Origin of the sequence: Thermostichus lividus PCC 6715 (genome assembly GCF_002754935.1) — a bacterium.
Taxonomy (GTDB): Bacteria; Cyanobacteriota; Cyanobacteriia; order Thermosynechococcales; family Thermosynechococcaceae; genus Thermosynechococcus; species Thermosynechococcus lividus.
Map to the genome: position 1 here is coordinate 2,005,511 of NZ_CP018092.1, position 115,343 is coordinate 2,120,853.

General features: G+C 52.6%; 101 protein-coding genes, 2 tRNA genes and 9 pseudogenes (2 of these 112 running past the window's edge). 61 read left to right on the top strand and 51 right to left on the bottom strand.

The window, feature by feature from the left end:
* On the top strand, positions 1–160 hold the final stretch of the coding sequence (gene psbU / locus BRW62_RS09805) for a photosystem II complex extrinsic protein PsbU (protein ID WP_099799278.1). 245 nt of this gene lie to the left of the window's left edge; only the last 160 of its 405 coding nucleotides appear in the window; its start codon lies off the left edge, out of view; the stop codon is at positions 158–160.
* A gap of 56 nt (positions 161–216) precedes the next feature.
* Positions 217–1,887, top strand: a complete 1,671-nt coding sequence (gene nadB, locus BRW62_RS09810; protein ID WP_099799279.1) for an L-aspartate oxidase — start codon at positions 217–219, stop codon at positions 1,885–1,887.
* Here the strand turns inward: nadB and deoC are convergent.
* Positions 1,867–2,520, bottom strand: coding sequence for a deoxyribose-phosphate aldolase (deoC, locus tag BRW62_RS09815; protein WP_099799280.1), 654 nt, complete (start codon positions 2,518–2,520; stop codon positions 1,867–1,869). The genes nadB and deoC overlap by 21 nt on opposite strands.
* 254 nt (positions 2,521–2,774) lie before the next feature.
* Between deoC and BRW62_RS09820 the strand changes: the two genes are divergently transcribed.
* The 13 genes and pseudogenes from BRW62_RS09820 (at position 2,775) to BRW62_RS09875 (ending at position 14,230) form a co-directional block, all read left to right on the top strand.
* Entirely contained in the window at positions 2,775–3,092 is a 318-nt protein-coding gene (locus tag BRW62_RS09820; protein WP_099799281.1) for a DUF760 domain-containing protein, read from the top strand.
* 6 nt (positions 3,093–3,098) lie between these two features.
* Positions 3,099–4,208, top strand: a complete 1,110-nt coding sequence (mutY, locus tag BRW62_RS09825) for an A/G-specific adenine glycosylase (RefSeq protein ID WP_099799282.1) — start codon at positions 3,099–3,101, stop codon at positions 4,206–4,208.
* A gap of 88 nt (positions 4,209–4,296) precedes the next feature.
* Positions 4,297–4,369: transfer RNA gene (locus BRW62_RS09830), tRNA-Met, on the top strand.
* An 87-nt stretch (positions 4,370–4,456) separates the two neighbouring features.
* Positions 4,457–7,816: a helicase-related protein gene (locus tag BRW62_RS09835; RefSeq protein WP_099799283.1), complete on the top strand. Its 3,360-nt coding sequence runs from the start codon at positions 4,457–4,459 to the stop codon at positions 7,814–7,816.
* 47 nt (positions 7,817–7,863) lie between these two features.
* The gene (locus tag BRW62_RS09840; RefSeq protein ID WP_099799284.1) at positions 7,864–11,862 is read left to right on the top strand and encodes an Eco57I restriction-modification methylase domain-containing protein; all 3,999 of its coding nucleotides are present in this window, start codon (positions 7,864–7,866) and stop codon (positions 11,860–11,862) included.
* A complete protein-coding gene (locus tag BRW62_RS09845; protein ID WP_099799285.1) occupies positions 11,859–12,164 on the top strand; it encodes a hypothetical protein in 306 nt (101 codons plus the stop codon). The genes BRW62_RS09840 and BRW62_RS09845 overlap by 4 nt, the downstream gene beginning before the upstream one ends.
* A complete protein-coding gene (locus BRW62_RS09850; protein ID WP_099799286.1) occupies positions 12,152–12,379 on the top strand; it encodes a hypothetical protein in 228 nt (75 codons plus the stop codon). Before BRW62_RS09845 ends, BRW62_RS09850 begins: the two co-directional genes overlap by 13 nt.
* A 27-nt stretch (positions 12,380–12,406) precedes the next feature.
* Complete coding sequence (locus BRW62_RS09855) at positions 12,407–12,622, top strand: hypothetical protein (RefSeq protein ID WP_157768353.1); 216 nt, start codon at positions 12,407–12,409, stop codon at positions 12,620–12,622.
* Entirely contained in the window at positions 12,606–12,854 is a 249-nt protein-coding gene (locus BRW62_RS09860) for a DUF4258 domain-containing protein (RefSeq protein ID WP_198405995.1), read from the top strand. The genes BRW62_RS09855 and BRW62_RS09860 overlap by 17 nt, the downstream gene beginning before the upstream one ends.
* The gene (locus BRW62_RS09865; protein ID WP_099799288.1) at positions 12,851–13,051 is read left to right on the top strand and encodes a DUF2283 domain-containing protein; all 201 of its coding nucleotides are present in this window, start codon (positions 12,851–12,853) and stop codon (positions 13,049–13,051) included. Before BRW62_RS09860 ends, BRW62_RS09865 begins: the two co-directional genes overlap by 4 nt.
* 491 nt (positions 13,052–13,542) lie before the next feature.
* Positions 13,543–13,887: a hypothetical protein gene (locus BRW62_RS09870; protein ID WP_099799289.1), complete on the top strand. Its 345-nt coding sequence runs from the start codon at positions 13,543–13,545 to the stop codon at positions 13,885–13,887.
* Positions 13,888–13,986 (top strand): annotated as a pseudogene (locus tag BRW62_RS15325) (BrnT family toxin); the annotation flags it as partial. It abuts the gene before it with no gap.
* Entirely contained in the window at positions 13,973–14,230 is a 258-nt protein-coding gene (locus BRW62_RS09875; protein ID WP_099799290.1) for a hypothetical protein, read from the top strand. The pseudogene BRW62_RS15325 and the gene BRW62_RS09875, both read left to right, overlap by 14 nt.
* Positions 14,231–14,421: 191 nt before the next feature.
* Here BRW62_RS09875 and BRW62_RS13120 read toward each other — a convergent pair whose 3' ends face one another.
* Positions 14,422–14,664, bottom strand: coding sequence for a hypothetical protein (locus BRW62_RS13120; protein ID WP_157768354.1), 243 nt, complete (start codon positions 14,662–14,664; stop codon positions 14,422–14,424).
* Positions 14,665–14,873: 209 nt separating this feature from the next.
* Between BRW62_RS13120 and BRW62_RS09880 the strand changes: the two genes are divergently transcribed.
* From BRW62_RS09880 to BRW62_RS13130, 7 genes and pseudogenes are all read left to right on the top strand, one after another.
* Positions 14,874–17,087: an argonaute PAZ domain-containing protein gene (locus BRW62_RS09880; protein WP_099799291.1), complete on the top strand. Its 2,214-nt coding sequence runs from the start codon at positions 14,874–14,876 to the stop codon at positions 17,085–17,087.
* A gap of 364 nt (positions 17,088–17,451) precedes the next feature.
* On the top strand, positions 17,452–18,252 hold the full coding sequence (locus BRW62_RS09885; RefSeq protein WP_099799292.1) for an NYN domain-containing protein: 801 nt from the start codon (positions 17,452–17,454) through the stop codon (positions 18,250–18,252).
* Positions 18,188–18,355 (top strand): annotated as a pseudogene (locus BRW62_RS15330) (magnesium transporter); the annotation flags it as partial. The gene BRW62_RS09885 and the pseudogene BRW62_RS15330, both read left to right, overlap by 65 nt.
* 19 nt (positions 18,356–18,374) lie before the next feature.
* Positions 18,375–19,076, top strand: coding sequence for an MgtC/SapB family protein (locus BRW62_RS09890; RefSeq protein ID WP_099799293.1), 702 nt, complete (start codon positions 18,375–18,377; stop codon positions 19,074–19,076).
* Between the two features lie 1,017 nt (positions 19,077–20,093).
* Positions 20,094–22,829: a magnesium-translocating P-type ATPase gene (gene mgtA / locus BRW62_RS09895; protein WP_099799294.1), complete on the top strand. Its 2,736-nt coding sequence runs from the start codon at positions 20,094–20,096 to the stop codon at positions 22,827–22,829.
* Between the two features lie 153 nt (positions 22,830–22,982).
* Complete coding sequence (locus BRW62_RS13475; RefSeq protein WP_198405996.1) at positions 22,983–23,120, top strand: hypothetical protein; 138 nt, start codon at positions 22,983–22,985, stop codon at positions 23,118–23,120.
* A 177-nt stretch (positions 23,121–23,297) separates the two neighbouring features.
* Positions 23,298–23,576 carry a DUF7219 family protein gene (locus BRW62_RS13130; protein ID WP_455650736.1) on the top strand — a complete coding sequence of 93 codons (279 nt, stop codon included), beginning with the start codon at positions 23,298–23,300 and terminating at the stop codon, positions 23,574–23,576.
* A gap of 55 nt (positions 23,577–23,631) precedes the next feature.
* Here the strand turns inward: BRW62_RS13130 and gshB are convergent, their stop codons facing one another.
* The 5 genes and pseudogenes from gshB to BRW62_RS09925 form a co-directional block, all read right to left on the bottom strand.
* Complete coding sequence (gshB, locus tag BRW62_RS09905; protein WP_099799919.1) at positions 23,632–24,588, bottom strand: glutathione synthase; 957 nt, start codon at positions 24,586–24,588, stop codon at positions 23,632–23,634.
* A gap of 5 nt (positions 24,589–24,593) precedes the next feature.
* On the bottom strand, positions 24,594–24,857 hold the full coding sequence (gene grxC, locus BRW62_RS09910; protein WP_099799295.1) for a glutaredoxin 3: 264 nt from the start codon (positions 24,855–24,857) through the stop codon (positions 24,594–24,596).
* Between the two features lie 97 nt (positions 24,858–24,954).
* Positions 24,955–26,267 (bottom strand): annotated as a pseudogene (locus BRW62_RS09915) (CO2 hydration protein).
* 16 nt (positions 26,268–26,283) lie between these two features.
* Complete coding sequence (locus tag BRW62_RS09920) at positions 26,284–27,783, bottom strand: NADH-quinone oxidoreductase subunit M (protein ID WP_099799296.1); 1,500 nt, start codon at positions 27,781–27,783, stop codon at positions 26,284–26,286.
* A gap of 30 nt (positions 27,784–27,813) precedes the next feature.
* Positions 27,814–29,648 (bottom strand): annotated as a pseudogene (locus BRW62_RS09925) (NAD(P)H-quinone oxidoreductase subunit F).
* A 343-nt stretch (positions 29,649–29,991) separates the two neighbouring features.
* Between BRW62_RS09925 and BRW62_RS09930 the strand changes: the two are divergent.
* Entirely contained in the window at positions 29,992–30,420 is a 429-nt protein-coding gene (locus tag BRW62_RS09930) for an ATP-binding protein (RefSeq protein WP_198405997.1), read from the top strand.
* Positions 30,421–30,427: 7 nt separating this feature from the next.
* Here the strand turns inward: BRW62_RS09930 and BRW62_RS09935 are convergent.
* The 4 genes and pseudogenes from BRW62_RS09935 to BRW62_RS09945 all read right to left on the bottom strand — a co-directional run bounded on the left by BRW62_RS09935 (position 30,428) and on the right by BRW62_RS09945 (position 33,219).
* A pseudogene (locus BRW62_RS09935) lies at positions 30,428–31,341 on the bottom strand (branched-chain amino acid transaminase).
* Between the two features lie 43 nt (positions 31,342–31,384).
* A complete protein-coding gene (locus tag BRW62_RS09940; RefSeq protein ID WP_198405998.1) occupies positions 31,385–32,590 on the bottom strand; it encodes an Era-like GTP-binding protein in 1,206 nt (401 codons plus the stop codon).
* 5 nt (positions 32,591–32,595) lie between these two features.
* Positions 32,596–32,748, bottom strand: a complete 153-nt coding sequence (locus tag BRW62_RS13135) for a hypothetical protein (RefSeq protein WP_157768357.1) — start codon at positions 32,746–32,748, stop codon at positions 32,596–32,598.
* 9 nt (positions 32,749–32,757) lie between these two features.
* On the bottom strand, positions 32,758–33,219 hold the full coding sequence (locus BRW62_RS09945; RefSeq protein WP_099799297.1) for a pentapeptide repeat-containing protein: 462 nt from the start codon (positions 33,217–33,219) through the stop codon (positions 32,758–32,760).
* A gap of 501 nt (positions 33,220–33,720) precedes the next feature.
* On the opposite strand from BRW62_RS09945, the gene BRW62_RS14750 reads away from it, so the two are divergent.
* From BRW62_RS14750 to menD, 9 genes and pseudogenes are all read left to right on the top strand, one after another.
* Positions 33,721–33,843, top strand: a complete 123-nt coding sequence (locus BRW62_RS14750; protein WP_257790478.1) for a hypothetical protein — start codon at positions 33,721–33,723, stop codon at positions 33,841–33,843.
* 35 nt (positions 33,844–33,878) lie between these two features.
* Positions 33,879–35,239, top strand: a pseudogene (accC, locus tag BRW62_RS09950) (acetyl-CoA carboxylase biotin carboxylase subunit).
* The gene (murG, locus tag BRW62_RS09955) at positions 35,239–36,315 is read left to right on the top strand and encodes an undecaprenyldiphospho-muramoylpentapeptide beta-N-acetylglucosaminyltransferase (RefSeq protein WP_099799298.1); all 1,077 of its coding nucleotides are present in this window, start codon (positions 35,239–35,241) and stop codon (positions 36,313–36,315) included. Before accC ends, murG begins: the two are co-directional and overlap by 1 nt.
* Before the next feature lie 14 nt (positions 36,316–36,329).
* A complete protein-coding gene (locus BRW62_RS09960) occupies positions 36,330–36,824 on the top strand; it encodes a low molecular weight protein-tyrosine-phosphatase (RefSeq protein WP_099799299.1) in 495 nt (164 codons plus the stop codon).
* Positions 36,824–37,843, top strand: coding sequence for a phosphoribosylformylglycinamidine cyclo-ligase (gene purM / locus BRW62_RS09965; RefSeq protein WP_099799300.1), 1,020 nt, complete (start codon positions 36,824–36,826; stop codon positions 37,841–37,843). Before BRW62_RS09960 ends, purM begins: the two co-directional genes overlap by 1 nt.
* Positions 37,844–37,960: 117 nt before the next feature.
* The gene (locus BRW62_RS09970) at positions 37,961–38,917 is read left to right on the top strand and encodes a UDP-glucuronic acid decarboxylase family protein (RefSeq protein ID WP_099799301.1); all 957 of its coding nucleotides are present in this window, start codon (positions 37,961–37,963) and stop codon (positions 38,915–38,917) included.
* Between the two features lie 13 nt (positions 38,918–38,930).
* Positions 38,931–40,316, top strand: a complete 1,386-nt coding sequence (locus tag BRW62_RS09975; protein ID WP_099799302.1) for a UDP-glucose dehydrogenase family protein — start codon at positions 38,931–38,933, stop codon at positions 40,314–40,316.
* Positions 40,317–40,323: 7 nt separating this feature from the next.
* Complete coding sequence (locus tag BRW62_RS09980) at positions 40,324–40,956, top strand: ribonuclease HII (RefSeq protein WP_099799303.1); 633 nt, start codon at positions 40,324–40,326, stop codon at positions 40,954–40,956.
* A gap of 3 nt (positions 40,957–40,959) precedes the next feature.
* On the top strand, positions 40,960–42,702 hold the full coding sequence (menD, locus tag BRW62_RS09985) for a 2-succinyl-5-enolpyruvyl-6-hydroxy-3-cyclohexene-1-carboxylic-acid synthase (RefSeq protein ID WP_099799304.1): 1,743 nt from the start codon (positions 40,960–40,962) through the stop codon (positions 42,700–42,702).
* Here the strand turns inward: menD and miaB are convergent.
* A complete protein-coding gene (miaB, locus tag BRW62_RS09990; protein ID WP_099799305.1) occupies positions 42,632–44,008 on the bottom strand; it encodes a tRNA (N6-isopentenyl adenosine(37)-C2)-methylthiotransferase MiaB in 1,377 nt (458 codons plus the stop codon). The two genes, menD and miaB, sit on opposite strands and share 71 nt — an antisense overlap.
* Before the next feature lie 5 nt (positions 44,009–44,013).
* Positions 44,014–44,724, bottom strand: coding sequence for a nucleotide exchange factor GrpE (gene grpE, locus BRW62_RS09995; RefSeq protein WP_099799306.1), 711 nt, complete (start codon positions 44,722–44,724; stop codon positions 44,014–44,016).
* A gap of 298 nt (positions 44,725–45,022) precedes the next feature.
* Between grpE and BRW62_RS10000 the strand changes: the two genes are divergently transcribed.
* Complete coding sequence (locus BRW62_RS10000; RefSeq protein WP_198405999.1) at positions 45,023–45,490, top strand: hypothetical protein; 468 nt, start codon at positions 45,023–45,025, stop codon at positions 45,488–45,490.
* Between the two features lie 671 nt (positions 45,491–46,161).
* On the opposite strand, the gene BRW62_RS10010 is transcribed toward BRW62_RS10000, so the two are convergent.
* From BRW62_RS10010 to BRW62_RS10030, 6 genes are all read right to left on the bottom strand, one after another.
* The gene (locus tag BRW62_RS10010) at positions 46,162–46,326 is read right to left on the bottom strand and encodes a hypothetical protein (RefSeq protein ID WP_198406000.1); all 165 of its coding nucleotides are present in this window, start codon (positions 46,324–46,326) and stop codon (positions 46,162–46,164) included.
* A gap of 116 nt (positions 46,327–46,442) precedes the next feature.
* The gene (gene lptC, locus BRW62_RS10015) at positions 46,443–47,648 is read right to left on the bottom strand and encodes an LPS export ABC transporter periplasmic protein LptC (RefSeq protein ID WP_099799307.1); all 1,206 of its coding nucleotides are present in this window, start codon (positions 47,646–47,648) and stop codon (positions 46,443–46,445) included.
* On the bottom strand, positions 47,635–48,324 hold the full coding sequence (locus BRW62_RS10020; RefSeq protein ID WP_376787921.1) for a LabA-like NYN domain-containing protein: 690 nt from the start codon (positions 48,322–48,324) through the stop codon (positions 47,635–47,637). Before BRW62_RS10020 ends, lptC begins: the two co-directional genes overlap by 14 nt.
* Before the next feature lie 52 nt (positions 48,325–48,376).
* A complete protein-coding gene (gene metG / locus BRW62_RS10025) occupies positions 48,377–49,972 on the bottom strand; it encodes a methionine--tRNA ligase (protein WP_099799308.1) in 1,596 nt (531 codons plus the stop codon).
* Positions 49,973–50,046: 74 nt separating this feature from the next.
* Complete coding sequence (locus BRW62_RS13480) at positions 50,047–50,484, bottom strand: hypothetical protein (protein WP_198406001.1); 438 nt, start codon at positions 50,482–50,484, stop codon at positions 50,047–50,049.
* Positions 50,463–52,157: a hypothetical protein gene (locus BRW62_RS10030; protein WP_198406002.1), complete on the bottom strand. Its 1,695-nt coding sequence runs from the start codon at positions 52,155–52,157 to the stop codon at positions 50,463–50,465. Before BRW62_RS10030 ends, BRW62_RS13480 begins: the two co-directional genes overlap by 22 nt.
* An 89-nt stretch (positions 52,158–52,246) precedes the next feature.
* On the opposite strand from BRW62_RS10030, the gene pxcA reads away from it, so the two are divergent.
* Positions 52,247–53,632 carry a proton extrusion protein PcxA gene (gene pxcA / locus BRW62_RS10035; RefSeq protein ID WP_099799309.1) on the top strand — a complete coding sequence of 462 codons (1,386 nt, stop codon included), beginning with the start codon at positions 52,247–52,249 and terminating at the stop codon, positions 53,630–53,632.
* Here pxcA and BRW62_RS10040 read toward each other — a convergent pair.
* Entirely contained in the window at positions 53,556–55,850 is a 2,295-nt protein-coding gene (locus tag BRW62_RS10040) for a heavy metal translocating P-type ATPase (RefSeq protein WP_198406003.1), read from the bottom strand. The genes pxcA and BRW62_RS10040 overlap by 77 nt on opposite strands.
* A 153-nt stretch (positions 55,851–56,003) precedes the next feature.
* Between BRW62_RS10040 and BRW62_RS10045 the strand changes: the two genes are divergently transcribed.
* Genes BRW62_RS10045 through dusB form a run of 3 tightly spaced genes read left to right on the top strand, consistent with a single transcriptional unit; the run spans position 56,004 to position 58,803 of the window.
* A complete protein-coding gene (locus tag BRW62_RS10045; RefSeq protein WP_099799921.1) occupies positions 56,004–56,756 on the top strand; it encodes a TIGR00297 family protein in 753 nt (250 codons plus the stop codon).
* A gap of 35 nt (positions 56,757–56,791) precedes the next feature.
* Entirely contained in the window at positions 56,792–57,739 is a 948-nt protein-coding gene (locus BRW62_RS10050; protein WP_099799311.1) for a glycosyltransferase family 2 protein, read from the top strand.
* Between the two features lie 38 nt (positions 57,740–57,777).
* Complete coding sequence (dusB, locus tag BRW62_RS10055) at positions 57,778–58,803, top strand: tRNA dihydrouridine synthase DusB (RefSeq protein WP_099799312.1); 1,026 nt, start codon at positions 57,778–57,780, stop codon at positions 58,801–58,803.
* Here dusB and BRW62_RS10060 read toward each other — a convergent pair.
* From BRW62_RS10060 to nuoH, 6 genes and pseudogenes are all read right to left on the bottom strand, one after another.
* Positions 58,778–59,859: pseudogene (locus tag BRW62_RS10060) on the bottom strand (DUF3326 domain-containing protein). The gene dusB and the pseudogene BRW62_RS10060 sit on opposite strands and share 26 nt — an antisense overlap.
* Entirely contained in the window at positions 59,828–61,003 is a 1,176-nt protein-coding gene (locus BRW62_RS10065; RefSeq protein WP_099799313.1) for an HhoA/HhoB/HtrA family serine endopeptidase, read from the bottom strand. The pseudogene BRW62_RS10060 and the gene BRW62_RS10065 overlap by 32 nt, the downstream one beginning before the upstream one ends.
* A 69-nt stretch (positions 61,004–61,072) precedes the next feature.
* Positions 61,073–61,378, bottom strand: a complete 306-nt coding sequence (gene nuoK / locus BRW62_RS10070) for an NADH-quinone oxidoreductase subunit NuoK (RefSeq protein ID WP_099799314.1) — start codon at positions 61,376–61,378, stop codon at positions 61,073–61,075.
* Positions 61,379–61,388: 10 nt separating this feature from the next.
* Positions 61,389–61,991, bottom strand: a complete 603-nt coding sequence (locus tag BRW62_RS10075) for an NADH-quinone oxidoreductase subunit J (RefSeq protein ID WP_099799315.1) — start codon at positions 61,989–61,991, stop codon at positions 61,389–61,391.
* Between the two features lie 11 nt (positions 61,992–62,002).
* Complete coding sequence (gene ndhI / locus BRW62_RS10080) at positions 62,003–62,587, bottom strand: NAD(P)H-quinone oxidoreductase subunit I (protein WP_099799316.1); 585 nt, start codon at positions 62,585–62,587, stop codon at positions 62,003–62,005.
* A gap of 29 nt (positions 62,588–62,616) precedes the next feature.
* Positions 62,617–63,735 carry an NADH-quinone oxidoreductase subunit NuoH gene (gene nuoH, locus BRW62_RS10085; RefSeq protein WP_099799317.1) on the bottom strand — a complete coding sequence of 373 codons (1,119 nt, stop codon included), beginning with the start codon at positions 63,733–63,735 and terminating at the stop codon, positions 62,617–62,619.
* Positions 63,736–63,924: 189 nt separating this feature from the next.
* On the opposite strand from nuoH, the gene BRW62_RS10090 reads away from it, so the two are divergent.
* From BRW62_RS10090 to BRW62_RS10105, 4 genes and pseudogenes are all read left to right on the top strand, one after another.
* A complete protein-coding gene (locus tag BRW62_RS10090) occupies positions 63,925–65,235 on the top strand; it encodes a dihydroorotase (RefSeq protein WP_099799318.1) in 1,311 nt (436 codons plus the stop codon).
* A gap of 37 nt (positions 65,236–65,272) precedes the next feature.
* Entirely contained in the window at positions 65,273–65,806 is a 534-nt protein-coding gene (locus BRW62_RS10095) for a gamma carbonic anhydrase family protein (protein WP_099799319.1), read from the top strand.
* An 89-nt stretch (positions 65,807–65,895) separates the two neighbouring features.
* A pseudogene (gene plsX, locus BRW62_RS10100) lies at positions 65,896–66,920 on the top strand (phosphate acyltransferase PlsX).
* On the top strand, positions 66,920–67,900 hold the full coding sequence (locus BRW62_RS10105) for a beta-ketoacyl-ACP synthase III (RefSeq protein ID WP_099799320.1): 981 nt from the start codon (positions 66,920–66,922) through the stop codon (positions 67,898–67,900). The pseudogene plsX and the gene BRW62_RS10105 overlap by 1 nt, the downstream one beginning before the upstream one ends.
* 308 nt (positions 67,901–68,208) lie before the next feature.
* Here BRW62_RS10105 and BRW62_RS10110 read toward each other — a convergent pair whose 3' ends face one another.
* Together BRW62_RS10110 and BRW62_RS10115 are read right to left on the bottom strand one after the other, a co-directional pair.
* Entirely contained in the window at positions 68,209–70,107 is a 1,899-nt protein-coding gene (locus BRW62_RS10110) for a putative bifunctional diguanylate cyclase/phosphodiesterase (protein WP_227517364.1), read from the bottom strand.
* Between the two features lie 915 nt (positions 70,108–71,022).
* Complete coding sequence (locus BRW62_RS10115) at positions 71,023–72,114, bottom strand: chlorophyll a/b binding light-harvesting protein (RefSeq protein WP_099799322.1); 1,092 nt, start codon at positions 72,112–72,114, stop codon at positions 71,023–71,025.
* A 790-nt stretch (positions 72,115–72,904) separates the two neighbouring features.
* Here BRW62_RS10115 and BRW62_RS10120 point away from each other — a divergent pair.
* Both BRW62_RS10120 and BRW62_RS14815 read left to right on the top strand, forming a co-directional pair.
* Positions 72,905–74,479 carry a mechanosensitive ion channel gene (locus BRW62_RS10120; RefSeq protein ID WP_198406004.1) on the top strand — a complete coding sequence of 525 codons (1,575 nt, stop codon included), beginning with the start codon at positions 72,905–72,907 and terminating at the stop codon, positions 74,477–74,479.
* A gap of 348 nt (positions 74,480–74,827) precedes the next feature.
* Positions 74,828–76,447, top strand: a complete 1,620-nt coding sequence (locus BRW62_RS14815; protein ID WP_099799324.1) for an HD domain-containing phosphohydrolase — start codon at positions 74,828–74,830, stop codon at positions 76,445–76,447.
* 254 nt (positions 76,448–76,701) lie between these two features.
* On the opposite strand, the gene BRW62_RS10130 is transcribed toward BRW62_RS14815, so the two are convergent.
* From BRW62_RS10130 to BRW62_RS13485, 7 genes are all read right to left on the bottom strand, one after another.
* Positions 76,702–77,337 carry a peroxiredoxin gene (locus tag BRW62_RS10130; protein WP_099799325.1) on the bottom strand — a complete coding sequence of 212 codons (636 nt, stop codon included), beginning with the start codon at positions 77,335–77,337 and terminating at the stop codon, positions 76,702–76,704.
* Between the two features lie 577 nt (positions 77,338–77,914).
* The gene (locus tag BRW62_RS10135; RefSeq protein ID WP_099799326.1) at positions 77,915–78,598 is read right to left on the bottom strand and encodes a lysophospholipid acyltransferase family protein; all 684 of its coding nucleotides are present in this window, start codon (positions 78,596–78,598) and stop codon (positions 77,915–77,917) included.
* On the bottom strand, positions 78,591–78,728 hold the full coding sequence (locus BRW62_RS13140; RefSeq protein ID WP_157768358.1) for a hypothetical protein: 138 nt from the start codon (positions 78,726–78,728) through the stop codon (positions 78,591–78,593). The genes BRW62_RS10135 and BRW62_RS13140 overlap by 8 nt, the downstream gene beginning before the upstream one ends.
* A 32-nt stretch (positions 78,729–78,760) precedes the next feature.
* The gene (locus BRW62_RS10140; protein WP_099799922.1) at positions 78,761–79,324 is read right to left on the bottom strand and encodes a DUF2808 domain-containing protein; all 564 of its coding nucleotides are present in this window, start codon (positions 79,322–79,324) and stop codon (positions 78,761–78,763) included.
* 205 nt (positions 79,325–79,529) lie between these two features.
* Positions 79,530–79,811 carry a hypothetical protein gene (locus tag BRW62_RS10145; RefSeq protein WP_099799327.1) on the bottom strand — a complete coding sequence of 94 codons (282 nt, stop codon included), beginning with the start codon at positions 79,809–79,811 and terminating at the stop codon, positions 79,530–79,532.
* 52 nt (positions 79,812–79,863) lie between these two features.
* Positions 79,864–80,655, bottom strand: a complete 792-nt coding sequence (locus BRW62_RS10150) for an HAD family hydrolase (protein ID WP_099799328.1) — start codon at positions 80,653–80,655, stop codon at positions 79,864–79,866.
* Between the two features lie 9 nt (positions 80,656–80,664).
* Positions 80,665–81,420: an FxLYD domain-containing protein gene (locus BRW62_RS13485; RefSeq protein WP_198406005.1), complete on the bottom strand. Its 756-nt coding sequence runs from the start codon at positions 81,418–81,420 to the stop codon at positions 80,665–80,667.
* Positions 81,421–81,551: 131 nt separating this feature from the next.
* Here BRW62_RS13485 and BRW62_RS10165 point away from each other — a divergent pair.
* Positions 81,552–82,860: pseudogene (locus tag BRW62_RS10165) on the top strand (RNA-guided endonuclease InsQ/TnpB family protein).
* A gap of 34 nt (positions 82,861–82,894) precedes the next feature.
* Here the strand turns inward: BRW62_RS10165 and BRW62_RS10170 are convergent.
* Entirely contained in the window at positions 82,895–84,334 is a 1,440-nt protein-coding gene (locus BRW62_RS10170; protein ID WP_099799329.1) for a RecQ family ATP-dependent DNA helicase, read from the bottom strand.
* 141 nt (positions 84,335–84,475) lie between these two features.
* On the opposite strand from BRW62_RS10170, the gene coaD reads away from it, so the two are divergent.
* The gene (gene coaD / locus BRW62_RS10175) at positions 84,476–84,982 is read left to right on the top strand and encodes a pantetheine-phosphate adenylyltransferase (protein WP_099799330.1); all 507 of its coding nucleotides are present in this window, start codon (positions 84,476–84,478) and stop codon (positions 84,980–84,982) included.
* The gene (locus tag BRW62_RS10180; protein WP_099799331.1) at positions 84,937–85,581 is read left to right on the top strand and encodes an ATP synthase F0 subunit B; all 645 of its coding nucleotides are present in this window, start codon (positions 84,937–84,939) and stop codon (positions 85,579–85,581) included. The genes coaD and BRW62_RS10180 overlap by 46 nt, the downstream gene beginning before the upstream one ends.
* Here BRW62_RS10180 and BRW62_RS10185 read toward each other — a convergent pair.
* Together BRW62_RS10185 and BRW62_RS10190 are read right to left on the bottom strand one after the other, a co-directional pair.
* The gene (locus BRW62_RS10185) at positions 85,578–86,030 is read right to left on the bottom strand and encodes a TolB family protein (protein WP_099799924.1); all 453 of its coding nucleotides are present in this window, start codon (positions 86,028–86,030) and stop codon (positions 85,578–85,580) included. The two genes, BRW62_RS10180 and BRW62_RS10185, sit on opposite strands and share 4 nt — an antisense overlap.
* 34 nt (positions 86,031–86,064) lie before the next feature.
* On the bottom strand, positions 86,065–87,024 hold the full coding sequence (locus tag BRW62_RS10190) for an alpha-E domain-containing protein (RefSeq protein ID WP_198406006.1): 960 nt from the start codon (positions 87,022–87,024) through the stop codon (positions 86,065–86,067).
* A 59-nt stretch (positions 87,025–87,083) separates the two neighbouring features.
* Between BRW62_RS10190 and BRW62_RS10195 the strand changes: the two genes are divergently transcribed.
* Genes BRW62_RS10195 through BRW62_RS10205 form a run of 3 tightly spaced genes read left to right on the top strand, consistent with a single transcriptional unit; the run spans position 87,084 to position 89,863 of the window.
* Positions 87,084–87,416: a DUF565 domain-containing protein gene (locus BRW62_RS10195; protein ID WP_099799333.1), complete on the top strand. Its 333-nt coding sequence runs from the start codon at positions 87,084–87,086 to the stop codon at positions 87,414–87,416.
* A gap of 44 nt (positions 87,417–87,460) precedes the next feature.
* Positions 87,461–89,230: an RDD family protein gene (locus BRW62_RS10200; RefSeq protein ID WP_099799334.1), complete on the top strand. Its 1,770-nt coding sequence runs from the start codon at positions 87,461–87,463 to the stop codon at positions 89,228–89,230.
* A 21-nt stretch (positions 89,231–89,251) separates the two neighbouring features.
* The gene (locus tag BRW62_RS10205) at positions 89,252–89,863 is read left to right on the top strand and encodes a hypothetical protein (protein WP_099799335.1); all 612 of its coding nucleotides are present in this window, start codon (positions 89,252–89,254) and stop codon (positions 89,861–89,863) included.
* A gap of 57 nt (positions 89,864–89,920) precedes the next feature.
* On the opposite strand, the gene rsmG is transcribed toward BRW62_RS10205, so the two are convergent.
* From rsmG to BRW62_RS10220, 3 genes are all read right to left on the bottom strand, one after another.
* Positions 89,921–90,601 carry a 16S rRNA (guanine(527)-N(7))-methyltransferase RsmG gene (gene rsmG, locus BRW62_RS10210; protein ID WP_099799336.1) on the bottom strand — a complete coding sequence of 227 codons (681 nt, stop codon included), beginning with the start codon at positions 90,599–90,601 and terminating at the stop codon, positions 89,921–89,923.
* On the bottom strand, positions 90,588–90,905 hold the full coding sequence (locus BRW62_RS10215) for a hypothetical protein (RefSeq protein WP_099799337.1): 318 nt from the start codon (positions 90,903–90,905) through the stop codon (positions 90,588–90,590). Before BRW62_RS10215 ends, rsmG begins: the two co-directional genes overlap by 14 nt.
* Before the next feature lie 69 nt (positions 90,906–90,974).
* Complete coding sequence (locus tag BRW62_RS10220; RefSeq protein WP_099799338.1) at positions 90,975–91,817, bottom strand: M23 family metallopeptidase; 843 nt, start codon at positions 91,815–91,817, stop codon at positions 90,975–90,977.
* Between the two features lie 137 nt (positions 91,818–91,954).
* On the opposite strand from BRW62_RS10220, the gene BRW62_RS10225 reads away from it, so the two are divergent.
* From BRW62_RS10225 to BRW62_RS15340, 4 genes are all read left to right on the top strand, one after another.
* On the top strand, positions 91,955–93,124 hold the full coding sequence (locus BRW62_RS10225) for an RNA-guided endonuclease InsQ/TnpB family protein (protein WP_099799339.1): 1,170 nt from the start codon (positions 91,955–91,957) through the stop codon (positions 93,122–93,124).
* A 58-nt stretch (positions 93,125–93,182) separates the two neighbouring features.
* A tRNA-Thr gene (locus BRW62_RS10230) sits at positions 93,183–93,255 on the top strand.
* 206 nt (positions 93,256–93,461) lie between these two features.
* Positions 93,462–93,599 (top strand): helix-turn-helix domain-containing protein, encoded by a 138-nt coding sequence (locus BRW62_RS15335; RefSeq protein ID WP_198406008.1) that lies wholly within the window; start codon positions 93,462–93,464, stop codon positions 93,597–93,599.
* A gap of 82 nt (positions 93,600–93,681) precedes the next feature.
* Positions 93,682–93,948 carry a zinc ribbon domain-containing protein gene (locus tag BRW62_RS15340; protein WP_455650737.1) on the top strand — a complete coding sequence of 89 codons (267 nt, stop codon included), beginning with the start codon at positions 93,682–93,684 and terminating at the stop codon, positions 93,946–93,948.
* 23 nt (positions 93,949–93,971) lie between these two features.
* Here BRW62_RS15340 and BRW62_RS10245 read toward each other — a convergent pair whose 3' ends face one another.
* Positions 93,972–95,231 (bottom strand): FtsW/RodA/SpoVE family cell cycle protein, encoded by a 1,260-nt coding sequence (locus tag BRW62_RS10245; RefSeq protein WP_099799340.1) that lies wholly within the window; start codon positions 95,229–95,231, stop codon positions 93,972–93,974.
* A 108-nt stretch (positions 95,232–95,339) separates the two neighbouring features.
* Here BRW62_RS10245 and trpA point away from each other — a divergent pair, with 108 nt between their 5' ends.
* Positions 95,340–96,128 (top strand): tryptophan synthase subunit alpha, encoded by a 789-nt coding sequence (gene trpA / locus BRW62_RS10250; protein ID WP_376787944.1) that lies wholly within the window; start codon positions 95,340–95,342, stop codon positions 96,126–96,128.
* Here the strand turns inward: trpA and BRW62_RS10255 are convergent.
* The 4 genes from BRW62_RS10255 to BRW62_RS10270 form a co-directional block, all read right to left on the bottom strand.
* Positions 96,125–97,870 carry a ShlB/FhaC/HecB family hemolysin secretion/activation protein gene (locus BRW62_RS10255; RefSeq protein ID WP_099799342.1) on the bottom strand — a complete coding sequence of 582 codons (1,746 nt, stop codon included), beginning with the start codon at positions 97,868–97,870 and terminating at the stop codon, positions 96,125–96,127. The genes trpA and BRW62_RS10255 overlap by 4 nt on opposite strands.
* Positions 97,871–98,058: 188 nt before the next feature.
* Positions 98,059–98,733, bottom strand: coding sequence for a TVP38/TMEM64 family protein (locus BRW62_RS10260; protein ID WP_099799343.1), 675 nt, complete (start codon positions 98,731–98,733; stop codon positions 98,059–98,061).
* Positions 98,705–100,660, bottom strand: a complete 1,956-nt coding sequence (gene nblS, locus BRW62_RS10265) for a two-component system sensor histidine kinase NblS (RefSeq protein ID WP_099799344.1) — start codon at positions 100,658–100,660, stop codon at positions 98,705–98,707. Before nblS ends, BRW62_RS10260 begins: the two co-directional genes overlap by 29 nt.
* A gap of 45 nt (positions 100,661–100,705) precedes the next feature.
* The gene (locus tag BRW62_RS10270) at positions 100,706–103,231 is read right to left on the bottom strand and encodes a mannose-1-phosphate guanyltransferase (RefSeq protein ID WP_099799925.1); all 2,526 of its coding nucleotides are present in this window, start codon (positions 103,229–103,231) and stop codon (positions 100,706–100,708) included.
* A gap of 202 nt (positions 103,232–103,433) precedes the next feature.
* On the opposite strand from BRW62_RS10270, the gene hrcA reads away from it, so the two are divergent.
* Genes hrcA through BRW62_RS10285 form a run of 3 tightly spaced genes read left to right on the top strand, consistent with a single transcriptional unit; the run spans position 103,434 to position 106,104 of the window.
* Complete coding sequence (hrcA, locus tag BRW62_RS10275; RefSeq protein WP_099799345.1) at positions 103,434–104,504, top strand: heat-inducible transcriptional repressor HrcA; 1,071 nt, start codon at positions 103,434–103,436, stop codon at positions 104,502–104,504.
* A gap of 37 nt (positions 104,505–104,541) precedes the next feature.
* A complete protein-coding gene (locus BRW62_RS10280; RefSeq protein WP_099799346.1) occupies positions 104,542–105,282 on the top strand; it encodes a DUF561 domain-containing protein in 741 nt (246 codons plus the stop codon).
* Positions 105,283–105,297: 15 nt separating this feature from the next.
* Positions 105,298–106,104, top strand: coding sequence for an RsmB/NOP family class I SAM-dependent RNA methyltransferase (locus BRW62_RS10285; RefSeq protein WP_198406010.1), 807 nt, complete (start codon positions 105,298–105,300; stop codon positions 106,102–106,104).
* A 132-nt stretch (positions 106,105–106,236) separates the two neighbouring features.
* Here the strand turns inward: BRW62_RS10285 and BRW62_RS10290 are convergent, their stop codons facing one another.
* Positions 106,237–106,725, bottom strand: coding sequence for an NUDIX domain-containing protein (locus tag BRW62_RS10290; protein ID WP_227517368.1), 489 nt, complete (start codon positions 106,723–106,725; stop codon positions 106,237–106,239).
* Between BRW62_RS10290 and BRW62_RS10295 the strand changes: the two genes are divergently transcribed.
* A complete protein-coding gene (locus BRW62_RS10295) occupies positions 106,724–108,067 on the top strand; it encodes a glycosyltransferase family protein (protein WP_099799348.1) in 1,344 nt (447 codons plus the stop codon). The genes BRW62_RS10290 and BRW62_RS10295 overlap by 2 nt on opposite strands.
* A gap of 40 nt (positions 108,068–108,107) precedes the next feature.
* On the opposite strand, the gene BRW62_RS10300 is transcribed toward BRW62_RS10295, so the two are convergent.
* Both BRW62_RS10300 and BRW62_RS13145 read right to left on the bottom strand, forming a co-directional pair.
* On the bottom strand, positions 108,108–108,536 hold the full coding sequence (locus BRW62_RS10300; RefSeq protein ID WP_099799349.1) for an NfeD family protein: 429 nt from the start codon (positions 108,534–108,536) through the stop codon (positions 108,108–108,110).
* Positions 108,537–108,571: 35 nt separating this feature from the next.
* Positions 108,572–108,814, bottom strand: a complete 243-nt coding sequence (locus BRW62_RS13145) for a hypothetical protein (protein WP_157768359.1) — start codon at positions 108,812–108,814, stop codon at positions 108,572–108,574.
* A gap of 110 nt (positions 108,815–108,924) precedes the next feature.
* On the opposite strand from BRW62_RS13145, the gene BRW62_RS10310 reads away from it, so the two are divergent.
* From BRW62_RS10310 to dnaG, 3 genes are all read left to right on the top strand, one after another.
* Positions 108,925–109,683, top strand: coding sequence for an EI24 domain-containing protein (locus BRW62_RS10310; RefSeq protein ID WP_099799350.1), 759 nt, complete (start codon positions 108,925–108,927; stop codon positions 109,681–109,683).
* Between the two features lie 137 nt (positions 109,684–109,820).
* Positions 109,821–110,528, top strand: a complete 708-nt coding sequence (gene rpiA / locus BRW62_RS10315) for a ribose-5-phosphate isomerase RpiA (protein WP_099799926.1) — start codon at positions 109,821–109,823, stop codon at positions 110,526–110,528.
* 42 nt (positions 110,529–110,570) lie between these two features.
* Complete coding sequence (gene dnaG, locus BRW62_RS10320) at positions 110,571–112,643, top strand: DNA primase (protein WP_099799351.1); 2,073 nt, start codon at positions 110,571–110,573, stop codon at positions 112,641–112,643.
* Between the two features lie 160 nt (positions 112,644–112,803).
* Here dnaG and BRW62_RS10325 read toward each other — a convergent pair whose 3' ends face one another.
* Together BRW62_RS10325 and BRW62_RS10330 are read right to left on the bottom strand one after the other, a co-directional pair.
* Positions 112,804–113,673: an Rpn family recombination-promoting nuclease/putative transposase gene (locus BRW62_RS10325; protein WP_099799352.1), complete on the bottom strand. Its 870-nt coding sequence runs from the start codon at positions 113,671–113,673 to the stop codon at positions 112,804–112,806.
* Positions 113,674–113,834: 161 nt separating this feature from the next.
* A protein-coding gene (locus BRW62_RS10330; RefSeq protein ID WP_099799353.1) for a phosphoketolase family protein crosses the window boundary here: on the bottom strand, positions 113,835–115,343 show its 3' portion. 921 nt of this gene lie beyond the right edge of the window; the window shows 1,509 of its 2,430 coding nt (coding positions 922–2,430); its start codon lies off the right edge, out of view; its stop codon occupies positions 113,835–113,837.

The window sequence follows — 115,343 nt, forward strand, 5'->3', positions numbered from 1 at the left end:
TGCTCCCTACCAGTCGGTGGAGGATGTCCTTAATATCCCCGGTCTGACAGAGCGGCAAAAAGAAACGTTACGGGCAAATTTAGATAAATTTACGGTTACTGAGGTGGAAACTGCCCTTGTTGAAGGGGGCGATCGCTATAATAATGGGCTATACAAGTAAGCTCTTGTGCATTTCCATCCTCATAAAACAACTCTAAAGGATGCGTTGGGTTAACGTTGACTGCCGCGACGTCTGGGTTTGATGTTCTAATCATTGGCAGTGGAGCCGCGGGGTTAAGTGCAGCGTTAGCCCTTCCTACCTCCTATCGCATTGGGCTGATTACCAAGAATGACCTGCAGCAGTCTGCCAGTGGCTGGGCGCAGGGGGGGATGGCGGCGGCGATCGACCCCAGTGATTCCCCGTTATTACATGCACAGGATACCCTCTTGGCTGGAGCGGGGCTGTGTGATCCCGAGAGTGTTCGTTTTTTGGTTCAGCAGGCACCAGCGCAAGTGGAGCGCCTGCTGGCGATGGGGGTCGCCTTCGATCGCCAAGGCGATCGCCCAGCATTAACACTTGAAGCGGCTCATTCGCGACCGCGAGTCCTCCATGCTGCCGACACCACGGGGCAGGCATTAGTGACCACCCTATTGCAACAGGTGGCTGCCACAGCGAATATTACCCTGCTGCCCAACAGCTTTGTCTTAGACCTTTGGATGGAGTCTGGGGTGTGCCGCGGGGTATGTCTGTTGCGCGATCGCCAGATTCAATGGCTCAGTGCTGGGGCTGTCATTCTGGCAACAGGCGGCGGCGGCCAGGTCTTTTCCCAAACGACAAACCCACCCTTAAGCACCGGCGATGGGGTTGCCATGGCATGGCGAGCCGGGGCACAGATCCGCGATGTCGAATTTTTTCAGTTTCATCCAACCGCCTTGAACGTTCCCAATGCCCCCCGCTTTTTAATCAGCGAAGCGGTGCGAGGAGAAGGTGCTCATCTCGTTGATAACCGTGGGTATCGCTTTGTTGCCGACTATCACCCCGCCGCAGAATTAGCCCCTCGGGATGTGGTCAGCCGTGCCATCTACCGCCACTTACAACAGTCTCGCGCCGCCCATGTCTGGTTAGATTTACGGCCAATTCCCCGCGATCGCCTGCACTACCGTTTTCCCAAAATTATTGCCGTGTGTCGGCAGTGGGGCATTGACGTGGAGCAGCAGCCCATCCCGGTGGCCCCCGCTGCCCACTACTGGATGGGTGGCGTCCTCACCAATTTACAAGCCCAGACCACGATTCCCGGATTGTATGCCGTTGGCGAAGTCGCCAGTACAGGCGTGCATGGTGCCAATCGCTTGGCCAGTAACTCCCTGCTGGAGTGCTTTGTTTTTTCTGCCCAGCTAGCTCATCTTCAGCTTACCCCAAGGCCAGTGCTTATCCCCCAGAGCACCACCTCCATCGACATTGACAGAATTGATATTTCCTTAGCCCACCTTGTTGCTTGGCGTACGCAATTGCGCGAGCTGATCTGGCAGAGTGCTGGCATTTGCCGCGATGCCCCGACCCTCATGGCAGCCCTGACCCAAGTCAAAACGTGGCGAGACCAAATGCCCACCCCCCTCCAACACCGTCTCCCGCAACACAGCGTTGAACTGGGGAGTGCTGCCATACAAACCTACCTATGGCAGTGGGGAGAACTGCGTAATCTTCTAGATATCGCCTACCTGATTCTCAAAAGTGCTCTCTTTCGGGAGGAAAGCCGTGGTGGACATTATCGCCAAGACTACCCCCAACCCGACCCAGCATGGCAAATGCATACCCTTATCTGTGGCGATCGCTGGCAAAAAGCTCCGATTCAAAGCGGGGATTGGCAGCCCCAAGCGCATCAGCATCTAGACCTGCATCAATTCTAAACTTCGGGACGTGCCAAGTCGTGTTGCCCCTGCGGCAAGAAGGTCTAGAGCTTGCTCACGGCTGCGAATGCCGCCTGAAGCCTTAATGCCGACGCGATCGCGACTTAAGCGTTTCAGGAGTTTAACATCAGCTACTGTTGCACCCCCCCGCCAGCCCGTACTCGTTTTCAAAAACGCCACCCCCGCATCCAGACAAATCTCCACCGCTACGGCTATCTCATCCTCCGTGAGCACCGCTGTTTCTAAAATCGCCTTGACAGTCACCCCCGTCTCCGAACAGATTTGGGCAATGTCACGATACACAGCTTCCGTATGGCCGTCCTTCAACCAGCCTAAATTTAAGACCACATCCAGTTCTGTTGCCCCCGCCTCCACCGCCTGCTGCGCCTCATAGAGCTTGGTCTCACTGGTATGGGCACCACTGGGAAAACCAACCACCGTGCAAACCTTGACAGAGGTGCGATGGAGGTAGTCCACGGCTCTTTTCACCCATACCGGCATTACGCAAACCGTGGCAAACTTAAACTGTTCCGCCTCGGCACAACACTGGTCAATGGCAGCTATGGTGGCCAGCGGGTCAAGCTGTGTATGATCAATATAGGGCGCTAGGTCAAAAAGAGTATTTTCAGTCATAGGCGCTCTCTATTCCTGAAAGCCAGACACATATTCAAAACCATTATCCTATTATTAAAATTAAAAATATTAACTTTAGGGTCGCGCAATTCCCCATCTGCCTATGGGGTGGGGTAGTTCATCAGGCGGAAACTCGTATCTTTGCAGATCGGTTCTCCCCCCTTACCCTGACCAAAAGAGTTGCTACATTAAAGCTAAGTAAACACAGTAACATTGGCTGTGTGGCCTAAAGCACCTGTTGGAGAGGACGCACTATGGAGCCAACCATTAACCCACGCACAGTTCAGGAAAATGCTGAATCCCTTTGGAACTATCTGCAGAATATGGACGCAGAAGTGGTGGCTCGCCTGTCACGTCCTTCATCGCCAGCAATGGCAGTGGTGATGGAGCGCCATATTGGCAATTTATTAGGGTATTTGCCGGCAGAGGGATTTGAAGTATCCATTACCACTAACCGTGAACACCTCGGTCGCTTGCTAGCCTCTGCGATGATGAGTGGCTACTTCCTGCGGGGTGCGGAGCAGCGACTAGAGTTCGAGCAATCGCTCCAAGGGACAATTCAAGGGGAATAGGCAGGCGTGCCGCATCTAAAAGACGCTGAGGGTGGGTATGCCCTAGGGGTACCCTCCCTTCGCAGTGCATTGCTGGACTGGTATCAACACCACAGCCGAGATTTACCATGGCGACACACTCGCGACCCCTACGCCATTTGGGTGTCGGAAATCATGCTCCAGCAAACCCAAGTAGCCACGGTTCTCCCCTACTATCACCGCTGGCTGGATCATCTACCAACCATTCAGGCCTTGGCAGGGGCAGAGTTAGACACGGTTCTCAAACTTTGGCAAGGGTTGGGGTACTATGCCCGTGCCCGTTATCTTCACTGCGCCGCTCAGCAGATTATGAGTGAGCATCAGGGGCAATTTCCCCAGAACTATGCCGCTGTTGCTGCCCTGCCCGGAATTGGCCGCAGTACGGCGGGGGCCATTCTCAGTGCTGCCTTTGACCAAGCCCACCCTATTCTGGATGGCAATGTTAAGCGAGTCCTTTCCCGTCTCTTTGCCCTTTCTATACCCCCCAAGCAGGCAGAGACGCAATTGTGGGTATGGTCAGCACAACTCCTGTGCCCGCAGCAGCCCCGTAATTTTAATCAAGCCATCATGGATTTGGGGGCGACCATCTGTACACCACGTCAACCCCTATGTCATGCTTGTCCATGGCAAAATCATTGCCGCGCCCATCGGTATGGATTAACTCAGGACATTCCCCGCAAAATGACCAGTGCGCCATTACCTCACAAGCAGATTGGTGTTGCCGTCATTTGGAACAATGCTGGCCAAATTCTCATTGATCGACGGCCACCGACCGGATTATTGGGGGGGCTGTGGGAGTTTCCGGGGGGCAAAATTGAACCTAGAGAAACGGTACAGGAGTGCATTCGCCGCGAAATCCGTGAAGAACTTGGTATTGAGGTTAGGGTTGGTGAGCACCTAATCGACATTGACCATGCCTACAGCCACTTTAAGGTCACACTACAGGTCTATTACTGTCATTATGAGTCGGGAACACCACAACCCCTTGGCTGCGATGCTATCCGTTGGGTGGCACCAGCGGATCTTGATCAATTTCCTTTCCCTAAAGCAAACACCCTGATTATTGCGGCCATCCGTGAACGTGGTGCACCAAATTAACTAGGTGATCATTCGACTATCCATAGCACTGTTACAAGGGTGTTGAGTTTTTTGCTGTTTGCGCTAGAATTAAGATTGTGCAATTTTTGGCTCAGTAGCTCAGTGGTTAGAGCAGGGGACTCATAAGCCCAAGGTCGCAGGTTCAAATCCCGCCTGAGCCATCCACCCACTGTCTGAGACAGTTTTACTTGAATGCGAGTTTTAAAATGAGGAGCTAGTCAAGCACGAACAGCACTCGAACAACGCTAATGACAACGGATCTGACGTTTTTTACCAATGAACCGGGAGCAACGCTGCTTGATCGCTTCAAGCGGACGCTGTCGGATGTGCAGTATTTTGATGTTTTGGTGGGTTATTTCCGAACAAGTGGGTTCCATCAACTGTATGACGCATTGGAAACCGTTGATCACATTCGGATTCTAGTTGGTCTCACAGTGGATCAAAAGGCGTTTGAGTCAATTGAAGTTGCTCAGGCTCAAATGAATCTGGATTTTGAGTCTCATAAACGAACGAAAGAGCAAATTAAGGATCAAGTTGCAAAGGAGATCGCGCAAGCTCAAGACTCCTATGATACGGAATTGGGCGTACAAAAATTCATTGAGTTTATTCAATCTGGGAAGTTAGAAATTAAGGCATATCCCAGCGCAAATCTCCATGCCAAGGTTTATATCAGTCGGTTTGGTGAGGGCGATCGCGACTTCGGGCGAGTGATTACGGGATCAAGCAATTTTTCCTGGTCAGGGTTAGTTGCCAACCGAGAATTTAATGTAGAGCTAAAGGATCGGGCAGATGTGGAGTTTGCCCTAGCGCAGTTTGAAGCGTTATGGGCGGATGCGGTTGATATTTCTGCTGAGTATGTTGACACCGTTCAACAACGAACCTGGCTTAACGATACAATCACCCCCTATGAGCTTTACCTCAAGTTTCTCTATGAATACTTTAAGGAAGATATCAATCTAGATGAAGACGATCTGGATGTGTATTTGCCGGACAGCTTCATGGAATTGGCGTATCAAAAACAGGCAGTCACATCAGCTCGTAAAATTTTGGATGCCTATGGGGGCGTATTTTTAGCCGATGTGGTGGGGTTGGGCAAAACCTATATCTCGGCATTATTGGCGCAACAGTTGCAGGGAGGGATTTTAGTCATTTGTCCTCCAGTGTTGCGTGACTATTGGCGAGATACTTTTTTTGAATTTGGGATTCGCGGCTATGAAGTCGAGTCACTGGGAAAGTTGGATGCCCTCTTGCAACGCGATTTAAAGAAATTTCGTTATGTGTTGATTGATGAGGCTCATCGGTTTCGGAATGAAGGAACCCAAGCGTATGACAATCTCTTCCGAATTTGTGCCGGGAAGAAGGTGATTTTGGTATCTGCAACGCCCTTGAATAACCGCATTAGCGATATCTTCAACCAGCTTAAGTTATTTCAACCTGCTCGAAAAAGTACCATTCCGGGGATTCCTAATCTTGAGCAATTCTTTAAAGCGTTACAAAAGCGATTAGATCAGTATTCCAAAGACGATCCTGATTATTGGATCACGTTGAAGGACGTATCGCAAGAGATCCGGACTAAGGTATTGCGATATGTGATGGTGCGTCGCACTCGAACTGAGATTCTCAATTACTATGCCGATGATTTGAAACAACAAGGATTGATGTTTCCTAGGGTGGCGGAACCGCAGAAGATCATTTATCAGTTTGACGATAAGACGGAATGGGTGTTTAACCAAACGATGCAGCGATTGCGGCGGTTTTCCTATGCCCGTTATACCCCACTGTTGTATTTGAGGCAGCAAGTATCTAGCTTCACACGCCAGAGCCAACGCAACATTGGCGGATTTATGCGTGCGGTTTTAGTGAAACGCTTGGAGAGTAGTTTTTATGCGTTTAAGCGAACCTTAGGGCGATTTATTGTGTCCTATGAAAAATTTATTGCCATGTTCGAGCAAGGCACCGTTTTGATCAGTAAAGAGCTAGATGTCTATGATTTACTGGAGCGAGACGACCCAGAGGAACTTTTAGCCTTGATTGAGCAAGATGCTGTACAGCAATATGATGCTACAGATTTCAACGATGATTTTATTCGCGATTTACGGTCAGATTTAGTTCTTTTACAGGATATTCAAGCCTTTTGGCATCAGCTTGAGGATGATCCAAAACTGAATCAGTTTGTGGCGGATCTGCAAAATCATCCTCACCTGAAAGATCAAAAAGTCATTATCTTCACAGAATCGAAGGAAACGGGCGATTATCTTTACACAAATCTAGATCGGGTTTTCCCAGGGCAGGTGATGTTCTATGCCAGTGGAGGGGGCGTTTATAACCAGACGGGCAAACCTGTGAGTCATAATCCAGCTATTGCCAAAGCCCTGATTCAGCAAAACTTTGATCCACAACATTCAGAGCCAACCGATACCATTCGGATTCTGATTACTACCGATGTTCTGGCAGAGGGGATTAACTTACACCGCGCCAATGTGGTCGTTAACTACGACCTGCCTTGGAACCCGACACGGGTGTTGCAGCGGGTGGGACGGGTGAATCGAGTGGGTACGGTGCATGAACAGGTCTATATTTTTAACTGCTTCCCCACGGCGCAGTCGGAAGCGCAACTGGGGTTAGAAGAGAATATTATTGCTAAGATTCAAGCGTTTCACGACACCTTGGGAGAAGATGCCAAGTATCTGAGTGATGAGGAAGAGGTGACGACCCATGAGTTATTTGGCGATCGCCTCTATCGCACCTTGAATCAGCGAGAGAGCTACGATCGCGAGGAAGGCGACGAACGATCCGAACTAGAGTATTTGCAACTGTTACGCCAAATCCGCGATCGCCAACCGGATCTGTTTGACAAAATCAAAAATCTACCCCGCAAAGCTCGTACTGCCCAACGTGTAACCCTCACCCCCAACCCCTCTCCCCAGGGAGAAGGGGGTCGGGGGGATGAGGGTCAACTTCTCACCTTCTTTCGACAAGGAGCTTTGAAGAAATTTTTCCTGTCGGATGGAACAGCCGCTCAAGAGTTAGACTTCTTTCAAGCCGTTGATTGGTTGAAGTGCGAACCCGACACGCCGAAGCACCCTATTCCCAAGAGCTACTACGATCTGCTGCAACAGAATAAAGATGCCTTTGCGTCTCTGGATGACACCGCAGACATTGCACCTGCAAGCAGTCGGGGTGGCAGTAGCGCTGACAAATTTGTGATTCAGTGTTTGAAAGCCAAAGAAATTCGCACTTTTAAGGGATTTACCGACGCAGATGAGGAGTTTCTAAAAGCGGTGCGTCTTGCCTTTGAGGAAGGTAGAATTCCGAAGCAAACGGCTAAAAAAGTGCAAGAGGCTCTAAAACCGATCGCAGGAAATCCTCTAAAGCTCCTAAGTGCGCTGAAGAAGACGGTGCCGATGAATTTATTGGTAGAACCAGAACCGCAAATGGTGCATCAGTGGGGCAGCAGTCGAGAGGTAGTGCTGTCGGGATATTTTTATTGCCCACCCTGCGGGAAGAGCATCGCTCTACATCCCCCAGCCCCTTCTCCCCAGGGAGAAGGGGAGCTTGAAAAACCTTTTCCCCAGGGAGAAGGGGAGCTTGAAAAGCCCTCTCCCTAGGGAGAGGGTTGGGTGAGGGCAGCCATAGGTTTAGGAGGGATTCAACAATGGAAAAGTCAAGCGCCATTCGATTACTAACCGACACGCTACAGCGTCCCTTTGACGAGGCACAGTTTCGGCAATTTGCCCGCAACTTGGTCAAAGACCTGGATGAATCCAAGGCATTCCAAGCTCAGGGCAACTATATTAAGGATGCCTACAAGCGCCAGGTACGGCAGTATAAGCGCATTGGGCAGTACGTCGATCCTGATGGCAATACGATCGATGTGTTGGTGGTGCGGTTGCAGCAGCCGACATCTCTGGATCGGGCACGCACCATGCAGCGCAACTTTGTTGCTCAATACCTGCAAGATCGCAATCAAAAAGAAGCGGCGTTGGTAGCGTACACCGCTGATGGCTCGCTGGATTGGCGCTTTTCCCTGGTTCGTTTGGATTATCGGCTAGAACAGCAGGCAGACGGCAGCTATAAACCCAAGAAGGAGGTCACAGCGGCAAGGCGATCGTCCTTTCTGGTGGGGCAAACAGAGCCGAATCACACAGCGCAGCAGCAGTTATTGCCGCTGTTATTGAACGATCGCCAGAATCCGACTCTGGATGAATTAGAAGCGGCGTTCAATATTGAATCAGTTACGCAGGAATTTTTTGAGCAATACAAAAACCTGTTTCTCCAGGTGCGGGATGAGGTCGAAACCCTACTTCAGACCGATCCGGTCATCGCTACTGAATTTACTCAGAAACAGATTGACCCCGCCAATTTTGCCAAAAAGCTCTTGGGGCAAATTGTCTTTCTGTATTTTCTGCAAAAGAAAGGCTGGTTGGGAGTGGAGCCGGGGCAGCCCTGGGGCAGTGGCGCGAAGGATTTTCTGCGGCGCTTGTTTCGGCGGGAGAATGTGCAATATGACAATTTCTTTAACGATGTATTGGAGCCGTTGTTTTACCAAGCTTTAGCGATCAATCGCGGTCGTGAAGCGCTGTATGAACTGCCCGGATGTCGTCAGCCCTGCAAGATCCCATTTTTGAATGGGGGCTTGTTTGAACCGATCGCTGGCTATGACTGGCAAACCACGAATATTTTAATCGCCAACGCCACGATTCAAAACATTCTGGATACCTTTGACCTGTATAACTTCACGGTGCGGGAAGATGAGCCACTGGATAAGGAAGTGGCGGTTGATCCGGAGATGTTGGGGAAAGTGTTTGAGAATTTGCTGGAGGTGAAAGACCGCAAGTCTAGGGGTGCCTTCTACACGCCCCGTGAGATTGTGCATTATATGTGTCAGGAGAGTTTGATTAACTATCTGGACACGACGATTCATCAGGTGCCCCGTGGCGATCTGGAGCGGTTGATTCGGCAAGGGGAACGGGCGATCGAGAATGATGCTGTGGTGGTGCAAAAGGGCAGCGAAACCGCAACCTATCAGTTTCAGGTGCCGGAGTTGGTGCGAACCCATGCGGCAGAAATTGACCAAGCGTTGGCAAATATCAAAATCTGCGACCCGGCGATCGGCTCTGGGGCATTTCCGGTGGGGATGATGCAGGAGATTGTGAAGGTGCGGAGCGTGTTGACGACCTATTTACCCCTCACCCCCAACCCCTCTCTCTCCCTCACCCCCAACCCCTCTCTCTCCCTCACCCCCAGCCCCTCTCCCCAGGGAGAGGGGAGTTTGCCCTCACCCCCAGCCCCTCTCCCTAGGGAGAGGGGAGCCGGATCTCCCCCTTCTTCTTGGGGAGAAGGGGGTCGGGGGGATGAGGGCGATACTGTTGCAGGTAAGTTACGGCAAATTCCGCGTGCCCTGTTGGAGCGTGCTCGTGAACTACGGTTGGAGCAAACCCCTGCTGAACAACTTCTATGGGAATGCTTGCGCGATCGCAAACTCAACAATTTCAAGTTCAGACGGCAGCACAATATTGGTCGGTATATTGCGGACTTTTATTGCCACGAAGCCAAACTAGTGATTGAACTGGATGGTGGCATTCATCAAGCCCAAATTGAACGAGATCGCGATCGGGATGCCTGGATGCAGTCTCAAAATCTCAGAGTTCTGCGACTGACTAACGAGCAAGTTTTAGAGAATTTAGAAACGGTTCTGCAAGCAATCCTAAATGCCCTCACCCCCAACCTCTCTCCTTGGGGAGAGGGGAGTTTGCCCTCACCCCCAGCCCCTCTCCCTAGGGAGAGGGGAGCCGGATCTCCCCCTTCTTCTTGGGGAGAAGGGGGTCGGGGGGATGAGGGTCGCTCTGCCTACGCCTTCAAGCGCCATGCCATCCAGTCCTCAATCTACGGTGTGGATATTGACCCCGGTGCGGTGGATATTGCTAAGTTGCGGCTGTGGCTGTCGTTAGTAGTGGATGAAGAAGACTATGAAAGCATTAAGCCATTGCCCAACCTGGACTACAAAATTGTCTGCGGTAACTCGTTACTGAGTGTGGAGAAAAACCTGCTGAATTATCAGGTGTTTGCCGAGTTAGAGCAGCGGAAACAGGAATACTTTGAAGAAACCAACCCAGACCGTAAGGCGGCATTACGCACCACCATTCAAGGGCTACTTCAAACCATCACTAACCAAGCTGAAATCTTTGATTTTGAGGTGTATTTCAGCGAGGTGTTTCAAAAACAGGGTGGTTTTGATGTGGTGATTGGCAATCCGCCCTATGTGCGCCAAGAACAAATTAAACACCTTAAAGATTTACTAAAACCACACTACGAATCCTTCACTGGTACTGCCGATCTCTATGTATTTTTCTATGAAAAAGGCTTAAATTTGTTGCGGGAAAATGGCGTTTTAACCTACATTTCTTCTAACAAATGGTTCCGAGCCGCCTATGGCAAAAAGCTGCGCCAACTGATCACCCGTGAAACCCAACTTCAGCAAATTATTGACTTTGGCGATGCGCCTGTGTTTGCGGCCATTGCTTATCCCACGATCGTGATCACCCAGAAAGGCAAGCCCTCATCCCCCAACCCCTTCTCCCAGCCCTCATCCCCCAACCCATTCTCCCTAGGGGAGAAGGGGAGTAAGACAGATCCGGTTCCCCTCTCCCTGGGGAGAGGGGCTAGGGGTGAGGGACACTTCCGCGCCTTGAACTGGCAACCTGGACAACCCATCAGCCAGTTTGAAACCGTGGTACAATCCCAATCCTTTACCATGCCCCAACAGGCACTCACCGCTGATGGCTGGCAGTTTGCCGATGCCACTGCCCTAAACCTGTTAGAAAAACTGCGCAAAGCTGGAACCCCGTTAGGCGAATATGTCAACAATCGGTTTTACTACGGGATTAAAACAGGTTGCAATGAAGCGTTTGTGGTGGATCGCGCCACCCGTGACAGACTCATTGCCGAACACCCCTCCTCTGCTGAAGTCCTCAAACCTTTTTTGCGGGGACGCGATGTTAAACGCTGGACAGTGGATTATCAAGATTTATGGTTACTGTTTATTCCTTGGCATTTTCCATTACATCTTGATCCCACCATTGAAGGAGCATCTAAAAAAGCAGAACAAGCATTCAAAGAACAATATCCAGCGATCTATAAGCATTTGCTGGGTTTCAAAACAGAACTTTCTAATCGAAATAAAGCTGAAACAGGTATTCGATACGAATGGTATGCACTGCAACGATGTGCTGCTACCTACTGGCAGGAGTTTGAGCGATCGAAGATTTTTATCCCAGCAATTGCTCAATCCGTTGAGTATGCGGCAGACTCTTCAGGGTATTACGGCAATGATAAAACCAATATTTGTGTTACTGATGAAGTTGAGTTTTTACTAGGAATCCTAAATTCCAAGCTAATGTGGTGGTTTATTCAACAAATTGCAGCATCTAAGCAAGGTGGCTTTTATGAATTCAAGCCGATGTATGTCACCCAAATCCCCATTCCGCCCGCTTCACCCGCCGACAAAACCCGCATCGAAGCCCTCGTCCAGCAGTGCATTGATGCTCAGGGAAAAAATGTCACCGCCTACGAAGCTGAAATTGACGACATTGTTGCCCGTCTTTATGGTTTGACCGAGGCAGAACGCGCCATCATCGCAGGGAGAGAAGGATGAGTAAATTTGAAATCCTCACCCCGTTAGGCTTTCGTGTTCGCACCTCAGAAGAGTACTGGCAAAAATTGATCATCAAACATCCAGACATCGCCGATTTGGAGATGGAAGTCATCCAAACCCTGGCTCATCCAGACGAAATCCGTCGGAGCAGCCGCGATCCCAACATCATTTTGTTTTATCTCACCCTCAAAGCAAAACGTTGGGTTGTTGCGGTGGTGAGGCGGCTCAACGGAGACGGATTTCTGATCACAGCCTACCAAACAGACGCAATTAAAGAAGGAGATTTAATATGGCACAAATAAAAATCTACTACGAGCCAGAAATGGAATTACTCACCATATTTTGGCAGCCACCCCGCAAAAATCAAATTGTGACCGAACTGGGTGATGGGGTAATTTTAATTAAAGACGAAACCACAGGCGAACCCATTGGCATGGAAATTCTCGCCTATCATCCTAATGACAATCGGTTTGACACCGTGAGCGTAGAAATGGGACGACTCGCTGAAATTACTTAGCCACGGAGCAGATCAATGGCAAAACCTATGAGGTGCCCAGGTGATCCGCAAATCCCCACTTCCCCCGCCTCACCCGCCGACAGAGCCAGCATCGCAACCCTCGTCCAGCAGTGCCTCACCGCCCAGGGGCAAGCCGTCGCCCCCTACGAAGCTGAAATTGACGACATTGTTGCCCGTCTTTATGGTTTGACCGAGGCAGAACGCGCCATCATCGCAGGGAGGGACAATGATCGACGGGTTTGAACTCTCTGACCATGCCCGCTTCCAGATGCAAGAACGAAACATTCAGCCATCCTGGCTCACGGAAACCCTTTCTGCGCCCGATCGGCTTTTGCCCCTTGCCGATTCTCATGGCAACACCCATTATCTAAAACAGATTTCAGATTTTGGAGGTAGATGGCTGCGAGTGATTGTCAACCCAACGGTTAATCCCCAACGAGTTGTTACGGTCTTTTTTGATAGGAGAGTTAAATGAAAGTAACCGTGCATAAAGATGATGATGCCCTTTATTTACGGCTCGACGATACCCCCATCATTGAGTCCGAAGAAGTGAGCGACGGCATTATCCTGGATTACAACGCTGAGGGTAAAGTGATTGGCATTGAAGTCCTTTATATTAGCCAGCGCAGTCCCAACTCCTGGCAACAGATTCTTTTGGAAACAACAGCTTAGTGATAAAGAGAGAATATGTTGATTTCCATTGCCTCCACCTCACCCTAGCCAATTGTAAACAACAACTCCAGCAACACGCCAGAGTTTTGAGAGCTATCAGCTTAACTCGGCTTGACAGGACGTTGTAGCGATCGTGGTTCTAGGTTGTTCGGGAGAACTGTCTAACAACCGCATGCACCGGAACGGCAAGGCGATCGGTAAGGTAGCAAAGGTTATCTGCGTCCGGTGATGCTAGCCGTTATGTCGCCAGTGCCAGAGCTGTGCCTAGTCAAGATTGTTGGTGGAGGGGCGCTGGGGGTTGTGGGTAGCAGAGGCGATCGGTGCAAAAATTTACACAACATAACAAATCACTGCACCCGACTTGGAGCTATACTTTCAGCATTACCCAAAACTACTGGTGGCGGGTGAGTTCAGCCGTTAGCCTGTAAATTTGGGAACCCTTTGGGTGCAAGAGTGTTGCTTTTGACTCATTACTGAAGGAAATAAAGAGTATGGATCAACTCGTGAATATAATTGCTGCACTTGGTGTACCTGGTTTAGTGCTCGTAGTTGCTATGGCGGTTACAGGTTGGGCGGGTGCTGCTGCATTAACTGCGGCTTTAGCCGTTCTTGGAGGTCCATTTGGGATGCTTGGAGGAATTGCAGTTCTTGGAATTCTTGGACTAATCTCAAAAGGTTTGTCAGACTATGGGTTTGAAGCTATTTTCAAAGCAACTGTAGACGAGTTAAGGAGAAAAGGTAAGTCCAAAGTCGATATAGAGCAGGAGGTTGAATCATATCCAATTTCACGAGATTTGAAGCTGAAGATCAAGGATTACCTCCGGACAATGGCATAGTTATTGATTGTGTCGTATACCGAAAGGGGGGATTCAATACGCCTCATCAGCGCAAGAGAAGTGACACGAACCGAGCGAGAAGCCTATGAAGAGGGATAAGTCAGAAATGGAAGATGATTTACGGGCAGAGTATGACTTCAAGAGCCTCCGAGTCAGAAAATTAGGTTCTGGAAGAAAAAGCTTTGGTGGAACCACTGTACGGTTAGAACCTGATGTTGCAGAGATGTTTCCTAGTGCTGATGCGGTTAATGAGGCGCTACGGTTCTTGATTAGAGTGATGCGGGATAATCAGGCGATCGCTCCAACGGCACAGGCTAACAATTCAAATGCAGCGGACGATTGATAGTTATTGGTGCTGAGTTCGAGGTTGCTTGTCGCCGCTGATTTGAGCCGTTAGCCCTCAGTGCTCCGGTTCTGTCAGCTTTCGGGTAGGTAGGCGATTCGCCCCCAATTGCAGAGGCTCGGTTCTTCTAGCTTTCGGTCAACCCGAAAACTCCCAGGTGCTTCTGAGTGAGCCGCAAAGGTTAAGCAGTGCTAGGTTTGGGTCAACCGTTCGAGGTTCCGAGAGGTGTCGGGGGGCGATCGCCGAAAGGTGTCGGTACGGGGAGATGAGGGTGATGCCGAGAGGTTGCGGCGCTGGGAGATGAGGGGCGATCGCCAAGAGCTAACACCTCGCTGCAACGGACGGAACAGAGATTCTGGCTGAAACCGAGAGCGATATCGCCCGCCGTTGAGCTTCACCGTTATGTCGCCAGCGCCAGAGCTGTGCCTAGTCAAGATTGTTGGTGAAGAGGCGCTGGAGTCTGTGGGTAATGAAGGCGATCAGTTCAAAAATTTACACAACATAACAAATCACTGCACCCGACCTTATGGTAAGCCACTACTATCCAGACTCAATGACGGCGGGTGAGTTCAGCGGTTATCTCTACAAGAATGGGCAACAGTCTTCATCAATGCTATAGTTGTTAAAAAATTTGTATCCCCCCATGGCTCCCTTGGAAAACCTTCAGCAAACTTCAGTGGTACTTAATCGCTATCTAGTAAGACCTCTAGAGGAAAAAGATTTAACAATTCATGAGTATCAATGTCATTTCGCTCAACTCCCGCAACAAGGCGATGAACAAAGAGCAGTTTCCAGTATTTGTTACAAGCTAGGAGTCACTGCTGTTAGATTAGGCAGTCGAATCATCACTAGAGAAGAAGTCAGTCCCGCAAAAATGAGAAGTGATGATTGGGAGTTATTTAAGACAGCTACTAGAAAACTAGATTGTAGTAATACCTGCGAAAGAAAAGCCCTAGAAACCTTTGAGCGTAGAGTTTTAGAGCAAGGACTAAAAAAGTACTTTAACAAAACTGAGATTGAAAGAGCCTCGGAAGGTGGACTGATTTGGTGGATAACAGGTCATGAGGGGGCGGAGAAATGTGGAGATGCTTGGGAAGTACACAGAGGGAGAAGAATAGATGTCGTTATCGATTCAGATGGCAACCTCTACCTAGAAATCGATATACATCATCGCTTCTATACCCCTTGGACACTGCATCAATGGCTAGAAGAGTATTCCGATGTACCTATCAGTTATGTTAGGAACACATATAAAGATAAAAATAATAATTACATTATGTGGGAGTACCAAGGAGTCTCTGATCAATCGCCAAAACAAGTCATGTTAGAAGGATTGGGTATTAGTCTAGCGGATTACCATCGTAATAATGGAGCTACTGACGCAGAAATAAATAATTCTCGTGTTGTGTTTGTTAAAAGAGCCAATGATCGGAAAGCAAAGCCTGTAGCACATCTATCTCAAAGGCTATCGCCAAGCTTAACAATGGAGATGCTGGCAAACATTGCTGATGCTGAAAGCGGAGAAGAAAGTCAACAAATCAAAGAAGTTTTTGAGTTCATCAGAAAAAGTTTAGATGTTCGCATAAAGAACTCCACAAAGACAGCACATACAATCCTTGAGAAGATTTATAGAATTTCTGGCGAAGCTGAAGCTATAAGGGTAGATGGATATATTTTGCCAACAGCTAAATTACTGGCATCTAATGATCAGCAAGTAGATAAGGTTGCTCAAGTCCGATATAAGGGATGTGCCAGAGTAGGTGAAACAAAGTTTGGCTGTCTTAATCTTTACAATGAAAAGTACCAATATCCTGAAGAAGTGCGTAAATGTTTGTTGGAAATCGCAAACAATAGCAACACGACGATAGAAATAGACTCCTATCGTGCACAACAAGATTTTCCTGAGAGTGAACTAGACAAACAAATGTTCTGGCAAAACTGGTCTGATGAAGGCATTAAAACAGTTTTAGTGGTAATGCCATGGTCACCCAATGAGCGCAAACAAAAAATTCGGGTGCAAGCACTTCAAGCAGGAATAGCTACTCAGTTTATTGTGCCAATGCCAAAGGCAGACTCTTATAAATATAAAGCTCTGAATGTTGTTTTAGGAATTTTGTGTAAAGCTGGTTGGCAACCCATACGCCTAGAGCCTTTGGATCATCCTGAATGTGCTGATCTAATTATTGGTTTTGATACAGGAACCAATCGAGAGCTTTACTATGGCACTTCTGCATTTGCGGTTCTTGCGGACGGGCAAAGCTTAGGATGGGAGTTGCCTGATGTTCAACGAGGAGAAACCTTTTCTGGAAAAGCGATTTGGCAAACGGTATCAAAGTTAGTTCTTAAATTTCATGACAGTTGCAAGCGTTACCCCAAAAAACTACTTTTGATGAGAGATGGATTAGTTCAGGAAGGAGAATTTCAGCAAACGATAGAAGAGCTTGCAAAGAAAAATATAGCTGTTGATGTTGTTGGAGTACGCAAAAGCGGTGCTGGAAGAATGGGAAAAGAGGATATTCATGCAAATGGGGAAGTGGTATACCGTGATGCCAAAATTGGTACTGTCATTTTTACTCCAAAAGAAAAGTCATTCACTTTAGTAACGAGTCAACCAATCAACCAGAATATTGGCAGTGTAAGACCCCTTCGGGTAGTTCATGAGTACGGCAATACATCTCTGGAAATGATTGCTTTGCAAACTTATCATCTATCTCAGTTGCACCCTGCTAGCGGGTTTCGCTCTTGTCGATTACCTTGGGTATTGCATCTTGCAGACAGAAGTAGTAAAGAGTTTCAACGCATAGGGCAAATTAGTATTTTGCAAAATATCAGTCGTGAAAAATTGATTGCTGTCTGACAATTGCAAGCAGTAGAGATAACAAATCACTGCACCCGTCCATATGTTAGACTATTCATATCATCCAAAACCTCTGGTGGCGGGTGAGTTCAGCCGTTATGTTGCCAGCGCAATAGCGAGATGGTCGGCGGGGCGAGCTTCTAGATTTTCGGCTTCGTTGGTAGTTGGTGGGGCGACCCGTGCGCTGGAATCGGTGAAAGTCCGGGGCGATAGGCGTAGAAGTTACACAACATAACAAGTCGCTGCACCTGACCCAGTGTTATACTCTGAACAGTTCCCAAAGCTGTTAGTAGCAGGTGAGCTTAGCCGTTAGACAGCAACCAGTTCTGGGTATTTTTCTTCTGTAGCTAAAATTTCTGCTCTTATAAACAGTGAGGGGCAAGTCAAATTAGATAGATTGGCAGTCTTGATTGACGCTGAAAATGCAAGTGCAAAGCTAGTTGAACCATTACTTAAGGAGATTGCTAGATACGGTAGTGCTCATGTGAAGAGGATTTATGGAGATTGGACAAACCAATCGCTTAGTAGTTGGAAGTTAAAATTACATAAATTCGCTATTCAACCTATTCAACAATTTCGATATACGACAGGTAAAAATTCGACAGATAGCGCACTTATTATTGATGCAATGGATTTGCTGTATACAAAGAATTTTGATGGTTTCTGTATCGTATCTAGTGATAGTGACTTTACTAGACTAGCGAGTCGCATTAGAGAATCAGGTTTAGTTGTTTATGGCTTTGGAGAGAGCAAAACACCCGAAGCTTTTGTTAGTGCTTGTGACAAGTTTACATACACTGAAATCTTTGAGAACGTGGAAAGCCTTGAACACAGAACTGAGCAAGCCCATGACCTTAAAGTTGAACTTCCCCAGCAGTTAGAGCAAGAAACAATTAATCAGCAATCGATCTTTCCTAAAGAAATGCTTAATTTACTGAGAGATGTATATGAAAATATTTCGGGAGACGATGGTTGGGCTTATTTAGGTCCCCTAGGTTCACAGATTCAGAAACTCTCTCCATCATTTGATTCAAGAAATTATGGGTATAAAAAGCTTGGAGAATTAGTACATAAGATGATTCAGCATGGACGTGGAGTACGTAATCACCTTGACAGCTGTTTTGGGTGCATTGCTTCCCTGGATTTTGCTCAAACTTGGCTTTGATCATGGGCATGCTGCCGATCCTTTTATTAGAACCATCAAGGACTTTACTGGGCTACTACTCTATTTCCACCTGGTCAGTCTCTTTTTGGGGATTTCAATTTGAATAGTGAGGAGCTGAGGGCATGACAACAATCGAATTTGTCCTTCGTCTAGTGGTCGCTTTTCTCTTGGGAGCGGTCCTGGGGTTAGAACGCCAGTGGCGGCAGCGCATGGCGGGGTTGCGAACCAATACCCTGGTGGCGACGGGGGCAGCTTTATTTGTCATGCTCTCTGTTCTAACTCCAGGGGATTCTAGCCCAAATCGGATTGCTGCACAGGTGGTGTCTGGCATTGGCTTCTTAGCTGGCGGCGTGATTTTGCGGGAAGGGCTGACAGTGCGCGGGTTAAACACGGCGGCAACCTTGTGGTGTGCCGCTGCAATTGGGTCATTATCTGGCATGGGGTTACTGATTCATGCCGGGATTGGTACGGTGGCGGTTCTGGTTGCCAACCTAATCCTGCGTCCCTTGGGATACCGCATCAATCAACAGCCCCTCAAAGGGACAGAGTTGGAGCTCTGTTATCGCTGTGATGTGGTTTGTCGCACCCAGGATGAAGCCCATGTTCGAGCATTGCTCCTGCAAGCGGTGTCTGGTGGAAAACTACAGTTGCGATCGCTCTACAGCGAAGATTTGGAAGATAAGCCCGATCAAGTCAGCGTAGAAGCCGAACTCGTGACTCAAGAGCGCAATGACGCTTTTTTAGAACAAATCGTTAGCCGCCTGAGTTTGGAACCTGGGGTTATCGCTATCCGCTGGCGGGTTATTGAGCAAGAGTTTGGTTGAAATTAACTCCGCGACCTGCAAGCTGCCCGTCCCACAAACTGCGGATTCGGGGTTTTACAGCAAAATAGGATAAAGGTAAGCGATCAATCTTGTTAGGTTTTGTTAAGCTGTTGACAAAAGCCGATGTATCAGGCTATATCTGCAATTATGACAAATTCAATCCACTGGGTTTGTCATGTTCATATTGTACAGATTTCAAGGAGATAAATTCTACTATGGATGCTTCTGGCAGTAGTAGATGCAAAGCTACTTCTGAGGAAACAGTCCCCTCTAGTGAGGATCCCTGCCATAAAATCTGCCGTGGTCAGTGGGTGATTACACAGATGAATTTGCCTAGTTCGGTTCTATTATAGAGCCTGCTGGTTCATCTCTGGTCGCCACTGGGCATGGCGACTGTACTGATAAGGAGATGAACCATGAACAAGTTTCAATCAACTTCATAGTTTTCATAATTTTGACGATCTGCTCCTGACTGGCAGCTTATTGCTGGCTTTTGCGAGGCGATCTGTGTTTGACTCGTTACTTGCATCCAAAATTGGATCGCTTGTAATTCTGTGGCTATTTTTCTAGAAATTGGCGATCGCCATTTGCGCTTGCTTTCGATCTTAACCATCCAGTCAATCACATTTAGTTCGGCTCAACTTTGACTGGTAGTTGAAGTGATTGCTGAGCGCGAATAAATGAATCTGTCAGTCAACCAGTTGTTTTGGAATCTTTGAAAATCTGACTATTTAACAACTGGCAGCTTATTGCTGGCTTTTGCGAGGCGATCTGTGTTTGACTCGTTACTTGCATCCAAAATTGGATCGCTTGTAATTCTGTGGCTATTTTTCTAGAAATTGGCGATCGCCATTTGCGCTTGCTTTCGATCTTAACCATCCAGTCAATCACATTTAGTTCGGCTCAACTTTGACTGGTAGTTGAAGTGATTGCTGAGCGCGAATAAATGAATCTGTCAGTCAACCAGTTGTTTTGGAATCTTTGAAAATCTGACTATTTAACAAGAGGAGGCGAATTATGCGGAATACTCCCAGAACGACCCGCGGACGGGGCGATGTCAATACACGTGCCCTAGAAAGCGCTAAGCTGTCACTGCGTGCCCTCGAGGAAGCGGGGAACGATATCAATCAGGTATTGCGATCGCTGAACAGCCATCGTCAGGGGCTGACTGAAGCCGATGCGGCTGTTCGCCTACGCAAGTATGGCAAAAACGAAGTTAGCCACGAAAAGCCCCCCGCTTGGTACGTGCAACTGTTCAAGGCGTTCAACAATCCCTTTATTTGGGTATTGGTGGGGCTAGCGGCTGTTTCCTACGTTTTGGACTACGCCATTGCTGAGCCAGAAGATAAGGATCTGACAGCAGTGATTATCTTATCCATCATGGTGCTGGTGAGTGGCTTCCTGCGGTTTTTCCAGGAATACCGCTCTACCCAAGCAGCAGAAAAGCTGAAAGCTATGGTCAGCACTAAGGCTACCGTGATTCGCCGCGATCGCCTCGATGCCCCCGGAACGCGACGGGAGGTTCCCCTCAGCGCCTTGGTTCCGGGCGATATTGTGGCATTGTCGGCGGGAGATATGATCCCAGCGGATGTGCGACTGCTGACCTCCAAGGATCTATTCGTGAGCCAAGCGGTGCTGACGGGGGAATCCCTGCCCGTAGAAAAGTACGACACCTTGGGCAGTGTGGTGGAAAAGCGCGCTGATGTGCAAGTGGAATCTGATCAGGTGAGTGCGCTGGATATTCCCACTGTCTGCTTTATGGGTACTAATGTGGTCAGTGGCACAGGGACGGCGGTGGTGGTTTCCACGGGCGATCGCACCTACTTCGGCTCTCTGGCCAAAAACATCGTAGGCAAGCGCGTTCTCACCAGCTTTGAAAAAGGCGTCAACCGGGTCAGCTATCTGCTGATCACCTTCATGGCAGTGATGGTGCCGATCGTCTTCCTCATCCAATGGTTTACCAAAGGCAGTTTTCTGGATGCCCTGCTGTTTTCGTTATCCGTGGCCGTGGGGCTAACGCCGGAAATGCTACCCATGATCGTGACCGCAAACCTGGCGCGGGGTGCAGTCGTGATGGCGAATCAAAAAGTAGTGGTCAAACGCATCAATGCAATTCAGAACTTTGGGGCGATGGACATCCTCTGCACTGATAAAACTGGCACTCTGACGCTGGATAAGATTATCCTAGAACGCCATGTGGACATTCACGGCTACGAGGATGACGAACCCCTGGAATATGGCTACCTGAACAGCTACTACCAGACCGGCTTAAAAAACCTGCTGGATGTGGCAGTGCTGGAGCATGTGGAGTTAAATACAGAACTCAAACCCGCAGAAAACTACGCCAAGGTGGATGAAATTCCCTTCGACTTTGTGCGTCGCCGCATGTCAGTGGTGGTGGAGCCGCGTGGGGGGCGCTCAGAAGGCCAGCATGTGCTGATCTGCAAAGGAGCAGTTGAGGAACTGTTCAACGTTTGCTCCCATGCCAAATATCACGGCGAAATCATGCCCATGAACGAGTCTGTGCGGCTGGAAGGGCTGCGGGTGACCCAAAGCCTGAATGAAGACGGCTTCCGGGTGATTGCCGTCGCCTATAAGGAAATCCCCATTCCGCTAGACACCGCTCCTACCTACAGCGCCAAGGATGAATGCGACCTGATTTTGGTCGGCTATCTGGCGTTCCTTGATCCGCCTAAAGATAGCGCGATTGAGGCGATCGCTGCCCTGAATGACAACGGCGTTGCTGTCAAAGTGATCACCGGTGACAACGATATTGTCACCCGCAAAGTCTGTAAGGAGGTGAACCTAGAAGTTGAAGGAGTGCTGGTGGGTAGCCAGATTGAACGCCTGAGCGACGAGGAACTCACATCCCAACTAGACACCACCACCATCTTCGCCAAGGTCTCCCCCCTGCAAAAAGCTCGCATTGTTCGCCTGCTGCGTGAGCAAGGGCACACCGTCGGTTACCTAGGCGATGGCATTAACGATGCTGCGGCCCTGCGGGATGCGGATGTCGGCATCTCGGTCGATACTGCCGTAGATATTGCCAAAGAATCGGCAGACATCATCCTGCTAGAAAAGAACCTCATGGTACTGGAGCGGGGTGTGATTGAGGGACGGCGCACCTTTGCCAACATTCTTAAATACCTGAACATGACCGCCAGTTCCAACTATGGCAACGTGTTCAGTGTCATGGGGTCGAGTGCTGTGCTGCCCTTCCTGCCGATGCAGCCCATCCAACTGCTGACCCAAAATCTGATCTACGACCTGTCCCAAACCACCATCCCCTTCGACAACGTGGATAAGGAGTTTCTCCGCAAACCCCAGAAGTGGAATGTGCCCAACATCGGGCGGTTCATGCTGTTCATTGGTCCGATTAGCTCCATCTTTGACTATGCCACCTACATCGTCATGTGGTTCGTGTTTGCAGCCAATACACCAGAGGACGTGAAGCTGTTTAATTCGGGCTGGTTTGTGGAAGGGCTACTCTCCCAAACCTTGGTGGTTCATATGTTGCGGACGGCGCGGGTGCCCTTCTTCCAAAGCTGGCCCTCCCTGCCCGTGTTGCTCTCCACTGGCACTGCCATTATCGCTGGGATGATCATTCCCTTCACACCGCTAGGAGCAGGGTTGGGGATGGTTCCCCTGCCTGCTAATTACTTCATCTGGCTGTGGTTGATTCTCGGCTCCTACTGCCTGCTGACCCAATACCTCAAGGGCTTCTACATCCGCACCTTTGGCAAGTGGCTGTAAAGGGTAACACCCATTCTCTGAAAGTCAGCTACACAGTTCGTAGTGCAGACTTCAGTCCGTACTACAAGCCACACAGGTCGTTGGCACCCTTTCCATAGTCGCTCTCGACTCCTCGTCCAAATCCACTTCTATTCATCATTGGAGGTTTGTTCCATGCTGGTTTTAGAAAATGTCTGGGCAGCGCTCTTTGCCGTTGCTGCCATCTTTATCGGCTACTACGCTCTGATCTATTTCATTGTTGTTGTTGTGATGCAGCAAGGGGTGCCCCAACAGCGCCGCCCCCGCTATTGATCCTGTTCGGTAGCGAATCACTCATCTTTAGCTTGAACCACAAAGACACAAAGCGCACGAAGGAACGTTGTGTCCTCTGTGCCTTTGTGGTGAAAAGTGTCTAGCAAACCCAGCTACGCATCCGTGCGAAGGAGGCAATCATGAAAAAAAACGCAATTCCAAACATTTGCCTGCCCGATCGCCCGCTACCGGGGTGTCAATCACCCAGGCAGTCAGGAATTCAACGCGCATCTCCAGTCTTTTGCCCATCGAGTGTCGCTTCTTGCCGCGTTACACACGGGCGGCAATCTGCCAACTTATGAGACCTATCAGCAATTGCTGACTCTTTGGGAAGCATTGCAGCCCTATTGTTCGTTAATTGCCGATGGCGATCGCCCGGCTTACCCGCTGGCTTGCAATGCCCCTTTGGATGACTCGCCCAACGGCACATTCCCCTATACTCTGGATGCTGACTGATTAGGCGAGATGACGACCGCTAACAGCTGGGTAAGGTGTTGTCTCAACACGAAACCTATCCAACCACGCCAGCCATGACCTGCTCAGCAAGGCGTGTGTCGCTGAGGCGATCAATTTCACGAATACCGGTGGGACTGGTCACATTCACCTCCGTTAGGTAACCGCCAATAATGTCAATGCCGACAAAATAAAGGCCATCTTGGCGGAGGCTTGGTGCCAAAATCTGACAAATGTGGCGATCGCGCTCAGTTATATCAATCGCTGCAACTCGTCCACCAGTGGCCATATTGCCCCGAAATTCATCCCCGGTGGGAATCCGGTTCACTGCCCCAATCGGCTCGCCATTCAGCAGAATGATGCGCTTATCCCCCTCTTTGGCTGCAGGTAGGTATTCCTGCACCATCACTGGCAGTTGTCCTTGCTGGGTACTGATTTCAATCATGGAGTTGAGGTTGCGATCGCCCGCCTGCAAGAATAAAATGCCTTCTCCGGCTTTACCGCCTAAGGGTTTCAGGACAGCAGTCCCTTGGCGTTGGACAAACTCACGAATCACTTGTTTATCGCTACTCACCAAGGTGTGGGGCATCACACTGCTAAAGCGCAACCCATACATTTTTTCATTGGCATGGCGCAGTGCCGCTGGACTATTTAGCACCCGCGTTTTCTGTGGATTCACTAAGTCCAAGCAGTAGGTTGCATAGAGGTAAGCACTATTGACGGGTGGGTCTTTGCGCATCCAAACGGCGGTAAAGTCCTCTAGCGATCGCCACTCCGGTGTGCCTAACTGAAACCACGGCCGTGAGACTTGCCACTGACCCGCAACAAGTTGGGCGGGCACCAACTGCACCGGCGTGAGGCGTGCCCACGCTTGGCCGTCGCGGATCACAAGCTGCGAAATCTCTGTAATCCAAACCTCCAACCCCATCTGTTGCGCTGCTTCCATGAGGGCAACACTGGTGTCATGGCCAGGATCCAAACTGGCGATAGGGTCAATAATAAAGGCAACCAACACAGTCACTAGGCCGCAGACTGCAAGAGGGAGTCTAACTTCCCTTGCGCCTCAAGGGCATAGAGATCATCACAGCCGCCAATATGTTGGTTATTAATGAAAATCTGTGGCAGCGATCGCCGCCCATTGGCCCGCTGCGCCATCGCTTGCCGTGCGGCTTCATCGCCATCAATCACATACTCTGTAAAGGATACCCCCTTGCGGTTCAGCAGTTGCTTAGCCCGAAGACAGAAGGGACAGGCAGACCAAGTATAGATTTCCACAGTGGCCACAGCGGTTGCACCTCGTTACAAAAGTTCACTCTTGCTTCCAGCCTAGCAAAAAGTGAGGGGGCGATCGCCATCGAGCAGCACGATTACCCCAGCAGTGCTAACGGTAATTGGGGTCTTGGACATTGCGGATTTTGCAGGCATCGACAATACCGTACTGCGGACGGATAAAGCGATCCATCTGGGCAATAAAAAAGCGACGGTTTGCCATTAAGTGCTCCGGATTCGGATCATCTAGGGGATAGTAAAATGCTGCCCGGGTCGCCTGTAGTACCGCCGACGTGACGGTGTACATCGAGCGTTGGAAGGCGATCCCCAACTGCACCAGAATATCATCTTCACCGCGACAGTGCTGATGGAAATGATCCCTTAGGTACTGCGGCAAAAAGTGGTACATATCCTGATGGAGCAATGTCGGCGGAATGCCAGCGGTACCCACCGGGAACTTATCCGCAAATAGAATGCCATAGTGGAAATCCACCTGCTCACTGGGCACCTGATTCGCTTGGGCATTGTAGGACTTAGTGCCCCGGAAGGGAGCCGTCCGATAAAATACGGCCTCAACGTAGGGAAAGGCAGCCTCGTACAGCCACATAAAGCCTTTCTCTTTAGGAACTAGCACATGCACCTCGTCATCAATATAGACGTGGTGGTAAATGGGCCGACCCGCAATCGCAAAAATGCCATTGACCAAGAAATTCATGGCATCCTTAACGCTGCGAATACTGCCCTCGTCGTAGCGATCGCTAATTTCAAAGAAGACGGGTGCCATTACCTCCCAGAATAGCCCCAGCACATTCATGTAGGTGGCTTGGCGTGCCTGCTCCAAAAAGAGATCCGGAAACACCTTGTGCAACGCCAACATCAGGGGGTTGCGCTTGAAATAGGCACGAATGGCCTTGTGGGCTGCGGCCTTATACTCGTCCGAGTCGAGGTAAACATCCAGTTGCCCCCCCATGCCGTGCCACATCATCGCACGTGCTAAATCTTCGGAAAACTCCATGTTGATGCGGTCGTGCCAGAGGTGGTGCAGCAATCGCGGTAGTTTGCCAGTTTCCCTTTTTCAATAAACTCCATTAACTCGGGATGGGCATGGGCTGGCCCGCGCCAAATCCGCAGATCCGCTGTATCCCCCGCATAGTGATTCAGCAGATCAAAGTAGTCCTTGGTGGGGAAATACTTGAAAAACGGGAACGGATCAATAAAAACGCGCTCACCCAAGTAGAGTAGATCCCGCCAGTAAAAGTCCATCGGGATGGAATAGGCCTTGTACATGCCGATGATCTTCATGAGGTTTTCCGGCGTATCGGGGATCATTGCCCCTCCCGCTTCGAGGCGGTGAATAATGTCGGCCAAGGGGTGGTCAACGGGGGGGAGCTTGGCACTGCTAGGACGCTCAAGAGCTTGAACCATAGGGCTTCTCCGTTAGTTAATTGTGGGTAGAGGACAAGGATGGCGCTATGCTGGCAACTATTTCCGTTGTGGTGGGGATCGCTGCCACTAGCTTCTGACTGATGGTTTCACTCCAGCGCACTAGCCACGTGGGTTGAACCCCTAACACCAGAATTAATAGGGTCAAGACCAGCGCTGGCAGTTTTTCAGGCCACAACACCCGCGGATAGTAGGCCGTGGCGTTATCTAGGCGGCCAAAGCAGGTACGGTTTAGTAAGATGACAAAGTAAACCGCCGTCAAGCCAGTTCCCACAACCGCAACGAGGGTAGGGATCGGAAAGATGGCATAACTGCCTTGAAAGACTAAAAACTCGGCAACAAAGCCCACCAAGCCGGGAATACCGGCACTGGCCATCCCCCCTAATATCAGCAAGGCACTGGTGGTAGGTAACCCCCGCAGAGGATTGAGCAAGCCGTTAAGCACATCGAGTTCGCGGGTGCCGACTTTGGTTTCAATAATTCCCACTAAATAAAACAGCAGCGCCAAGATCAGACCATGACTAATCATTTGGGCGATCGCCCCCACCATACTCAGGTGGGTATGTGCCGCCAGCGCCAGTAAGACGTAACCCATGTGACCAATAGAGCTGTAGGCCACCATCCGTTTGATGTCCTTTTGAGCAATGGCCGCCAACGCACCGTAGAGAATGCTGGCTGCCGCCACGATCGCCAGCACACTGGCAAACGATCCCCATGTTTCGGGAAACAGCCCGACAGCAAAACGTACTAAACCGTAGGTGCCCAACTTTGCCAGAATCCCCCCTAAGAGAATTGCTGTGGGGGTTGAGGCTTCGACGTAGGCATCCGGTAGCCAGCTATGGAGCGGCACAAGGGGAATTTTAATGCCAAAGCCAATCACCAGTAGAGCCAAAAGAATGGCTTGCGTGGTAGGTGCAAGTGCCGCCAGTTGCAGATCCCCATAGTCAAAGCTGGGGGCGTGGGTCAGCCAACCCATGGCCAAGAAGGCGGCTAGGATGAGAATACCGGAGATGGCTGTATAAATGAGAAATTTCACCGCCGCTCGCTCCCGGCGCTGCCCCCCCCACATTAAAATCAGCAGATAAAAGGGAACCAGTTCAACTTCGTAAAACAGAACAAAGAGCAGAAGATTTTGAGCCGCTAGGGCACCAATAATCCCGGCATTGGCGACCAACACAAGGCCATAAAACAACCGTGGCGAACTTTTCTCACCGTTAAAGATGACGAGTAGCGTTAAGAATGTACCCAGGACAATCAGCGGCAGAGAGAGACCATCCACCCCTAGGGAATAGTTCAGCCCAAGGGGCGGCAACCACGGGGTAAATTCTGGAAACTGTAAGCCTGCTTGCTGTAGATCCAATTGACTCAGAAGCCAAGCAGATAGGCCAAAGGTAACCGCTGCCCCAGCCAGTGCCACAGGCCGCAGTAGGCGTTCCGGCAAGACCGACATCAGCAGCGCTGCCAGTGCGGGAATCAGGATCAGCAGTGTTAAGAGCATAGCAAGAACCTCGCTGGATGTTGATTTGAGCTAGCGCAGCAGTGGCCAGCAAATGGCAATACCAAGAATGGCAATGCCCACAATAATGGTGAGAATATAGGCCTGGGATTGACCGGTGGTGCTGTACTTGAGGCGATCGCCCCCCAACAGCGTCACCAAACCAAAGGCATTGCCCGTCCCATCCACCAAGGTGCGGTCAAACCAATCAGTGAGGCGCGAGATGACATCCACTGCCCCAACAACCGTTGCCTTATAAAGTTTGGGGGTGTAAAAGTCATAGGCAAGCAGGTCTTGTAGCGACGGTAACGGCAACTGCACCGGCTTGGAATGGTTCGCCCCAAGTAGATCCATGCCGCTAAGCCCCAACCCGCAACGGCAGTCAGGGTTAAGGCGGCAGCGGTTTGCACCGAAGGCTGTGTCCAGATCACCCAATCAAAGACCCGCATCATAATCGGCAAGTGCAGAACCACCCCCACATTCACTGTCATGGGCAGGATCATGGGCCAAAACACCTCCGGCGATCGCGCCGTCATGGGTTTGACCTCCCCTCCCCAAATGAGACAGAACGTGCGTCCCAAACTAAAGGCGGCAAAGGTATTCACCAGTAGCAAGACAACCCCCACCCACGGCAACTGGGCAAAGGCGGTATCCAATAGCTCTGCTTGGGGCAAAAAACTCCCAAGGGGCGGCACTGCCAATAAACCTGCCGATCCCACCAAAAATGAAATCCCGGAAATGGGTCGCCGTGACCACAGCCCCCCCAGCAACCGCAGATCTTGGGTAATGCTGTTCCAGATAATGCTGCCAATACTCATCATCAGCAGCGACATCGCCACCGCATAGGTGAGCACAAACACAAAGGCCAATCCAGGCTCTTTCAGACCCACCGCAATAAATACCCAGCCCATGTAAGCACTGGCTAAATAGGACAGCGCCCGCTTAATATCCACCTGAGCTGTGGCAATCAAGGTGCCGCCTAAGGCCGTGACACTACCAATCACCAGTAATGCGGTCAGGGCTACAGGAGAGAGTGCCAACACTGGGGTCAGCTTGACCAGCACCCATGCCCCCGTTGCCACCACAATGGCATTCCGCAACACCGAGGCGGGCACCGGCCCTTCCATGGCTTCATCAAGCCACAGGTGCAGGGGAAACTGGGCACATTTCCCCATCGGACCAGCAATCAGGGCTAAGCAGATCAGAGTAATCAATGTCGGATTGGCTGTAGCAGTAGCCGCCCAAGCCGCCAGATCATCGTAATTCCAAGACCCTGCAAGGGGATAGATGGCCAGAACTCCCATTAAGAGAATCAAGTCCCCCACTCGTTTCGTCAGGAAGGCATCGCGGGCACCCGTCACCACCAGCGGTTGGTTAAACCACAGCCCAATGAGCAGGTAGGTGGCAAGGGTGAGAATTTCCAACACCACGTAATTGAAAAAGAGGGAGTCAAGCAGCACAAGGGCAGCCATCCCCCCTTCAAAGAGCGCCAGCAGGGCAAAGAACCGCGCCCAACCCCAGTCCATTTCCATATACCCAACGGCAAAGACTTGGGCCATCAAATTCAGCCCCGTAATGAGCATGAGAGCAGTGGTCGTCAGGACTGAAATTTCCACCGGCACATCAAAATGAAGCCCCGCCACCTCTAACCAAGTCCAGTGAAGGTACTGCGGCGGTTTGTCGGCGATCGCCAACGTGGCCAGCAGCGCATGGCAAAAGGAGAAGAATGTGAGCACGATATTGATATACCCCGCTGGACGCGGGCCGGTCTTGCGGGTGATCCCCGGCGACCAAATCAGCGACAGCCCCATCCCCAGTAGCGAGTAAAAAGGAATGAGCCAAACTGTGTCCGCAAATGATTGCAACATAAATCCCGCTTACGCCTATGGACAAGACTAATTAGATTTAATCTTATCTATGAAAAGGACACTCTTAGCAGGGATAACGATAAACTTCTATCAATATCTTTTATTGCGCTGATAACAGAGGCAAGGGGTAGCTCACTTTAAGAATATGCAAGCCACCCAGAAGATATTTGCTCAACTAATTCGCCTCTGTGAGCCAAACAAGCTGCCCATAGCCCTCACGCAGGAGGCGGTTGTATTTCTGCTGCCCAAGTTGCTAAGCTGAAGTCAGAAGGGTTCGGTTATCCGGCAATGATGTTTGCTGCGGGCACCCGCACCCCCGCTGTGCACTCTTGATTCTTGGGTGATGCCGTCTATGACGCTAACGTACGTTGCACCCCAATGGCAAACCCTGACCTTTTCTTCAACATTATTTTTGCAACCTATCCTTGAAGTATTACTCGCCAATGTTCCTCACCCTTTGCGTGATGAGTTGCGCCTTGGGCTGCAGGAGGCATTGGTCAATGCGGCTCGCCATGGCAACGCCCTTAACCCTGAAAAAGTTGTTTTCGTGCGCTACACCTATTCCCCCGAACAATGCTGGTGGGTCATTACCGATCAAGGCGACGGGTTTTTGCCACCTCGCTGCGTTTTCTCCCCTGAAGATGAACTGCTGCCCCCTGACGACTGTGAGTGTGGTCGGGGGTTATTTTTGATCTATGCCATTTTTGACGAAGTGTATTGGAATGCCAAAGGCACAGAACTGAGCTTGTGTAAATATCTGACCGGCTATTAGAGCTGCCCTAAGCGATCGGCACTATATCTAGCCAGTGGCGATAGTTGGGATCGCGGCCTGTGACAATGGTTTGTAACTGCTGCTGCAGTTGCCGTGTGAGGGGGCGCTGCGCTGGGAGGGTGTAGGTTTCGATGCGGCGGACAGGCACAATCCTTGCTGCCGTACCCGTTAAAAAGACTTCATCGGCAATTAATAATTCCGTGCGATCCACTGCCCGCTCAAGGACGGTCACCCCTGCTGCTTGAGCGAGTTCAATCACGCTGCGGCGGGTAATGCCCTCTAAAATATCTTGATCCACGCTTGGGTAATGAGTTGGCCATCCCGTACTAGGAACAGATTCATTCCCGAGGCTTCGCACACTTTGCCTTGAGTGTTGAGGAGAATGGCTTCGTCAAACCCTGAGGCCACAGCTTCGGTTTTTGCGAGCGCTGAAACAATGTAGGAGGTGGTAAGCTTACCGCGCAACGGAAAGGAGCGATCGCACTGCCGCTGCCAAGAACTAATCCGACAGGTCACGCCTTCAGCGGAGAGGTAATCTCCTAGGGGCATCCCATAGATGAGAAAGTCTTTTTCAACATCGTGCAGGCGGGGCGCAATCCCCAGCCCGGAGGTATAAACTAAGGGGCGGATATAGAACGGCACCGTGGGGCGGTTTTTTTGTACCCACTCAATAATGGTGGTTTTGATCTGTGCCATCGGCAGCTCATAGCCTAGGTAGTGGGCACTGCGACTCAAGCGCTGACAGTGATCTTCAAGACGGAACAGCAGAATTTCGTTAGCATTTGCAGGATTGGGTAACCCGCGCAGACCACCGAGAGCGGCGGTGCCGTAGTGTAGGGCATGGGTGGCAACGGAAATTTTGGCTTCGCTAAAGGGGACAAACTGACCGTTAAGGTACGCGTAGGGTAAAAAGTCGCTCATGCAGGCAAGGCGTGAAAAATAGTGGGCTCAAAGGCGTGTAAGCTCATCTTACCTGATGGTGGCGTTTGCAAAAAACGCAGCACCGTGACCCTAGGTAACCAATGCTTGGGAGTTCACGGCTGCTGTTGCTGAGCAATGTGCGCCAAAAGCCGCTGGGGTCCAAAACGTCCCATTGATAGCCCTGTTGCAGGTAGGATTCCAGTTTGCGGCGCAGTTGCTGATACCCCCAAAGAATCACCCCTGCTTGGAGCACCACAGTGGTATTCAGGCTCCAGAGTTCACTGCTGATACTGCCCCCCAGCCACGGGGTAACATAGATGGCGGCACACCACAGCAGCAGGAACTGACTGATTTCACTAAAGGCCGGCAGCGGAAACGGTAAGGCATAGGCTTGACACCAGTGGCGCACATACCCAAGGCAGGCCACCATCGCTAAAACGGCATCCCCACCCCCGCCGGGCAGCAGGGCGCTACCGAGCAGTTGGCCGCCCAGCCATGGCCAAGGTACGTTCCCTTGCTGTGCTTGACGGTAGCTACTGAGGGCATTGCCAACGGCACGTTCAATCGTACTGGCTTGATGCAAAAGGTGAGTCGATCGCTCAAGCAGGGCGTTGTGGCTGAGCCATTGCTGCACGTGGGCACGGAGTTCACTAATGCCTTGGCCGGTCGTGCTACTGACAACAATGGCGTCGGTGAGGTTTTCCGGAACGGCGGCATACAGATCCGCTTTGGTGATCACCCACTGATAGGGCACTCTGCGTGCCTCAAGCTGCTGGCGAGCTTGCACTTCAATAGGGGTCAGAGTGTCATGGCTAACCAATAGGACTAAATCGGCGGTGGCGATCGCCCCCCACGTCATTGCTTCTCGCTGCGAGCCAGCCACTTCATCTAACCCCGGAGTATCGGTTAAATCCACCGCATGGTCACCAAATTGCCAACGAACTGTGCGTGGCCATTGGGTTGTGCCATGAACTGCTCCCACGGGAAAAATGGTCTCGCCATAGAGCGCATTGAGGAGAGCAGATTTACCCCGGCTGACTTGCCCTAAAACCACAATGTGCCATGCCGGTTGATTGAGGCGATCGCGCAGATCGTAGAGTGGTAACCAGTGCTCACTGACGTGGGAATGATGGCTCTGATGCCATGCCAGCAATTCATTCAGGCAGTTAAGGGTAAGCTGCCCCAGACTGAGTTGACCCTGCACACTGGCATGATGAACCTTGGGGGAGATGTTGCTAGCGCTAGGCATGTTGCTCAATCACGCCGGAACAACGACCAGTTAGAGGCAACCGCTAATGCCGCTGCCGCCACCAATAGGACAGGGAGCGGCAATACCCACTGCCGTGCCATCAGAATCGCTTCTGTCAGCAGCAATAAAATAACAAAACTCGTAACGGCAATACCCATACCCTAAAACTAACGACGGCGGGGAACATCAAGGGGGAAAAATGCTTTTTCGCCGTTGGGGAGGGTGGCATCGCGGAAGGTGCGCACCCGCGCGAGGCGATCGCGCCCTCCCAAGGCGGCATTCACCATTTGGGCACCTGTCAGTACAGCACGGTTAAGGCGAGTCATCAGGAGGTTGGCCTCAGAGAGGTTTACATTTGTCAAGTTCGCCCCCGTTAAATCTGCATTATTCAGGGTTGCCCCTGTTAAGTTGGCACGGCTGAGGTTGGCTCCCCGTAAGTTAGCCGCACTGAGGTTAGCTCCCCGTAAATCTGCCCCTTGGAGGTTACGCCCCCGTAGCTGGGCATAGCTGAGATCGCAGTTGGGGCAATGCCCCGTACGGCGCAGTTGCTCTAAATCAGCGGGATTAGCGGCCAAGGCAGGCACCCCCATCGAAAGCAGTAAAAGCGTGGCGGCAACGTTTACAATCATGGTACTGAGGATTGACTTCTCCCCTCCTTGAAAGAGAGGGGATTCCCAAAGGATGCTACGCAACGGGCTGAAGCCGCGTTGCTTCGCTTTTCCCTTGAGCTGTCACCCACAATTTAATGCGGGTGGGAGCAGTCAAAGACCCCCTACTCACCTCAAGCATCTCTGCTATTGGGACTACGTTTATGTTTCGGTTCGTGGTTTCGCGCTTTTCAACACTAGCCAGTTCGATACGCTCAACATCCTGCCATTGCTTGCAGTGGTTTAGGCTTGCCGCCAAAGCGGTAGTGACTTACGTGCCGGGATTTCTCCGTACTAGGATGTTTCTTCGCGTAGTTGATACGCCTACTTTCCACGTCTCTAGTTTAACACATAGAGAGGGCTAAAGCCCCCTAGTTGGCTGTATCTCCTCGCTAAAGCGGAGGGGTTTTAGCCCGCCCACATCACTCCTATAACAGTTCTTGCCTGATCATAGGCATACTGCGCCAACATTGACACTCTGCTATGCCAAATCTCAGGCGCTGGGCACAGGCTCGTCGTTGCTGGAGTTTTCGCGTTAGGGAGCGGTATCCTAGCGATCTGAGCAGTGCCGAGGATGAAGGGGCGTGGGTTCACGCTCCATGGTAGCATTAAGGATCGCTTCCCCCCTATCGTTCTCGGTCATGGCATTTACAAAAATTCTCATCGCGAATCGCGGCGAAATTGCCCTACGCATCCTGCGTACTTGTGAGGAGATGGGGATTGCCACGGTGGCGGTGTACTCGACGGTGGATCGCCATGCCCTACATGTGCAACTGGCGGATGAAGCCGTTTGTATTGGTGAAGCTCCCAGTGGTCGCAGTTACCTTAATATCCCCAACATTATTGCGGCGGCGCTGACCCGTCATGTGTCGGCCATTCATCCGGGCTACGGATTTTTAGCGGAAAACGCCCGCTTTGCTGAAATTTGTACTGACCACAAAATTGCGTTTATTGGACCCAGTCCAGCGGCAATACTGGCAATGGGAGATAAATCCACCGCTAAAGCCACGATGCAACAAGTCGGGGTTCCTACGATTCCGGGGAGTGAGGGGTTGGTTCACGATGAAGAGACGGCTCGGGCGATCGCCAATAAAATTGGCTATCCCCTCATGATTAAAGCCACCGCAGGGGGGGTGGGCGCGGCATGCGCTTGGTGCGATCGCCCGAAGAATTGGGTCGCTCCCTCAGTGCTGCCCAAGGCGAAGCGGAAGCAGCGTTTGGCAATGCGGGGGTGTATCTAGAGCGCTTTATTGAGAATCCTCGCCACATTGAAGTGCAGATTCTCGCCGATAGTTATGGCAACGTCATTCATTTGGGAGAGCGGGATTGCTCGGTGCAGCGGCGCCACCAAAAACTCCTTGAAGAGGCACCCAGTCCAGCCCTAACACCAGAGCTACGCGCCAAGATGGGTGCTGCTGCGGTGGCGGCTGCCAAGGCCATTGACTATGTAGGAGCCGGAACCATTGAGTTTTTGCTAGACAGCCACAACAATTTTTACTTTATGGAGATGAATACCCGCATTCAGGTAGAGCATACCGTTACTGAAATGATTACGGGGCTGGATCTCATTGCCGAGCAAATTCGCATTGCCCAAGGGGAAGCCTTACGGCTCACACAAGCCGAGGTCAAGTTACAAGGGCACGCCATTGAATGCCGGATTAATGCTGAAGATCCCGAGCGCAACTTTCGCCCTCACCCCGGTCGCATTAGTGGCTATCTGCCACCGGGTGGGCCTGGGGTGCGCATGGACTCCCATGTTTACACCGACTACGAAATTCCACCCTACTATGACTCCCTCATTGGTAAGTTAGTGGTGTGGGCCAGCGATCGCCCCGCTGCCATTGCCCGCATGAAACGCGCCCTGCGCGAATGTGCCATCACCGGCGTTCCCACAACGATTCCCTTCCACCAACAGGTGATGGAAACGCCAGAATTTCGCAGTGGCGTGGTTTACACAAATTTTGTGGATAAGCTCATGACCACCTTAGGCTGGAACACCTAATGGCGACGCCGCCGAAGCTGCTGATTGCCGCCAGCGGTACCGGGGGACATCTCTTTCCTGCCCTCGCTGTGGCCGCCACTCTCACGGACTATGAGATCCATTGGCTGGGGGTGAGCCACCGCCTAGAAGCAGACCTTGTGCCCCAGCAGTATCCCCTGCACACGATTAACTTTAGTGGCATGCAGGGGAAAACACCCTGGGCAAAACTACGACCCCTGTGGCAGTTCCTTGGAGCATTTTGGCAAACCCGGCAGTTGCTCAAACGCGGCCAGTTTCAGGGGGTCTTTACGACGGGTGGCTATATTGCTGCCCCAGCGATTCTTGCGGCGCGGAGCTTAGGGTTGGTGGCTATTCTCCACGAGTCTAATGCTCTACCTGGCAAAGTGACCCGCGCTTTAGCGCCGTGGTGTACCGTGGTGGCCTTAGGAACCCCTGCCAGCCTGCCCTACCTTGCAAAACGCAAGGCTAACCTGCGGGTCACGGGTACGCCAGTCCGACCCAATATTCTTCATCCTGGACCATTGGATCTGCCGATTCCACCAACGGTTCCCCTCATTCTGGTGATGGGGGGCAGCCAAGGTGCCGTGGCTATCAACCGTCTGGTTCGGGAGGCCGTGTCTCAGTGGCTAGCGGCAGGAGCATGGGTGGTACACTTGACGGGCCAAAACGACCCGGAGGCAACAGCCGTGCAGCATCCCCACTATGTGGTGTTGCCTTTTTTTGAGCCTATGGGGCCGCTGTTACACCGCGCTGATCTTGCCATTAGCCGTGCTGGTGCGAGTGCCCTCACAGAACTGACCCTCACGGGCACCCCCGCCCTATTGATTCCCTATCCCTACGCCGCAGAGGATCATCAAACCGTCAATGCTCAGGTGTTGGTGAGCGCAGGTGCTGCGGAAATGATTCCCCAAGCTCAACTTACGGGCGATCGCCTCGGACAAATCATTTTAGAATGGCTACGGCAGCCGCAAAAACTGCAACGGATGGCGGCCAATGCCCGGCGCTTGGCCGTGCCCGATAGCACCCAGCAGGTCGCTGGGCTGATCCGCTCCCTGATTCCACCTGTTGAACCCTAAAACCAGCCAAATTTATGCCAATTCGACTGTTGTTTGTTTGCCTTGGGAATATCTGCCGCTCTCCTGCTGCTGAAGGCATTATGCAAGATCTCGTGGCCAAAGCAGGGCTTGCGGATAAGATCCAGTGTGATTCTGCGGGTACCAGTAACTTCCACATTGGCGATCCTCCCGATGCCCGAATGGTGATGACCGCCCGGCAGCGCGGCTTACACCTGAACAGTCGAGCACGCCAGTTTCACCACGGCGATTTTGAAGAATTTGACCTCATCTTAGCCATGGATCGGGACAACTATCAGGATATTCTCCGCCTTGATCCGGAGGGAAAATACCGCGATAAAGTGCGTTTGATCTGTGACTTTTGTCAGCAGCACACCACCAAAGATGTCCCCGACCCTTACTACGGGGGTCGCCAAGGCTTCGAGAAGGTCTTAGATTTGCTAAACGATGCCTGTGCCGGACTGTTAACCTACCTTCAGCAGACCTATCCCCAACTACAGGAGCAGCCTTGATGGACTATCGCACCGCAGGAGTTGATGTGGCAGCAGGGCGGGCATTTGTGGAGCAGATTCGCCCCCTTGTGCAACGTACTCAGCGACCAGAGGTGGTGGGTCGCTTAGGGGGGTTTGCCGGACTGTGTCGTCTGCCGAGTAACTATCGCCAACCGCTACTGGTCTCAGGCACCGATGGGGTAGGCACCAAGCTGAAGCTAGCACAAACGCTGGGTCGTCACGATACCGTGGGGATAGACTTAGTGGCGATGTGTGTGAACGATGTCCTCACCTGTGGAGCAGAACCCCTCTTTTTCTTGGACTACATTGCCTGTGGTCACCTCAGTGCCAACATCCTGACAGCGGTGGTAGTCGGGATTGCGAGCGCCTGCGAAGCAGCAGGCTGTGCCCTCCTGGGGGGGGAAACCGCAGAGATGCCCGGCTTCTATGGTGAAGGGGTCTATGATCTCGCTGGTTTTTGTGTTGGGGTGGTCGAAGCAGATCAGGTACTGGATGGCTCGCAAGTACAACTGGGGGATGTGGTGCTGGGGCTAGCGAGTTCAGGGCTTCACAGCAATGGCTTTAGTTTAGTGCGTAAAATCGTGGCAGATCGCCAGTTGAGTTGGCAGGAGACCCCCGTGGGCGATCGCCCCCTTGGAGAACTGTGCCTAGAACCAACACGGCTGTACGTACAGCCCATTCGCGCTGCTTTGAAGGAACAAATTCCCCTGCACGGTATGGCTCATATTACCGGCGGTGGCCTGCCCGAAAATTTGCCCCGCTGTTTGGGGCACGGCCAGTCTGTGGTGGTGAACCTAAACTCATGGCCAATTCCACCGCTGTTTCAGTGGCTTGGCAAGGTGGGGGAGGTCAGCCAGCAGGAACTGTTGAATACCTTTAATATGGGCATTGGCTACACCGTCATTATCCCCCCCGCCGCAGTAAAAGACGCACAGAACTGTTTTGAGCGCTTTGGCATTGCCAGCTACGAAATTGGAACCGTGATCAATGGTGATGGCACCTTGACGTTCTGCCCCTAACAGGTTTAACGCCAGTCTTACGCCCACTGCCCAGTGAACTCATGCTACTCTGAACAAAGGTTGCAGAGCCGCAGCCAACCTCATCATGCTCTTAATAATCTTGATAATGAACTAAAAATGCGTATTCTTGTAACCGGCGGCGCGGGTTTTATTGGTTCCCATCTTGTGGATCGGCTGATGGAGGCTGGCCACGAGGTGATTTGCTTAGATAATTATTTTACCGGCACTAAGCGCAATATCCTACGGTGGCTGGGTCACCCCAACTTTGAGCTGATTCGCCATGATGTCACCGACCCTATCCGTCTTGAGGTCGATCAGATTTACCACCTCGCCTGCCCCGCCTCGCCGGTGCATTACCAGTACAATCCGGTCAAAACCATTAAAACCAACGTCATGGGCACCCTCCACATGCTAGGGCTAGCCAAGCGAGTCAAGGCACGGTTCCTGTTGGCCTCCACGTCAGAAGTCTATGGCGATCCGCTGGTGCATCCTCAATCAGAGTCCTACTGGGGGCATGTGAACCCCATTGGTATTCGCTCGTGCTATGACGAGGGCAAGCGGGTTGCTGAAACCCTCGCCTTTGACTACCACCGTCAAAACAATGTAGCGGTACGAGTAGCACGGATTTTTAACACCTATGGCCCGAAAATGCAGGTTAATGATGGCCGCGTTGTCAGTAATTTTATTGTGCAAGCGTTGCAGGGAATTCCCCTCACGGTCTATGGTGATGGCTCTCAGACCCGTAGCTTTTGTTACGTCAGCGATTTAGTCGAAGGACTCATTCGGTTGATGAACAGCGAGCATACCGGCCCCGTGAACTTGGGGAACCCTGACGAATATACGGTTCTGGAGCTCGCCCAAAAAATTCAAGCCCTGATTAACCCCAGTGCTGAGATTCAGTTTAAGCCCCTCCCCAGTGATGACCCGCAACGCCGCCGCCCCGATATTACGGTGGCGCGAACCCTGTTGGACTGGCAGCCGAGTGTGCCGCTATCGGAGGGTCTGCGCCGCACGATTCCAGACTTTGCCGAGCGGTTAGGGGTGCCCTATACGCCTATGATGGTCGAAGTTTAGGGAGGCAGAGACAATGCGGGTTTGTGTCATTGGCACGGGCTATGTGGGCTTGGTCACTGGGGTGTGCTTGGCCCATATCGGCCATGATGTGATGTGTATTGATAACAACATCGATAAGGTCAAGCTGCTGCAGCAGGGGGAGTCGCCCATTTATGAGCCAGGGTTGACGGAGCTGTTACGGGGGTGTATTGCCAGCAACTGCATTCACTTCAGTAGTGATCTGGGGGCAGGGGTGGAATTTGGCGAGGTGCTGTTTATTGCGGTGGGGACACCCTCCCTCCCCAATGGCGAAACGGATACCCGCTATGTCGAGGCGGTGGCGCGGGGGATTGGTGCCCACCTGCATCTGGGCTACAAAGTCATTGTCAATAAGTCCACGGTGCCCATTGGTTCTGGCGACTGGGTGCGGATGATTATTCTCGATGGGGTGGTGGAGCGAGAACCGGAGCTAGCGGATGCCATTAAAGCGGGTGCCACCCACCCTCCGTTAGATTTTGATGTGGTGAGTAACCCAGAATTTTTGCGGGAAGGCTCGGCGGTTTACGATACCTTTAACCCCGATCGCATTGTCTTAGGGGGCAGTAGCCGCAAGGCCATTGCTCTGATGCAGGAGCTTTACGCACCGATTATTGAGCGCAAGTATGCTGCAGATCCCAATCCCAATGCGCCCCCTGTGCCTGTCCTAGTGACGGATCTCAGTTCGGCGGAAATGATTAAGTACGCGGCTAATGCCTTTTTGGCCACCAAAATTAGCTTTATTAACGAAGTTGCCAATATTTGCGATCGCGTCGGCGCGGATGTGGTGCAAGTGGCCAAGGGAATTGGCCTAGATTCGCGCATTGGTGAGAAGTTTTTGCAGGCGGGGCTAGGCTGGGGCGGCTCCTGTTTTCCGAAGGATGTTTCTGCCTTAATCCATACTGCTGATGACTATGGCTATGAAGCGCAATTACTGAAAGCAGTGGTACAGGTGAACCAACGCCAGCGCTTTTTGGTGATCGAAAAGTTACAACAAGTTCTAAAAATTCTGAAGGGCAAAACCATTGGCTTGCTCGGGCTTACGTTTAAGCCCAATACTGACGATCTGCGGGATGCCCCTGCTCTTCACTTAATTGAGGAACTGCATCGCCTTGGTGCCAAGGTGAAGGCGTACGATCCTCTAGTGTCCCAGACGGGGCTGCGCTCGGGTCTGTCTAACGTGATTGTGGAAACGGATCTGCACCACTTGGCAGATGGCTGTGATGCCTTGGTTCTGGTGACGGACTGGCCGCAGTTTCGTGAGGTGGATTATGGCGCTGTTGCCAAGGTGATGCACCAACCCGTGATTGTGGATGGCCGCAACTTTCTAGACCGCAAAGCCCTAGAGGGATTGGGCTTCCGTTATCTGGGGATCGGGCATTAAGGCAGCCATGCCAACGGTAGTCTATGAACAGCAGTACTGGCAGCAGGGCTATTCCCGTGTTGCTGGTGTAGATGAAGTGGGGCGGGGGTGCTTGGCAGGGCCGGTGGTGGCAGCAGCAGTGATTCTGCCGCCGAACTGTGCCACCATTGCTGGGGTACGCGATTCTAAGCGGTTAAGCCCAAAGCAGCGCGATCGCCTCTTTACCCTCATTCAACAGCAGGCGATCGCCATTGGGGTCGGCATGGCCAGTGTTGCGGAAATTGATGAGGTGAATATTTTGCAGGCTACGTACCGGGCAATGGTGCGCGCCCTTGAGCGGGTTGCCCCGTGGGATTACGGGTTGATTGATGGCAAACTTAGCAAAACTGCGCCTTTTGAGCGGGCGATCGGGATTGTGGGGGGCGATCGCTACTGTTATAGTATTGCCTGCGCCTCTATCATTGCCAAAGTCCGGCGCGATCGCTTCATGGCGCGGCTGAGCCACCGCTATCCTCTCTACGGTTGGGAGCGGAATGTAGGCTATAGTACCCCCCAGCATCGCCGCGCCCTCCTGCAGCAGGGTGTAACGCCATGGCATCGGCGCTCCTTTCTCAAGCAGTACGGGGAGCACGCATCTCCCCTACCGTTATCTTTGGAGTAGCCCATGCTCCTGACGCAAAATCTGAATGTTTTTTGGGCCAGTGTTCTTTTTGAAACCCTCTATCGACTGGGATTGGGTACTGTTGTGGTCTGCCCAGGATCGCGATCGGGGCCGTTGGCCGTTGCAGCGGCGGCTCATGCCCAGTTAGAGGCCATTCCCATTTTGGATGAGCGCTCTGCTGCCTTTTTTGCCCTAGGGCTGGCTCAGCAGCAAGGAACCCCTGTGGCCTTAGTGTGTACCTCGGGCACAGCAGCGGCGAACGTTTACCCAGCCATCATTGAAGCTAGCCTGAGTCATCTGCCCCTTGTTGTTCTGAGCGCCGATCGCCCACCGGAGTTGCGAGGCTGCCAAGCCGGACAAACCATCGATCAAGTGCGTCTGTACGGCTGCTATGTGCGCGAGTTTCGGGAACTGAGTCTGCCAGACTTAACTCTTATGCCTTACCTGCGCCAAACCCTCAGCCACTGTTGGCAGCGCTGCCTGTGGCCAGATCCGGGGCCTGTGCACCTGAATATTCCCTTCACTGACCCCCTAGCGCCAGTAGTGGATGCCAGCTTTATCGCTCCAACCCTAGAAGAAATGGGGTTTTTTCGCGCCCTCAAACCACCTTGCCCACTTGTGCCTATTCCGACTGCCTTACCGTGGTCAGACTGGCAACGTCATCCCAAGGGACTCATTATTGCCGGGCCTAGTCATACGCCGCAGCCCCACACTTATGCCACCGCTGTTGCACGCCTGAGTGATTACTTACAGTGGCCGATTCTCGCCGATGCCCTCTCCCCCTTACGGCACTACGGCTGCCCAAATGTGATTGCCCACTACGATCTATTGTTGCGATCGCCCCACGTGCAAGACGCACTATGCCCAACCGCTGTTCTGCAATTGGGGCCTCTTCCCACCAGTAAGCCCCTACGGGCGTGGCTCAAGCAAGCAGATCCGTTGATTTGGTGTTTGGATGCAGTTGCCGATAACAATAATCCCCTCCACGGTCGCAGTGTTACCCTAGCGGTGGATCCAGTGCACTTATCGCCAGTGGTGTCGCCTGAGCGCCGCTCACCCACCCCTTCCTCCGCTTACCTAGATCAGTGGCTCTATCTTGACAAGAGCATCGCCAACGCATTGGCGGCAACCCTAGATGCCATTGACTGGCACTGCGATGTCAAACTAATTCACCGCCTCAGCCAGATTCTTCCCAGCAATACAGCAGTGTTTGTGGCCAGTAGTATGCCGGTTCGGGATGTTGAAAGTGTTTGGGTCGCTAGCGATCGCCACTATCGCTTTTACTTTAATCGCGGTGCCAATGGCATTGATGGCACCCTTTCTAGTGCCTTAGGAGCCGCCCACCGCGGCCAGCCCACGGTTCTGATTACCGGCGATCTGGCCTGTCTTCACGATACCAATGGCTGGCTCATTACACCACAGTTCCACGGCTCCCTCACAGTTGTCGTCATCAACAATCAGGGGGGCGGCATTTTTGAGCACCTACCTATCCATGCGTTTGAGCCACCCTTTGAAACCTTCTTTGCCACTCCCCAAACCGCTACCTTAAGCCATCTTGCCGCGGCCTATGGTGTGCCCTACCACACCCTTGAGGACACCCTAGACCTTGAGAAGCACCTCCAAGATGGGTCGGCTGCCAAGGTACAGCTGCTAGAGTTCCACAGCGATCGCAAACTTAATGCCCAGTGGCGGCAAGAGGTGCTGGCGTCCGTGGCAATGGCTCTAAAGGTTCCCCACTCAAACTAAAAGCACGAGCCTCCGTAATCTGGACACGCACCAACTGCCCCCGCAACGCTTCGATCTCTCCCTGTAAATAGGTGAGACGATTGCCATCCGTGCGGCCATAGACCTGCGTGGGGTCTTTGGGGTTCACCCCCTCCACTAAAACCACTTCTGTGCGTCCCAGATAGCGCTGGGAGCGGTCAGCCGCCACGGTTGCTACAAGATGATTGAGCCGCTGAAGGCGATCCTCTTTCACCGCCTCCGGCACTTGGTCCGGCCAAGTGGCCGCCGGCGTATTCGGACGGGGGGAGTAGGCCGCGGTGTTTAACTGATCAAACCCCACCGTTGCGACTAAATCAAGGGTGTCGGCAAACTGCGCCTCTGTTTCTGCCGGAAAGCCCACAATGGCATCGGCACTGATTGCTGCATCGGGCATATAGCGGCGAATGGTGTCAATAATGTGCAGATAGCGCTCCCGCGTATAGCCCCGCCCCATTGCCTTGAGGATGTCATTATTGCCCGATTGAAAGGGAATGTGAAAATGCTTGCACACCTTGGGCAACTCGGCACAGGCTCGGATCAACCGCTCTGTAAAATAGCGGGGGTGACTGGTGGCAAAGCGGATGCGCTCAATGCCGGCCACATCATGAATGTAGTAGAGCAAATCCGTAAACGTATGCTGGCGGCGACCCTCCGGCGTAATTCCGGGCAAATCTCGACCGTAGGCATCGATATTTTGCCCCAAGAGCGTTACCTCGCGATACCCTTGCGCAGCCAGTTCCTCAATTTCTGCACGGATGGCAGCGGGTGTACGGGACTGTTCCTGACCCCGAACCCCCGGCACCACACAGTAGGTGCAGCGCTCGTTACAGCCGTAGATGACATTCACCCACGCCGTTACCGTACTGTCGCGACGGGGCTTGGTAATGTCTTCGACAATGTGCAGAGGTTCCGTAGCCACGACTTGGCTGCCGCTCCACACCTGCTCTAGAAGTTCACCAAGGCGATTGGCGTACTGTGGCCCCATCACCAAATCGACTTCCGGCACGCGCCGTAGGAGCTGCTCTCCTTCCTGCTGTGCAACGCAGCCTGCCACCACCAGCGTTAGATTGGGGTTTTGGTGCTTACGCTTTGCTTGGCGGCCAAGGTAGGAGTAGAGTTTTTGCTCTGCGTTATCGCGAATCGTGCAGGTGTTGTAGAGTAACACATCTGCCTGATCTGGCTCAGCAACCGGCTCTAAGCCCATAGCCTCTAAAACGCCGGCCATCCGCTCGGAGTCGGCCTTGTTCATTTGACAGCCAAACGTCGTGATGTAGTAGCGGCGCGGCATTTTGCTTACACATCCGTGACATCATTGGTCGGATTCATCTCGCTGCCGCCGTCCTCTTCTGGCGTTGCTGCCACTTTAACCATGGCGTGTCGCAGCACGCGGTCTCCGAGCATATACCCCCGCTTCAATTCTTCTAGGACTGTTCCTTCAGGGTGCTCGCTGGTGGGTTCTCGCATCACCGCTTCGTGGTGGTTGGGGTCAAAGGGTTTTCCTTCCGGTCGCATGGCAGAAACCCCAATACGCTTCAGGCAGTCCACTAACTGCTTATACACCCCTTGATAGCTGCGGTGGATTTTTTCCTCTGCTTCCGTGGCCGTCTGAATATGGGTACGCGCTAACTCAAAACTATCGACGACAGGCAGTAGCTCCGAGATGGTTTTACATTTAATTTGCACCTCTAGCTCTTCCTTTTCCCGCTGTGTCCGCTTGCGAAAGTTTTCAAAGTCAGCGGCTAGGCGCATGTACTGAGTGTTCCGCTCTTCAACAAGCTGGGAGAGACTTGCTTGCGCGGCTTCTAGGGCGGCAATTTTTTCGAGCAAGTCTGCGCGATCGTCTGCTGAGTCAGCAGCAGTGGTGTCTGCCGCTACAGCGTCAGGCGTTTCAACGGTTTCTGCTGTGTCTGCCGTTTCAGTCTCTGCTTCGTTAGCGATCGCTGTATCGGTGGCCAGTGGCTCCGAAGCATCAGTGACAGAATTGGTTATGGTTTCATCACTCATAGGTTGACTCAAATCATGCCCCTACGGTTACAAATAAAAAAGCCTACCGCAACGTGAAGATATTGCACGGTGCGATCTTAATTAGCCTAGCATCTAACTATTGTATCAAAGTGTAATAATTTCGGACATCTTGACTTCACCCCCAATGTTACTGGCCACAGCTTGTAAGTTTTGTAGCTTTTACGCTATAGCAGCTATTGGCATTGGCTGCATGGGATGGAACTGCGCACTTACCTCCTCCGTCCAAGACATACGATAAAAATGTCCAAAAATATATTTGAATGGTGAGAGGTTGATCATGTTACTGCGTCCAGTCATACCTAGTCTGATCCTGTGTGGCACATTGATGGGGATCTCCTCTGCCTTTGCACAACTCTCGCCAGCCCCTCCGTCACAGACCTTCAATCCCTTTGGGGTTGACAACCCAGTTCTACAGCGAGCACGGAACTGGGCGCGACAAGCCGCAGAACGCGCCAACGGGGGGCTTAGTCGCTACCGTGCTGAAGAGTCGATGTTTGGGCCTGCCAGTCAGTCGCCTTTTGTTGAGAATGGCGATGGCTCCTTTACCTTTCGGTTTTTAGGGGGGCCGCCAGCAGCACCGCCCACCATTGAAAGTATTGTGACGGTGAATCCAGATTCGGCAAACCCGATGATCCGGATTGACTACAATGGGCCAATCCAGGCTCAGGGAGCTACCAGTCCTTCACGTATGGCTCCAGTTGATCCGATGCCTGCTCCAGAACCACCCAATCCCAACACTTGGTAGTTCGACAGTGTGGGATCTATACACCCTAGGATTCTTACTAGTTAGCAATTTAGCGACGGCAAACAGCGCGGGCAATATCACCGCCAACGGTACCGGGGGGATAGCTCTTGGTACCGCTCCAATCCCAACTGTAGTACTCACTTTTGACATCGTAGGGATTACAGGAGGCTGTTGCCTTATAGGAGTGATGTGGGCGGGCTAAAACCCCTCCGCTTTAGCGAGGGGATACAGCCAACTCAGGGGGCTTTAGCCCTCTCTGTGTGTTAAACTAAAGACGTGGAAAGTAGGCGTATCAACTACGCGAAGAAACATCCTAGTACGGAGAAATCCCGGCAAGTAAGTCACTACCGCTTTGGCGGCAAGCCTAAACCACTGCAAGCAATGGCAGGATGTTGAGCGTATCGAATTGGCTAGTGTTGAAAAGCGCGAAACCACGAACCGAAACATAAACGTAGTCCCAATAGCAGAAATGCTTGAGGTGAGTAGGGGGTCTTTGACTGCCCCCACCCGCATTAAGTTGTGGGTGACAGCTCAAGGGAAAAGCGAAGCAACGCGGCTTCAGCCCGTTGCGTAGCATCCTTTGGGAATCCCCTCTCTTTCAAGGAGGGGAGAAGTCAAGCCAATAGTCATCCCCACGGGTGGAAAGGCTAAAGTCCACTTGGGTGATGCCATTACTGTTTGGTGTAAAAGCGGCGCGAATCCATGTCTGCAGTATAAACGCGGCCCCGGCTATCGCGGGCAACTTCAACTTCCCGCTCTGCTAGAACCGGGGGGGCGATCGCTACTGTCAAACCGAGGGTAGCGGCTCCGAGGAGGGCAAAGGAAGGGCGCAGCATTATGAATAACTCCTTGACCTAAGGAACGATGGTGTTGCGATTCTAGCAATTGCGCCCAATAATCATTGCGGTTAGTAATAAATCGTTTCTAGGATTTAGACATTATGAAATCACTTTTAGGGCAATCGCAACTGAACCGGGACTTGGGTTTGCACCCGACCCGTAACAATGACTTCTTGGCGATCGAGCCAGCCTTTAGCTTGCTGGCCGCGCACCTGAATGCGCGAGTTGGCTTGGTGATAAAACACGCCGCCTTGGGCTTCGACTTCCTGCTGGGGCATGCGCCACACCAGTTGCGCCGTGCGCAGGGTGGCATTAGGCCGCTGGATTTCGACGTGGCCGCTGGCCTCCACCTGTTGTTGAGGAATCCGCCACGTCAGGCGTTGTGCCCGTAGTTGCGCCGCTTGGGGCTGACTTTGTAAGCGTGCATTCTCAAAGATGGCGCGATTATCGTCTAAAAAGAGAACACCGCGACGGGCTTGGCCTGTGATCCCTTGGGAGGGGTATTCGACGGTGAGGGGGGCATCACTGATGATTTGCTGACGGTCGATCCGCCACTGGATCAGCTCTCCCCGAGCCAAGAGCCTAGGTTCCTGCAAGTCCACCTGTACCGATCGCCGTAGGGTAACCTGCTGCTGCGGAATTGACCATTCGGCTTCTTGGGCACGGAGGCGATCGCCAGCAACGCCTACGACTGTAACCCCTCCAGCCCCCCCCACACCGGCCAAGAGGCGCTCCTGCTCCTGTTGCCACACGAGGACATCGGTGCTGAGGCGCAGATCTTGTGCTTCAGGCAGGCTGGACGTGACCTGCACCGCCTTCAGTGCTCGCAGTTCTTGGCGTTGACTGTCTGCTTCTAACCGTTGCGCTGTGATAGCCACTTGCGGATAGCGAATTTGTAGGTTTTTCTGCGCTTGCAGTAGGGCGCGATCGCCCCGCCACACAAACTGATCCGCAACAATTGTTCCCCTAGCCGCAACATCGGTCACCGTGGTTCGCCCCTCAATCCAGAGTTGGTCATTGCGCTGCCGAACCTTGACGGCTTTCGCCTCTAGGGTGTAAGTGGGCTTGCCCGCCACCCGCAGATCCCCGCGCAAATTGTCGATCTCAATTTGCTGGAGACCCCCATCACTGTAGCGAGCACCGTCTGCCTGTAGTAACCAGAGAATCTGCCCTTGATCATCCGTCTGCTGCAGGGTCAGGTTTTGCAAGCGAACTGCTCCGGTCACTTCTGGCTCTGGGGTGGGTTCGTCGCCAATCCAAGCATCGACCCAGCCACACCCCGCCAAACTGCCGAGGAGGACAAGCCTAAGCAGGGGCATTATTGTCCAAATTGTCCAACGGTTCCAGCGGCGATGTTCCAGCATTCGCAGACTCAGAGACATTGTCTTCCCATGATGTACTCGATAGCTCCGGAGGTGTCAATCCACCGGTTAAAGGGCGGTAGGTATAGGTTGTCCGCGGTGCTTTTTGGATGTCTTCGCGAATACTTTCAAGGTCAATGTAGCGATCGGCAACGTTAATAAGGCTATCGCTGGTCATCGAGCGCAAACTGACCACCTCGACCCGTGCTCCCCGATAACTGACTGCATCAACCGCATAGGCCAAATCTCCATCGCCACTGACTAGAATGGCTGTGTCATAACACCCCACTAAGGCCATCATATCAACGGCAATTTCAACATCTAGGTTGGCTTTTTTAGAGCCATCGGGTAACTGCACAAGTTCCTTAGAGACAACCCGGTAGCCATTGCGCCGCATCCATAAGAGGAACCCTTGCTGTTTCTCGTTGGAGGGATCAACTCCAGTATAGAAAAAGGAACGAAACAAACGAGAGCCTTGGGTCAGATGGCAAAGCAGCTTTGAGTAGTCAATTTCAATACCCAATTGCAATGCTGCATAAAATAGATTTGAACCATCAATAAAAATGGCAACCCGACCCCGATTTTGCAGCACGTGTTCAGGACTGTAAATCACAGATGTAGAAGATGTAACCATGCAAAAACCATCTCAAAAAAATGTTTTATGTAAATAAAGGTATTACTCTAGCCTAGTTCGGGTCACTGGGGACTGGAGCTAGGACTGAGAGCTTTTGAAATACTGGCGCTGGCTGAGACAAGGGCTGACCGGCAGGCAGAACCCCCCAGTGCGCCTGACTATCGGCCAACAATGCTGAGTCGATCACTGATCCATTAAAATTAACACTATAACCTAACTGTTGATAGATAGCTTCACTCAAGTGGGGGATAATGGGCGCAAGTACGTAGGCTAGTAAACGTACGGCCTCTAGAACACAATAGAGAATTTCTGCCACGGCATTCATCTCCCCAGCTTTTGCCCGCTTCCACGGTGCTTCTTCATCTAAGAATTTATTTCCCGATCGCGCCAACCCCAAGGCGAGTTGGCAGACCTCGTGGAAGGCTAAGCGCCGATAAGCCGTCCCGTAGGACTGGCTCACGTGCTCTGCCAATTGCCGGAGAGGATGCTCTGGCGCAATGGCATGGATGTCAATGGCGGGCACCTCGCCGCCAGTATATTTCCATGCCATTTTGAGGGTGCGGTTGAGCAAGTTACCAATATCGTTGGCCAAGTCGGCATTGAGGATATTCACAAAGCGAGTTTCGCTAAAGTCACCATCGCGGCCAAATTCTACTTCTTTCATGAAGTAATAGCGAACGGCATCCGCACTATACTGCTGCACTAGGGCAACGGGATCGAGGGTATTCCCCAAACTTTTCCCCATTTTCTGACCGTTTTTCGTGAGGAACCCATGGACAAAAATTTGCTCGGGCAACGGTAACCCTGCCGACATGAGCATAGCCGGCCAGGAAATGGCATGGAAGCGCAAAATATCCTTGCCAATAATGTGCAAGTTAATCGGCCACCATGTGCTTAGTGCATTTGCTAGGGTGGGTTCCTGTTCCGGCTCTAACAGTGCGGTGACATACCCTAGGAGGGCATCAAACCAAACGTAAAGGGTATGCTCTGGATCGGTGGGTACCGGAAAGCCCCAGTCAAGGTTCACCCGCGAAATCGAAAAATCTTGCAACCCCTGCTCTATGAAACTCAGGACTTCATTGCGGCGGCTGCGGGGCTGCACAAAGTCAGGATGGGTGGCGTAGTAGGCCAGCAGTGCATCTTGGTACGTCGACAAACGGAAAAAGTAGTTCCGTTCATCGCGCCACTCCACTGGCCGATTGACATGAATGGGACAGCGCTGTCCCTCGAGTAATTCCCGCTCTTCTTTGAATTCTTCGCACTCAACGCAGTACCACCCCTGTTGTTGCCCTAGATAAATGTCGCCGTTGTCCCACACCCGCTGGAAGAACTCCCGAACAATGGCATGGTGGCGCGGACTGGTGGTGCGACTAAAGCGGTCGTAGGTAATGTGTAACTGCTGCCACAGGGCTTCAAAGCCAGCGGCAATTTCATCGCAGTGATCTTGGGGCGTGAGGCCGCGCTGCTGGGCGGTGCGCTCAATTTTCTGGCCGTGCTCATCCGTACCGGTGATAAAGCGCACATGATACCCTTGGAGACGATAAAAGCGAGCAACGACATCGGCAGCAATGGTTGTGTAGGCGCTGCCAATGTGGGGTAAGGCATTGACATAGTAAAGCGGTGTAGTCAGTGAAAAGCGTGGCGACAAGCAGTGGTCTCCCTAGTTGGTTTGCCCGATGGCGTTACAGCACCCTATCAGCAAGCGCACGTAACGTCCGGCGGCTATTGCTGTTTCGGCTTGCTGAGTTGGGAATTGGCTGTATCTATCATACTCCCATCCATGGAACCTGCCGCCAAATCGACGAATGCCAGCAGTGGACCGTCCTGTTCTTTGCCGTTGGCTGCAAGGTCACTATGGCACAGGTAGAGGCGATCGCCCACCCGCAAGCACAGATCAACCAGTAGCTGCTGCAATCGCTCTGATTCAGACTGCCATACCAAGGCACTGGGACTGGCGGTGCCTTGACGTAGAAACATAGGGGCTTGCCACAGGGTTTGCAGGCCACCATCTTGCCAGCGAGGGCTGCTAGCGTCTAGCCAAAAATGCCAACGATGGGCTTGCTGTGTGCTGCGATACTGAAATGTCGTTGCCAATAGAACCCCTTGGGGTGGGGGGTGCAAGGGGGGCGGATCAGCCGTTACGGTGCCCCGTCGCAGCAAGCGAATCCATTCCTCCAGCCGCTGCTCAGGGGGGTCAGGGTATGCAGGTGCTCGCAGACCTGCCAGTAGTCCGCGGCGCTCTCTAGGAGAGACCGTAGGGCAGCCAATTCGGTTGCCGGTAAATTTTGCGGCCAGAGGTAGCGCTGAATGGCAGCATCCATCACAGCTGTGGGGGGCTGGGTTGTCGGTAGGCTACCGAGCCACGTGCGAAAGGTTTCGTAGGCAGTGCTGGCTCGATGCCCCAAGCGATCCCAGCGACTATAGTGGCTAGCGGCTAAGAGTTTGAGGGGGCGTGGCTGCAAACAATGGGCGGCTAACAGACCTGCCCGCACCGCATCAATCTCATGGTTTTTGGCGTGGAACACCTCCAATAGTTCGGCGATCGCCCCCGCTGAGCACTCCAGACTGATCCCCGGATAGACCAACATCAGCACTGTTAAGAGGGCACGCACGTAGGGTGATTGAATTAACGGCCGTTGATCGTTGAGAACAACGACGGGAATCCCCTGCTGGCCTAGCTCCGTGGTGAGGACATAGCGGGCAATGGTATCGATCCCCGGACCAAGGATGGCAATCTCCTGCGGCATGACCTGCTGGCTGCGCACTGCCTGGGTCACTGTCGCGCAGATTTGGCTGAGTAACTGCATGCGGGAGGTGGTTTGCAGCGTTACAATTTGCGGCGGCAACTGTGGCTGTGGGGTTGTCAGGAGTTCGGCAACACGAATCCTAGGGTCGCCAATACCGAGGATTGTTTGCTGGGGGGGCGGCAGTTCCTCCACCGTCGCCCTTGCCTTCAAGGCCAAAAACGCATCGGGATCCGCCCCAAGCCCTAGGCGCACTACACCAGTGGGTTGGTGGCTCAGAACCATGGTGACCGCCTGTCTGGGAATGTCTGGCGGGACAGGGATCTCAGGAGGAATGCCACTGGCCAGCAGCCCCAATAGATCAGCAACAAGGGCAGGGTAGTTGTGGATGTTATCGGCCACAATGCCACGAAACCGCCGCCGCAGCGAAAGTTGATAGTCTTGCTGCCGCAGGAGTACCCGGCCAAATAAATCCGCGATGATGCCATAGGTCAGCAGGCTATGTTGGGTACACCAATGTCGCCACCGACTCAGCACCGCCACAATGGCTGCCATCGTTTCTGGGGCAACGGCCACCCCGTGATCGGCCATGAGGGTGGGAATCTCTGGCAGATCCATACCCGCAAAGGCCGCTAACTGGAAAATATCCAGCAAATGGCGCACGGCGCGATCGCGATTGTTACTGAGTGCGGCAAAGGTGTTTTGCTCTAAGTCTGAGTGCCACAGTGCCTTCGCCCAAAGAAGTTCCAGTTCCGTTGCCAACCGTAGGGGTGGACGGGCGGCCACTGCGTTGAGCTTGACTAACAGGGGCCAAAACAGCATCACCTCATCCTGCATAAAGCCAAGCGGTGTCGTGATATAGGGAAAGTAACCGGCACCGAGTTTGCGCTCAAGTTGGGTGCTGAGATGGTCTCGTCCTTCGCCAGTATCGGTTAACAACAGGAGCGATCGCTCACAGGAAATGTAGGGCGGACATTTTGGCTGCTCTGGGATCTGCTGCGCCTGTAGCCATTCGGCAATGTAGCCAACGAGGTTGTGGGTTTTACCACTGCGGCTGCCGCCACTAATCCACCGCAACACGTAAGACAACGCTCACTAAAATTAAGTTGGTACGATCCTACTACATAGCTTTTACATAGCTTTGTACATGGCGTGTTGAACAACTGCCGAGAGGAACAATGTCCAGCAACCCCCTTGCTCGCCTTGGACAATGGATTAAACGTGCAGAACAGTGGTACCTAACAACTCCGGAGCGGGCACTGCAAGAAGCCTACGAGGCTGCTCTCAGCATTCGTAAAATTGAGCTCGAACACTTCGATGGGCAACCCATTAGTCCGCTCAATTTGCCCCTTGGGGAAGTTTCCAGCTACTTTGAAACAGAGCTAAAACAACGTTTGAAGACCATTCGGATGCGGATGACAGAATTCCGCGCCAGCCGTCAGTTTCTGCCCCTGTCCCCCAGCCCTGAGCGTCGCCCAGTTTCTGGTGTAGAGCGCAATGGTTCAGCAGCAACCTACACGGTTACAGCCACCGCCAGCGAGGATACCCCAGAACCAACCGTCTATGAAAAACTACGAGTGATTGATGCCACCCTTAACCGCTATCGCCGACAGCGGGAACGAGAACTGAATGCCCTTGCCCGTCCCAGCCTTAGCCACCAAGACCCTGACCAACGACAGCGATCGGCAGCGCTAGATCGTGTCGAGGATGATTCACTGTATCTATCGGAATATATTAATGATGATTTAACCGACGACTCTAAGCTTGACAGCAGTAGCTTTATTCCCCGCTCAATTTTACGAACCGCCGATCGTTTTCGTCGTGAACTCAACTCTGATGAAACCACTGAAACCGAAGTTGTGCGGGATTTTCGCACGTCAAAATTACGAACTCGCTTAGCTGTTCGATTTCTATTACTTCTCATCATTTTGCCCTTGCTGACACAGCAGATTTCTAAAGCACTAATTGTTAGCCCCCTCGTGAATCACTTTAAGGCAGTGGGGCAAATTGAGCGCATTATTAACTCTCAACTTGAAGATAATATTCTTGATGAGCTAGCACGGTTTGAAAACAAGATTCGTTTTGAAAGTCTTGTTGGTAATGTAGCGGTTTCATCCGCAGAGATTCAGGCTCGTATTCGTGAGAAAGCCATTGAGCTATCGACAGAGTACCAAAAAGAACTTATTGAACCCCTAAAAAATATTCTGTCCGATGCGCTGGGTTTTTCAGTGTTCTTAACGCTGGTGTTTACAGGACAGCGGCAACTGGCTATTGTTAAAGCCTTTTTAGATGAGGTTGTCTATGGTCTGAGTGATAGTGCCAAAGCCTTTGTGATTATTTTATTTACTGATGTTTTTGTCGGTTTTCACTCCCCCCATGGCTGGGAGGTTTTAGTGAATAACACTCTTGAACATTTTGGCTTTCCCCGTAATGAGGATTTTATCAATATGTTCATTGCCACTTTTCCGGTTATGCTCGATACTGTCTTTAAGTATTGGATTTTCCGATACTTGAATCAGATTTCACCGTCCGCAGTAGCGACCTATAAGAATATGAACGAGTAAAGGCATTGATACCCCAAAGTGAGTTGACAACAACCGCAATGGAACTAAACGCCATGCAAGCGGCTGCCACCGCTGGTGTCAAGCTCACCCCCCACAAGGGGAGCAAGGCACCAGCCGCAACGGGTAACCCCACCAGATTGTAGGCTACCGCCCAGAGCAAATTTTGTTGAATTTTAGCAAAGGTGGCACGGCTCAGGGACAACACCGTTAGCAGATCACTAAGCTGGTTACGGACAAGAATCACATCCGCTGCTTCAATGGCGACCTCTGTACCACTGGCCAAGCTAATGCCAACGGCGGCAGTGGTGAGGGCAGGGGCATCATTCAGGCCATCCCCCACCATGGCAACGGTTTCTCCCGCTGCTTGCCATGCCTCAATTAAGGCTAACTTCTCATGGGGTTGTAGATCGGTGTGAATGGCATCTGCTGGCAGGTTCAAGGGTGCCAGCAACGGCTGGGTGGCATGTGCGGTATCCCCTGTCAGGACGTGCACGGCGAAACCTTGGTTTTTTAGGGCTTTTACGGTTTCGATGGCATCGCTGCGCAGGCGATCGCGAAAGGTGCACACAGCAACCAACTGGCGATCGCAGGCTAAGGCAACGTGGGTTGTGCTTGGGTGGGCATCACGGCAGTCAATTCCTTGGCGATCGAGCCATGCTAAGCGCCCGGCTTGGTAGTAGTGCTCGCCAATCCAACCGCAGACCCCTAGCCCCAACTCAGTGGTGAGATCGGTTACGGCTAGTAGCTCAGCGCAACCATGGGCGCGCTGAATGGCACGGGCAAGGGGATGGGAACTCTCTTGCTCTAGGCTAGCAAGCACCGTGAGCACCTCCTCTTCCTCAAGGGAACCGTAGCGGGTCACAGCCTCTAGCTCGAGTTGCCCGCTGGTTAGGGTGCCCGTTTTATCGAAGACAATGGTGGTCAGGTGTTGGCTACGCTCAAGGACATCGCCCCCCCGGATAACCACACCGTTGGCCGCCGCGCGACTGGTGCCCACCAAGAGGGCAATGGGGGTGGCTAACCCCAAGGCGCAAGGACAGGCAATGACTAACACACTCAAGGCCAGTTTCAAGGGTAACAGTGGTGTTGTGAGATTTGGCCAAAAATGGGGCGCGATCGCCCACCAAAACAGCCCTGTAGCAGCAGCCAAGGCCAAAACCCCATAGCCAAAATAGCCCGCAACCCTATCGGCCACTCTCTGGACAGGAGCCTTGCGGTTTTGAGCCTGTAGTACCAACTCTAAAATTTGACCAAGAAAGGCGGCTTGCCCACACCGCTCGACCCGAATCGTCACGGCGGCAGCTTGATTACGACTGCCCGCCAAAACTGTTGCGCCTAGTCCCTTGAGGACAGGTGTGGCTTCCCCGGTGAGCATGGACTCATCCACTAAGGTTTCGCCCGCCACAATTGTGCCATCCGCAGGAAAGGTGTCCCCTGCGGCCACCCAGAGCCAGTCTCCCACCTGAATTTGGCTCACTGGAATGGGCCACGGTTCCCGGCACTCTAAACTGGGCAGCCATGTGGCTTCAAGGGGCTGCAATGCCAGAAGCGATCGCAATCCCTGCTGCGCCCGTTGCCGCACCCCCTGCTCTAGGGTGCGCCCCAAGAGGATAAACCCCAAGATCATCACCGGCTCATCAAAAAAACAGTCCCACCCCAATTGCGGCCATAGCCACGCCACCGTACTCGTACCATAGGCAGCCAACGCCCCCAAGGCCACAAGGGTATTCATATTCGGGCGACCGTGCCACAGCCCCTTGATCCCTTCTCGGACAATATCGCGCCCTGGCAGCAGCAACGCTAGGGTAGCCAACCCCCAATGCAACACCATCGTTTCCAACATCGGCCAGTGGCCGGGCAACAGGTGAATACCATGGCCGAGGCTAGAGAGAATCAACAGCCCAATCGCCAAGGCGGCGAGAGGTTTACCGTCTGAAGGGGGTGGCAGTTGCAGCGGCGCATTCGGTGCCACCAGTGTGGCTTGAAACGTCCCCTGATTGATGTGCTGAACAATCGCGTCTGGACTTGTCAGGCTTGACCCGTAGGTAACAATGGCCGTGCCCGTCACTAAATTGACCGCCGCCGCAGTGACTCCGGGCAACTGCTCTAACTGTCGCTCTAGGGAGCGCACACAGCCTGCGCAACGCAAGCCAGACACCCGCAGCAGCACCGTTGCCGAGGTGGCATCCGATCCATTCAACGTCGAGAGTGGGGACACGCTGTATAACCTCCCAAACAACTGTGGTAGTATCGATCCCTCCCATATCCTGCGCCCCCTTGCTATTGTGGCACTCTTGCAGCCCCAGGGTATGATAAGGACTGGCTGAAGCTCGAAGCATTGCACACCACGGTGAATCAACTACTGGATATTATGGTGGCCACACCGCCGTGGCTGGTGGGAATTCTCCTCAACACAGCCTTAGCGGGCCTTGGCCTCTTGAGCCGCCAAACCTTGCTCACCCTTGCCGGACTGCTTCATGCATGGCTACTGGGGGTGCTGATCTGGGGCACCCTTGGCTGGCGAGGGTATCTGGTGGTTATAGTTTACTTTTTAGTGGGTTCAGCGGTGACGCGGGTTGGCATGGCGCAAAAACAAGCGGCGGGCATTGCTGAAAAACGGCAGGGTGCCCGGGGACCAGAGAATGTGTGGGGGTCAGCCTTGACGGGGGCAGTGTGTGCCCTGTTGATCCCGCTACTGCCAAAGGGGCACGACCTATTACTCGTGGCCTTTGTTGCCAGCTTTAGTACTAAACTCTTCGATACCTGTGCCAGTGAAGTGGGGAAAGCCTACGGTCAGCGGACGTTTTTGATTACAACCCTGCAACCCGTGCCGCGGGGGACAGAGGGGGCTGTCAGTCTAGAGGGAACGCTGGCGGGATTCCTAGGGGCGGCGCTCATTGCTGGGCTGGGGTGGGAGCTGGGATTAATGGCGGCGATCGCGGTGCCGATCTGCATATTGGCGGCCTTTCTTGCGAATCTTGTGGAAAGCGTCGTTGGGGCAACCCTCCAAGAGCGTTATACTTGGCTGAGTAACGAGGTAGTGAATGGTATTAATACCACCACAGGCGCACTACTGGCGGTGCTTATGCTGACCGTTACTGCCCCACTGTTGAGGCTGACCTAGGATAATTAGTGTTGGGAACCCATTCAGCAATCAGAATGTTTTTTAGTGTTGTTATTCCTACCTACAATCGGCGATCGCTGTTGGCCAAGGCGCTACAAGCTCTCGAGCAGCAAACTTACAATACTGAACTGCTAGAGGGCTATGAAATTATTGTCGTCGATGATGGCTCAACGGATGACACCCTTTCGTGGCTAGAGGCCAACCAAAAAGACTTGCCCCATGTGCGCTGGTTCACGAAAGAGAATACAGGCCCGGCCGCTGCCCGTAACCTTGGGGTCGAAAAGGCAACGGGAGACATTATCCTTTTTGTCGATAGTGACCTCATTGCCACGCCCCACTTTCTCCAAGGTCATGCCGAAGCACTACACCGCGCCTACGCTCAGTACGGCGACGACAAAGTATTTACCTACGGCCACTGCATTGAAACCTGTAACCTAGAAGACCCAACCCGCACCCCAGCCAAAATCACCGATTTTTCAGCGGCATTCTTTGATACCAAAAATGTGGCGATCGCCAAGCACCTGCTGTTCGAGGTCGGCCTCTTTGACACAGACTTCAAAGGGTATGGGTGGCATGATCTAGAACTTGGGCTGCGGCTCAAAAATATTGGTGTTCGCTTAGCTAAAGCCCCCCAAGCCATCGGTTACCATGTCCATCCGCCCTTTACCCTAGAGCAATTGCCCTACTTGGTCAGCAAAGCCATTCAGCGCGGAAAAACCGGTGCCCTTTTTTATAAAAAGCATCCCACCTTTGCGGTGCGGCTGATGGTGCAACGCACGGTTTTCCATTGGTGGCTTTGGGGGATCTTGTCCTTGTGGGGGCAGCTAAACGAAAAAACGATGGCACCCTTCTTGCAGTGGCTGATCGAGCGGGGATACTCCGAACTGGCGCTACAGTGCTGTAGTGTGTTTTTGAACTGGTACATTGTCCAAGGGGTACGCCAAAGCAGCATTGCCGAACCGGAACTCCTTGGCGGACAATAGAGATCCGAAGTTCCAGAGCACCGTTCATTGCACTGCTCATGCTGGCACTCTCTCCAGAGCTAAGGTCACGGTTGGCAACCCCCTTACAAATTGGCACGGTTACCCTCAACAGTCGTGTATTTCAGTCTCCCCTTGCTGGGGTTACCGATTTAGTGTTTCGGCGATTGGTGCGGCGGTATGCGCCAGACTCAATGATGTACACCGAAATGGTGAGTGCCTCTGGCCTGCACTACCTGAAAACGCTGCCCCGCATCATGGAAGTGGATGCCAACGAGCACCCCATCAGTATTCAACTGTTTGACTGTCGCCCCGATTTTTTGGCGGAAGCAGCCATCAAGGCGGTGGCGGAAGGGGCAGACACCGTGGACATCAACATGGGCTGTCCAGTCAATAAAATCACAAAGAATGGCGGAGGTTCCTCCCTGTTGCGAGATGTTCCCACCGCAGCGGCGATCGTGCGCACCGTATCGGCGGCAGTTTCCGTGCCAGTGACGGTGAAAACCCGCCTAGGCTGGAGTGATCAGGAGATTAACATTCTTGACTTTGCCAAGGCTATGGAAGATGCAGGAGCCGCCATGATCACCATTCATGCCCGTACCCGTGCCCAAGGCTTCAATGGTGCTGCGCGCTGGGAGTGGATTGGCCGCGTTAAACAGCATCTGCGAATTCCGGTCATTGCCAATGGTGATATTTTCTCGGTAGAGGCAGCGGTACAGTGCCTTGAGCAAACCGGTGCCGACGGGGTGATGTGCTCCCGGGGGACGATGGGGTATCCCTTCTTGGTGGGGGAAATTGATCATTTTTTGAAAACTGGCCAACAGCGGCCCGCCCCTACAGTGATCGAGCGACTCCAATGCGCCCGAGATCACCTTATTGCCCTGTGGGAGTACAAGGGCGAGCGGGGGATTCGCCAAGCCCGTAAGCATTTGACATGGTATGCCAAGGGGTTTGCGGCGGCGGCAGAACTGCGGAGTCAACTCTGCCGCATTGAAACCGTGGCAGGGGGGCTGGCACTGTTGGATGAGGCCATTGAGCGGCTTAGGAATTTGGCTGCTGCCCCTTAGATTTGATTGAGATTTGATTGAGTAAGGTCTGCCAGTTAACCCCTGCTTTTAAGGCCGCGAGGAAGCCAATGGCTTCGGCGTAGGACTGGCAGGGAATGGTGTCCAGACCCAAGCCCTCTGCAGTGACCGCCAATGTGGTTGTATTATTGGCAATGCTGAGAATCGGGGTGCCCTGCCGTGCCAAGGCGAGCAGGCCGCGGCCACCCAAGGCAGTGGCTGGCGAAATCACCGCATCAACGGCAGTTTGCCATAGCGTATCAGCCTCAGGCTGAAGGGTATAGCGGGGGCATGGCTGAGTCCAACGAGAACAGAGGGCAAAAAGGTATAGCCAATTTCTTCGGCAAGGGCGCGGGGATGAACACTATCATCTAGGGGCAAGGGTTGTAGTGCTGGGGCATGGGCGGCAGGCACCTGTAGGTGTTGTACGACCAAATGGCTGATGACGGCTTCTGCCCCTGCGAGGGGATCGACCCCATGGCCGCTGCGGTAGTTGTGGAGGGCGGCACTACCCAGATCGTCAGGAAAACGGCTGACAATGGCGATCGCCTCGGCGTTGGCCTCTTGGACTAGGCGTTCCGCCGCCCGCAGCAGGCTCCCAGGTTCTTTGAGGGTTCCCCACGTAGCGCCTGACGCAGCGGTTTGTAAGCAGACCCCCAGCGGTCTATCGGTAGTGATGCTCTCTGTCAGGGTTAAGCCTAGGGTCGTTTGGCAGGCTGCCGCTGCTTGAAGATGGCGGAGTTTTAGATCTGGCTCTAGGGCAGCATCCAAAACTAAACCAATGCGGTTGGGGCGCGGCGATCGCAACCCCCACTCCCCCGCTGCAAACTGATCTAAGGCATAGCCCTCAACGTACCAAACATTGGCCAACGGCCAGTACAGCATCGCGCCGTTGAGCACGTTGGGATGGGTAATCAGGCGATCGCACACCTGAGCCATGGCGCGAACCACCGGAATCGCATCTCCGGCATAGCCACCAATGGCTGCACCAATTCCCGTCGGAATTAGCAAAACCGCTGTGAGCACCCTAGCGACTGGCTTGAGCCGGCAGAGGAGCAGGTTGCACAGACACCGTCAAGGTTTGGCCACGGCGGCGAATTTCTATATCCATCGTGCGACCAATGCCGGTGTTTTCCACCATTTGCTGCACTTGATCCGCCTTGGCAATCGGCTGGCCGTTAATACGCTTAATCACATCCCCCGCTTGCAGGCCAGAGCGAGCCGCTGGGGAGTTGGGCAACACCTGAAAAATTAACACCCCTGAGCTTTCCTGAACCCGCACCGGACTGTTGGGGGTTGTGTTCAGCCGTTGCTGCACCTCTGGGGTTAAGTTCGTCATCCGAATGCCCAGGAAGGGATGATCCACGCGCCCATTGGCAATAAGTTGGTTGGCAATGCGCTGGGCAGTTGCGATGGGAATGGCAAACCCTAAGCCTTGGGCACCCCCAATAATAGCGGTGTTGATGCCAATGACTTCCCCGCGCTGGTTGAGGAGCGGTCCACCGGAGTTGCCGGGGTTAATGGCCGCATCGGTTTGGATAAAGCCAACCCGCTTGTCGGGCACTCCCACATCGCCGCTAGAACGCCCCGTGGCACTGATAATCCCTGCGGTAACCGTGTTATCTAGCCCCAAGGGATTGCCAATGGCGATCGCCCACTCTCCCGGGCGCAGAGTATCAGAATTTCCCAAACGCACCACGGGGAGATTGGTGGCATTCACCTTGACCACCGCCACATCCGTCAGGCGATCTTGGCCAATTACTTGCCCGTCGTAGGTGCGGCCATCCTTGAGGGTGACGCGGACACGGTTAGCACCGTCAATGACGTGGGCATTGGTGAGGATTACCCCATCGCTACTGATAATAAAACCAGACCCTAGACCTCGCTCTTCGCGCGATCGCGGTGGCATCATTGGCCCAAAAAACTCTTGAAAAAAGGGATCATTAAATATGGGGGGGACACTGCTTTGCACTGTGCGCGACGCATCAATTCGCACTACCGCTGGCCCCACCTGCTCGACCGCGCGGGCAATAAAGTTAATATCGTTTCCCGCCGGCAGCGGGGCTGGTAGCTGGGCAAGGGTGGGAGACTCTAGAGACGTTCCCAAGGGCATAAACTGAGTCGCAAACATTGTTGCTGCTGCACCCAGTGCCATTAATGACAAGTAGGTGACAGACTTTCCAAGCTGTTGACGCGCCGTCATAGGTTACTGCCCTTCAATCGATAACTGTTTTTCGTTATAGACGCAGCAGGTTATGCAACAGTTCCCCAACTACCATTTCAGGAGATTAAACTTCTCCATATCGACGGTGTCGCGGTTGCGATAGATAGCCAAAATAATGGCCAAGCCTACCGCTGCCTCCGCTGCCGCCACGGTAATCACAAAGATTGCAAACACTTGACCCTTAATTTGCTGGCCATCAAGATAGTTGGCAAAGCCGATGAGGTTCAGGTTAACAGCATTGAGCAACAGTTCAATCGACATCAGCACCCGTACGGCATTACGGCTGGTGACCAGACCGTAGATACCAATACAAAAGAGGAGTGCTGCCAAAATTAAGATATAGGTTAACTGCATACTAAATCCCTTACTTTTCAGACAGAGCTACTGGTTCCCGCGGGCGTTCCGGCAATTCCAAGGGCGGGACGACCTCTTCCCCAAAGATCGGCTCTGGCTCTAGCACCAACTCGCGCCGTGCCAGCACAACTGCACCAATTAACGCCATCAAGAGCAACACCGACGCTAGCTCAAAGGGCAGCAAGAAGTCGCTGAAGAAGTGCTGGCCAATGGTTGTAATGCTGTCACTGGTGGGGGGCAGGTCGCTAATTTGCCAGGGGGTTTGCAAAATCGTCTTAGTTAACAGCGCAAAGACCCCTAGAGCCACAACTGCTGCTCCCCCCTGCCGCAGCCATCGCCCGGCTACGGGTGTGTACTCTTCCCGCTTGTTCACTAGCATGATCGCAAACAAAATCAGGACATTCACGGCGCCAACGTAAATTAAAATCTGCGCCGCCGACACAAAATCGGCGTTCATGAGAATGTATAAGCCGGAAATGCTGATGAACACACCAGCGAGCAAAAACGCAGAATAAACAACATTCGATAGGAGAACAACCCCCAAAGCGGCTACAATCACCGCACCAGAGAGGGCAAAGAAGGTTATCGTTTGGGTCAGGGTGGCTAAGTCCACAGCAGCGGCTCCTAGTTCTCAGTCGATTCATTGGCAGCGGCGATCGCTGTCTCGCTCGCCCGCTGTGCACCTGCGGGCAGATCGTGCCCCGAGAGCACACCCGCAGGTAAGTAGGCAAATTCACGGATTGGGGTCACCATTGGGTCATCAGTGACTTTATAGGGAATCCGCCCCATGGCCACACTGTCGTAGTTCAACTCGTGGCGATCGTAGGTGGCCAGTTCGTACTCTTCCGTAACCGACAGGCAGTTTGTGGGGCAGTACTCAACACAGTTGGCACAGAAGATGCACACCCCAAAGTCAATACTGTAGTGCTTGAGTTCTTTCTTTTTAATTTCCTTGTTAAAGACCCAATCCACCACAGGCAGGTTAATAGGGCACACCCGCACACACACTTCGCAGGCAATACACTTGTCAAACTCAAAGTGAATGCGTCCTCGGAAGCGCTCTGACGGAATGAGCTTTTCGTAGGGATACTGCACAGTCACTGGTCGGCGGCGCATATGGTCAAAGGTGACCGATAATCCCTGACCAATGTATTTGGCTGACTGTACGGCTTCTTTGGCGTAGTTGCTAATTTTGTTGAGGAATTTCATGGTTGTACCTCATCGCAGAAGGTAAACGACTAACCGCCAAAGGCGACGGGAAAGGCTAACTTGAGGCCAGCGGTGAGCAAAAGGTTGACAAGGCCAACGGGCAAGAGGAATTTCCATCCCAAATCCAAGAGTTGGTCAATGCGAACCCGGGGCACCGTCCAGCGCAGGAGAATGGCCAAAAAGATAAAGAAATAAGCTTTCACGAGGGTCATTGTAATACCGAGAACCGCAAAGGCAATCTGAAGAAAGGGGTTTGTTTCCGGCACGCCAAGGGCATCGGTAATAAAGTGCAGCGGAATGGGGAAGTCCCAACCGCCAAAGTACAGGACACTGACTAGTAGGGCGGACAGCACCAGATTGACGTAGGCTCCGAGGTAAAATAGAGCAAACTTCATCCCCGGATACTCGGTTTGATACCCTGCCACCAGTTCCTCTTCGGCCTCCGGTAAGTCAAACGGTAAGCGCTCGCACTCTGCCAAGGCGGCAATCCAAAAAATGAGAAAGCCAATCGGCTGCCGCCAAACATTCCAACTGAGAATGCCGTACTCGGACTGCTGCTGGACAATTTCAACGGTGCCCAAGCCGTTGGACATCATGGCAACCGCCAGTACCGCTAGGGCGAGGGGGATTTCATAGCTAATGGACTGCGCTGCTGCCCGTAGCCCCCCCAGCAGTGAATACTTATTGTTGGAGGCGTAGCCAGACATCAGTAAGCCAATCGGCGCAATGCTGGAGAGGGCAATCCAGAGGAACACCCCCATCGCCAAATTGGAGATCAGCAGGTTTTGGCCAAAGGGGACAATGATATAGGACAAAAAGACGGGAATCACTACCACCGCTGGCCCAAGGGTGAACAGCCACGGGTCACTGTTAGCGGGTAAAATATCTTCCTTAAATAGAAGTTTTAGACCATCCGCCAGAGGGGCTAAAATCCCCAACGGCCCAATGTATTCCGGCCCAATGCGCTGCTGCACTGCGGCTGAAATTTTCCGCTCTAGCCAGACCGCGACTAACACCCCTACGGTGGCCACCACAAGCATAATGAGCATTGGCAAGGGGAGCCAGAGTAGTTTGGCCAGATCGTGATTGAGCCCCAAGGTTTCAAGAGCAGCAATAAACTGCCCCTGCAAGTCAATACCGGATTCCATAGCGATGAGCCGCACCCTACCTACAGACACGCTCTTCAGTATAAGGGTTTTATTTCCGTTGCGAAGATAGATCTGCGGCAAATTTTTATCACCATAAGTATTACTGATTTTTATAGTTTGCTGCCTCTAGCGGTCGCTGCTGAGATTCCACTAGGATTGAGGAAAGCTCAATGAGGACAAAAACACACCGTGGCGATCGCAATCCAACATGCCGTCATCTGTACCCCTGAGGGGGAACTGCGTCAACAAGAGGTGCGCCTAGAGGGCGATCGCATCGTGGAGGTGGCGGATAGGGTCACGGTCACCGCCGAGGATACGGTGATTGATGCGACGGGGTTAACCCTCCTACCGGGCGTCATTGACCCACAGGTGCATTTTCGTGAACCGGGTCTTGAGCACAAAGAGGATTTGTTTACGGCCAGTTGTGCCTGTGCGAAGGGGGGGGTCACCTCGTTTCTGGAGATGCCGAATACCCGTCCACTCACGATTGACCAGACCAGCTTAGACGATAAGTTAGCGCGGGCGGCGGCCAAGTCAGTCGTCAACTATGGTTTTTTTATTGGTGCCACCAAAGACAATCTTGCTGTTCTCAACAGTGTGAAGCCGGTCTGCGGCATTAAGATTTTCATGGGGTCAATGCACGGACCCCTCTTGGTGGACGAAGAGCCAATCTTGGATCGTATCTTTAGCGAGGGCGATCGCCTCATTGCGGTTCATGCCGAGGATCAAGGCCGCATTCAGGCACGCCGTCAAGAGTTTGCTGGCATCACTGATGTGGCGGTTCACTCGCAAATCCAAGACGATATTGCCGCCCTCAACGCCACCCAGTTGGCCGTTAAGCTATCGCGCAAGTACCAGCGTCGTCTGCACATTCTCCACCTGTCAACGGGGATTGAAGTGGATTTCCTGCGGGAGAATAAACCCCCGTGGGTGACGACGGAAGTAACGCCCCAGCACCTCCTGCTGACGACCGCTGCCTACGAGACCATTGGCTCCCTTGCCCAAATGAACCCCCCCTTGCGCACAGAACTAGACAACCAGAAGCTTTGGCAGGGGTTGCTTGATGGTGTGATTGACTTTATTGCGACGGATCATGCCCCCCATACCCTCACGGAAAAAGCCCAGCCCTACCCCCAAAGCCCCTCCGGTATGCCGGGGGTGGAAACCTCACTGCCGCTGATGCTCACCCAAGCCATGGCTGGGCGCTGCAGTGTTCCCCAAGTGGTGCGCTGGATGGCAACCGCCCCCGCCGCTGCTTACCAAATTCCCCGCAAAGGCCAGATTATGCCTGGATACGATGCCGATCTGGTGTTAGTGGATTTGCAGACCTATCGTCCTGTGCTGCGGGAGGAGTTGCTGACAAAGTGCGGTTGGAGTCCTTTTGAGGGGTGGTCCCTCACGGGTTGGCCGGTCGTTACCATTGTCAACGGCGAAATCGTGTTTCGCCAAGGCAAGGTCAATACCGCTGTGCGGGGGCGAGCGCTGACCTTTGGGCAATAAACAATTGCACTGCTAAAACAGTTTTCCGAGGGATATTATGGCTATCTCTGCACCCAGTTCCTTTTGGCCGCCAGTGGTGGGCGATCGCGCCGCCTTTATTGCCCCCAATGCCACCCTCGTTGGCGATGTCCGCCTAGGGGCAGGCTGTAGCCTCTGGTATGGGGCAGTTGTGCGGGGGGATGTGGAATATATCGAGGTAGGTGAGCACACCAACCTTCAGGATGGTGCCATCCTCCACGGGGATCCGGGGCAACCCACAATTTTAGGAGACTATGTAACGGTAGGGCATCGGGCGGTGATTCACGGTGCCACCATTGAATTGGGCTGCCTGATCGGCATTGGGGCAGTGGTGCTCAACGGCGTGCGGGTGGGCAGCGGCAGTATTGTAGGTGCAGGGGCAGTCGTCAGTAAAGATGTGCCGCCGCGATCGCTGGTGGTCGGTGTTCCCGCCAAAGTAGTGCGAGAGGTCAGTGAAACAGAGGCAGCGGAGCTGATTAGCCATGCCCAAAAGTATGAGCAATTGGCCTATGTTCACAGTGGCCGAGGGACGAACCTTGGTTTTTATGCCTGATTTTGCATCACTTTCGGGGATCCGTAATAGAGTAGCAAGGCAGTTCATCTGCTAAAATTCTGAAGGATTTTGTCGTAAGAGTTCAGCCAATGACTCGTGCACGGATTGCTGTGGATGCCATGGGGGGTGACTATGCCCCCGATGAGATCGTTGCCGGTGCCCTCAGAGCTAGTGAAGAATTAGATGCCGATATTTTTCTTGTCGGTGACCCTACTCAAATCCAGAATTACCTCGATCAGCACGCCCCCAGCGCCAAGCCCCAAATCGTGGCGGCCACGGATGTGGTGGATATGGACGAAGAACCCTTAGTGGCTCTCAAGCGCAAACCCAATGCCTCGATTAACGTGGCGATGGACTTAGTGAAATCAGGCCGTGCAGATGCGGTGGTTTCAGCGGGTCACTCGGGGGCAGCGATGGCAGCGGCGCTGCTGCGGCTAGGACGACTCCCCGGTATCGATCGCCCCGCCATTGGTGCTGTGCTACCTACTCTGATTGCCGGTAAGTCAGTCTTGGTGCTAGACGTTGGTGCCAATGTGGACTGCCGCCCCAAATATCTAGAGCAGTTTGCGGTGATGGGTTCCATCTATAGCAAGTATGTGCTGGATGTTGATGACCCCAAGGTCGGTCTGCTGAATATTGGTGAAGAAGACTGCAAAGGGAATGATGTTGCCCTCAGAGCGCACCAACTGCTGCGCCAAAATGACCAGATTTCCTTTTTAGGGAATGCCGAAGGCCGCGACATCATGTCTGGTCAGTTTGATGTGGTGGTTTGTGATGGCTTTGTGGGAAATGTGTTGCTGAAATTTGCCGAGTCCCTTGGGGGGTACTGGTGCAAATTCTGCGGGAAGAACTGCCCCGAGGCTGGCGGGGACAACTGGGGACGGCGCTGCTGCGCCCTAATTTGCGGCAAATTAAGCAGCGGATTGATCATGCCGAGCATGGCGGGGGGCTGCTGCTAGGGGTGGATGGCATCTGCATCATTAGCCATGGCAGCTCCCAGGCTCCTTCAATGTTTAATGCAATTCGCCTTGCTAAAGAGGCGGTGGATCATCGAGTTTCAGAGCGGATTCAAGCCTGCTACCAACACACAGTTACCATTGAGGATCGCGCTTAGTGGGTGTTCGATTTACTGGGGTAGGAGCCGCAACCCCAACCCAAACACTAACAAACGCGCACCTCAGTGCCTTGGTGGAGACCTCTGACGAATGGATTCGCACCCGTACCGGAATTACGCAACGGCTGATTGCTGCACCCGATCAGCGTCTTGTGGATTTGGCTGCCGAGGCAGCGATATCTGCCCTAGCCATGGCAGACCTAGACCCGGCCGCCGTGGATTTAGTGATTTTAGCCACATCAACCCCCGATGATCTGTTTGGCACGGCGTGCTTAGTACAAACTCGCATTGGCGCTACGAATGCCGTGGCCTTTGACCTCACCGCTGCGTGTTCAGGGTTTATCTTTGGGCTGGTCACTGCCGCTCAGTACCTACAAACCCGGACTTACCGCAATGCGATTGTGATTGGGGCAGATATTCTCTCGCGTTGGGTGGACTGGCAGGATCGTCGCACCTGCATTCTCTTTGGCGATGGAGCAGGGGCAATGGTGCTCCAAGCCAGTGACGTGGATCGGCTCCTGAGTTTTGAGTTACGCAGTGATGGTCGCCTTAACGAGCATTTAACCCTTAGCTTTCAGGGCAACAGCCAGCCTCTCTGTGATGCGGTGGCGATCGCCCAAGGGAGCTTTGCCCCCATTGCCATGAACGGCCGCGAAGTCTATCGCTTTGCTGTTACCCAAGTGCCGGAAGTTATTGAAAAAGCCTTGTACCGCGCCCACCTCAGTGCTGATGACATTGACTGGCTGGTGTTGCACCAAGCCAATCAGCGCATTTTAGATGCCGTTGCCGATCGCCTCGGTGTGCCCGCCCACAAAGTCATTAGCAATGTCAGCCAGTGCGGGAATACCTCCGCCGCCTCCATTCCCATTGCCTTAACCACTCCCCTACAGCGGCAGCAGATCAAACGCGGCGACCTTATTGCCACAGCTGGTTTTGGCGCGGGGTTGACGTGGGGAGCAGCACTGTTTCGCTGGGGGTAAGCGCACCGGTCAGTGCTGATCCTTACCTCCTAGTAAACTACTCCCAGCTAAAGCAGGGAGCTTTTAGTAGCCCTGCAGTTAGCAAGCCAACCGCGAGCCTCTGGGGTGGTTTACAGCACCCCCAATCGACTGTTACCAGTGCCTTGAACAGCCGTTTCTGGTGTCCGCAGTACCATTATAACCTAAGGCAACTAAAGTTGCTAAAGGAGCTTTCCTCTCCGCACTAAAGTACGGGGCTTCCAGCCCTACCCACTGTGACTATTGCAACTGCCTTCCTGCCTCAGTGACTCTTGCCATCGCTGTCGCACTTAAGCGCGATAGCGTTCAACCAGTAACTGATCCACCTGCTCTCGCGTCAAAGGCCGCGAAAAGTAATAGCCTTGGGCATAGTCACATCCCAATTCCCGCAGGCGAATGACCTGATAGGCGTGCTCAACCCCCTCGGCAACCACCTCCAAATTTAGCCCCTTCGCCAAACTTAGAATCGCATCAATGACCGAGTGCTGTTGGTTGGTCTCGGTAATTAACTTCACAAACGAACGATCCACCTTGAGACTGTCAATGGGTAAGTTAGTGAGATAGCTGAGGGACGAGTACCCCGTGCCAAAATCATCCATGCTCAGTTTGAGGCCATGAGCCTTGAGGGCGAGCAAAATGTCCCGCACCTGCTCAGGTTTATCCATACCCACGCTTTCTGTAATCTCTAGGTGGAGAGACTCAGGGGGCACTTGGGTCTGCTCAAGCGCCGCTAGCACCTGTTCTACAAGGCTAGGATGCATGAGTTGGCGATTGGAAAGATTCACATTGACACAGAAAGAGTGTTGGGGATACTGCTCTTGCCAGCGTTGCAGATCACGACAGACTTGCCACAATACCCAATCCCCAATCGGTACAATTAAGCTCGTTTCTTCAGCCAAAGGGATAAACCGCTCGGGGCTGAGTAACCCTTCGGTGGGATGCTGCCAGCGAATCAAGGCTTCAAAGCCGTAGAGATGATTATCCTTAAGGCAGTAAATGGGCTGATAGTGTAGTGTAAACTCGTCTCTTTCTAGGGCTTGCTGCAGTCCCACCTCTAACGACAGGCGATCGCGCGCCATCACGTGCATCTCTTCACTAAAAACTTGGTAGCAACTTCCCCCCGCCAGCTTGGCACGATACATGGCAATATCGGCATTGCGCAAATAATTTTCGGCCTTTTCAACGTTGGCAGTACGGGTAGCCACCCCAATGCTGACCCGTAGCATAATCTGTTGCTCTTTGAGCAAAAAAGGAGTGTTCAGTTCACAATGAATGCGATCGCACACCCCCAAAGCATCGTTATTGCCATTAATATCATCCAGCAAGATGACAAATTCATCGCCACCAATGCGGGCAACTGTATCATGCGGACGCACGATGCGCTGAAGGCGCTGTCCAAGTTCAATTAGAATGACATCCCCACAACTGTGCCCCAAACTATCGTTAATGACCTTAAAGCGGTCAATATCAATAAACAAAATGGCAAATTTATAGTCGGGACGGCGACGACCATGCCGTACTGCCTGCTCAATGCGATCAAATAGCAACGTGCGGTTCGCTAGCCCCGTTAAAGAATCGTGAAGGGCATCGTGAAGTAACTGCGCCTCTGCTAAGCGATGTTCCGTTAAATCGGTTAACGAGCCAGCCACGCGATAGGCTTTGCCGTAAGCATCCCGCAAGACCAACCCCCGCGCTAACGCCCAGCGATAGGAGCCATTGCGATGCTGAATGCGAAACTCTTGGTGGAAATGTGGAGTTTGGCCGCGCACATGTAAGGTTAAATTTAACTTCACCCGCTCTGCATCCTGAGGGTGGATGAGCCGTAGCCAGTCATCAATGCGATTGCCAATTTCGTGGTCTTGATACCCGAGCAGGGCTTTCCAGCGTGAGGAGTAGAACGTTTCATCGGTGATGAGGTTCCAGTCCCACACGCCATCATTCATGCCCCGAGTGAGCAACGCATAGCGATCGCTGGTTTCTAGCAGTGCCGATTGGGTGAGCTTTGCGTCGGTAACGTTGTAGCCACAGACCAAGCCCTCACCATTGGGAAAGCGCACAAACGCCCAGATCATCTCTAACACTTGGCCATGGGCAGAATGACAGGGAATCTCTTGCCAACCAAGGGGGGGATGGAGCATCCAGTAGCGGAATTGGCGTTGGGTTTCGGGGTCAGGGAAACACTGACTCAACAAATCGCGTGAGAGTAAATCTCCTGTATCCCACCCCAAATGCGTCGTCACCTCTTGATTAATAGAAAGGACGTCGCCTTCGTTCCCGTAAAAAATCATTAATAGAGGTAGCCGTGCAAGAATTGGCCGTATTAACTCGTAAGGGTCTACACGCCCTGGAAAGTCGAATCCATAGCCTTGACAGCTAACCATGTCCTTAAGATCAAACTTGGGGTAGATAAAAAAATTATGACTTTCCATAGTACCATCCTAGCTTATTGGCGCATCCCAGCATTAGGTGAACGTATAGCGATAGCAGGGCAAAATTGCCTAAAAGTAGCAACCACAGTTCCTCAATTGCCCAGCCTTGAGATGCCGTGACGACCGTATAAAACGCTGATCATAGAGTACACCTTGTTTTTTGAGTTGTTTTTTGAGACATCAAGAGATCCTAAAAGTTGTCAGGTTTTAATTGATGATTTTAAGAATTATAAACTGCAATTCACGCTTTCTTTGTAGCTGACAATACTAAAGACTACTAATTTAAGTTTCTCTTAATTATTTACTATTTACAGATCATTTTTGGCCATTGATTGTAAACGGCTCGTGTGTGATTTAGCCATCCTTTTGATGACAAAAAATTGATAAATCTCGAATTAAAATCAGTCGGTCTTGATGCAACTGTGAACTTGACGTCTAACAGTGCGGGCAGCCTGCTTCCTCATTGAGAAGCCACAGTTTTAAGTACACCTTATCGTCTTGCTGAGTGCAACTTTGCCCTTTTGTCCTGTACTTAGCACTGGCGAGTAAGGCAATTGTGGAACTGGGGCCGCCTGCAAGTTTAGGCAGTGAAGATCAGCCACCGTCACCATAAAAATCCCCCGATCGCCATGGATCGAGGGAGACTGCCTAAGAGATATAAAGAACTAATTGCGATTAAGTCTCAGCAATTGGATTGAGAATATTTTCTAATTGCTTGAAGTTAAACCCCATGGCTCGCAGGGCATGCCATAAATGCCCTTGAAGGAAGAAAAAGGCGAGGAAAAAGTGAGCATTGGCGAGCCACGCCCGCGGTGTATGTTGACCGAGGGGGAGTTGGATAGTGTCGGCAAAGTAAGGCGCAATCCCTAATTTCACTTCAAGGGGTGGGCCATAGAACTCCACCGGATAAGCGAGGGTATTGACGGCGCAGAAGTAGGCAGCAACAAAACCAGCCAGCGCAATTCCTCCCAAAGAGTAGGAGAGGATGGCTTCAGCAGAGAAAATCAGGACTTTCCGTGCCCAGTTCAGCGGTGGTACAACGATATGCCAAATACCACCCCCAATCAGGAGGACTGCCACGTAAATATGCCCACCGACGAGGTCTTCAAGATTATTGATGCTAGCAAAGTGGGTCTGATAACCGTAGATCACAAATGGGTCTAAGGTGGGCTGAGTTACAAGGCGCACTTCGTGGAGGTTGGCATCGTAAAGCCCTCCCCAGACGGTGGCTTTAAGCACCAGTAACAGCGCCCCCAAGCCCAAAAAGAGCAGGTGGTGCCCAAGGATGAGACCCAATTGTTTCGGATCATCCCAGCGAAAATGAAAGAGTCGTGCCCGACCCTTGGCGGTGCTGAGATCTTGAGGGGCACGAAAGGTATGAAACAGAGCCCCAGCGGCCAACACGGCTGAAGCAATGAGGTGAACTGCACCAATGACAAAGTAGGGATAGGTGTCAACCACTTGACCGCCGTCGCCAATCCCAAATCCAAGGGTGGCAAGATGGGGTAGTAAAATCAGCCCTTGTTCTCCCATGGGGACATCGGGTTGATACTGAGAAATTTCATAAAGGGTGAAAGCTCCTGCCCAGAAGACCGTCAGGGCAGCTTGAGCAACATGGGCTGCAATAAACAGGCCGGAAAGACCAACAAAGCGTGAATTACCGGCCCACCAGTCGTACTTGACGTTGGCTTGACCGTAGGTTTGTAGCCCTGCACTGCTAGCAGGCGGTGTATTCACCGTGGCTACGGGGTCGCTGGCGATCGCCATAGAGTCCTCCTAGAAACAAATAGTCTGGACAATTGAAGGATTGTTGTTGATTGCTTATGTCAACAATCACCGGAATCAGTCTAGCGCATTTAATGAGAAAAAATATCAATTAGCGCTCGACAAATCGTAAAGATATGTAACAAGACCTAAGCCGTATTTCTTGGTGTAGCGGTTGTCTAACGATGGCTCAAGCCAAACATCGGGAAGGGTTTAGAAGTTACCCTATGCCTAGGACTCTCAGGGTTTGACACCTGGCTGAACTGGATTGACCCCTGCACTTGCAAGTCTGAACTTTGCAAATTTTATCAATATATTGTTGCAAAAATTAATAACAGCAGTTATACTTGTGCCTGAAAAACAGGTGATAGAATGAGTGGGTGTAAAAATTAGAGTGATCCGTAATATTTTTACTCTTAACCAAATGTGGTGTATTAAAAATTTCAGACAACTTAAGCTAACGTCTTTTTTGTCTTTTATTTTTACTGAAGTGTCTATGGGTTTAGTTCCCCAATCCCACGTAACTACCCTCGGTATTGATACCTATTGAATTGCCAATTTGTTGTTAGCCATGTTTATGTCCTCATATTCCGAGTCTATTACTTTAAGTATTGACTAATATTTTGCAATAATTTTCTATATTTTTTAATCATTGGCTTTTAATTTTTTGCTATTGTAGTGAGTTAGTGTTTTTACGACCTGACTAAAGTATGGAGAACTGATTATGATCTATGCAGGCTGTTCAAGTTGTATTAATTTTATTGTCAGATCGCCAGCTCAATTTCCAACAGATATGAGACAGGAAACTAGTCTTGTTGATCGTCTGATTCCTGATGATCTGGGGCTGCTTTTAAGCCAATTGATCGGTGCGATCGCCCTTTTAATTTTAGGCTGGCTAATTGCAACCTTAGTCGCAACGGGGGTTAAACAACTGCTGAATCGCACTGGTCTTGATAATCGCCTAACAGAGTGGGTGAGTGGCGAAGCACACGAGAGGCCTACCATTCCAATTGAAGTGTGGATCAGCAGGATTACCTTTTGGGTGATCATGCTCTTGGCAATTATTGCTGCTCTCAATGCCCTCAATCTCACCGAAGTTTCTCGCCCTCTCAATAAGTTCTTAGAAGAAATTACGGGATTTTTACCTCGGATTGGTTCCGCCATTGGCCTTAGCATTTTGGCTTGGATCATTGCTACCATTGTCAAAACTATTGTGATTCGTCTGGCTGAGTCCCTAAACCTAGATCAAAAGCTAACAGAAACAACAACTACAGCGGCAACTCCTCCAGAGAATGTCTTTAAGCTCAGCCGTACTCTAGGTAACGTGCTCTATTGGTTTGTCTTTTTATTTTTCTTGCCAACTATTTTAGGCGTTTTGAATCTAGAAGGCCCGCTTGCACCCATCCAGAACTTGCTAGATGAATTACTCTCTGCTTTGCCTAAGGTTCTCAAGGCAATCATCATTGCCGGTGTGGGTTGGTTGATTGCTCGGGTTGTCAAAGGTTTAGTGACTAATCTTTTAGCCGCTGCTGGTGCTGATCGCTTGGTGCGCCGCCTCCCCCTCCAAGGAAGTCAGTATTCCATTTCGGGACTCTTAGGAATTGTGGCCTATGTTTTGATTTTGATTCCAACTGCGATTGCAGCTTTGGAAGCCTTAGAAATTCGGGCAATTACAGTTCCAGCAGTCAATATGCTAAATCAAATTTTGGCTGCGGTGCCCCAGATCTTTGCCGCTATCGTAATTTTGATTATTGCCTTTCTTGTGGGTCAATTTGTTCAATCTCTCGTCACTAACTTTTTAACAAGCCTAGGATTTGACAATGTTTTTCAGTGGTTGGGGTTACCCATCGCTGTTGCAGGGTCAGCTGGGTCTGAGGCAGCTCCCGACACGCCAGAGAGTTCGGCTACGGTGACCTATACTCCCTCCCAATTTGTTGGGGTGGTAGCCTTGGTTGGCATCATGCTCTTTGCGGCTGTAGCAGCCACTAATGTACTTGGCTTTGTCGAGCTGACACAGATTGTAACTGATCTGATGCGTATCTTGGGGCAGGTCATTGCTGGGTTAGTGGTTTTTGCGATTGGCCTCTATTTTGCTAATCTTGCCTTTAATGTGATTCGGCACACCGGCGGACGTAGTGGCCTCATTCTCGCCCAAGCTGCACGCATCTCCATCATTATTTTGGTGGCAGCGATGTCTTTACAACAGATGGGAATTGCGCCAAATATTATTAACCTAGCCTTTGGTTTGTTGATGGGTTCTATAGCAGTCGCTATTGCCATTGCGTTTGGTTTTGGTGGCCGGGAATTGGCTGCTGAAAAGTTACGCCATTGGCTTGAGGTTTTTCAGCAAAGGGATCCGTCTAACTAAGTCTGAAAACGCCGTACCGCCTAACTTGGTTTGACTTCAATGAACCCTATCAGAACGTGCCGTGCCAAGTGAGCGTACGAGCTGAAAAAAGGGCGGCTAATGATTCAGTGTGACCAGATGTGGTCGTTTGTCGGGTGTTGCTGAATGTAGTTATGAATTGCCCTCATCCCCAACGCTTCTCCCTAGGGAGAAGGGAGCTAAGGTTCTTGTTCCCTCTCCTTTGGGAGAGGGCTAGGGTGAGGGCAGCAAAAGACTCAAACCCGAAAATCATACATCTATTCAGCAACGCCGGTAACGATACTGAGGTGGGACAGCTATAATGGCCTCATTCCTAACGAGCCTTTGCCAATGATTACCACGCCCTTTGAACGTGAAACGTTAGGTAAAAACACTCAGCAACTTGTAGATCAACTATTGGAGATTGGGCTTGCCCTCTCAGCCACAGAATCCTTAGACGAGTTATTGCATTTGATTCTTACGAAAAGTCGTGAGATAAGCTTCAGTGATGCGGGCACTATTTTTCTGGTGAAGGCAGAGGCAGAGCCAGCGGTCTTAGAATTCAAGGCGGCACAAAATGACAGTGTAGTCCTCCCTGACCATGTCCAGCAGTACACCGTTCCTCTGACAGCCCAAAGCTTGGTGGGCTATGCCGCCCTGAAGGCAGAGTCGCTGAATATTGCTGATGTGTATGCCCTGTCAGGCAGTGAAACCTACCAGTTTAATCGTTTTTTTGATGAGTCCTTTAACTACCGCACCTGTTCGGTTCTGGTGGTGCCGATGCAGAATATCAGTGGCCAAGTGATTGGGGTTTTGCAGCTCATTAATCGTAAACGCCAGCAGAACGCTATTTTAACCCCTGCGACTGCCCGAGACCTCACTCAGCCTTACAGCCCATGGGAAGAACATATTGTCCGGGCACTGGCCAGTCAAGCTGCGGTGATTATTGAGCGCAACCATCTTCTTAAAAGTATTGAACAGTTATTTGAAGGCTTTGTGACTGCCTCAGTACAGGCAATTGAAGCCCGAGATCCAACGACAGCAGGCCATTCAGAGCGCGTAGCAGCACTAACCGTGCGCCTAGCAGAAATCACAAATGCAACCACCCACGGGGTCTTTCGGGAGTGCTATTTTAGCGATCGCCAACTTCAGGAAATTCGCTACGCTGCGCTACTCCACGATTTTGGCAAGATAGGCGTTCCCGAAGCGATCCTCAATAAACAAAAGAAAATTTTTCCAGAACACCTTGAAGTCATGCGGCAGCGATTTGCCTTGGTTCGCCGCACCTTGGAAATGGAAACAGCTCAAGCAAAGGTGAACTATCTGATCTCGCATCCTCACACGCCCCACAGCGGCGAGCATCCCTGTGATCACTGTGCATTTTTCCGGCACCTCGACAGCGAATTACAGCAGCGCCTGCACCTCCTAGAATCTTACTGGCATACCCTCGAACAGGCCAATGAACCGCGAGTGCTTGACGAGGAACCCCTTGCCCGCCTTCAGGACATGACCCATTTCTACTACAAGGGGATTGATGGCCAGCTGTACCCCCTGATTACGGCCTCGGAACTTGAACAATTACTGGTGCGCCGTGGCAGCTTGACCCAAGCGGAGCGTCAGATGATTGAGTCTCACGTCACCCATACCTATGAGTTTTTGTCACGCATTCCTTGGACCCAGCACCTCAAAAACGTGCCAATTATTGCCTATGGCCACCATGAACGGCTCGATGGCGGCGGCTATCCGCGGGGAATTGGAGCAGCAGACATTCCGTTACAAACCCAAATGTTGGCGATCGCCGATATCTATGATGCCCTCACTGCTAGCGATCGCCCCTACAAAAAAAGCTTACCCGTTGAAACCGCTTTAAGCATTTTGCGTCAAGAAGCCGACGAGTTCAAAATTAATGCCGACCTAGTAGAACTCTTTACCCAACAGCAGGTGTTTCGTGTTTTGGGGCATGAGGCTTAGGCTCCTGCGCAGATCAAAAAAGCACCCCACAGGGTTGTAGGGTGCCGCTAACAGTAAAGTCGTGAGATTCCTAGATCCTCTATTTATCTCAGTATTGCTGAATGTGGCTATGAGTTTCCCTCATTCCCAACCCGTCTCCTTGGGGAGAAGGGAGCTAAGAGTCTTGTTCCCTCTCCTTTGCGAGAAGGCTAGGATGAGGGCGGCAAAAGACTCAAACCCGAACATCATACGTCTATTCAGCAACGCCTTTATCTCTATTTATTGGGCTGAGGAGTCAGCCGCAAATAAGGCTTAACAGTATTGAAGCCCTTGGGAAATTTTTCCTTGGCTTCTTCATCGTTGATTGAGGGCACAATCACACACTCCTGCCCGTCTTGCCAATTCACTGGGGTTGCCACACTGTAATTGTCGGTGAGTTGCAGTGAGTCAATCACCCGCAGAATTTCAGCAAAGTTGCGGCCAGTACTCGCGGGATAGGTGAGGGTTAAGCGCAGTTTTTTCTGGGGATCAATGATAAAAACGGTGCGCACCGTTAAGTTGTTGAGGGAGTTAGGATGGATCATGTCGTACAGCTCGGAGACTTTTTTATCTTCGTCTGCCAAGATCGGGTAATCAACCTTAACGTTATTGACCTCTTCAATATCCTTGATCCAACCCAAGTGAGATTCAACACTATCAACGCTCAGGGCAAGCGTTTTCACATTGCGTTTCTCAAACTCTGAGCGCAACCGTGCCACCTCACCCAGTTCCGTCGTACAGACGGGGGTGTAATCTGCAGGGTGCGAAAACAAAACAACCCAGCTATCACCCGCCCAATCGTAGAAGTTAATCTCCCCCATTGAGGAGGCTTGAGTAAAGTTCGGTACGACATCCCCAAGTTTTAGGCTCATAGGTTGTTGCTCCTAGGTTATGAATGTATCACTAGCTACGACTCCTATCTTGCCACAAACTCTCCTTTACCGCTCGGAATATGGAAGAAAAGATACAATCCGACACTGTTGTATAGGGTTGTATAGGGTTATAGGAGTGATGTGGGCGGGCTAAAACCCCTCCGCTTTAGCGAGGGGATACAGCCAACTCAGGGGGCTTTAGCCCTCTCTATGTGTTAAACTAGAGACGTGGAAAGTAGGCGTATCAACTACGCGAAGAAACATCCTAGTACGGAGAAATCCCGGCAAGTAAGTCACTACCGCTTTGGCGGCAAGCCTAAACCACTGCAAGCAATGGCAGGATGTTGAGCGTATCGAATTGGCTAGTGTTGAAAAGCGCGAAACCACGAACCGAAACATAAACGTAGTCCCAATAGCAGAAATGCTTGAGGTGAGTAGGGGGTCTTTGACTGCCCCCACCCGCATTAAGTTGTGGGTGACAGCTCAAGGGAAAAGCGAAGCAACGCGGCTTCAGCCCGTTGCGTAGCATCCTTTGGGAATCCCCTCTCTTTCAAGGAGGGGAGAAGTCAAGGGGTTGCTAGACGGAGCAGAGGTGGCGCTGCCGATGCTGTAGGCGTTGTAACGCAGCAAACAAATCCGCTGTCAACTGTTGTGCCGATAATTTCGGTTGATCTAGGGGATAGTTTGCCGTGGTTAAAGGGGCGCCAATGACTACGTTGACGTGGCTACTCCAGCGAGGATAGGGCTGGCTGTAGGTCAGCAAAATGGGGACAATGGTCACAGCAGTGCATCGCTGAGCGGCTTGGAACGCTAGACGAGCCAGACCGGGCTTGAGGGGCTGAATCTCAGGGGTACGGAAAATATTGCCCTCTGGGAAAACAACGAGTGCCTGCCCTTGCAACAAGAGTTCAACCCCAGTGCGTAGTGCGCTGACGGCTGGCGCTTGGGTATTCACTGGAAAACCACCGCATTGGCCAATGACCCAGCCTTGGAGCCCCAGCATCTCATCGTGAGACACCATAAAGTATAAATCTCGCCCCATTAGCCGTCGCCCAGCAACATAGGGAATAATCAAGGCATCCCAACGAGAACGATGGGTCGGGGCTAGGATAACCGGCCCAGATCGAGGGATATGGTGTTGTCCGTCCACGTCAATAGCGCGAAAGTAGCGTTGCAAGACTAAATCACCCGCCACCCAATACATCAGGGGGGTCAAAATGGGTGAAATGTGAGGCTGAGGGGGATGGAACACGCTAAACATTGACACAGCCAGTGAACAGAATCATAGAAAACTGCTGAGGCAGGTGGGTTTCAAGGAACGAGCTGGCGAGGGTGGCACGCCCTCGCCTTGAGTAAAGACCTAGGGCGATCGCCCCGGTAATCATCGCCATAGCCTACCAGTTCGCAAATTGTCAGGGCGGGGTTAATTGCGGGCAATACTCAGCACCCAAGTCCCGATGTAGCGCATCAACGGAATATCCCCCGGTGAGCCAATGCGGGCGTTGAAGTAGTACATCCCGCCATTGTTAGGGTTACGCACATTGTTGAGAATGACTTGAACCGTTGTACCGGCAGGAATAACTTCCGCAGGCACAATATCAATGACTCGGTTATCGCGATCAAGAGACACCTCGGCAAGTTCAATTTTTTTGCCGGGATCGCGGCGAAACTGGAAAAAGTTATTACTGCGATTGCCGCCAATCCTAACTTCAATGCCGCTGGGATCGATAATGCCACTGTAGTAATCGGGGTAGGTGATATTGATGCGGTTGATGGCAACCTTTTGCTGCCCAAGGCGTAGCCAGTAGCGATCGCCCATAAACCCCGGTGTGCCATTCTCCAGATGGTACTGCAATTGCTGCCGCCCGCTCGGCCCGTCGCCCCAGGTAAAGGTAAACCCTTGGTTCACTTGGGCATGGACAAGGGCAGGCATGGCAACGCTAACTGCACAACTGAGCAGCACTAACGCCGGAAGGAAACGCCGCATAGTAACCATAAAACACCCTCAAGGAGGTACAACACACCACAGATGCTCCAATGCTTAGACGGGGAGGATTCGCTGAACGTTCCCCTAGACCACTGCATGGAAACAAGCAAGTTCCAGATGCAGCCGCACGACTCTGTTATCTTTTGTATCCTAGCGACAAATCATCACATTCGATAAAGAAAGGTTAATTTTTTGTCAAAGGTTTTTAAGTGCTTGGCGGTTGAACGAGCTGAGCAAAGAAGCCACCGCGACTGCTGACGGCGGTAGAGGCATTCTTATCAGCTAGTTGCACTGCCACAATATCGGTGGTGAGCACGGTGAGTTTTTTGCCAACTTGGCGATCGCAGGTCAGCTCTAGCACCGTGGGCGTACCGCTGGCCATGGCCTGACAAACGGTCTGATACAGTGCTTCCGCAGCAGTTGTGTCTTTGCGTTCAACGCCAACGGGCATGGGGACATGGCGCAGAATTAAATCAATCGTGTACATAGCAGTCCAAATAACTGGCTAATTCTACTGTAGAACGCTCTGGAAACTTAGATCATAGACGGCTGGTGGCTGGCATAGTGAGCCATTGACGGTGGAGCGATCGCAACAGGGCAACATCGACAAAGGTGGTCCAGCCTACTTCGCCCTTCAGTACGCGGAAGGGGTAGTCTGGCTCTCCGAGACAGTCCAACACAAGGGCAGCGGCACGAAAATCGTGATCCTTGGTGTAGTCGGTGATGGTAATGATGGTGGCCAGATCGCTCGCCGCCGCTGCTTGGATACCGTTGGCAGAGTCTTCAAAGGCAAGGCACTCTTGGGGAGACAAGCGCATGTGCTCTAGGGCATACAAATAAATATCCGGTGCGGGTTTTTTGGCGGGTACCATATCCCCAGCCGCAATAAGTTCAAACCACTCTACGCCATCGCTCGCAAGGGCATTTTGCAGCAGAGCTGTGACGTTGGCGGGGGTTGTGGTGGTGGCGATCGCCAGTCGTAATCCCGCTTCACGGGCTTCGGTCAGTAATCGTTTCACTCCCGGCCTTAGGGGAATCGCGCCCTGAGCAAGTAGCTCGGTATAGTAGCGGGTCTTGGCTTTATGGAGATCGGCAATCAGGGCATCAAGATTTTGGGGGCGCGGCCAATCGGGGCGAAAACGATCCAAGTAGTACTTCATCCGCTCCTTACCGCCAGCAACCGTTAGCAGTTGGCCGTAGAGGGGGATATCCCACTCCCAGTCAAGCCCAGCAGCGGCAAAGGCTTTGTTAAAGGCAAGGCGGTGACCATCCCGCTCGGTATCTGCCAAGGTACCATCAACATCAAAAATTAAGGCTTTGAGATCCGTCATGATTCCCTGCTAGAGAAACGACTGCAGCTTTAGCAGCCGTGCCCGCACGGCCTGTAGGTTACCCACGGGTTCACGGAAATGCCACGTCTCCTCTGGGCCTAAACCATAGACCTGAACAGAGACTTGCCCCACGCGCTGCCCTCCCTTGTCAAACAGTTCAAAATCAGCTTGGACAAGGCGAAAACTGTCTTCGCTGTAATTTTTGAGGACACCAACTAAGAAGGGTGCCCCTCCCTCGATGTGCCACTTGTAGTCCGTCAACGTGACAGTTTGACGAGAGGACGCTGTGCCGATTAATGACTGCATTCGCTGCTGCTGCTGCCATTGTCCCATGTGGTAGCTAAAAATCACGAGGAGGCTGACAACGCCAGCGGCGATCGCCACCACCCAAGGGGCTGAGGATGCATAGGTGGGTTGGGATACCAGCGGCGTGGGACGCAGATCAATCACCTCTTCCCAGTCGGATTTGGGCGACCCTTGGATGCGGCCAATAATTTTAATGCGGTCAATGTCGTCGAGGTGAAACTGCCCTAAGCGCGACTTGAGCAAGTCCACTAAGGCCGCATAGTGGGCGATGGTTCCCGGCGGTTTGTTGAGGATGATATTCAGTTGGTTGCGAAACTGATTGACTTGCACAATCACCGAATGCTCGGACAATACCTCTTGCAGTGTTTCGCGAATTTGCTCAACTTGCAGTAGCCCCATGCCCCGAACCCCCACCGTTTGCCTGTGGATGACTGCTAACGCATATGTGCCAGTGTACACAACCTAGCGCGAAGGGGAATCCGTCAATTTACGGGAATTTACCGAAAAACGCCGTAAAGCCCCTAGCTTTAGCTATGGGGATATAAGGCGCATATTGTTTTATCAAGCTGAGCCTGTGATAAAATGGAACCATGAAAGTCATAGAAGCCAAGCTAAAGGGCACACAGGAGCAATATCAGTCTCTGGACGAAGCCATCCGTACCGCACAGTTTGTGCGCAACAAGTGTGTACGGTACTGGATGGACAACCGTGGTGTGGGCAGGAATGACCTCTATGCCCACTGCAAAACCTTGGCTCAAGAGTTTGATTTTGCTAAAAAGTTAAACTCAGCGGCAAGGCAGGCAAGTGCAGAGCGAGCTTGGGCTTCTATCTCTCGCTTCTATACCAACTGCAGAAACAAGGAGGCAAAGAAGGGATACCCCAAATTCAAGAAGCATTGCCGCTCTGTAGAGTACAAGCTATCGGGTTGGAAGCTATCAGCGGATGGACTGTCCATCACCTTCACCGTTCGCGTAAGCGGGACGGAGTCCTTTGGCTTCAGTGCAGGTACATTTGCTCTGTACTGCAATGGAGAGGCAAGACAGTATATCCTCAACTCTAAAATCAATCGAGTGCGAGTGATACGCAGAGCAGATGGGTACTATGCCCAGTTCTGCTTGGATGTAGAGCGCAAAGAGCAAGGACAATACACAGGCAATGTCATCGGTATTGACTTGGGGTTAAAACACTTCTACACCGACCAGAACGGAAACACGGTCGATTGTCCTAAGTTTTTGAGACGTAGTGAACGGAGGTTAAAGCAACATCAACGCAGATTAAGTCGGAAGTTCAAGAAAGGGGCGAAACCTCAATCTAAGAACTACCACAAGCAAAGAAAGCGACTAGGCAAAGTACATCTGAAAGTTCAACGCCAACGTAAAGACTGGGCAATCAAGCTTGCTCGGTGCGTAGTGGCATCTAACGTTCGCCTTTGGCGGCGCGGAGCGCTTTGTCGTGGTGTATGAGGACTTGCAGGTGAAGAACCTAGTCAAGAATCATCATCTTGCCAAATCCATCCATGATGCTAGTTGGTCTCAGTTCACCCAATGGCTGGACTACTACGGTAAGGTGTGGGACAAGGCAGTAGTGTCAGTACCGCCACAATACACCACACAGGACTGTACTCATTGCGGTCATAGGGTGCTCAAAACCCTATCCACTAGAACCCATAGTTGTCCTAAGTGCGGGTTTGAGTTAGACAGAGACCAGAACGCGGCTCTGAATATCTTGAAAAAGGGGCTAAGCATCTTGGGGATGGAATGGCAAAACAGTACCCAAGGGCATTGGGGAACTGGGGAGAAATCCCAAACGACTGGGGAGACAAGCACCTCTACTATGGATGGGAAACCTGAAATGGTAAGTGCTGTCGCTGAACTAGTAACAAGAATCCCCTGCCTTTAGGCATGGGGAGTATGTCAAAAGAGGACAGGTGGGGCTAGCTATTGCAGCGATCGCAGTGGCCACAGCGGCAGGTTTGGGCTTCTTGGGTAAATCCAAAGGCGCGCAGTAGGAACTGCCAACGACAGCCTTTATACCTAAGAAACTCCTGCATACGGCGGCTTTCAGGATCCTCGCGGTTGGGGGGCACAACATTGGGGGCAATTTGCCGCAGTTGGAAATGAAACGGATCCTGCCACTGGAGTGCCCCCTGTTGGTGGAGCAAGGCAAGGGTCAGCTCCAAATTGGCAACGGTTGATCGCAGCGCATTCAGGTTGCCTTGGCGAGGAAGTTTTGTGGCTTGTGCCATGGCCTGCCGCTGAATGTCTTGGCTCTGGCGCTCGAAAAACTGCCACCGTTGCTGATCGTCGCGATCTAGTCCCCAGCGATCGCTCACCAAGGTCAGCGCCACTGCCGGTTGGCCATCACGACCGGCGCGCCCCACTTCTTGGAGGTATTCACTGAGTTGTAGGGGAGGTTGATAGTGGCAAATCCAGCGCACATCCGGTTTGTTCACCCCCATACCAAAGGCACTGGTGCAGATCACAAAGGGTAGGGTGCCCTGCAGCCAAGCGGTTTCAATGCGGCGACGCTCCGGTGCGGGCAGGCCGCCATGGTAAGCGGCGGTGGTATATCCGTGGTGCTGCAACCATGCTGCGAGGGTTTCTGTGTCGCGGCGGGTGCGGGCATAGATCAAACCTGAGGTGCGCCCCTTCTGCTGGACAAAGTGGCGTAAACAGTGGCGGCGGTACCCTCGACTCCAGACGCTGTGTACCCGCAGGTGCAGATTGGGGCGGTAGGGGCTGTGCCGGATCTGCGCTGGCGTGTCTAAGCCCAAAACCTCGATGAGGACGCGCTGGCTGCTGGGATCAGCGGTGGCGGTAAAAGCCGCAAGGCCAATACGGGGGTGCTCGGGTTTGAGGCGGGCAATTTCCGGCCGAACGGTGCCTAAGCGCCGATAGCTTGGGCGAAAGCGATCGCCCCACTGAACAAGGCAATGGGCTTCATCCACAATTAAGCCATTTAGCCGCAAGGCTGGGGCGCACAGGCATTGCCACACCGCAGAACTAAAGAGAGACTCCGGCGAAAGATAGAGTAACCGCAACTGCTGCTGCTCAACCTGCCGTAACACCTGCCGTCGCTGGTAGGTCGATAACTCGCTGTGGTAGGCCGCTGCCTTCAGACCCCGCTGCCGCAGGTCTGCCACTTGGTTTTCCATAAGAGCCAGCAACGGAGAAATCACAAGGGTGATCCCTTCCTGGAGCAATGCTGGGAGCTGAAAGCATAGACTCTTGCCTGCACCAGTCGGCAGCACGACCACCACATCTCGCCGCTCTAGCAGTGCAGTGATCACATCCCCCTGAGGCGATCGCAAAGCGGTGTAGCCCCAGTAGCGTTGTAGTGCTTGGTGGACTTGCGCCAAAGTCACCTCTGACATGAGCGACCTCGCTGAAGTCGTTATTCTTAAATTTATATTTTTTTATGGCGCGCCCCCATTGTGCAGAGATTCCAGCATCAACTCGGTACAATCTAGCCATTGTCATCCCTTGACTGTTGCTGAAAGAACTGGAGCCACGCCATGGTTGCTGTTTACCCCGGAAGCTTTGACCCAATTACCTTCGGTCACCTTGATATTATTGAGCGGGGTACTCGCTTGTTTGCGGAGGTGATCGTGGCGATCGCCCACAATCCCCAAAAGAAAGCTCTTTTTAGTGTTGAGCAACGGATTGCCCAAATTCGTGCCGCAACCGCTCATCTGGTCAATGTGCGGGTCGATACCTTCGATGGCCTGACCGTTGAGTATGCGCGATCGCAACAGGCCAAGATACTCCTGCGCGGCCTGCGAGTGCTCTCAGATTTCGAGTATGAGTTACAAATGTCTCACACCAACAAAAGCCTATGGCCGGAGATTGAAACCGTGTTCCTCACGACATCAAATGAGTATAGTTTCTTAAGTAGTAGCCTAGTGAAAGAAATTGCCCGATTTGGTGGTAATGTTCGTCATCTTGTTCCAGCAACCGTTGCTAAGGACTTAGAAGAATGCTTTACTCAAACACTGATTACATCTCCACAACCACCGGCATGACAGAGCTACCGGAGAGTGCAACCGGTTCGGCTCCCCTCCTCCTGCTACAGCAGTTGCAACGATTGGAAGAACTCCTGATTCTGGAAGGGACAAAAATCCCCTTCACTGGACGAAAACTCATTGACGAAGAGCAACTCCTCACCCATCTGGCTCAGATTGAGCAGGCAATTCCTGAATCCGTGGCCTTGGCACAGCGCATCCTCAACCAGCGGGATGATCTGCTCAAGCAAGCCCAGCAGCGGGCACAGGAGATCATTCGCCATGCCGAACAACGCGCTGCCCAAATTGCCGATGAACTGCGGATTCGCCAACAGGCGGAATTAGAGGCGCAAAAAATTCGCCAGCAAGTCCAGCAGGAGGTCGAGCTAATGCGACAGCGGGCGATCGAAGAGATGAATTTACTCCGGCAAAATACGGAAAAAGAACTGGCGCATCTACGGCAAATGACCCGCCACGAGTGTCAAGAGCGGCAGCAGGAAGCAGATACCTATGCCGAACGCACCCTAGGGGAAATGGAGCGTCAATTTAAGGAGATGCTGGCCGTGATTCAGAATGGTCGCCAGTACCTCAAACAACATCAGGCCTCGCGATCGTCCTAGGGGCTGCCGCGATCGTAAATTTCAATGTTCCATTGCCCCCGCTCACTGGTTTGATAGGCAACATAGCGGCCATCGCCACTGATGCTTGGGTGCCGACAAATCCCCCGCACAGCTTGGCTTAGAAGCTGAGGCCGCTGGGTCTGGCGATCGTAGACAAAGACATCGGGTCGCCCCCGTTCGGTGGAAATATAAGCAATAAAGCGACCATTGGCACTGAGGCTGGGTTGCTCTTGGCTGGAGTTCGGGCGATTCAGGTTCGGAAGATCCACAAAACGGCGCTCCTGTAAATCGTACAGGTAGAGGTTCCGCTGCCCTTGGCGATCGCTGCCAAAGGCCAAATAGCGCCCATCGGCACTCAGGGAAGGGGCTTCATCCGCAGCGGTACTGTTAAATCCTGCCCCTTGGTTCACCGGTGGCGGCACAAACCCCTGTAGATCCTGACAGCCCATGAGGATGCACAGCAGGCCAAGCCCCAACACACCCTTAGCGAGCCTTGATCGGCTCCAAGGTAAAAAAGGTTTGAAAAATCTCTGCATCCACTTCATTCATGTGTTGCTGCAAACTATCTAAAAACTCGTGCATGCCTTGGCGAATGATCTCTTCAATGGTGAGGTAGTCCAACTGAGATCGCAAGCGTCCAAGGTGGCGCTCAACGCGGTTATGCCAACTCCCAAGGGGGGTGCCCGTAATTTTGTAGAGGGACTTTTCCACCTGTAAGAGGCAGAAGCGAATTGCCCGCGGAAATTCGGCATCCAAAATCAAAAACTCTGCGACCCCCGCAGGGGTAATGCGGTGTAGGCCACGTTTGCGGTACATTTCGTAGGCACTGGCAGATTTCAGGAGGGCAATCCAGCCTAACTCGTCGATGGGGCTGCCAACATCCTCCACTGATGGCAACAGCAGGTAATATTTGACATCTAGAATACGGGAGGTTTTATCGGCACGCTCTAATAGCCGTCCCATTTGGCCAAAATGCCAAGCTTCATTGTGGCTCATGGTACTATCCATCACCCCAGCAAACAGGTGACTGGCCTGTTTCACGCGCTCCAGAAATCTAGCTATCTCCACCTGTTCAGGGGCTTGGGCTGCTTCGCGCACTAGGGTGTAAAAGGCGTTGACCTGTTGCCACATTTCCGAGGAGATAACTTCGCGAATCGAGGTAGCATTTTCCCGCGCCGCTCGAATGCAGGAGACAATGGAGTTAGGGTAGCTGGCATCAAAGGTCAGAAAATGGATGACATTATCAGCGGTAGGGGCGCCGTAGTGCTCCTGAAAAAAGGGTAAGTCGCCGGTAGTCAACACCAGCGGCTCCCACTGTCCGCCTGGGTTCGTTGGCAGGTCGAGGAGCATATTCAGGTTGACATCCACAAACCGGGCAATATTTTCCGCCCGCTCAATGTAGCGGTTGAGCCAATAGACGGCATCGGCAACACGACTTAGCATATACTGACAAGCATCCACTCCGTGCTCACACTCTAGCAAGATTTGCCGGCCCTGAACATATGCAGCAAACCCGCTTAAACACTCTGCTGGATCGTCTGGGGACGCAGATTCAAGATCAGCTAAAAAATCCGTGGCGGCGTTTGGCTACGTTAGTCATTGCGATCCTCTTTGGCGTGTTTTTGGGGTTAGCCATTTCCTCAACGGCGGGGCAGGTGGGCTACTTAGATATTGTTGCCTCTGCTTTAGTGGCGATCGCAGCGGAGGTGATCAGTGCCCTGTTTTATAGCGATCGCTGGAAATTACGCCAAACGCTTTTTGGTGAAGTGTTGAATGCTTTCAAGTTTGGTGTTCTCTACGGGTTATTTTTAGTGGCCTTCCTCTTGGGCAGTTAAGGGAGCAGCTGGTGCCATGATGGAAGGGATGGTTTGGGTATCGCATGTTTGGGTTTAATCGCCGTGGGCGGCCAGCCCAGTCCCTCTCCAGTGGCAATATCACCACTGTGGCGCTGGAAATTTATCGCCACCAAGGTAATCGCTACTTTCTGCTGAGCCTCTTTGCCCATGCATGGTTTTTTCTATTGACGATTGCGGCCATTATCGTTTTGCTGGTGGCGATCGCCCTTGCTGGGTTTACCCTTGCGGCCTTCAACGGTGCTGGGGGATTTTTAATCCTAGTGGGGACTGGTGTTCTCATCGCCCTGCCTATCTATCTGTTTGGCTGGACCCGCTTCATGGCTAGCGGTGCCCTTATTTCCCGGCGGATGTACACGGTGTTAGCAGCCCTTGAGGAGTCAGAAACCGAAGCCCGCGCAGCCATTTTCCCCAAGATGGCGCACTATTTGCTGGCAACCCTCTTGGTTAGCCTGATTTTAGCGGTTGTCTATGCCATTTTGGCGGCGATCGCCTACGTCCTATACCTAGGGATCTGGCCACTCATCCAACTCATTGACACCGACAGCCTGTCCGATGCCGCACGGGGGTTTCTGTTGATGAGCGCTGCCCTTGGTGGGCTGCTGGTATTACTACTTGCCCTCCTAGTCATTTCCTACGTCAGTGCCCGCCTCTCCCTTGTGGATGTTGTCCTTGCCCTAGAGCCGGGCACAACACCAAGGCGATCGCTGCAGCGGAGTTGGCAGTTAACCCAAGGGCAGACATGGCATACCCTCACCGTTTTTTTCATTGCGTCTGTGTTGGTCATTCCCGCCAATATTGTGGCCAGCATTATTAATAGCTTGGTGATTATCCCCATTGCGGGGTTATTTGTGGGGGTATTGTTACTTCCGCTCTGGCAAGGCATTAAAGCGGTCATGTACTGGGATCTGCGAATCCGTAACGAAGGTGCTGCCTTTCAAGTGCGTCCGGAAGCCGCAAACCCCATGCGGTGGCTACGGCGAGTGACCTTACGCACTCCCGAAAGTATTGAACTTGACTTTGCCCTAGCGGGGATTGGCAGTCGTGCCCTTGCTTGGCTCATTGACCAAGTCATTCTCTATAGCGCTCTGGTGCTCTTTTCTCTGCTGGCAGCTTACATCTACATCTATACCATCTATCCTTGGCTAATTGAGGTTGCCCCCAACAGTGACCAACGTGTTGAGGCATGGAGCTTAGGGCTTTACCTTTTGGTGATCTTTGCCCTCTATAACGGCTACTACATTTTCTTTGAATCCTACTGGCAAGGACAAACCCCCGGCAAACGCTATGCGGAAATCCGCGTTGTCCACGAGAATGGCCGTCCGATTGGCATTAAAGAGGCCACCTTGCGCAGTCTGCTACAGTCCATTGATGTTGCTTTTTTTGGCATAGGAGCGCTGCTTATTGCGTTAACGCGATCAGAAAAACGGCTGGGGGATATGGTGGCAGGCACACTCGTCATTCAGGATGAGCAAGCAACCCGCCTAGCACCACTGGCTCCAGCCGTGAATGCCGAAACAACGGCGTGGGTTGCTCCATTGCGGCAAACTGCCCGCTGGGAACACATAACCCCTGAGCACTATCTAATGCTGCGAAACTTCCTCAATTCTCGAGATCAACTCAGCCCAGTAGGTCGCTACCAAGCTGCGCGTGAGCTGCGACAACACCTAGAACCCTTATTGCTACCATCTGAGAACCCACTCTCGCTGGATACCAGTCAACTCAGTGCCGAGGCCTTTTTGGAAGCCCTGTACCTTGCCTACCGCCAACAGTACCAATCGTCCTCCCCCTCCTAATCGAGAGAAGCAGAGAAGTCTATGCGTTATCTAATCCCCCTTGGTTATAGCCTTGCCTTTGTGAGCATAATCCTGCCGGCCATCAGTGTTGCCAGCGAAGTAACTTTACAAGCCGTTGCGCCTACTCCTCAACGTTACGCCCTTATGGGGGTCTCCTTTGAAACCCCCGTGAGTTTTTCAGCACCAACCGCAATGGGGGAAAATGGCGTGGCGGTGGTCTATCCGGCCAACTCAGTGCCCGGTGAGCACGAGCTAATGGTGAGCTTAATTAGCTTGCCTCCCATGAGTGATGTCCTCGGAGGCCTATCGGATCAGGAACTGCGCAGTTGGTTGAGGTTTACTGAAGTGGACGGCCCCCTGTCTGCTGCCCCCGGACGGATTGAACGCCGCATGTTAGGGCGGCGGGTTCGTGGGGAGGTGTTTTATCATCAAACCCCTCGCCCCCTGCACCAAGAGCTATACCTAATGCGCCTACAGGGAGGGCGACGGTTAGCCATGATTTTTGAAGCGGACGATCACGTGCCGCTGCCAATGATTGAACAGGTCTTCAGCCATGTGGCAGCAACCGCTCAGGAATTAGCGCCGCGATCGCGGGAGTGGAAGCGCAGCTTTGAATGGTGGAAACACCGTTGATCGAGTCCCTAGTCTGCAAACTGCGAACGTGAGCGCATTGTAGCTCTCCAAACTGCCCTAGGTTCGCTGGAGGTATAGGCAATGGCGCTGAGCATGGCTAAGGGGGGTGACAAAGTCCTGCACGTCTAAGAGTTGGCTGTGATAGCGGGGCAGGAGTGCGTTTAAGGTGTTGACTTCAGGAGCTGTCCATTGCCCACGATAAAGGATAAGAATACCCCCCGGACGCAGCCGTGGTAGGCCGTACTGACAGCAACGAGCTAAGTCTCCCACCGCGCGAATCATCGCTAAGTCGTAGGTGAATTGATGCGCTTCGGCACGCCCCCACTGGGGTCTGAGGTTGCTCAACCCTAGCTGCTGTGGTAGCGATTCTAGAAATCTTACCTTTTTTTGGGTGGCCTCCAGTAAGGTAATCTGCCAATCGGGACGGGCGATCGCCACGGGCACCCCCGGAAAGCCGCCGCCGCTGCCAATATCAACCACCCGCTGGATCGAGGCGCCCCACGGAGACGACCTTGGCAGTAACCAAGGGGCAATTCCCCTGAGAGAGTCCCAGAGGTGTTTTTCCCAAAAATCTGTTGCGGTGGTAATACGGGTGAGGTTAATTGACTGATTCGCCCTTAAAACTGCACCATAAAAACGCTGAAACTGTTCCTGCTGGCGATCGCTGGGCTGCCAATGCAGCGTTTCTTGCCACAGCGCAGCATTGAGGGGCAGCAGCAGCGGGTTAGCTGTCGCCATCACCGGCGGGTAGTTCTTTTTTGGCCGTTAGCACCTCCCACGCTGCTTTGAGCCGCTCTTCAAAGTCTTTGACGTGGACAGACACCGTATCAGCATTTGCTTTGAGGTCGGCCATTGCGGCTTCCAGTGCTTTTTGTACATCCGCTGGCAACGCTTTCAACTGGGCTGCTGCAAATCGCTGCAAGGCGGCCATCAGCGCCTTTGCTGCTTCGGTTACCTCTTCGGGGCTAGCAGCAACAGATTCGGACGGTTCAGAGGTTGGTGTCGTATCAACCGTTTCCGTAGAGGTTGGTTCGTCAGACATAAGCGTAATTGCTCCCAAGCAAACATCTACTGGTGAGTATAGCTTGACTTTTCAGATTCTCCCATGGACTTACAGCCAAGCGTATGCCATCCATGGGCGGGGATCGACACATTCGCCATTCACGTAAAGTCCCCAGTGCAAATGGGGGCCGGTGGATGCGCCTGTGTTGCCGACCGTCCCAATCACTTGACCTGCTTCCACGATTTGCCCCTCTTGAACGCGAATGTCATCGAGGTGTAAGTAGATGGTGAGAACACCTTGGCCATGATCAATGCCAACGGTATTGCCATGAATTAAAAAGCCCTGGGCTTCTCGACCCACTAGGGCAACCCGCCCGCGCTGCGCAGCTTTGACGGCGGAGCCTCGCGGTCCAGCATAGTCTAACCCCCGATGGAAATAGTCTTGGGCAAACACACCGTTATAGTAGCGGCGGACACCGTAGGGGGTCGTCACCGGACCACTGTTGGGACGAACAAAGGCATCTGTCCACAGTTTTTCGGGGGTTACTAGGGCTTTGAAGGCATCCACCCGATCAAACTCGGCATCGGTGCCTTGGGAGTCTTTGCCGGGGGGTAGCCAAATCCGCTGCACCGGAAAGGAGCGATTGCCAACCCACAACAGCATATTTCGGGTTTCACCGCCAGCACGCACAATTAGCGATCGCCGCCCCGGCGGTTGTAGCGGTGTCGTCGGTACAAAGGCACGCCACTGTTGCTGAGCGATAGGAAAGACTGGCATTGGTTTACCGCCGGCCTCCACTGTGGGTTTTTCAGCAGCTGTGACCACAATACTAAAGGTATCCCCTAAAACAGCACGATCGGGACTGACGCTGACGCTGAGGGGAGTGGTGGTTGCAGCCAGCGAGATGAGTGCGGCAGCAGGGACAAACCAAGGCAAGAGGTTCTGGGACATCATAAAAACTCAAGTGCCACGGCACTTCTCCTAGTCACATCGGGTAGGGCTGGAAGCCCCGTACTTCAGTGCGGGGAGGAAAGCCTCTTTAGCAACTTCAGTTGCCATATTACCATTTAGGCGCATAAAATGAACTCATGCTACAGCAAATACTGACCATTGTCTGTCAACTAAATCCCACTGCAGAGCAAATTGTCAAGCTAGACCAAGTTCTGCAGGGCTTCGCTGAGGCTTGCAGATACATCAACAGTACCATTTGCCCCAGCATTACTAACAAGAACCGTATTCAGAAAGAAGTTTACGGAGCAGTACGACAGCAATTCGGCTTAACCGCTAACTTGGCTGTCAGGGCTTGTGCCAGAGTTGCCGCTAACCGCAAGGTGGGAAAGGTTAAGGGATTCAGGGCTACTTCTGTGGATTATGATGCTCGCCTGTTTGACTACAGAGCGAAAGAACAATGCGTTAGCCTCTCCACCCTAAACGGACGGGAACGCATTCCCTTAGTGGTGGGTAACTATCAGATAGAAAAACTCAAGGGCAAGAAGCCTACTTCTGCCACTCTCTGCAAACGCAAAGATGGTAAGTTTTATATCCACATCCAAGTAAAGGAAGAAGTGCCAGAACCTCAGACTGGACATGGGGTTTTGGGCGTTGACTTCGGTAGGACAGACATTGCACATACATCGGAAGGAGACAACTGGCATGGACAGCAGTTAACTAAGGTACGAGACCACTACTCCAAACTGAGGGCGGTACTCCAGCAGAAAGCCAGTAAAGGCACACGCAGTTCTAGGCGTAGATGTCGGGAACTGGTGAAACGGCTATCTGGCAGGGAGAGACGCTTTCAGGCATGGGTGAACCACTGCATTTCTAAGACCATTGTGGCAAGGGCAAAAGCAACGGGCAGTGTTATTGCTTTGGAAGACCTGACAGGGATACGGGAGCGCACTAATCAAGTACCTCGTTCTAAAACAGAGCGTAGGCGTGCCAACAGTTGGGCGTTTTACCAACTGCGTAGCTTCATTAGCTACAAGGCACTCAAAGCAGGTGTGGGAATAGTGCTAGTTAATCCTCGCTACAGTAGTCAAACTTGCCACAGATGCCTGCATATTTACCCCGACCCAAAGCAGTCCTATCGCACTGGGAAGCAGTTTAAGTGCGGGCATTGTGGCTGGACAGGAGACGCAGATTTCAATGGTGCTAGTGTAATTGCGCTTTTGGGGGCTGTTGTAAACCAGCCTAGAGGTTCGGGCTTGTCTTGTTCTCTTGCAGAACATAACAGGCTCAGGGCTACTGAAAGCCCCTGACTTCAGTCAGGGGAAGTTTACCCAAACGGTCTCTATCTTTGATAGACTTAAAAATTGTGCTGGTGTAGCTCAGTTGGCAGAGCAACTGACTTGTAATCAGTAGGTCAGGGGTTCAAGTCCCCTCACCAGCTTCTCTTTAACATTCCTTGCGGGAAGTCCCTAGGTGAAGTCTTCGGAACCTAGGGATGAAAGCAAGGGCAGAATATAGTTATTCAGACGGAGATTCTTGTTGCTTGATGTATTCTTTCAGCACATCAAGTGAATACAAAAAACAGCGTGAGAACTCTTTCTAAGAGAGAGCTGCATTGGACGTTAGGTGAGTGCTAGCATATTAGACATGATAGTAACACGTAGAACTACTTTTCGATTTTATCCTACTAAATCTCAAGAGTCGAAGCTACATTATTGGCGACGACTCCACAAAGATTTGTATAACGCCTGCCTTAAAAGGCAGGCAAAAAACAGGGCTAAATAGGTCTTTGTTAGATGTCGGGATTGGCAATTTGGTATCGCTAATCAGGTACAAGCTTGATGAATGCGGTGGGGTATTCGTTGAAGTGCCTCTCAAAATCGCTCCCTCCCAAGTCTGCCCTCAATGTGGCCACAAAAAGAAAAAGGAGTTGTCCCAACATGTGCATAATTGCGATAAATGCAACTTTGTTGCTGACCGTGACGTGGCAGCAGCGATGGTAATGCTCAATTATGCCAAGGGGTTAGGAACTAGCCTCTCAAACGTCGATGCTGAACCTCTTTCTAAAGCCCCACAGTTTTGTGGAGGGTTGAGGAAAGTTCAGCAGATGAAGCGTCAGAAACCTCGCACGTAGCTTAAGCAGAGTGCGTAGGTAGTTCATAGCTTGCGCTGCTTATAGCGAGGTATGTTCTGGGGACGCAAGGGGGTCACCGGCGTGGCGCGACGGCGGGTTCTGACGGTAGGGGTGCGGGTCTGCTGGTTAATGGATGTGGGTAGGGGAAGAATTGTTGCCTGATGAGCCTCCCGAGCACTGCGGATGAGCAGCCCAGCGATCGCCAGACTCGCCATAATGGAGCTACCCCCATAGCTAAAGAGGGGAAAGGGCAGGCCAGTGGTGGGCAGAATGCCAATGGCAACGCCCATGTTAATCAGCGCCTGTAGCAGCATAATCACGGTGGCACCAAGGGCAATCAGTTGCACCACCAGCTCACGACATTGATGGACAACCCGCATCCCTAGGTAGCCATAGGCGGCCAGCAACGCCAGTAAAAATAGGCAACCGACTAAGCCCATTTCCTCAGCGTAAATGGAAAAAATAAAATCTGTGTGCTGAATCGGCAGATAGGCAAGCTTCTGCTGCGAGAAACCATAGCCCGACCCAAAGACCCCGCCGGAGGCAACCGCCAGTAGGCTCTGCACCAGTTGATAGCCATCCCCCATGGCGTCAGACCAAGGGTCTAAAAAGGACATTACCCGCCGCCGTTGGTAATCATTAATGCTAATACTCAATACGGCTAAACCCACGCCGCTGATCGCCGTCATACTCAGGGGCATCAATGGTAAGCCTGCCCCTAGAGCAACCAGCCACAAACTCATGCCACACAGAGCCGTGGTACTCAAATTCGGTTGAATCAGAATTCCCACGAGGGTTAGGGCAAAGGCGCTGAGCCAGAAGCAGCGGGCTTTGAGGTGGAGCCGCCGCCACGAGCTAAAGACCCATGCCGCCTGTAGCACCAAAAAGGGTTTCATCATTTCTGACGGCTGAATTTGCACCGGACCAACGCTAATCCAGCGGGTTGCGCCCATCATTGTGCTGCCAACGCCCGGCAACCGTGTCGCCCAAATCAAGAGCAAAAATAAAAAAAAGCCCGGTATGGCCATTTGCAGCGATCGCCGTAACGGCAGCCGGATAAAGACCTGAAACCCCCCCCACCCCAATGCCAGCCAAATTAACTGCCGCTTAAAGAAATAAAGCCCATCGCCTGCCTCTGCTAAGCCCACAGGAAAGCTCGCAGAAAACAGCACCACCATCCCCAAGCCCAACCACACAAGTGTGAGCCAGTGGAGTAATCGTGCCTCCAGTGTCCAATCCTTAACGGCGCGATCGCCTAGGGGAAGAAAACGCCACCACTTCACAATGGAATCACCCTCGCTGGCACCGTGCCACTATAGGAACCGTTTCTAATCTGGCACAATTATTATGCATCTTCTGTCGTGGACTCAATGCCCGTGAACTCCTTAACCGTGCCCTCTGTCTCGGAACGTTTTGAACAGTGCCGATCGGCGCAACGCTGCGCCCTTATCCCGTTTCTAACGGCGGGAGACCCTGATCTAGAAACAACAGCGGCGGCACTTAAGGCTCTAGATCGCCACGGCGCGGATCTCATTGAACTGGGGATGCCCTACTCGGATCCCTTAGCTGATGGCCCAGTTATCCAAGCAGCCGCTACCCGTGCGCTGCGAAAGGGCACCCGTTTGGCGGCGGTGCTAGAAATGGTTCAGAATCTACAACTGCGCACCCCTTTAATTTTGTTTACCTACTACAACCCCATTTACCATCACGGCATTTCTAACTTTCTAAAGGCAGTGGCCACGGCGGGGATCAAAGGCTTGGTTATTCCTGATCTTCCCCTTGAAGAAGCTGAACCTGTTCTTGAGGAAACCGCTGCCCTTGGCGTGGAACTCACTCTTTTGATTGCACCCACCACCTCGCCAGAGCGGATGCAGGCGATCGCCCGTGCCTCCCAAGGGTTTATCTATCTGGTGAGCACCACCGGAGTCACTGGCATGCGGCAGGAAATGGCCAGTCGGGTTCAAGACCTGATCCACACCCTGCGCCAAATTACCCCTAAACCCATTGGCGTAGGCTTTGGCATTTCTAACCCTGAACAGGCTCATCAAGTGAAGGTATGGGGAGCCGATGCCGCCATTGTCGGGAGTGCCTTTGTCAAACGCCTTAGCGACCCTAGCCAAGGACTGGAGGCCGTAGCCAGTTTTTGCCAAGCCCTACGTACTGCCCTAGACACCCCCTAGGGACGTACCGTCAGACTAAAGTAAATGCCATCGGACTGCAAACTGTCCACCTGTCCCGGCAGATTGAGTAAGGGGGCAGCATACTCTAGCTTCAGGTCTAAGTTAGGGGTGGGCTGCACCAACAACCCCATCCCTAGCCCTGCAATGACATTATTGGGCACGGCTCCCGCCGGATTTGTGCTATTGTTCCAAACCCAACCCAGATCAAAGAGTGGACCAATGGAAATAATGGGTCGCCGGTTTGCCGTGCGCATCACCGGAAAACGAGCTTCCCCCGAAAAACGTACGCCATTATCCCCAGACAGGGCGTTTGTGGAGTAGCCTCGCACCGAGAGGCCGCCGCCAATGACAAACTGGTGAAAAGGCAGCAGGTTACTCGGACTTAACTGCACATCGGTGCGCAACACCAGAAAATTATCCCCCCACAACCGCTGTAACCGCTGACCTTGGCCGAGCCAGCTAAAAAAGTTGCCATCCGGAATTGATCCGGGGTTTTCAGTAGCGCCAAAAATAGGTACGCCAAAGTTAAACTGAGAGCGGAACACCCACGCTCCTTGGGTGTCGCGGCGAGTATATTCTTGGGCAAACTCCAAAACCCGCGATGCATTGTAGCCAGTGGCATCAGACCCAATCGACAGAGGCGTGGGCACTCCCGCCACAAAGGTTTGCCCAGACTGCATCAGGAAACCAATACCAAAGGCCAGTTCTTCGCGCACATTGCGGATCACTGGCTGCCGGAAACTCGCTTGATAAATAGAGGATTCACTGCGGATATTGAAGGCGGCAAGGGCTGGGGGTTGGGTGATTTCACTATCGGCTTGTACCGTGCGAATAGAAAAGGTGCCATTCATGGCATTGAGGGGGATGCTGTAGCCAAACTCAGCAGTGTTTGAAGCGCCCCAATCAAAGGTTCCCAAGTTATTCCCGATGGCATAGGAGCCGTAGATAGTATCGCCACGGCCACTCAGGTTACTGTAGCCCAAAAAGGCAGTGGCCCGGTTGGGGGCGATCGCTGGTGGGGTAATATTGTCGAGGCCAAAGGCCGCATTAAACCACCGCGCGGGCACCACCCGCACCACTAAAATACTATCTTCCGGCTTCGTGCCGGGTCTTAAGCTGGCAGAAAGGTTGAGAAATAGCGGATCAACTCGCAACAGTCGCAATTGCTCTTCTAGCTTGTTGGAGTTAAGGGGCACGCCTGCTCCCAGCTCAATGCGGCTGCGGATATACCGCTGCAGGATCCCCTTATTCCCCTCAATTTGGATGGCTTCAAGGCGACCTTCAATCACTTGAATAGTGATGGTGCCATCGGCACTCACTTGCTCTGTTAAAACCGCTCGCGAGGTTAAATAGCCACCATCTAAATACAGTTTAGTAATGGCATCGGCTGCTGCTTGTAACTCGTCTAGGGTAACTTGCCGCCCTTCAAGGGGGGTCACAATTGGATCAAATTCCGCAGCACCGAAAATTGTGCTCCCTTCCACAACAATTTTTCGCACAGGGATGAGCACCGTGCGCCCCCCTTGGCTAGGAGGAGGCAGTGGCTGGGCAGGGGTGTCAAGGACGGCAGGGGGAGTAGCCGGTAAGGGGGGCGGCTCTGGTAGCGGTGGTTGAAGTTCCAGTTGAGTGGGGTTCGTCAGCGGAATCGAGGCAACTGATGCTGGGGCGAGCCAACCGCCTAATCCCCATAGCAGCGATGCCGCAACGGGATGGCTAATGAATAGAAATGGGACTATTTTCACGTCTTTAACCCCACATTAAAAGCTAACAAGCAATAACTACAGCACTGCAAATAACAGAAATATAAAAATATAAGCAGTTCTTATAGAATATCTAGAAGTGTGAGGAGAACGTATTTGACAGAGAATTCTTTAAGATTCTAACGGATGATTCGTCAGCCGCCAAGTAAATATACGCAAACGATGGTTGCTCAGCGTTTGGTGGGGCGCTTGCGCCGTTGCCACCACAGGGGCAGCACTGTCAAGGACAGTAGTGCTAGGCTGGCTGCGAGGAACGGCAGTTGGTTACCGGTTGTCAGCAGGGTATCGCCCGCTGCCCCTAACCATGCGTAGGTGACAATGCTGGGAATCAGTCCGATAAATGTGGCGGCCGCATATACAGTAACAGGAATAGCTGTTAAGCCAAAGCCGAAGTTAACAAGACTAAAGGGCGAAAAGGGGGCAAGGCGCACCGCTAAAATGAACCAAAAAGGCTGGCTTGCCACCGATTGTTGCAGGGTGTGCAGCCAAGGATGGTGGGCGATGCGCTGTTGTAGCCAATCATAGGCACAGTAGCGAGCCACTAAAAACGCAAGGATCGCACCAAGGGTTGCCCCTAGGAGTGCCCAGACACTGCCCCACACCCATCCAAACAGCGCCCCGGCAATCATTGGGAAAAAGGTTCCGGGAACCCCCACAGCAGTGGCCACCGCAAATAGAACAACGTAGCCAGCAACAGCATAGGTGCCCCAACTGCGAATGAGGGTCACAAGGGCAGAATAGTCGAGCCACCAACTGAGGCTCCCTAAGCTCATTCCCATCAGGGCGATCGCCCCCAAGAGCCAGAGGGTAGAGCCTTTAGGGCGAGGGCAGCGCAGTTTCCACATTGCTTTGCTCAGGGGGTAGCAACGCGGTCTCGTCAATGGCTAAATCGAACCAGAAGGTACTGCCTACTCCTACTTCACTAATGAGATGAATGTGGGTGTTGTGCTTGTGGATAATGTCTTGGACAATGGCTAGACCCAAGCCCGTCCCCTCAAGGGTGTGGACGCGATTCTCAACGCGGAAGAAACGCTCAAACACTCGGGGTTGATCTTCAGGGGCAATGCCCATCCCTGTGTCCGCCACTTCAATGCGCACCCGCTCCTGCTCGGGGTCACTGGGAGGATGCCACACATAGGCTCGAATAACAACCCGTCCCCCCTCTGGGGTGAATTTGAGAGCATTGCCCACCAAGTTGGTTAAGGCACCAATGAGTAAATCGTAGTTCCCCCACACCGCTGGTAGGGGGGTGTCCACCTCCGTAGAAAGCTCAATGGACTTGTTGGCGGCATTCAGTTGGTAGGTGCGCAGAATTTGCTCGATCACTTGCCCCATGTGTACCGCCCCAAATTGGTAGGGGCGACCGGACTCCAGCCTAGAAATATCAAGGAAATCATTGACTAAGCGGGTGAGGCGATCGGTTTCGTGATTGGCGGTGGCCAGAAACTCTTGCTGCTTTTCATCGCTTAGCTCACTGCCATACTCTTGGATGGTTTCAATGATGGATTTGATGTTGAACAGCGGCGTGCGTAGCTCGTGGGACACATTGCTAATCAGTTGTGCCTTGGCCTCGTTGAGTTCCACTTCACGGGTAATATCTTGGATGGTAATAGCAATTCCCTTGGGTTTTTCCCGCTGGGCATCCATGACGGTAGTCAGCAAAATCCGTACTGATCGCGGGCTGGGTTCCTGCAAGGTGACCCGAAATTCACCCCCCTCCGACTGGCCGGAGGAGGCCTTAAACAGTGGACAGGTCAGTTTCTCGCAGACTGGCGCCGGAAAGCAACTCAAGGCGCTTTGGCCAATGACGTTCATTCCTTCCCAGTTAAATAGCCGCTGGGCAGTGGGGTTCACCAGAATAACCCGCATCTCAGTGTCCAGCAGAATCGCACCATCAGCAATAGTGGAAACAAGGGTATCCAGTTTCGCTTTTTCAGCTTGCAGTTCCTCTACATTCTGGGCCTCGTAGGAGGCCAGCCGCTCTGCCATATCGTTAAAGCTGGTAATCAGCTCTCCCAGTTCGCCGCCAAAGGGAAGGTTGATCCGCTGCTTAAAGTTGCCCGCAGCAATATTTTTCACCCCCTGTACCAATTCTTTGATGGGTTGAGTAATGGTCAAGGCGTTAAACACGCCGCCTAAAATCACCATGATCCAGAGGGAGACAAACACTGCAATGGTCAGATCTCGGGTGAGGCTAGCAGAGGCTATGAAGGTTTCGTTAGGATTGATGCCGATCGCCACCACGCCTAAATTCTGACCATTAAAGCTCAGGGGCACAAAAACATCTGCCACTAGGCCATCGGGGGTTTGGTGTTGGCGCACCAGTGGCTCTTGCCGCTCGCGATAGCTTTCGGGCAGTTGCATGCGGCGGCGGAGGGTCAGGGCGCTTTCGACTTGGGGGGCAGAGTAGGGTAGCCCGTAGTAAATTTCCCCTGTGGGATCGGCATAGAGGATGTAGCGGATACTGGCGCTACGTTCATAGAACTTACGGGAAAACTCAGCCACGGCGGTAGTATCCCCTTGGGCAATGAGGGGGGCAACATCGGCAGCCAGTAGCAAGCCCAGATCCCGGCCATAGCGGGTGTCGTTAAGGTGGGCATTGGTTTGAATGGTGTTCACTGCCCAAAAGGTGAGCGCGCTCATGATGATCGAAACCACCAGCGTTGCTGTGGCCATCAGGCGGGTTTGAATCTTAAATTCTGACCACCAGCGGGCGATCGCCCGAAACGCTTCCTTAATGTCCCCCTGAGCTGTTGTTTTCAAAACCACCATGCTGCCTAAAAGTACAAAAAATTTATCTAATTTTACGAGTTCTTCTTATATTTTTGCATCTGCCACCGTTTCTAGGCGGGCGAATTGTTCAATGCGGTGCGTATAACGGTGCAACATCTGCTCATTCCACGCCGCGTCATGGCTGTTGACGTACAGGTGCACTAAGGGTTCACTGGCATCGGGCAAGACCAAGATCCAGTTATTGGTGTTGGGGTCGCCAATTTTAACCCCATCAATCAAGTTCAGGTGTGCCCGTGGCTGGGTTTCCACAAGGTGGCGCATTAAGGACCCTTTGGCAATCCACGGGCAGCGGATAGCACGGTGATGGTAGTGAACTTTGGGTAGCTCTTGGCGTATCGCAGTTAAGGGCTTACCAATCAAGGCCAGCATTTCAATGAGGGTGGCGATGGTAAACATGGCATCAAAGCCCGGATGCAACTGGGGAAAAATAAAGCCCGTTTCCGCTGCTCCGCCAAGAACCACGCCGCTGTGGTGCTGGCAGGCTTCCATTAGATCTGTAGGGTTGGTGCGGGTGCGCAGAATGTGCCCCCCCAACTGCTGGGCAATGGTTTCTACTGCGCTGGAGGTGGTGACGGGAACAGCCACTGTACTGCCGGGATGGGTCAGCAAGACCAAGTAGGTCATTAGTGCTGTGAGTTCCTGATCGCTGACCACCGCGCCACTGTTATCCACAAGGGTGAGCCGCTCGCCATTGGCGGACACCTGTACCCCTAAGCTGGCGGACAGTGCTGTGACGACTTGTCCCAGTTCCCGTAGCAGACGCTGGCGCTCCAAAATATTGAGGGGGGTGGGGTGCAGGGTTGCATTCAACACCACTGCATCACAGCCAAACTTATTGAGGATTTGTGGCAGCACCACCCCCGATACCGCATAGGCGTAGTCAATAACAATTTTGGCGGGGTTGCCATAAAACAGTTTTGTATTCAGCCATTTTTCAAACCCTTGGGCGTAGGCAGCAACGCTATTGTTGGGTTGTGCCATCGTCCCCACATCCCTGAGAATGACCCGGCGAATATCTTCACGGAAGTAGGCGGTTTCAATCTGGCGTTCGCGGGCACGACTCAGGTTAATGCCTTTATGGTCAAAAAATTCAATTAGCAATTGATCGGCGCGATCGGGGTGGGCACGAACGTGAATACCGCCGCTCACCGAAAGGGTCTGAGCCGCAAAGCGGGCAATGGGCAGGGCGATCGCCTCCAAATTCAAGACATGAATCCCCACAGACATCAACCCCGACATCAGGGCATGCGCCACCATACGCGAGACACTGCGCTGATCGCGAGAAACAAGTACACTGGTGCCCGGCTCAAGGGTGGAAGCATAGGCTGCCGCCAAACGTACGGCAAACTCTGGGGTAATATCCACATTGGCCACCCCCGCCACCCCCCGCTGGCCAAATAGATACCGCTGCCCTGTGGTTCCCCAGATCAAACTTTCGTTAACGATCGCCCCCGGCTCAATCCGCTTGCCCGGCCACAGCCGCACTCCTTGACTGAGGCTGGCCTCCTCCCCAATCACTGAACGGGTACCGACAATCACCCCTTCGTTGAGAGTGACGTGGCGATCCACATGCACATGGCGAGCCAAGATGCAGTGCTCGAGGTGGCTATCATCGCCAACAAACACCCCATTCCAAGCCACCACACCGCGCAGTTGGCTGCCATTGCCAACAATGACGTTATCTGACAGCACCGTCCCTGCAGCGAGGGTTACGCCCGCACCAAGGCGGCAGTTATTCCCAAGCACAATCGGGTCTTCTAGCTGGATATCCTGGGGCAAGGTGGTGTTGCGCCCCACCCACACCCGCGGCTGTACCTCAGTGCCCTGAATGTCTAACTGAACTCGACCGTAGAGGGCATCCCGCTGCACCTGCTGATAGGTTTGCAAGCTACCCACATCGCACCAATAGGCATCGGTAATGTACCCGTACATGGGCACGTCTGCCTGGAGCAACAGGGGAAACAAATCTCGAGAAAAGTCCCGCTCTGTCCCGCCGCTGAGATAGTCCATCACGGTTGGACTGAGCAGGTACATACCGGTGTTGACAGTATCTGTAAAGACTTCCCCCGCTGAGGGCTTCTCGAGAAAGCGGCGAATCCGCCCCTCCTCATCCGTAAAGACAATCCCGAATTCCTTGGGATTGGACACTCGAGCTAAGATCAAGGTAACGGGAGCACGGTGTTGGTGGTGAAAGCGAATGGCCTCGCTGAGGTTCACATCCGTAATGCTGTCGCCACTGACCACCAAGAAGGGATCCGCCAGCAGGTGGGCAATATTTTTCACAGAGCCAGCGGTACCAAGGGGCTGCTCTTCCTCAACCACATAGCTCAGGTGCACCCCAAACTCACTGCCATCCCCAAAATAATCGCGCACAACATCAGGGAGATAGTGCAGGGTCATCACCACATCATCTAGGCCGTGGCTGCGCAGCAGATTGAGAATGTGCTCTGCAATAGGACGATTGACCACTGGCACCATTGGCTTGGGCAAGTCGCAAGTGAGGGGGCGCAGCCGTGTACCACTGCCTCCAGCCATGAGGACGACGCGCAACTTCACCTCCTTCCGCTGTGTCTTGACGGGTATCCTTACTTTCTAGTCTAGGGGACACCCTAGGGGCAACTAGACCCCAGACCTAAGATTGCAATGATTATTTAGATGCGGCACCTGTAGGATTTTGCATTGCTGAATCAGCGTTCACTGGTTTATAGATAAAAGGAAGCACGGACGATCAACGTTAGGGATGTGTGGGGTTATGACGATTGAACTGAACGATCGCCAGAAGCAAATTCTTGGTGCCACCATCAACCACTACATTGCAACGGCAGAACCCGTTGGCTCTAAGGCGATCGCCACCGAATATAACCTTAAGGTTAGCCCCGCCACGGTGCGCAATATTATGCTGCTGCTAGAACGCAGTGGCCTGCTTTACCAACCCCACACCTCCGCCGGCCGTGTTCCCTCGGACTCTGGCTACCGTCTCTACGTTGATGAGTTAGTTCAGCCTATCCCCGATGTGGCGCAAAAAGCTGAGTCCCTCTTGGCCGAGCAGTTTTTGTGGGGGCGCTATCGCTTGGAAGTAATTTTGCGTCAAGCTGCTCAACTGTTATCTGATCTGAGTGGATACATTACATTAATTTCCTTGCCCAACAGTCTAGAGCGGCGCATCCGTTTAATTCAACTGGTGGCGCTGGATGCGCAACAGGTGATGGTTATCCTAGTGCTGGATAGCTATGAAACCCAATCGGCAGTCATTTCCTTGCCCAGTGAACCGCAAGAGATTGACCTGCGGGATCGGACATTGCAGGTGTTAACAAATTTTTTGAACCATCAATTGCGGGGGCGATCGCTAGTTGATTTAACGCTCATTGACTGGCAGCAATTAGACCTTGACTTTCAGGACTATGGCCAAAACCTCCAGTCCCTGTTTCAACAACTGAGCCAACGCTATGCCCAAGAAGGCACCTCCCTTGTGGTCAGTGGTCTTGCCGATGTGTTGCAGCAACCGGAATTCTCGCAGGTGGAACAAGTGCAAATGCTCTTGCACCTCCTTGAGGATCAGCAGGATCAGCTCACTCCTTTGATCAGCCCCGATCACACCGCCTCTTCCCAAGTGCAAATTCGCATTGGCACTGAAAATGCCCTTGCGCCAATGCACTGCTGCACCTTGGTCTATTCCTGCTACTGCTGCAGGAACGCCCCCGTTGGCACGATTGGTATTCTTGGGCCAACACGCATGTCCTACGCTCGTATCATTCCCTTGGTGGCCACGGCTGCCGATTACCTTTCCGAGCAGGTCAGCCGTTCCTATGCCGTCTCAGGATAGGATAGAACAACGACTATTATTTGGAAGTTTCAAGTTTATGCTGCATCCGCGTTTAGCTGCTGCATTTGCCCAGCGCTCAGTACTGAAGATCATTAGTGGCCTCAACAATTTTGATGGCGATCGCGTTCGTGCGGTGGTCACCGCCGCAGAGCATGGCGGAGCCACATTGGTGGATATTGCTGCTGATCCAGATCTCGTGCGGATTGCCCAAGAGGTTACCACGCTGCCCATTTGTGTGTCTGCGGTGGATCCGTGCCTGCTGGTGAAGGCAGTTGCAGCAGGTGCAGATCTCGTAGAAATTGGCAACTACGATAGTTTTTATGCCCAAGGCCGTGTCTTCAGTGCCACGGAAGTTCTTGAACTGACCCGGCAAACCCGTTCCTTGCTGCCTCAAATTATGCTCTCGGTGACAGTGCCCCACACTTTGCCGCTGGATGAACAGGTAACCCTAGCGGAATCCTTAGTAGAGGCGGGCGCGGATGTCATCCAAACGGAGGGGGGAACGAGCAGTCAACCGCGCCATAGTGGCACTCTAGGTCTAATTGAAAAGGCTGCTCCGACCCTTGCGGCGGCCTACGAAATCTCTCAGGCCGTCTCCATTCCCGTTCTCTGTGCGTCTGGCTTGTCAGCTGTCACCATTCCCTTGGCGATCGCCAGTGGTGCTGCTGGGGTTGGCGTTGGCTCGGCGGTGAACCAACTCAACAGCGAAGTCGCCATGATTGCCAGTGTCCGTGCCCTAGCGGACGCCCTTCATCGCGCTGTGGCCGTTGCCCCCTAACACTCCCTAGCAGCAGTGGTCAAGCCCTCCCGTTTGGCGCTCAACTGTGCGGAACGCCTGTTTGAGGCTGCTGCCGAACGGGAACGCTTTTTGGCAGCATTGTTCATCCCTCAGCCCTTACCGCCAGCGATCCTCTGGCGCCAGGATCCCCCTACCCCCTCGCCGTTTCCAGTCCTTCCTCCTCTCCCTTGGCAACCCCCATGGGTGAGCCGACTGGCCGTGGGCACTCGGGCGGGGCAACATCCACTCCACCAAGCAGGTGCCTACTACTGCCTAGATAGCTCCTCCGTTTTTGCGGCTGTTCCCCTCCTTTCCTTGCCCCCCTCCCCTAGCCTGATCATTGATGTTTGTGCAGCGCCGGGAGGCAAAAGTCTATTGGCATGGCGCGCCCTCAAGCCCGATTACTTACTTTGCAATGAAGCAATCCCTAAGCGCCTAGGGATGTTAATTAGTAACCTCAAACGCTGTCGTGTTCATCCAGTGGGGGTCACCTGCTGTGATAGTGCCGATTTAGCAGCAACCCTGCCTCAGACGGCTGAGGTGGTGATCGTCGATGCCCCGTGTTCCGGCCAGTCCCTGCTAGCCAAAGGCCAGACCGCTGAGGGCTGTTTCCATCCCCTGACCCTGCGCCATAATCAACGCCGTCAAAAACGAATTCTGGCGGCAGCGGCGGCGTTGGTGCGCCCCCAAGGCTGGCTCCTCTACAGCACCTGTACCTTTAGTCGCGAAGAAAACGAAGAGGTGGCCAAGTGGTTTAGTGCCAAGTATCCCCAATTTATCCCCAGACTGTTCCCCAACTGGCTGCCTATCAGTCTCACCTAAGTGAGTTGCCTTGCTATCGCCTCTGGCCGCAGCAGCAGGAAGGCGCAGGAGCCTTTACCATCCTGTGGCAGCATCAAGGCGAGGGAGAGCCAACTCCAATGCCCGAACTGAGCAACTGGTTGTGTTGGCAAGCTACAACTGATGCGGTCGAGGCCGCTGACCCGTCTGCCGCCAGTGCAGATAATCCTTGAGAATTTGCGCGTGATCAAAGCAAAGGGAAGACGGCAACTGATCAAGGGGTACAATATGCACAGCCTTTGCATCGTCTGCCGCGACGGGCGTACCGTGGGCTGTGGCAATAAACACTGTACTGAGGGTGTGCTGGCGGGGATCTCGAGCAGGATTTGAGTACACATATAGTAATTCTTGGAGTGTGATCTCAAGGCTCACTTCTTCACGAGCTTCGCGCTGGGCGGCCACCTCCACCGATTCGCCGTAGTCCACAAAGCCTCCCGGAATAGCCCAACCTAAGGGAGGATAGCGGCGCTCAATCAGGAGAATGGGTCGCTGGGGATAATCTAACAGTTCAATGATGATGTCAACTGTGGGTGCAGGATTGCGGTACATCGACGAAGGCTTCATGGTACGGTAGCAAGGATAGGGTAACGCAACAGGGGACATGGCGGCAGAACAGGATATTGTTGTTCTCAGTAATGGCCCCGGGGAGTTGGCAACGTGGGTGTATCCCTACGTTACGGCTCTGCGGCAGGAGGCTACAGATCAGGTTCGCATCTCGGTCGTAATGGTGCCCTGTCCCCATGCCAGTGGCCGCGAGGCGGACATTGCCCGCCGCTATCCTGGGGTGGATCGGGTGTTGCCGGTGCAAGAATTTTGGCGATTATTGTGCACCAAAACGACCTCTAGCGGTTGGGACTGGCTCCCTCACGGGGTTGTGGTTTTTCTAGGCGGCGATCAACTGTTTGCGGTGCTGCTGGCGAAACGCTTAGGCTATCGCTGTATTCTCTACTGTGAATGGCAGGCGCGTTGGCACCGCTGGGTCGATGTGATTGCTCTGCGCCGTCCGCTGCCGCTGCCACCAACCCGTGCCCATGTGGCGGTTATTGGAGATCTGATGACCGATGTGCAAACCCTTGGGCGTGGGGAGCAACCGCAGGTGCACCAAGACTTGGGCATAGCAGCCGACACACCGTTGGTTGCACTGATGGCGGGGTCAAAGCCAAATAAGCTCAAACTGGGGGTGCCCCTCTGCTTGGCGATCGCCGATCATTTAGCCACGGTGAACCCGCCTGTTGCATGTGTCATTCCTGTGGCGCCCACCCTCACCCTCGAGACCTTGGGTCGCTATGCTGACCCGCAGCATAACCCCGATCTAAAGCACATTGCTGGCACAACGGCTCAACTGCAGCAACCACTAGAGGGCATTCCCTACCTTGAAACTCCCAAGGGCACCAAGGTGTATTTGTGGCAGCAATTACCCAATTATCCGCTGCTGCGCCAAGTGGCGATCGCCGTCACAACCGTTGGTGCCAACACTGCTGAGCTAGCGGCCTTAAATGTGCCCATGATCGTGCTCCTGCCTGCACAACAACTGCGGGTACAGCGGGCGCATCCTTGGGATGGATTGGCGGGGTTACTGGTGGCGCTGCCTGCCATTGGTCGGCACTGGACCGCCTTGGTGTTTTGGGCATTAGTGGCCAAAGGGTTAGGTTGGCGGCAGTTCTGGCAACTCCTTCAAGCCCCAGAGATGGATTGGCAACTGGTCAAGCAAGGCTTGGGCTACAAAGCGTGGCCAAACCTGTGGGCACAGCAAGAAATCGTACCGGAGCTCGTCGGCCCCCTTGATCCCCACGCAGTGGCACAGCAGATTCTTTACTACTTAGAGCATCCCCAAGACTTGGTTGCCATGAAAGCGGCATTACAGAACGTCGTAGGAGACCCTGGAGCAGCAGCAAAGCTAGTGGACTTAACGTTAAAGATTGCAGACAAGGGACATCGCCTCTAGCGCATTGTTACCACTACAGGACTACCCCTTGGGGAGTTCATCATGAAATGGTGTCTTCGGGCACCACAATGAGGGTCGTGCCTTGGCGGCCAATAACAATCACTCGCTGATTCTCGGCGATCGCCAGATGGGGATCATCACACCGCGCTTGCCACGAAATGCCATCGTAAAGTACCCGCCCTGTTTCCCCCGGCAAAATTTGGCTAATCGTTTGTGCTTCAGCCCCCTCTTTGAGAATTGGGGCAGTGCGTTTCGGCTGATAGCGGCGCATTAGGAAGACCACCACCACCGATAGCAGAATCCAGAGCACCACCTGTAGGGGAAAACTGGGAATTAGAAACGAGGTGAAGGCCACAATCAATGCACTGATGCCGAGGGTGGCTTCCACAAAAGCGGTGGGCAGAAAAAACTCCATCAAAAAGAGAATGACTGCCGCAATACACCAGATCCAGAAGGGTGACAGCGCCATCACTATCGTTACTCTTGCAAGCCCAAAGTTTCATTTCAACCATAGCTTAAGATGGCCGCCATGGTCGGAACTGAACCCAGCCGTGTGGCGTCAGGTAACCTACGCTGAAAAGACACCACGTCTGTCAGTATGTAATTAATCATGAAATCCACGCGAGTAATCATAATGACTAACTTTTTTGTGCCACTGTTGGTGGGAATACTGACCTTGGGAGTGCTGGCCACATGGCTTTGGCGACCCGGTACGCCCCCTGTATCCCAGAACGATCGCACCGACACGACTCACCTGATGGCCGATGCGCCCCCCCGGATGATGAGGGCACACCACCCCGCCGCGGATAAGCTAGGATCCCCCGAATGGGTTCTAAGGCAGACCAGTGCTGGGACGAATGTGGTCGGTAAGTCAGCGGTTTCAGCGGGGATTTTTCGCCTTTGGTCGTGGCTTACGCTTTATTGCCCGCCATCGTTTGTGGGCCTACCTCCTGCTACCGGCGATCGTGAGTTTTTTACTGGGCACAGCCTTGATTATTAGCGCTTTCGTGGCGGTGCAAACCCTTGGGGAACAATGGGTAGTGGTGCCCTTGGGGTCATGGCAGTGGCTCTACGATGCGGTTGTGGATGTGGTCGCCGTGGCGATCGCTCTCTTTTTGGCACTAATTGGCTACCAAACCCTCATTCCATTGGTGGTGATTCCCTTCTTGGGCCCACTTCTCAATCGTGTAGAGAAAATTACAACCGGCCATACCATTGAGGTGGGTTGGCGGCGAGACCTCTTCAATACCATTGTGGGCGGCTGGTTTGCCCTGCGGGACGCACTTGTGCAACTGGTTTGTTTACTACTGTCGTTCCTGTGTGGCCCACTGCAACCCATCGTAATGGTGCTAGTCAATAGCTACTTCTTTGGGCGAGGGAGTTTTGATTATCCGCTGGAAAAGCACAGTAGAACCCTTAAGGAACGCCAAGTTTTAACCCGAGCCTACACCCCAGAAATCTACGGCCTTGGTTTGGCACAGTGTCTGGGTCTATTGGTTCCCCTTGCAGGAATGGTGCTCGTGCCCGCAGTGGGGGTGGTTGCCGCCGCCCTCTTAATTCAAGAGCGAGACCCCAACACCGCCCTGTCAGTCTCCCCTGCGCTGCCTCAGCGTTAACGTTGCCTGAGTGCGGGAGAGGTCAAGGTACCGTTGAACAGTTCTCGCGAAGTTCCCAAGCCATCATACCGGAGCATCGGTTATGCCCTGCTCCACTATGCTATTGTGCTGTTTGGGAAATGTATGGGAGCTTGGGCATGAGTCAAGACGCCGTTAAACAAATGAAGCAAGCGGTGGCCAAAGCGGCTGCGGATCGCGTCCAGTCGGGCATGGTGGTGGGGCTAGGTACGGGTTCAACCACTGCCTTTGTGATTGAATTCTTGGGCGATCGCCTGCGCAACGGCGAGCTGAGCAATATTCGCGGTGTGCCCACCTCCTTTCAAGCCTCGGTACTGGCAAAGCAGTACGGTATCCCCCTCGTCACCCTCGATGATGTCACTAAAATTGATGTTGCCATTGACGGTGCGGATGAAGTAGATCCAGCTAAAAACTTAATCAAAGGGGGGGGTGCCGCTCATACCCGCGAGAAAATTGTTGACTCGCTGGCGGATCAATTCCTTGTGGTCGTGGATAGCAGCAAACTTGTAGAACGGCTTGGTTCAACATTTCCAGTTCCTGTCGAGGTCTTGCCCCTTGCCCTGAGTCCTGTTAGCCGTGCCTTAACCGCCTTGGGAGGCAAACCAGAACTGCGCATGGGGGTTAAGAAAGATGGGCCTGTGATTACTGACCAAGGTAACTTTGTATTAGACGTAACCTTTGCCGAGATTGCGGATGCCGCAGCCCTAGAAAAGACGATCAACAATATTCCTGGGGTGCTTGAAAATGGTCTCTTTGTCAATGTGGCCGATGTCGTTCTGGTGGGTGAACTTGTAGAGGGGCAGCCTCGTGTTCGCGAAGTAGTCTAGTCTCCCGTCTTCCCCAGTGGGGATCAGCTATCCTGAAAACCTATGGATATTCCCCGTCTCCACCCCGATACCATTGAAGCCGTGCGTGAAGCCGTCAACATCGTCGATGTAGTGGCAGCGCATGTTGTGTTGAGCAAACGGGGACGGGAGTACGTTGGCTGTTGCCCCTTCCACGACGAAAAAACTCCTAGCTTCACGGTTAGCCCCAGCAAAGGGTTTTATTACTGCTTTGGCTGTGGGGCGGGGGGGAATGCCATTAAGTTCCTGATGGAACTGCAAAAACGCTCCTTTGGCGATGTGGTACTGGAGTTAGCTCAGCAGTATCAGGTGCCGGTGCGAACGCTAGACGCCGCCCACAAACAAGCGCTACAGGTGCGTTTATCCCTTCAAGAGCAACTCTACGAACTTCTGGCGATCGCGACTAGTTTTTATGAACACGCTCTGCGCCAACCCATCGGTGAGGCTGCCTACACCTATCTGCGGCAGCAGCGCCACTTAACGGAAGCGACAATTCAGCACTTTCGCCTAGGGTATGCACCCGCTGGTTGGCAGGTTATCTATAGCTATCTTGTTGAGCAAAAGGGCTATCCCGCTAGCTTGGTTGAACAGGCAGGGCTGATTGTCCCCCGACGCACTGCCGACGGCTACTACGACCGTTTTCGCGATCGCCTGATGATCCCCATTATGGACAGCCAAGGACGGGTGGTGGGCTTTGGCGGTCGCACCCTCAGCAACGAGGAGCCGAAATACCTCAACTCCCCCGAAACCCCCATTTTTAATAAGGGGCAGTTGCTCTTTGGCTTGGATAAAGCGCGGCAAACCATTGTTCATAAGGATCAAGCGGTTGTGGTCGAAGGCTATTTTGATGTCATGGCGCTGCACCAAGCAGGGTTAACCCAAGCAGTGGCCAGCCTTGGTACTGCCCTCAGCCAAGCCCAGATTAAACTGCTTCTGCGCTACACCGAGTCCAAGCAGATTATCCTCAATTTCGATGCCGATACCGCAGGACAACGCGCCACCGATCGCGCCATTGGTGAAGCGGCAGACTTGGCTTACCGTGGCGATCTGACTCTACGGATTTTAACCCTACCCGCCGGTAAAGATGCCGCCGAATTTTTAGCACAAGCAACGGGCGATCGCTACCAAACCCTGCTGGATACCGCTCCCCTTTGGCTAGACTGGCAACTGGACACCACCCTTGCCCGGTACGATCTGAACCAAAGTGATCAGTTCCACCAAGCCAGCCAAGCGCTCACTCAACTGCTAGGAAAATTACCCAATGCCGCCCTGCGCAGTCACTATATCCACCGCTGTGCCGAGTTACTGGGGCGCGGTGACAGTCGCCTCATTCTGCGCTTAGAGGAATCCCTGCGGCAACAGGTACGGGGGCAACGGTGGCAGGGACGATCCCAAAAATGGCAACGCCCAGCGGACTACAACCTCCGCCAAGCTGCCGAAGAACAATTGCTGCGACTGTACCTCCACCGGGGTGACTATCGCCCCCTCATTCGCCAGACTCTACAGGCACGGGATATTGAGTTTAGCCTATCCCACCATCGCTGGCTGTGGCGGCAAATTTTAGCCATTGAGGAAGATCTCTGCGCTGGTTTACCTGCTCCCGATGATCCCTATACAGCCGAATGGCTGCTGTCCCCGACTACCGATACCGCCACACGCCTCACAGAGGTAGATTTGGTCAGCCGCCTCTTTGATGCCATCAGTGAAGATAACCACGCCAACATGATTGCCCCCCTGCTGCACCTTGATGAAATCACTGCCGTTAGCTTAGAGCGACCCGAATTAACCATCCAAGCAACTGCCGCCGTCTTGGAGCGCATTGCCGTCGAGAAACGCTGTCGCTATCTTTTGCAGTCTTGGCAAGAAACTGTAGCTCTCATTTTAAGTGAGGCTCCCGCTAGTGAAGCTCTCCGCCAATACCTTGAGCGCATGATCACCAGCCCTAGTACCGACATTCAGAGTATTCCCGGCATTGATGCGGATCGCCTACAGGCTTTAGAGCAATTGCGCCACGACTATTACCAGCACCGCCAGTATTTGCAGCAATTAGACGAAGAACGCTGCCCACCCTTCAATGCAATCCGCAGCTTGTCCTAGCCTTGCTATCAAGAGTCTTTCGAGTGCACCAGCCATAGCCGATAAGTACCCTCATAGGTGCGAAAGAATCTAAGCCAACTGACTAACAGTGTGACATCCTCCCGACGCTGATGTTTCGCATACACCGCGGGACTTATCGCTCCCCGAACCTCTCATTAAGTTAACGATTGGGTTGAGAGTCTAGCCACATTGCGAGATCGTTAAAGTCTTGGAAATCGAGAAGAGCTTCTCCTAAAGCATCCAACTGTTCGAGAGATAGCCCACGGATATGTTGAACCACGGCATCGGGTAGTGTCCCGAATCGGCGGCGGAGTTGGCGGAGAATAAGCGTACATTCTCCCTCCAGTTGTCCTTCTTGTCGCCCTTCTTGTCGGCCACGCTGAAGCCCAATTTTCTCTCCCTCTCGTTGTCCTTCTTGAAGAATTTCTTGGTAAATCACGGATTCGCGCATCATTCCCTCCCGAAAAATCGCTTGAATCAGCTCCTTACTGTACTGTAACCCAGCGAGCAGTTGAACGATGGTACTCAACTCTTGCCGGGTCTGCTTGGAGTCAATCTGACGAATCTGGTCAGCAACGGCTTGCAACAAACCAGCTTCGTTATTTGTTTTCCCCAACACTGCAAAGGGCAATAGACCAGGAATGGCAAAAAATTGCCGTGGGTCTTCTTCCCAGAGTTTCACCACTCGGTAGCGATGAGTGGTGTTTGGCCACTCAAAGACATCGGGCACCTGCACCCGTGTTCGTCGCAGCAGAATTAAGACTTGGACAATCTCGCATTGGTAAGTGCGATAGAGCCTCAGCCAGTAGTCCAGCATCCGTAAGGGTAGGGCTGGCTCTGGTTCGACCTGAAATTCTAGATGCAGAATGCAGTGTTGCGTTCGCACGAGGGTGACGGCATCTGCACGAATCGGTTCAAGGTTCAGTTCGGTTTTGAGAACTGAAACATTTTCTGAGACATCGTTGAGAAGCCACTGGGTAAAGGCGGTAGGGTATTGTTCAGCAAGGTATTTACAGAGGTTATCTCGCATTCCCCCAGTGTATCGAGAATGCACCCCACAGCCATCATGTTGCCGCAAACGGTCTTCAAGAGCCTAGAGCAGTTAAGTCTGCAGCGAAATACGTCCCTCTGACTTGGGAGATGCGAGCTTACATATCCAAGCGAGAGCGAGATTTCTATGACCGCAAAGGGCTAAAGTGGCCATGTCCAGTGGCTAAACTCCGGCTTATCGATCCCAAACTCGTAGGCGTAGTTGCGGGCTTCAATCTGCATATTGCGGAATTTTTCCTTGGCATGGGCACCGGCCACCTGCAACTCGGGCAGCCGGTCAATGGCATCGATCGCCAAGCTAAAGCGGTCAATTTCATTGTTAATCGCTAGCTCGAGGGGGGTGTTAATGTTGCCTTTCTCTTTATAGCCACGCACATGCAGGTTGACGTGGTTATAACGGCGGTAGGTGAGGCGGTGAATCAGCCATGGATAACCGTGGAAGTTGAAAATAATTGGCCGATCTAGTGTGAATAGGCTATCAAAATCGCGATCGCTCAGGCCGTGGGGATGCTCTGTTTCCGGTTGCAACTTAAATAAATCCACAACGTTAATGTAGCGGATTTTCAGGTCGGGAAACTCTTGCCGCAGCAGGGCGATCGCCGCCAAGGCTTCTTGGGTGGGAATATCCCCCGCGCTGGCCATCACCAGATCCGGCTCATAGCCTTGATCATTACTAGCCCAATCCCAAATTCCCAATCCCTTCGTGCAGTGCTTAATGGCCGCATCCATATCCATGTACTGCAAATGCAATTGCTTATCCGACACAATGACATTCACATAGTTTTTGCTACGCAAACAGTGATCCGCCACCGATAGCAAGGAGTTGACATCGGGCGGTAGATAAATTCGCGTCACCGCTGCACTCTTGTTACAGACCACATCCAAAAAGCCCGGATCTTGATGAGTGAAGCCATTGTGATCCTGCCGCCACACCGTCGAGGTGATCAATAAGTTCAACGAAGCAATATCAGCGCGCCACGACAGTTCATTGCAGATACTCAGCCACTTGGCATGCTGATTAAACATTGAGTCAATGACATGCACAAAAGACTCATAGGTGGAAAAGAAGCCGTGCCGTCCTGTTAACAGGTAGCCCTCTAGCATCCCTTCCATGGTGTGCTCACTGAGCATTTCAATGACACGACCATCGGTGGATAACTCACCGCCATCTTCATCCTCTTCAAAGAATTCAGCAATCCAGAATTTTTTGCTAACTTCATAAATGGCATTAAGTTTGTTTGAAGTGTTTTCATCAGGACCAAAGACGCGGAAATTCGTCATGTTTTGGCGCATCACATCCCGCAGGAAAACGCCAAGGGGTCGTGTGTTTTCCACTTCTAGTTGGGCAGGCTTCTCAACGGTAATACCATACTCCCGGAAATCTGGCATTTTTAGGTCTTTGCGGAGCAGCCCCCCATTGGCATGAGGGTTCATCCCCATGCGGTAGGTGCCGGTTGGTGCCAGTGCTTTTAGATCAGGGCGAAAGGTTCCCTTATCATCAAATAAATCTTCCGGATGGTAACTGCGCAACCACTTCTCCAGCAATTGCAGGTTTGCGGGGTTGCTGTGCACATCGGCCATGGGCACTTGGTGTGCTCGCCAGAACCCTTCTACCTTCCGTCCATTCACTTCAGCCGGCCCTGTCCAGCC

Excerpts from the sequence above, each read along its gene's own strand:
- purM (WP_099799300.1), top strand. The coding sequence starts at position 36,824 with ATGGACTATCGCACCGCAGGAGTTGATGTGGCAGCAGGGCGGGCATTT.
- BRW62_RS10220 (WP_099799338.1), bottom strand. The coding sequence starts at position 91,817 with ATGTCCCAGAACCTCTTGCCTTGGTTTGTCCCTGCTGCCGCACTCATC.
- menD (WP_099799304.1), top strand. The coding sequence starts at position 40,960 with ATGCTCCTGACGCAAAATCTGAATGTTTTTTGGGCCAGTGTTCTTTTT.
- BRW62_RS10300 (WP_099799349.1), bottom strand. The coding sequence starts at position 108,536 with ATGGCGCTGTCACCCTTCTGGATCTGGTGTATTGCGGCAGTCATTCTC.
- BRW62_RS10215 (WP_099799337.1), bottom strand. The coding sequence starts at position 90,905 with ATGTCTGACGAACCAACCTCTACGGAAACGGTTGATACGACACCAACC.
- ndhI (WP_099799316.1), bottom strand. The coding sequence starts at position 62,587 with ATGAAATTCCTCAACAAAATTAGCAACTACGCCAAAGAAGCCGTACAG.
- BRW62_RS09845 (WP_099799285.1), top strand. The coding sequence starts at position 11,859 with ATGAGTAAATTTGAAATCCTCACCCCGTTAGGCTTTCGTGTTCGCACC.
- BRW62_RS09980 (WP_099799303.1), top strand. The coding sequence starts at position 40,324 with ATGCCAACGGTAGTCTATGAACAGCAGTACTGGCAGCAGGGCTATTCC.
- BRW62_RS10180 (WP_099799331.1), top strand. The coding sequence starts at position 84,937 with ATGCTTTACTCAAACACTGATTACATCTCCACAACCACCGGCATGACA.
- BRW62_RS09855 (WP_157768353.1), top strand. The coding sequence starts at position 12,407 with ATGAGGTGCCCAGGTGATCCGCAAATCCCCACTTCCCCCGCCTCACCC.
- BRW62_RS09890 (WP_099799293.1), top strand. The coding sequence starts at position 18,375 with ATGACAACAATCGAATTTGTCCTTCGTCTAGTGGTCGCTTTTCTCTTG.
- BRW62_RS14815 (WP_099799324.1), top strand. The coding sequence starts at position 74,828 with ATGATTACCACGCCCTTTGAACGTGAAACGTTAGGTAAAAACACTCAG.
- BRW62_RS09870 (WP_099799289.1), top strand. The coding sequence starts at position 13,543 with ATGGATCAACTCGTGAATATAATTGCTGCACTTGGTGTACCTGGTTTA.
- BRW62_RS09865 (WP_099799288.1), top strand. The coding sequence starts at position 12,851 with ATGAAAGTAACCGTGCATAAAGATGATGATGCCCTTTATTTACGGCTC.
- BRW62_RS13135 (WP_157768357.1), bottom strand. The coding sequence starts at position 32,748 with ATGGGTATTGCCGTTACGAGTTTTGTTATTTTATTGCTGCTGACAGAA.
- BRW62_RS10295 (WP_099799348.1), top strand. The coding sequence starts at position 106,724 with ATGGCGGCAGAACAGGATATTGTTGTTCTCAGTAATGGCCCCGGGGAG.
- hrcA (WP_099799345.1), top strand. The coding sequence starts at position 103,434 with ATGACGATTGAACTGAACGATCGCCAGAAGCAAATTCTTGGTGCCACC.
- BRW62_RS10290 (WP_227517368.1), bottom strand. The coding sequence starts at position 106,725 with ATGTCCCCTGTTGCGTTACCCTATCCTTGCTACCGTACCATGAAGCCT.
- BRW62_RS10325 (WP_099799352.1), bottom strand. The coding sequence starts at position 113,673 with ATGCGAGATAACCTCTGTAAATACCTTGCTGAACAATACCCTACCGCC.
- pxcA (WP_099799309.1), top strand. The coding sequence starts at position 52,247 with ATGTCCAGCAACCCCCTTGCTCGCCTTGGACAATGGATTAAACGTGCA.
- BRW62_RS10095 (WP_099799319.1), top strand. The coding sequence starts at position 65,273 with ATGGCTATCTCTGCACCCAGTTCCTTTTGGCCGCCAGTGGTGGGCGAT.
- BRW62_RS10120 (WP_198406004.1), top strand. The coding sequence starts at position 72,905 with ATGAGACAGGAAACTAGTCTTGTTGATCGTCTGATTCCTGATGATCTG.
- nuoK (WP_099799314.1), bottom strand. The coding sequence starts at position 61,378 with ATGCAGTTAACCTATATCTTAATTTTGGCAGCACTCCTCTTTTGTATT.
- BRW62_RS09860 (WP_198405995.1), top strand. The coding sequence starts at position 12,606 with ATGATCGACGGGTTTGAACTCTCTGACCATGCCCGCTTCCAGATGCAA.
- BRW62_RS09975 (WP_099799302.1), top strand. The coding sequence starts at position 38,931 with ATGCGGGTTTGTGTCATTGGCACGGGCTATGTGGGCTTGGTCACTGGG.
- BRW62_RS10115 (WP_099799322.1), bottom strand. The coding sequence starts at position 72,114 with ATGGCGATCGCCAGCGACCCCGTAGCCACGGTGAATACACCGCCTGCT.
- BRW62_RS09970 (WP_099799301.1), top strand. The coding sequence starts at position 37,961 with ATGCGTATTCTTGTAACCGGCGGCGCGGGTTTTATTGGTTCCCATCTT.
- BRW62_RS09945 (WP_099799297.1), bottom strand. The coding sequence starts at position 33,219 with ATGATTGTAAACGTTGCCGCCACGCTTTTACTGCTTTCGATGGGGGTG.
- BRW62_RS10150 (WP_099799328.1), bottom strand. The coding sequence starts at position 80,655 with ATGACGGATCTCAAAGCCTTAATTTTTGATGTTGATGGTACCTTGGCA.
- BRW62_RS09930 (WP_198405997.1), top strand. The coding sequence starts at position 29,992 with ATGCCGTCTATGACGCTAACGTACGTTGCACCCCAATGGCAAACCCTG.
- BRW62_RS10010 (WP_198406000.1), bottom strand. The coding sequence starts at position 46,326 with ATGCTGCGCCCTTCCTTTGCCCTCCTCGGAGCCGCTACCCTCGGTTTG.
- rsmG (WP_099799336.1), bottom strand. The coding sequence starts at position 90,601 with ATGGCGACAGCTAACCCGCTGCTGCTGCCCCTCAATGCTGCGCTGTGG.
- BRW62_RS10190 (WP_198406006.1), bottom strand. The coding sequence starts at position 87,024 with ATGCTAAGTCGTGTTGCCGATGCCGTCTATTGGCTCAACCGCTACATT.
- miaB (WP_099799305.1), bottom strand. The coding sequence starts at position 44,008 with ATGCCGCGCCGCTACTACATCACGACGTTTGGCTGTCAAATGAACAAG.
- deoC (WP_099799280.1), bottom strand. The coding sequence starts at position 2,520 with ATGACTGAAAATACTCTTTTTGACCTAGCGCCCTATATTGATCATACA.
- BRW62_RS10000 (WP_198405999.1), top strand. The coding sequence starts at position 45,023 with ATGTTACTGCGTCCAGTCATACCTAGTCTGATCCTGTGTGGCACATTG.
- BRW62_RS09920 (WP_099799296.1), bottom strand. The coding sequence starts at position 27,783 with ATGCTCTTAACACTGCTGATCCTGATTCCCGCACTGGCAGCGCTGCTG.
- BRW62_RS10185 (WP_099799924.1), bottom strand. The coding sequence starts at position 86,030 with ATGGGCTGTCAGGATCTACAGGGGTTTGTGCCGCCACCGGTGAACCAA.
- murG (WP_099799298.1), top strand. The coding sequence starts at position 35,239 with ATGGCGACGCCGCCGAAGCTGCTGATTGCCGCCAGCGGTACCGGGGGA.
- BRW62_RS14750 (WP_257790478.1), top strand. The coding sequence starts at position 33,721 with ATGCCAAATCTCAGGCGCTGGGCACAGGCTCGTCGTTGCTGGAGTTTT.
- BRW62_RS10145 (WP_099799327.1), bottom strand. The coding sequence starts at position 79,811 with ATGTACACGATTGATTTAATTCTGCGCCATGTCCCCATGCCCGTTGGC.
- dnaG (WP_099799351.1), top strand. The coding sequence starts at position 110,571 with ATGGATATTCCCCGTCTCCACCCCGATACCATTGAAGCCGTGCGTGAA.
- BRW62_RS10205 (WP_099799335.1), top strand. The coding sequence starts at position 89,252 with ATGCGTTATCTAATCCCCCTTGGTTATAGCCTTGCCTTTGTGAGCATA.
- BRW62_RS10135 (WP_099799326.1), bottom strand. The coding sequence starts at position 78,598 with ATGTTTAGCGTGTTCCATCCCCCTCAGCCTCACATTTCACCCATTTTG.
- BRW62_RS10130 (WP_099799325.1), bottom strand. The coding sequence starts at position 77,337 with ATGAGCCTAAAACTTGGGGATGTCGTACCGAACTTTACTCAAGCCTCC.
- BRW62_RS13475 (WP_198405996.1), top strand. The coding sequence starts at position 22,983 with ATGCTGGTTTTAGAAAATGTCTGGGCAGCGCTCTTTGCCGTTGCTGCC.
- BRW62_RS10310 (WP_099799350.1), top strand. The coding sequence starts at position 108,925 with ATGTGGTCGGTAAGTCAGCGGTTTCAGCGGGGATTTTTCGCCTTTGGT.
- lptC (WP_099799307.1), bottom strand. The coding sequence starts at position 47,648 with ATGCCCCTGCTTAGGCTTGTCCTCCTCGGCAGTTTGGCGGGGTGTGGC.
- BRW62_RS10065 (WP_099799313.1), bottom strand. The coding sequence starts at position 61,003 with ATGACGGCGCGTCAACAGCTTGGAAAGTCTGTCACCTACTTGTCATTA.
- BRW62_RS09875 (WP_099799290.1), top strand. The coding sequence starts at position 13,973 with ATGAAGAGGGATAAGTCAGAAATGGAAGATGATTTACGGGCAGAGTAT.
- BRW62_RS09840 (WP_099799284.1), top strand. The coding sequence starts at position 7,864 with ATGGAAAAGTCAAGCGCCATTCGATTACTAACCGACACGCTACAGCGT.
- BRW62_RS15335 (WP_198406008.1), top strand. The coding sequence starts at position 93,462 with ATGATAGTAACACGTAGAACTACTTTTCGATTTTATCCTACTAAATCT.
- BRW62_RS09960 (WP_099799299.1), top strand. The coding sequence starts at position 36,330 with ATGCCAATTCGACTGTTGTTTGTTTGCCTTGGGAATATCTGCCGCTCT.
- BRW62_RS10200 (WP_099799334.1), top strand. The coding sequence starts at position 87,461 with ATGTTTGGGTTTAATCGCCGTGGGCGGCCAGCCCAGTCCCTCTCCAGT.
- BRW62_RS10225 (WP_099799339.1), top strand. The coding sequence starts at position 91,955 with ATGCTACAGCAAATACTGACCATTGTCTGTCAACTAAATCCCACTGCA.
- BRW62_RS10260 (WP_099799343.1), bottom strand. The coding sequence starts at position 98,733 with ATGTGGAAACTGCGCTGCCCTCGCCCTAAAGGCTCTACCCTCTGGCTC.
- nuoH (WP_099799317.1), bottom strand. The coding sequence starts at position 63,735 with ATGGAATCCGGTATTGACTTGCAGGGGCAGTTTATTGCTGCTCTTGAA.
- BRW62_RS09835 (WP_099799283.1), top strand. The coding sequence starts at position 4,457 with ATGACAACGGATCTGACGTTTTTTACCAATGAACCGGGAGCAACGCTG.
- BRW62_RS09850 (WP_099799286.1), top strand. The coding sequence starts at position 12,152 with ATGGCACAAATAAAAATCTACTACGAGCCAGAAATGGAATTACTCACC.
- nblS (WP_099799344.1), bottom strand. The coding sequence starts at position 100,660 with ATGGTGGTTTTGAAAACAACAGCTCAGGGGGACATTAAGGAAGCGTTT.
- BRW62_RS10140 (WP_099799922.1), bottom strand. The coding sequence starts at position 79,324 with ATGCGGCGTTTCCTTCCGGCGTTAGTGCTGCTCAGTTGTGCAGTTAGC.
- BRW62_RS10045 (WP_099799921.1), top strand. The coding sequence starts at position 56,004 with ATGGTGGCCACACCGCCGTGGCTGGTGGGAATTCTCCTCAACACAGCC.
- BRW62_RS13140 (WP_157768358.1), bottom strand. The coding sequence starts at position 78,728 with ATGGCGATGATTACCGGGGCGATCGCCCTAGGTCTTTACTCAAGGCGA.
- BRW62_RS10050 (WP_099799311.1), top strand. The coding sequence starts at position 56,792 with ATGTTTTTTAGTGTTGTTATTCCTACCTACAATCGGCGATCGCTGTTG.
- BRW62_RS10170 (WP_099799329.1), bottom strand. The coding sequence starts at position 84,334 with ATGTCAGAGGTGACTTTGGCGCAAGTCCACCAAGCACTACAACGCTAC.
- coaD (WP_099799330.1), top strand. The coding sequence starts at position 84,476 with ATGGTTGCTGTTTACCCCGGAAGCTTTGACCCAATTACCTTCGGTCAC.
- rpiA (WP_099799926.1), top strand. The coding sequence starts at position 109,821 with ATGAGTCAAGACGCCGTTAAACAAATGAAGCAAGCGGTGGCCAAAGCG.
- BRW62_RS10020 (WP_376787921.1), bottom strand. The coding sequence starts at position 48,324 with ATGGTTACATCTTCTACATCTGTGATTTACAGTCCTGAACACGTGCTG.
- BRW62_RS09820 (WP_099799281.1), top strand. The coding sequence starts at position 2,775 with ATGGAGCCAACCATTAACCCACGCACAGTTCAGGAAAATGCTGAATCC.
- BRW62_RS09940 (WP_198405998.1), bottom strand. The coding sequence starts at position 32,590 with ATGCCTAGCGCTAGCAACATCTCCCCCAAGGTTCATCATGCCAGTGTG.
- BRW62_RS09880 (WP_099799291.1), top strand. The coding sequence starts at position 14,874 with ATGGCTCCCTTGGAAAACCTTCAGCAAACTTCAGTGGTACTTAATCGC.
- mgtA (WP_099799294.1), top strand. The coding sequence starts at position 20,094 with ATGCGGAATACTCCCAGAACGACCCGCGGACGGGGCGATGTCAATACA.
- dusB (WP_099799312.1), top strand. The coding sequence starts at position 57,778 with ATGCTGGCACTCTCTCCAGAGCTAAGGTCACGGTTGGCAACCCCCTTA.
- BRW62_RS10280 (WP_099799346.1), top strand. The coding sequence starts at position 104,542 with ATGCTGCATCCGCGTTTAGCTGCTGCATTTGCCCAGCGCTCAGTACTG.
- BRW62_RS10195 (WP_099799333.1), top strand. The coding sequence starts at position 87,084 with ATGCAGCAAACCCGCTTAAACACTCTGCTGGATCGTCTGGGGACGCAG.
- grpE (WP_099799306.1), bottom strand. The coding sequence starts at position 44,724 with ATGAGTGATGAAACCATAACCAATTCTGTCACTGATGCTTCGGAGCCA.